Source organism: Paracoccus sp. J39 (genome assembly GCF_000518925.1).
Lineage (GTDB): Bacteria > Pseudomonadota > Alphaproteobacteria > Rhodobacterales > Rhodobacteraceae > Paracoccus.
The window spans coordinates 1-113,739 of the sequence record NZ_JAEN01000004.1; the positions used below are offsets into that span (position 1 = coordinate 1).

Genomic DNA, 113,739 nt, shown 5'->3' on the forward strand with positions numbered 1-113,739 from the left:
CAGGGCGGCGCGCTCTCCCTGGCGTCCAGCGTTCTTTTCGGGCTGCTGCTTTTGGCCTGCGTTGCGCTGTGGATCATGGTGCGGCGCGGGCTGGTCTGAGCCTGCGCCGCGGCGGGCTCACATGCCGCTGTAAAGCGGGAAGCGCGCGCAAAGCGCCTCGACCTCGGCCTTGACGCGGGCCTCGACCTCGGCATTGCCCGCCTCGCCATGCGCGGCCAGCCCGTCCACCACCTCGACGATCCAGCGGGCGATCTGGCGGAACTCCTCCTCCTTGAAGCCCCGCGTGGTGCCGGCCGGGGCGCCCAGACGGATGCCCGAGGTCACGAAGGGCTTCTCGGGATCGAAGGGCACGCCGTTCTTGTTGCAGGTGATATGGGCGCGGCCCAGGGCCGCCTCGGTCGCCTTGCCGGTCACGCCCTTGGGGCGCAGGTCCGCCAGGCACAGGTGGTTGTCGGTGCCGCCCGAGACGATGTCGATGCCGCCGCGCATCAGCTCGTCCGCCATGGCGCGGGCATTGGCGACGACCTGCGCGGCATAGTCCCTGAACTCGGGGCGCAGCGCCTCGCCGAAGGCCACCGCCTTGGCGGCGATCACATGCATCAGCGGGCCGCCCTGCAGGCCGGGGAACACGGCCGAGTTGATCTTCTTGGCGATCTCGGCATCGTTGGTCAGCACCATGCCGCCGCGCGGGCCGCGCAGCGATTTATGCGTGGTCGTGGTCACCACATGGGCATGCGGCAGCGGCGAGGGATGCTGGCCGCCCGCCACCAGCCCGGCGATATGGGCCATGTCGACCATCAGCCAGGCGCCCACCTCGTCGGCGATCTTGCGGAATTCGGCCCAGTCCCAGATCCGCGAATAGGCGGTGCCGCCGGCCAGGATCAGCCTGGGCTTCGTCTCATGGGCCTTTTTGCGGATCTCCTCCATGTCCAGCAGCTGGTCCTGCTGGCGCACGCCGTAGCTGACGACGTTGAACCACTTGCCCGACATGTTGACCGGCGAGCCATGCGTCAGGTGGCCGCCCGAATTCAGGTCGAGCCCCATGAAGGTGTCGCCCGGCTGCAGCAGCGCCAGGAACACCGCCTGGTTCATCTGGCTGCCGCTGTTCGGCTGGACATTGGCGAAGCCGCAATCGAAGAGCTGCTTGGCGCGTTCGATGGCCAGCTCCTCGACCACGTCGACATATTGGCAGCCGCCGTAATAGCGCTTGCCGGGATAGCCTTCGGCATATTTGTTGGTCAGGACCGAGCCCTGCGCCTCAAGCACCGCCTTCGAAACGATGTTCTCGGACGCGATCAGCTCGATCTCGTCGCGCTGGCGGCCAAGCTCCTGGCGGATCGCCCCGAAAATGGCAGGGTCGCGGCTATCCAGCGTCTCGGTGAAGAATCCGGTGTCGGTCATCTGGTCCTCATGCAAAAAGCGGCTTGCCGGGGTTCTAGCGCCTTTCCGCGCGTCCCGCTAGGACGGATGCGACGCGCGGGCGGTAGATTATCCCATGTGCCAAAGGGCCTTGCGCCCGGCCCGCCGCGCGCCATGATGGCCGCATGAAGCTGCATTTCATCGCCTCGAGCACCGAAACCGCCGTGACCGCCGCCGAGGCGCTGTCCGAGCGTTACGGCCATGTGCCGATTCGCGAGGCCGAGGTGATCGTGGCGCTGGGGGGCGACGGGCTGATGCTGTCGGTCATGCACCAGAATCGCGGCCTGCCGGTCTATGGCATGAACCGCGGCACCGTGGGCTTCCTGATGAACGCCTATTCCGAGGAGGACTTGCCCGCCCGCATCCTGGCCGCCGAGGAAACCGTGGTCAATCCGCTGGCCATGACCGCCGGCACCACCGACGGGCACGAGCATTGCGCGCTGGCCATCAACGAGGTCAGCATGCTGCGCGCCGGCCCGCAGGCGGCGCGGCTGCGCATCAGCGTGAACGGCCGGGTGCGCATGGAGGAGCTGATCTGCGACGGCGCGCTGCTGTCCACCCCCGCCGGCTCGACCGCCTACAATTATTCGGCGAACGGGCCGATCCTGCCGCTCGGTTCGGATGTGCTGGCGCTGACCGCCATCGCTCCGTTCCGGCCGCGGCGCTGGCGCGGCGCCATCCTGCCCAAGTCGGCGACGGTGCGCATCGACGTGCTGGATCCCGACAAGCGCCCGGTGATGGCCGATGCCGATTCGCGCGGCGTCGACTCGGTGCTCTGGGTCGAGATCCGTTCGGAAAACACCATCCGGCACCGGCTGCTTTTCGATCCCGGCCACGGGCTCGAGGAGCGGCTGATCCGTGAACAGTTCGTCTGACCCCGCTTCCATCCGGGCCGCGATTCCATTTGAGACTGCGCGCGGCGCACGCTAAAGCGCGGGGCATGATGAACCGTCCCGATCTTCCGCCCGAAATCGCCCGCCGCCGGACCTTTGCGATCATCTCGCACCCGGACGCGGGCAAGACCACGCTGACCGAGAAGTTCCTGCTGTTCGGCGGCGCGATCCAGATGGCCGGCCAAGTCCGTGCCAAGGGCGAGGCGCGGCGCACCCGCTCGGACTTCATGAAGATGGAGCAGGACCGCGGCATCTCGGTCTCCGCCTCCGCCATGAGCTTCGATTTCGGGCCATACCGCTTCAACCTGGTGGACACGCCCGGCCACAGCGATTTCTCCGAGGACACCTATCGCACGCTGACCGCGGTGGATGCCGCGATCATGGTCATCGACGGCGCCAAGGGGGTCGAGAGCCAGACCCGCAAGCTGTTCGAGGTCTGCCGGCTGCGCGACCTGCCGATCCTGACCTTCTGCAACAAGATGGACCGCGAAAGCCGCGACACCTTCGAGATCATCGACGAGATCCAGGAGAACCTGGCCATCGACGTGTCGCCGGTCAGCTGGCCGATCGGCATGGGCCGCGACTTCATCGGCGCCTATGACCTGCTCAACGACCGGCTGGAGATCATGGACCGCGCCGATCGCAACAAGGTGGCCGAGTCGATCCAGATTTCCGGCCTGGACGATCCGAAGCTGGCCGATCACGTTCCCGCCGAGCTGCTGGAGAAGCTGCGCGAGGAGCTGGAGATGGCGCGCGAACTGCTGCCCGCCTTCGACCGCAAGTCCTTCCTGGAAGGGCACATGACGCCGATCTGGTTCGGCTCGGCCATCAACAGCTTCGGCGTCAAGGAGCTGATGACCGGCATCGGCGAATTCGGCCCCCAGCCGCAGCCGCAGAACGCCGCCGAGCGCCAGATCGCCCCCGAGGAAAAGCCGGTGACCGGCTTCGTCTTCAAGGTGCAGGCCAACATGGATCCCAAGCATCGCGACCGGGTGGCCTTCGTGCGCCTCGCCTCGGGGCATTTCGAGCGCGGGATGAAGCTTCTGCACGTGCGATCCAAGAAACCGATGGCGGTATCGAACCCGGTGCTGTTCCTGGCCGCCGACCGCGAACTGGCGGAAGAGGCCTGGGCGGGCGACATCATCGGCATCCCGAACCACGGCCAGCTGCGCATCGGCGACGCCCTGACCGAGGGCGAGGCGCTGCGCTTCACCGGCATCCCCAGTTTTGCGCCGGAACTGTTGCAGACCGTGCGCGCCGGCGATCCGATGAAGGCCAAGCACCTGGAAAAGGCGCTGATGCAATTCGCCGAGGAGGGCGCGGCCAAGGTGTTCAAGCCGATGATCGGCTCGGGCTTCATCGTCGGCGTGGTGGGGGCGCTGCAATTCGAGGTGCTGGCCAGCCGCATCGAGCTGGAATACGGCCTGCCGGTGCGCTTCGAATCCTCGCAATTCACCAGCGCGCGCTGGGTCTCGGGGGCCAAGGACAAGGTCGATGCCTTCGCCAATGCCAACAAGGGCCACATGGCGCAGGACCATGACGGCGATCTGGTCTATCTCACGCGCCTGCAATGGGACATCGACCGGGTGAGCCGCGACCACCCCGACCTGAAGCTGACCGCGACCAAGGAAATGATGGTGTGAAAGCTTCCTGGCCCGGCACGGCTGGCGCGAGGATCTGCGAACCGATAGCCCGACCCGGTCGCGGCCGGTCCCGGCACGCGGCATAGCGCGATCCCGGCCTGTCCGGGAAAGGCCGTGGCTCTGCCCCGCATCGGGAATGCGGGGTGACGTCGCGCCCGGACATTGGGTCCAGTTGCCGGGACAGTCACTGGCCCGGGGCGGCGGCGATCCCGATCCCCGCGGCGGTCCGGGCAGATGCCTGCTGCGGCCTGTGACGGGATGCCTGGCCCTTCGTCGCGTGGCCCCTCCGGGCCGGGGCATTTTCGCCGCGAAGCCGCCGATTTCCGGGCGATTCCCGGTTGACTCCGTCCGTTCTGCCGCTAAAAGGCGGGCTTCAAGAGAATTCCACGGGGTCCGCGCCACGCGTTTTGCCCCGCAGCAGGAGCGAAACTGATGGCGAAGCCGACGACGATCAAGATCCGTCTGAACTCGACGGCCGGGACCGGGCATTTCTATGTCACCAAGAAAAACGCCCGCACGATGACCGAAAAGATGACGGTCAACAAATACGACCCGGTGGTGCGCAAGCATGTCGAATACAAGGAAGGCAAGATCAAGTAAGATCTGCCCCTGACGGAAGAGCTTTGGAACCGCGTCCCGCAAGGGGCGCGGTTTCCGCATATGCCCTGGACTTGCTTCCGCTGCGGCCATTTGCGCGGGGGGCTGTGGCCTCCGGCGGGGATATTTGAACAAGAAAGAACTCTCCGCTTTGGGGCGGGAGGTTGTGGCAGGGGCCGGGCGTTGGGATGGCGTTTGCGATGCGCCCAGCTGCGGGCGAGCCTGGCGCTTGGACTCCGGTTCATGCCGGCAGTTGCGGGCGGCCCGGCATCCTTGCGTTGCTGCTCTTGCAGCGGGGAAGGGCCGCGGGGGCCGTGCAGCAGCGGTCCCCGTCTCCACGGATTGGCCGCTAATGGAAATCCCGCGATTTCGGCAGGATGCGCATCTGGCGCGGATGGCTGGGGCGGGGTTGGGGCAGCGCGGCCGGCGCCTCTCCGGCCAGGCGCAGCAATGCGTCGGAACGGTCGCCCAGCCAATGCGCGACGATATGGGTCACGCCATCGGCGCGCTGGAGCTGGCCATGCACCTCCAGCAAGCGGGCAGTCATCACCACCTTGCGGAACTGCGCGAAGGTCTTTTCCCAGATCACCAGATTGGCCACGCCGGTCTCGTCCTCCAGCGTGACGAAACAGGTGCCGTTGGCGCTGCCGGGGCGCTGGCGCACCAGCACGATGCCGGCCATGCGCAGGCGGCCGCGGTTCGGCAGGGCGGCGAGGTCCCCCGCCGAGACGTAGCCCTGTTCCGTCAGGCTGCGGCGCAGGAAGGCCATGGGATGGGCCTTCAGCGACAGCCGCAGGGTCTGGTAATCGGTGGTGACATGCTCGCAAAGCGGCATGGCGGGCAGGGCGACGGCGGGCTCGGCCCCTTCGTCCCGGCGCCCGAACAGCGGCAGGTCCGGCGCGTCGCGCAGGGCGCGCGCCTGCCACAGCCCCGCCCGCCGGTCGAGCCCCATCGAGCGCAGCGCATCGGCGGCCGCGATCAGCCGGATCGCCCGGGCATCGAGCGCGGCGCGGGCCTTGAGATCGGCCAGATCGGTATAGGGCGTATCCCGCGCCGCCTTGATGCGTTCGGCCAGCGCCTTGGACAGCCCGTCGATCTGGCGCAGGCCGAGGCGCAGCGCGAAGGCGCCGTCGCAGGGTTCAAGCGTGTTGTCCCATTCGCTGATGTTCACATCGGCCGGCAGCACGGTGACGTCGTGGTCGCGCGCGTCGCGCACGATCTGGGCGGGCGCGTAGAAGCCCATCGGCTGGCTGTTCAGCAGCGCCGCGGCGAAGGCGGCCGGGTGATGGCATTTCAGCCAGGCCGAGACATAGGCCAGATGCGCGAAGGCCGCCGCATGGCTTTCGGGGAAACCGTAATCGCCGAACCCCTTGATCTGGTTGAAGCACCGCTCGGCGAAGTCGCGGTCGTAGCCGCGTTCGACCATGCGGCCGACCATCCGGTCCTGCAACTGCCCGATCGTCCCGCGTGAGCGGAAGGTGGCCATGGCCTTGCGCAGATCGTCCACCTCGCCCGGGGTGAATTGCGCGGCGACCATGGCGATCTTCATCGCCTGTTCCTGAAAGATCGGCACGCCCAGGGTGCGTTTCAGGATATTCCTCAACTCGTCCGGGTCTCCATTTTTCGGGCCGGGATAATCGGGTTTTTCTAACCCCGCCCGGCGACGCAGATAGGGGTGGACCATGTTGCCTTGGATCGGGCCGGGGCGGACGATGGCCACCTGGATCACCAGGTCGTAGAACTCCTGGGGCTGCAGGCGCGGCAGCATGGCCATCTGCGCCCGGCTTTCGACCTGGAAGGTGCCGATGCTGTCGCCTTTTTTCAGCATCTCATAGGTTTCCGGGTCGTCCCGGTCGAAATCCGACAGCGTCAGCGCCTTGCCGTAATGGACCCGGACCAGCTCGAAGCATTTGCGGATGCAGGTCAGCATCCCCAGCGCCAGCACATCGACCTTGAGGATGCGCAATTCGTCGATGTCGTCCTTGTCCCATTCGATGAAGCTGCGTTCCGGCATGGCGGCATTGCCGATGGGCACGGTTTCCGACAGCGGCCCCTCGGTCAGCACGAAGCCGCCGACATGCTGCGACAGGTGGCGCGGCATGCCGATCATCTCCTCGGCCAGCCTGACCGTGCGCCGCAGCAGCGGGTCGCCCAGGTCGAGCCCGGCCTGATCGGTCGAGGCGGCCGACATGTCCTTGCCCCAGCTGCCCCAGACCGTGTCGGCCAGCGCCGAGGTCACGTCCTCGGACAGGCCCATGACCTTGCCGACCTCGCGGATGGCGCTGCGCGGGCGGTAGTGGATCACCGTGGCGCAGAGCCCGGCGCGGTCGCGGCCATATGCGTCATAGATGTGCTGGATGACCTCCTCGCGCCGCTCATGCTCGAAATCCACGTCGATATCGGGCGGCTCCTTGCGGTTTTCGCTGATGAATCGCTCGAACAGCAGTTCATGCTTGGCGGGATCGACCGGAGTGATGCCGAGGACGTAGCAGACCGCCGAATTCGCCGCCGAGCCGCGGCCCTGGTTCAGGATGCCCTGGTCTTCGGCATAGCGGACGATGTCGTGGATGGTCAGGAAATATTGCGCGATCTCCTTCCGGCGGATCAGCGCCAGTTCCTTGACCAGGGTGGCGCGGACCTTCTCGGGCACGCCCGAGGGATAGCGCCAGTCCGCGCCCTGCCAGGTCAGGTTTTCCAGATGCTGCTGCGGGGTCAGCCCGGGCGGCACGCTTTCGCGCGGATATTCGTATTGCAGCTCGTCCAGCGAGAAGCGGCAGCTGTCGGCGATCTCGCGCGTGGCGCGGATGGCATGGGGCCAGTCGGCGAACAGGCGCGCCATCTCGGCCGGCGGCTTCAGGTGACGCTCGGCATTCTGCGCCAGCAGCAGCCCGGCCCGGGCGACGGTGGTGCCCGCGCGGATGCAGGTCATCACGTCCTGAAGCGGCCGGCGATCGGGGGCATGGTAATGCACGTCGTTCACCGCGACGATGGCCAGCCCTGCCGCCCGCGCCGCCCGGTCGAGGCGATTGATCCGCGCCCGGTCGTCGCCGCGATAAAGCCAGCTTGCCGCGACATGCGACAGCTGCGGCAGGCGGCGGGCCAGACGGGGCAGGGGTGCAAGGTCGTCGCCCGGCAGCCAGACCAGCCGCATGCCTTCGGCATGGGCGGCCAGATCGTCCAGGCTCAGGTCGCAGCGCCCCTTCTTCTGCCAGTTCCCGTCCAGATCGTGCCGCCGGCCCTTGGTGATGAGCGAGGCGAGCCGGCCATAGGCGGCGCGGTCGGTCGGATAGGCCAGGAAGGCGGTGCCGTCCGCCAGCACGATCCGCGCCCCGATCACCGGGCGCAGCTGCAGTTTCCTGGCCGCGGCATGCAGCCGCACCACCCCGGCCAGGCTGTTCAGGTCGGCGATCCCCAGTGCGTCATACCCCATCAGATGCGCCGCCAGCGCCAGTTCGCGCGGATGCGAGGCGCCGTGCAGGAAGCTGAAGGCGCTGGTCACCGCCAGCTCGACGTAATCCGCGGGCGGGTTCGGGTGCTCGACCGGGGGCAGCGGGATCTCGGGGCGGGCATGATGGTCGGGCATCAGGCGAAGATCCCGTGCAGGAACCAGCGCGGCGCGCCGCCGCGGCCGTCATGGACCAGCCCCTCGCGATAGATCCACAGGCGCAGGCCGCTGTCGTCCTCGATGCGGAAATAGTCGCGCAGCCGGGTGCCGGGGCGGTCGTGCCACCATTCCGGGGCGATGCGTTCGGGCCCGGCATGGCGGGCGACGCGCAGGGTCTGGCGGCGCCAGACGAATTGCGCCGGCGGGCCTTCGGGAATGGCGTAGAGCACGCGGATCTCCTCGGGCGGGTTGAGCAGGCGGATCGGCCGGTCGGGGCGCGCGACCGGGGCGGGGGTGGTGGCCAGCGGCGGGCCGGGTGTCTCGGCGCGTTCGGGGATATGGCTTTCCCGCGGCAGCGGCCGGCTGATTGCCGCCGCGCCGAAGCGCGCTGCCAGCCGGTCCACCAGCCGCGCCAGTGCCAGCCCTGCGGGCGCGGCGCCGTCCAGGCCGGGCTGGGCCTGGGCCAAGGGCTCGACCGCCTCGGCCGCGAGGCGGATCAGGTCGAAGCCATAGCCGGGGTCCAGCCGCCCGAGCCGGCCGTCGAACAGGCGCAGCAGGTGGCCGGGGTCGCGCGTGGGCGCGGCCATGGCGACGCGGATGTCGCGCCGCTCGCCATCGACGCGAAACACCGACAGGCACAGCCGCCGGCAGCCGCGATCCGCCGCCGCCATCTGCGCGCAAAGATCGGCCAGCAATCCGGGCAGCCAGTCCGAGGGGTCCATCACCGGGTCGGCCAGCCGGACCTCGGCGGCGTATTCGGGTGCGGGCTCGGGCGCATCCAGCGGCTCGGCCGCGCGCCCCAGCGCCTGGTCGAGGCGGATCAGCGGATTGTCCTGCGGTTCGGCCCGGGCAAAGCGGCGCATCAGCGACAGGCGCGGCAGCCCTGCGAGGTCGCCGATGGTCTTGAGCCCCAGCCGGCGCAAGAGCAGCAGGGTTTCCCCCGACAGCCGCAGCCCGGCCACCGGCAGCGGCGCCAGCGCGGGCAGCGGATCGGCGCAGATCGCGCGCTCGGGTCCGAAACGGGCCAGCGCCCAGGCCGCGCCGCGCGTCGGCGCCAGCGCCAGCCGCGCGGTCAGCCCGGCCCGGGCGAATCCGGCCTGGATCTCGGCCAGCAGCGCCGCCTCGCCGCCGAACAGATGCGCGGTGCCGGTGGTGTCGAGGATGATGCCGTCTTCGCCGTCGGGCGTGCTGAAGGGACCCCAGCGCCGCGCCCAGAAGGCCAGCCGCGCCAGCCGGGCGGCGTCGCGGTCGGGCTCGGCCGGTTCGATGCGCAGGGCGGGACAGATGGCGCGGCTGTCCACGGCGCGGGCGCCGATGCGGGCCCCGGCCCGTTCGGCGGCACGGTTCGCGGCATGGATGACGGGCCCGTGCGGACCGGGCGCGGCCAGCGCCAGCGGGATCTCCTCAGGCCAGCCGTCGCCCCGGTGCGCGGCGCGGCTCAGCCAGCTCTCGATCGCCAGGCGGGGCAGAGAAATCGAGACGATCCGCCGCCCGGTCATGGCGCGCCACCCAGGTCGAGGGCGGCCGGCCGCGCGCCCGGAACAGCTCGGCCAGCCAGCGCGGATCGCCCGGCGCCTGCGGATCGTCGGGATGGGGAAGCGAGAGCAGCGGCGTCAGCCGCCAGCGCATCCGCGCCGCGCTGGGTTCGGGCGGCGCGGCATGGCGGATCAGCCAGCAGGGCAGGCCCGCCGCCTCGGCCCGCAGCGCCAGGCGGCGGCTGGCGGTGAAGCTCAGCGCCGCAGCGGTGCCATGGATCTCGCCCACCACGGCGGCCAGGGCGCGGCCTTGCAGCCCGTCCTCCAGCGCCGCCAGCACATCGGCGGGACGCGTCAGGTCCAGCCGCAGCAGATCCCGCCCCATGCCGGGCAGGAAGGGGGCGCCGAACTCGGCCCGGCTCAGCCGGTCCTGCGCCCAGAGCACCAGCCCCGGCGGCAGGGCGGCCAGCACGAATCCGGCCGCGGCACCCGTCAGGGGCCGGGTGTCGAAAGCTTCGGACAGGGTCGGCGCGGTCGGTTGCGGCGCCGCGGGGACTGGCGCCCGTCCGAAAGGCGCCACCCCGAAAGGGAAAGGGCGAGCGGACATGGTTCAGTCGTTTTGTTCCTTGTTTGTTCTTATTCCGCCGCCAGGGATTCGTCAATCGCGGCGGCTTCGCGGCACGAATGGCCCGGGACGATTGCGCCGCAGGAGCGCGCCGAAGAGGAGGCGGACGGGCCGGGATGAACCGCATGGGGCGCCGTCCTGGGCCGCGGAGTTCCGGATGGCGGCGAAGCGACGAGCGCAGAACCTTCACAGGCTTCATCATGGCCGCAGCGATGATGTGGGTGGCTGCCGATCAGACCTGCTGGCGACGGTCCGAAAGCCCATGCGCTGCGCCGCTTCCTACGAGGCGGGCGATGCGGGGGCCGATCCTGATCGAGGGGGAGCAGCGGGGCAGAAGGGAAGTGGCAGCCCGTAGGGGAGTCGAACCCCTCTTTTCAGGTTGAAAACCTGACGTCCTAACCGATAGACGAACGGGCCACTTTCTGCATCCGCAAGGCGCGGTGCCCTGCGGCGTGGGGCGGTATTTAGGTTCTCTGCTGCAGGGCTGCAAGCGGAAAAATCATCCCGGCACAAAGTTTTTTCCGGCAGTGCCCGCCGCTTCAGCCGACCGGCGCGGCATCGTCCAGACGCAGCCGCACGCGCTCTCGTCCGCCCCATTGCGTAAGCTCCAGCTTGCCCGCCAGATGGAAGCGCCGCCCCTTGGCGCCCAGCAGCGCCGGGCCCAGCGGGCCGTTCATCGCGCTCCAGGCCACCGCCTCCAGCACCGGGCTGCCGGGGCTGCGGAAGCGCAGGCGCAGATGGCTGTCGCCCATCGTCCCGGCGCTGTCGATCAGCTGCTCGGCAAAGGCGAATCGCGGCGCCGGCGCGGCCTGGCCGAAGGGGCCGGCGCGTTCCAGCATCTGCATCAGCTCGACCGTGGCGCCGGCGGGGTCCAAGAGGCCGGATATGCGCAGCTCGCCCATGCCCGGGCGCTCGGCCATCTCGCGCGAGAGCAATTGCGACAGCCGCGCCATGGCCTCGGGGATCTTCGCCTCTGCGACGGAGAGGCCGGCCGCCATGGCGTGCCCGCCGCCCTTCAGCAGCAGCCCCTCGGCGGCCAGGCGCTGGATGGCGCGGCCCAGATCGACGCCGGGCACCGAGCGGGCCGAGCCCTTGCCGATGCCGCCCTCGACCCCGATCACCACCGAGGGCAGGCCGGTCGCCTCCTTCATCCGCGCGGCGACGATGCCCACGACGCCGGGATGCCAGCCCTCGCCGGCCGCCCAGGCCACGCAGCCGGCATCGCCCGCAGCTTGGGCGCGCGCCTCGACCTGGGCCAGCGCCTCGTCGCGCACGGCGGCCTCGATGGCGCGGCGGTCGCGGTTCAGCGCGTCCAGTTCGGCCGCCAGCCGCTCGGCCTGCCGGCCGTCGGTGCAGGACAGGCACAGCGCCCCCAGATCCGCCTTGCCCACGCGGCCGCCGGCATTGATGCGCGGCCCCAAAAGGAAGCCCAGGTGAAAGGCATTCGGCGCCGAATCGAGCCGCGCCACGTCCGACAGCGCCACCAGCCCGGGGCGCTCGCGCCGCGCCATGATCAGCAGCCCCTGGCGCACGAAGGCGCGGTTCACCCCCACCAGCGGCGCCACATCCGCGATCGTCGCCAGCGCCACCAGGTCGAGCAGCGGGATCAGGTCGGGCTGCGCATGGCCGCCCTGGCGCAGCAGGCTGTTGCAGCGCACCAACGTCAGGAAGACCACGCCGGCGGCGCAGAGATGGCCGAGGCTGCCATCCTCGTCGGCGCGATTCGGGTTCACCACCGCCAGCACCGGGGGCAGGGTCTCGGCCCCTTGGTGGTGGTCCAGCACGATCACGTCGCAGGTCGCGGCCGCCAGCGCCTCATGGCTGAGCGTGCCGCAATCGACGCAGACGATCAGGTCGTGATCCTGCGACAGCGCCGCGATGGCCGGGGCGTTCGGGCCGTAACCTTCGTCGATGCGGTCGGGGATATAAAGCGTCGCGTCGCGGCCCTGCCGGCGCAGCCAGTCCAGCAGCAGCGCGGCCGAGGCGCCGCCATCCACGTCGTAATCGGCAAAGATGGCGATGCGCTGGCCGGCCAGCACCGCGGCGACCAGCCGCTCGGCGGCCTTGTCCATGTCGCGCAGGCGCGAGGGATCGGGCAGCAGGTCGCGCAGCTTGGGATCGAGATAAAGCGGCGTTTCATGCGCGGGCACGCCGCGGGCGGCCAGCACCCGGCTGACGGGCAGCGGCAGGCGGCTGTCCTGGGCCAGCGCCTCGGCGGCGCGTTCCAGGGCGGCGTCGGGACCGCGCCACAGGCGGCCGGTCAGCGAGGCGGTGACGGAAAGAAAGGCGGTCATGCGGGCTTCATCCCCCATGACCGCCCGCTGTTCAAGCCTGTCGGCCCGCTTACTTGACCGGGTTGCGATAGATCATGCGCCGCACCGAGCCGGTCTTGGAACGCATCAGGATGGTCTCGGTCTGCAGATAATGCGGCTCGCGCTTGACGCCGGCCACGATCGAGCCGTTGGTCACCCCGGTCGCGGCAAAGATCACGTCGGCGGTGACCAGCTCGTCGCGCGAATAGACCCGGTCCAGGTCGGTGATGCCGGCCTTGGCGGCGCGGCCCTTCTCGTCGTCGTTGCGGAACAGCAGCTTGCCCCACATCTGCCCGCCCATGCATTTCAGCGCCGAGGCGGCCAGAACCCCCTCGGGCGCGCCGCCCGAGCCCATATACATGTCGATGCCGGTCAGCTCGGCCTCGGCGCAATGGATGACCCCGGCCACATCGCCGTCGGTGATCAGGCGGATGGCAGCGCCGGTCGAGCGGACCTCGGCGATCAGATCCTCATGGCGCGGGCGCTCGAGGATGCAGACGGTGATGTCGCTGTCCTTGACGCCGCCGGCCTTGGCCAGCGCCCGCACCCGTTCCGAGGGCGTCATGTCCAGGCTGACCACGTCCTTGGGATAGCCCGGCCCGATGGCGAGCTTTTCCATGTAGACGTCGGGCGCGTGCAGCAGCGTGCCGCGCGGCGCCATGGCGATCACGGTCAGCGCGTTCGGCATGTCCTTGGCGGTCAGCGTGGTGCCTTCCAGCGGGTCCAGCGCGATATCCACCTCGGGTCCTGCGCCGGTGCCCACCTCCTCGCCGATATAGAGCATCGGCGCCTCGTCCCGCTCGCCCTCGCCGATGACGACGACGCCCTTGATGTCCAGCAGGTTCAGCTGCTCGCGCATCGCGTTCACGGCGGCCTGGTCGGCCGCCTTCTCGTCGCCGCGGCCGATCAGCCGCGCCGAGGCATGGGCGGCGGCCTCGCTGACGCGGGCCAGGCCGAGCGACAGCATGCGATCGTTGAAATCCTTGGGCGAGGTCATGCGGAAATTCCTTGTGCTTTCTGCCTTTCCGGGCTTCTACGCCCGGCGCCGGAAACGGGCAAGCCTGCGTGCGCTAACGAGTCAGTTTTCCGCCAGTTCCAGCGCCAGCGCATGGATGCGCGGCACGATGTCGCCCAAGGCGGCATGCACCAGCCGATGCCGCGCGACATGGCCCAGCCCCGCAAAGCGGGCGCTGGCCATGCGGATCCGGAAATGCGTCTCGCCGCCCGCGCGCCAGCCGCCATGGCCGCGATGGCTTTCGCTTTCGTCGATGATCTCCAGCCGCGAGGGCTGCAGTTCGGCCAGTCTTTCACGCATCTCGTCGGCAATCATGCGCTTGCCCCCTTTCATGTCCCGCGAAATAGCCTAAACTGCCTGTCCCGTTCAGGACAAGGCAGGCAGATGAGCAACAGCGACCCGTTCGGATTCGACATTTCCGCTGCCGCGGACAAGAAGCGCCGCGCCAAGGGCCGGCGCGGCATGTCCGGCGCCTTCGAAACCTCGACGCGGCGGTGCGACAAGGAGGGCTGCAACCAGCCCGGCCAGTATCGCGCGCCGAAATCGCCGCGGGCGCTGGACGAATACTACTGGTTCTGCAAGGAGCACGTGCGCGAATACAACCTGAACTGGAACTATTTCCAGGGCCAGTCCGAGGCCGAGTTCCAGGAATTCCTGGACAATGCCACGGTCTGGGAACGGCCGACCAAGCCCTTTGGCCGGGCGGCGCAGGAACAGAAATGGGCGCGCCACGGCATCGACGACCCGCTGGAGATCCTGGGCACGAACGGCACCAATCCCGAGCTGCGCAACCGCACCGCCCGGAAGCTGCCGCCGACCGAACGCCGGGCGCTGGAGATCCTCGAGGCCAAGGAGACCTGGACGCGGGCCGAGATCCGCAAGCAGTACAAGTCGCTGGTCAAGGACCTGCATCCCGACATGAACGGCGGCGACCGCTCGGACGAAGAGCGCCTGCAGGAGGTGGTTTGGGCCTGGGACCAGATCAAGGACAGCCGCAGCTTCAAGGACTGAAGAACGGGGGCTTTGCGCCCCCGCGCCCGTCGTGCAAGCCCGACGGGCTTCCCCCGCAGGATATTTTTCCAAGAAAGAAGGGCCGTCCCCGGTCCCCTTGTGGTTCTTTCTTGTCCAAATATCTTGGGGGAGCGCGGAACGCGCGGGGGCAAAGCCCCCTCACTCCCTCAAAGCTCGCGCTTGATCGCTTCGGCGAGGTCGGTCCTTTCCCAGGAGAAACCGCCATCCGCTTCCGGGGCGCGGCCGAAATGGCCATAGGCGGCGGTGCGGCGATAGATCGGCCGGCACAGGTCCAGATGCTCGCGGATGCCGCGCGGCGTCAGGTCCATGGCGCGGGAGATCGCGCGCTCGATCTCGGTCTCGGGGATTTCGCTGGTGCCGAAGGTGTCGGCATAGATGGACAGGGGCTTCGCCACGCCGATGGCGTAGGAAAGCTGGATCACGCAGCGCTTCGCCAGCCCGGCCGCGACGACGTTCTTGGCAAGGTAGCGTGCCGCATAGGCGGCCGAGCGGTCGACCTTGGTCGGGTCCTTGCCGGAAAACGCGCCGCCGCCATGCGGGGCCGCGCCGCCATAGGTGTCGACGATGATCTTGCGCCCGGTCAGCCCGGCGTCGCCGTCGGGTCCGCCGATCACGAAGGTGCCGGTGGGGTTCACCCACCATTCGGTGTTCCCGGTCAGCCATTCCGCGGGCAGCACCTCGCGGATATAGGGCTCGACGATGGCGCGGATGTCGTCCGAACTCTGCGTCTCGTCCTTGTGCTGGTGCGACAGCACCAGGCTGGTGATCTCGACCGGCCTGCCGTTCTCGTAGCGCAGGCTCAGCTGGGATTTCGCATCGGGCCCGAGCATCGGCTCGGCGCCGGATTTCCGGACCTCGGCCAGGCGGCGCAGGATGGCATGGGCATATTGGATCGGCGCCGGCATCAGCTCCGGCGTCTCGTCCACGGCATAGCCGAACATGATGCCCTGGTCGCCGGCGCCGTCGCGGTCGACGCCCTGGCTGATATGGGCGGATTGCTCGTGCAGGTAGTTGTGGACGTGGCAGGTGTTCCAGTGGAACTTTTCCTGCTCGTAGCCGATGTCCCGGATGGTGTTGCGGGCGATCTCGGCGATGCGGCCCATGTATTCGCCGAGCTTCTTCTTGTCGCTCAGCCCGATCTCGCCGCCGATGACGACCGTGCCGGTGGTCGCGAAGGCCTCGCAGGCGACGCGGGCGGCCGGGTCCTCGGCCAGAAGCGCGTCCAGCACCGCGTCCGAGATCTGGTCGCACAATTTGTCGGGGTGACCCTCGGAGACGGATTCCGAGGTGAACACATAGTCCTGTCTGGCCATGAAGATGCTCCGTTGAATGACGCCGCCACGCCAGGAAGCCGTTGTGACGGTCAGGCCGAAGCGTTAGTGGAGGCGCCGGTTGCCGTCAACCTCGGAGATTGCGGCGCCGTGCCGCAAGCAGCAGCCCGATCGCGGCAAGGCCGAGCGCCGGCCAGTCGCGCCAGCGCGACCAGGGGGTGGGCGGCAGGGCGCCGGGCAGGGCGGCGTCGATGCGGCCGGCCAGGTTCAGGCCCAGCGTGGCGCGCAGCTGCCCGCGCGCGTCGATCACCGCCGAGACGCCGGTATTCGCGGCCCGCAGCAGCGGCAGGCCCGATTCGATGGCGCGCAGCCGCGCCTGCGCCAGGTGCTGCCAGGGACCGGAAAGCTGGCCGAACCAGGCGTCGTTGGTGACCTGCAGCAGCCAGGCCGGGCGGTCGGCGCCGGTGACCAGATGCTGCGGGAACACCGCCTCGTAGCAGATCAGCGGCTGCAGGGGCGGCAGGCCGGGTAGGGTGATGACCTGAGGCCCCGGCCCGGCGGAATAGCCGAAACCGTGCTGGGCGGCAAAGGCGCGGATGCCGAAGCGGGCCATGACATCGCCCCAGGGCGTGTATTCGCCGAAGGGGACGAGGTGGAACTTGTCATAGACCGGCCCGATGCCCCGGTCCGAGAACGTGGTCAGGCTGTTGAAATAACGCTCGCCCTCGACGCGCTGGATGCCGAGGATGACCGGCGCGCCGACGAAGCCGGCGATGTCCTGCGGGGCGGTGCCGGATTGCTCGAGCAGGAAGTTCACCGCGGTTTCCGGCCAGATCACCGCATCGGGGGCGGGCCGGCCGGAATCGCGGATGGCGGAAAGGTCGAGCAGCCTGCGGAAGAACACCTCGGACCAGTAGGGATCCCATTTCAGCGCCTGGACGGCATTGGGCTGGATCAGGCGCAGATGCAGGGCGCTGTCGGCGGGCAGCGGCCGGGCCAGGCGCGCCATGCCGCCGCTCCAGGCCGCGGCGATGGCCAGGGCGGCCAGCAGTGCCCCGGGCAGCGCGGCGCGCAGGTGGTCGGGTCCACCCCGCCAGAAGGCCAGCGGCAGCGCCGCTGCCAGCATGGTCAGCCCCGAGAGGCCGATCGAGCCAAGCGTCGCGGCGAGTTGGCCGGCCGGTGTGTCGATCCAGACATGGCCGGTCAGCGCCCAGGGCAGGCCGGTGAAGATCCAGCCGCGCAGCCAGTCGGAAAACACCATCAACGCGGCAAAGACCAGCCCTTGCCGGGGAAAACCCGGGGCGAGGCGCGCGGCGAGCCAGGCGGGAACCGTCCAGAACAGCGCGCCCCCTGCCGCCATGAAGAACAGCGCGAAGGGGGCCATCCAGCCATAGATCTCGGGCTCGACGAAGAACGGTTCGACGATCCAGCACATGGCCAGGGCGAAATGGCCCAGCCCCGCCGCGAAACCATGCCAGGCGGCGGCGCGCGCATGTCCGGCGCGGCCGATCTGCCAGCAAAGCGCGGCGAGCGCCAGAACCGTCAGGAACCACAGGTTCCAGGGCGCCTGTCCCAGGGCCGCCAGGGTCCCCAGCGCGAGATCGAGCGCGAGGGCGGCCCAGGATGGGCGCCGCCGCTGCGATGACGCCCGCGATAGTTTTCGCGTTGGTCCTGGAAAGACCGGCGAGACCATGCGGCCGGCTCAGGCCTCGGCGGTGCCGTCGTCCGGGCTGCCGGCAGCCTCGGGCTGGGTCGCATCGCCGGACTCGGCCGGCGCGGCTTCGGCTTGGTCGGCGGCCTTGGGCTTGCGCGGCGCGCGGGGCTTGGCCGGTTTCTTCGCCGGCTTGCGGGCCGGTTTCGCGGCCGGCTCGGTGTCGGCCGGTGCTTCGGCTGCTGCGGGTTCCACGGGCTCGGCGGGCACGGCTTCGGCCGTCTCTGCCTTGGGGGCACGCGGCTTGCGCTTGCGGGCGGGCTTGGCCGCGGCGGCGGGCTCGGGCGTTTCGGCCGGTGCCTCGGCTGCGGTGCTTGCCTCCGGTTCGGCCGGCGCCTGCGGCTCGGCCGGGGCCGGGGCTTCGGTCACGGCTTCGGGGGCCGGCTTGGCCTTGCGGCTGCGCGAGCGCTTGGGCTTTTCCACCGCGGCGGGCGTTTCCGCCGCCGGGCTTTCGGCGACAGGGGTTTCCGGAACCGGGCTTGCCGTGGCGGGCGTTTCCGAAACCGGGCTTTCCCCCACGGGCGCTGCCGCGGCCGGGGCTTCGGCAGCCGGTTCGGGTGCGGGCCGCAGATCGGCCGGTTCAGCGTTCCCCTCGGCGGGCTCGGTGAAGCCGGGGCGGAAGGTGCGGGTCAGGAATTCCGGCACATGGTCGCCCATGCCCATCACCGGATGGCGCTCGCCGCGGCGCTCCTCGCGCCGGTCGTGACGGTCATGGCCGCGCTCGCCATGGCGTTCGCGCCGATCCTCGCGGCGTTCTTCGCGCGCCGGGCGTTCCTGCCGGCGCTCGGCGGCTTCCACCGGCTTTGCCTCGGCGCGGGGTTCCGGGGCATGGCCGCGCTGCTCGCTGTCGTCGCGGCGGCCGCGGCGATCCCGGTCGCGGCCGCGTTCGCGGCGGCCGCCCTCGCGCGCCGGGCGGGGCGCGTCCTGGGCGGCCGAGGAAAGCGCGAATCCCTCGGGCAGCGCCGCGCGCGGCAGGCTTTGCTTGACCAGTGCTTCGATGGCGCCGAGATATTTCTCGTCCGCGGGCGTGGCGATCGAGATCGCGGTGCCCTGGCGTCCGGCGCGGCCGGTGCGGCCGATGCGGTGGACGTAATCCTCGGCATGGCTGGGCAGGTCGAAGTTGATGACATGGCTGACCGCCGGGATGTCGAGCCCGCGCGCCGCCACGTCCGAGGCGATGAGGAAGCGCAGCGTGCCTTCGCGGAAGCCGTCCAGCGTCGCCATGCGGTGGCGCTGGTCCAGGTCGCCATGGATCGGCGCGGCGTCGAAGCCATGCGCCTTGAGCGACTTGGCGACGATGTCCACCTCGGTCTTGCGGTTGCAGAAGATGATGGCGTTCTTCAGCCCCTCGCCCTCGGCCCGAATCAGGGCGCGCAGCAATTCGCGCTTCTGCTTGGCGGTCTGGTCGCGGCGGGTCGGGGTGATCTCGACCAGCTTCTGGGTGATGGTCTCGCTGGCGGTGGCCTGGCGGGCGACCTCGATGCGCTCGGGCGCATGCAGGAAGGTGTCGGTGATGCGCTCGATCTCGGGCGCCATGGTGGCGCTGAAGAACAGCGTCTGCCGGGTGAAGGGGGTCAGCTGGAAGATGCGCTCGATATCGGGGATGAAGCCCATGTCGAGCATCCGGTCGGCCTCGTCCACCACCATGATCTGCACGCCGGTCAGCAGGAGCTTGCCGCGCTCGAAATGGTCCAGAAGCCGGCCGGGCGTCGCGATCAGCACGTCCACGCCGCGGTCGATCAGCTTGTCCTGTTCGCCGAAGCTGACGCCGCCGATCAGCAGCGCCTTGGTCAGGCGGGTGTGCTTGGCGTAGATGTCGAAGTTCTCGGCCACCTGGGCGGCCAGTTCGCGGGTCGGGCAAAGGACCAGCGAACGCGGCATCCGGGCGCGGGCGCGGCCGCGGCCCAAGAGCGTGATCATCGGCAGGGTGAAGCTGGCGGTCTTGCCGGTGCCGGTCTGGGCGATGCCCAGCACGTCGCGCCCTTCCAGCGCCGGGGGAATCGCCCCGGCCTGGATCGGGGTCGGGGTTTCATACCCCGCCTCGGCGATGGCTTTCAGAACCTTGGGGTCCAGCTTCAGATCGGAAAACTTGGTCATTCAGGGCTTTCGTATCAATGCGCGGACCAACCCGCGCCGTGCTTGCGTCCATCGCCGCCCGTCCCGGAAACCGGGGCTTCGCGGCGGGTCGGGACGCAATTTCCGCACGCCCCTCGCCTTGTCTGCCGGATGCAGACAGCGCGGGCCTAGCCGAAAACCCGGTCTGCGTCAATCTGATGCAGAGTTTTCGTGCCGCGGGGGCGGCTTGCCGGCGGTCGCGGCGCGGTTGACGGCCCCCTTGGGCAGGCGCTATCCCGGCGCGATCTTACGGATGGAAGCCATGAACCTCTTTTCGGATATCCGCGCGCTGGTCCTCGATGCGCTGGCGCAGATGGAGCAGGCCGGCGAGCTGCCCCCCGGCCTCGACACCGCGAACGTGACGGTCGAGCCGCCGCGAGACGCCGCGCATGGCGACATGGCCACCAACGCCGCCATGGTGCTGGCCAAGCCTGCCGGGAAAAAGCCGCGCGACATCGCCGAGGTGCTGGCCGCCCGCCTTGCCGCCGATCCGCGCATCGTCTCGGCCGAGGTGGCGGGGCCGGGCTTCCTGAACCTGCGCCTGGCCCCCGGCGAATGGCAGGGCGTGCTGCGCGCCGCGCTGACCGAGGGCGCGGATTACGGCCGCTCGGAGATGGGCAAGGGCCAGCGGATCAACGTCGAATTCGTCAGCGCCAATCCGACCGGGCCGATGCATGTCGGCCACACCCGCGGCGCGGTCTTCGGCGATGCGCTGGCGGCGCTGCTGGATTTCTCGGGCCACGAGGTCACGCGCGAATACTATATCAACGACGGCGGCGCGCAGGTCGATGTGCTGGCCCGGTCCGCCTATGAACGCTATCGCGAGGCCAACGGGCTGGAGCCCGAGATCCGCGAGGGGCTTTATCCCGGCGACTACCTGATCCCGGTGGGCGAGGCGCTGAAGGCGAAATACGGCACCAGCCTGCTGGACAAGCCCGAGGAGGAATGGCTTGCCGAGGTGCGCGCCTTCGCCACCGAGGCGATGATGGACATGATCCGCGCGGATCTGGCGCTGCTCAACGTCCACATGGACGTGTTTTCCAGCGAGAAGGCGCTTTACGGCACCGGCCGGATCGAGGCGGCGATCGAGCGGCTGCGGCAGCAGGACCTGATCTATGAAGGCGTGCTGGAGCCGCCCAAGGGCAAGACCCCCGAGGATTGGGAGCCGCGCGAGCAGACGCTGTTCCGGTCCACCGCGCATGGCGACGACGTGGACCGGCCGGTGAAGAAATCGGACGGGTCCTGGACCTATTTCGCGCCGGACATCGCCTATCACTGGGACAAGATCGAGCGTGGCTTCGACGCGCTGATCGACGTGTTCGGCGCCGACCATGGCGGCTATGTCAAGCGCATGACCGCGGCGGTGAAGGCGCTGTCGAACGGCCGCGTGCCGCTGGACGTCAAGCTGATCCAGCTGGTCAAGCTGTTCAAGAACGGCGAGCCCTTCAAGATGTCCAAGCGCGCCGGCACCTTCGTCACCCTGCGCGACGTGGTCGAGCAGGCGGGGGCCGACGTCACCCGCTTCCACATGCTGACGCGCAAGAACGACGCGGCGCTGGATTTCGATTTCGACAAGGTTCTGGAGCAGTCCAAGGACAATCCGGTCTGGTATGTGCAATACGCAAGCGCCCGGGTGAACTCGGTGCTGAACAAGGCCGCCGGGATGGGCGTCGATATCTCGGATGCGGCGCTGGCCGGGGCGGATCTGGCCCGGCTTTCGCATCCCGCCCAGCTGGAGCTGGCCCGGAAAGTTGCAGAATGGCCACGCACCGTCGAAATCGCCGCCCGCGCGCATGAGCCGCACCGGATCGCGTTTTTCCTGTATGACATCGCCTCCGAGCTGCATTCGCTGTGGAACCGCGGCAATGACGAAGCCGCCCTGCGCTTCCTGCAAGAGGGCGATGCTGCGGCCACGGCGGCGAAAATCGCGCTGGCGCGGTCCGTCGGCGTTGTCATTTCGGCCGGTCTTGGTATCTTGGGGGTGACTCCGGCCAAAGAAATGCGCTGAAAAACGGCGCCCTGCCGGGGGACGAGCAGATAAACGAGCAGCGTCGGGACAACCGGCAGGCAGGCAGGAATGACGGTAGTGGATTTCCGCTCTTCGGGCGGGTTTGACGGGTCGCAGCCGGGCAGGCTGTCGCATGACTATCCCCATGGCCAGGGCCATCAGGGCTATCAGGACGATTGGCAAGAGGACGGCTGGGACGATCACGCCTATGACGCCCATGCCGGGCCCCTGGCCGAATCGCCCTCGCTTCTGGGGCGGCTGTCGCGGCTGACGCATTACCTGGGCGCGCTGATCTCGGTCGGGCTGATCGTGATCCTGGCGGTCTGGGGCTTCAAGCTGGTGGTGCGCGACGTCTCGGGCGTGCCGGTGATTCGCGCCATCGAGGGCGAGGCCCGCACCGCGCCCGACAATCCGGGCGGCGAGCTGACCGAGCGGACCGGCCTTGCGGTGAACTCGGTCGCCGCCGGCGCCGAGCCCGCCCGGGTGGACCGCGTGGCCATCGCGCCGCCGGCGACGCCCCTGGACGGGCAGGACGTGCCCATGGGCGAGCTGGGCGCCACCGCGCAGGAGCCCTCGCACCCGGTCGAGCTGCCGTTGATCGAGGAAACCGCGCGCGTCATCGCCCGACCCGACGGCGAGACTCTCGTCGAACCCGACGCGGTCGAGAATGCGGTGATCTCGGATGCCCCGGCGGTCGATGCGCCGGTGAACGAGATGGTGACCGATCTGGCCGGCAACGAGACCCGCGACATCGCCATCACCACGGCGCTGGCCGAGGCGGGCGCCGCCCCGGCCCCCGGCGCCATCGCGAAATCGCCGCGCCCCGCGCCGCGTCCGCGCCGCGTGGCCGCCAGCAATGCCGCCGCCCCGGCGCCGGCGCCGACCCCGGCTGCCGCCGAAAGCCGCCCGGCCGCGGCGCCCGATGCCCCGGCGCCCGCCGCCCCCCAGGCCCCGGCCCAGGTCGCCTCGGGCGCGCCGCTGGTGCAGATCGGCGCCTTTGACAGCGATGCGCTGGCCAAGGGCGAATGGAACCGCGTCTCGGGCAAGTTCGGCGCGCTTTTCGCCGGCAAGGGCATGGTGGTGCAGGAGCACAAGGCCAATGGCCGCACCTTCTGGCGGCTGCGCGCCTCGGGCTTCGCCTCGCGCGACGAGGCGCGGCGCTTCTGCGCGGCGCTGATCGCCGAGGGCGTGGACTGCATTCCCGCCGCGGCGAAATGAGCCGCTGAGATGACCGGCGCCACCATCCTCGGCGGCATCGCCGGCCCGGACCTGAGCCGGGCCGAGCGCGATTTTTTCCGCGCCGCCGATCCCTGGGGCTTCATCCTGTTCGCGCGCAATGTCGACACGCCGGACCGCCTGCGCCGGCTGACCGACGCGCTGCGCGAGACGGTGGGCCGCGACGCCCCGGTGCTGATCGATCAGGAGGGGGGGCGCGTGCAGCGCATGCGCGCGCCGCACTGGACCGACTGGCCGGCGCCGCTGGATCAGGCTGGGCGCGGCGAGCGGGCGATCTGGCTGCACCATCACCTGCTGGCGCAGGAATTGCGCGCCGTGGGCATCGACGCGGATTGCGCCCCCGTGCTCGACATCGCCCGCGACGACACCCATCCCTTCCTGCGGAACCGCTGCCTCGGCCCGGATGCCGATACGGTGATCCGCCTGGGCCGCGCCGCCGCCCAGGCGATGCTGGCCGCCGGGGTGCTGCCGGTGGTCAAGCACATGCCGGGCCATGGCCGGGCGCGGGTGGACAGCCACAAGGACCTGCCGGTGGTCGAGGCTGGGCTGGACGAGCTGCGCGCCACGGATTTCGCCCCGTTCCGGGCGCTGGCCGACCTGCCGATGGCGATGACCGCGCATATCCGCTTTACCGCCATCGACGATGCGCCCGCCACCGCCTCGGCCGCGGTGATCGACCTGATCCGGCGCGAGATCGGCTTTGACGGGCTGCTGATGTCGGACGATATCGGCATGCAGGCGCTGTCGGGCAGCCCGGCCGAACGCGCCGCCGCCACCATCGCCGCCGGCTGCGACCTGGTGCTGTCCTGCAACGAAACGCCGGCGCAGATGGAGGAGATCGTCGCCGCGGCCGGGAGCATGTCCCCCCGCGCCGCCCTGCGGGCCGAGGCGGCGCTGGCCCTGCGCCGCGCGCCCCTGGCCGGGGACACCGCCGCGCTGCGGGCCGAACTGGCGGCGCTTGGCGGGCTGGCGGCCTGATCGCTTGACTAAGCCCGGGCATTGGCGGATTCTGCGCAGACCCATCTGCCCGGAAGCGTCATGACCAAGGTGCCCTATCTGACCCCCGTGCCCGACCCGCTTCCCGATACCGGGCCGGCGCCGCATCTGCCGGGGCTGGCGCCGCAGCCGGCGGCCGAGCGCCGCGCCGCGGAGGTGCTGGTCGTCGACGTCTCGGGCTTCGAGGGGCCGCTGGACCTGCTCTTGACGCTGTCGCGCACGCAGAAGGTCGACCTGATGCAGATCTCGGTGCTGGAGCTTGCCGACCAGTATCTGGCCTTCGTCGAGGAGGCGCGGGCGCTGCGCATCGAGCTGGCGGCGGATTACCTGGTCATGGCGGCCTGGCTCGCCTATCTGAAATCACGCCTGCTGCTGCCGCCGGATCCCGAGGCCGAAGGGCCCTCGGCCGAAGAGCTGGCGGCGCATCTGGCCTTCCAGCTGGAACGGCTGAACGCCATGCGCGAGGCGGCGGCGCGGCTGATGGCCCGCAACCGGCTGGGGCAGGACCGCTTTGCGCGCGGCGCGCCGGAAACCGTGGCCCGCCAGCGCCAGGTCGCCTGGCAGGCCGGGCTGATCGACCTGATGCGCGCCTATGCCCGGCTGCGCACCCGCGACGAGTTCCGGCCCTATGCCTTCGACCGCCGCGACGTCTTTACCATGGAACAGGCGCTGGACCGGGTGCGCGGGCTGATCGGCTTCGCCGGCGACTGGACCGCGCTTTCCACCTTCCTGCCCGACGGCTGGGAGACCGATCCGCAGCGTCGCCGCTCGGCCACCGCTGCGACCTTCGCCGCCACGCTGGAACTGGCGCGGCAGGGCGCGGTCGAGATCGCCCAGGCCGGCACCTTCGCCCCGATCACCATCCGCAGGCGCCCGCAATGAGCCAGGACAAGACCGCCGCCGACCCGCAGCGTTTCCCGCCGCCGCCGCTGGCCGAGCAGGAGCGCATGATCGAGGCCGTCCTGTTCGCCTCGGCCGCGCCGATGAGCCAGCGCGAGATCGCCGCGCGCCTGCCGGCTGGCTGCGACGTGGCCGAGGCGCTGCAGGCCCTGCGCGCCCGCTACGAAGGGCGGGGGGTGCAGCTGGCGCGGGTCGGCGATGCCTGGGCGTTTCGCACCGCCGCCGATCTGGGCTTCCTGATGCAGGAAAGCGTGGTGGAAAGCCGCCGCCTGTCGCGCGCCGCGACCGAGACGCTGGCGATCATCGCCTATCACCAGCCCGTCACCCGCGCCGAGATCGAGGAGATCCGCGGCGTCGCCGTCAGCCGCGGCACGCTGGACCAGCTGATCGAGCTGGACTGGGTCCGTGTGGGCCGTCGCCGCCAGACCCCCGGCCGGCCGGTGACCTTCGTGGTGACCGAGACCTTCCTGGACCATTTCGGCCTGGAAAGCGCCCGCGACCTGCCGGGCCTGGCGGAGCTGCGGGCGGCGGGCCTGCTGGAATCGCGTCCGACCGGCGAGGAGATGGCGCCGGGCCTGTTCCGCGACGAGGACGGCGAGGAGAGCGCAGCCATGGCCGAGGATCTGTTCGAAGACGAATGAAGATCGGGACGTAACGCAATGAACATGAACCAGTTCATCAATATGCTGACCCGCATGGTCGCCCGGCGGCTGCTGAACTGGGGCATCCGGCGGGCGACTGCGCCAAAGCCCGGCGCGCCGCGGAACCCGCAGCAGAAAAGCCGCGACAAGGCTGCGCGCGAGGCGGCGAAGCGTGCCCGCCAGGCGGCGCGCATCACCCGGCGGATGCGGTAAAGGGGGCTCTGCCCCCGTCGCGCTGGCGCGCGACTCCCCCGGGATATTTGGGCAAGAAAGAAGGCCGGTCCGGGGGCGCGGCGCTAGGCGAATTGCTTGGCGAGCTTCAGACCCTGGCCCTGGTAGTTCGAGGCGATGCCGCTGCCATAGAGCCGGTCGGGGCGGGCGGCCATGCGCTCATAGACCAGCCGGCCGACGACCTGGCCATGTTCCAGCGCGAAGGGCGCCTCGTGGCAGCGCACCTCGAGCACGCCGCGCGCGCCTTGTCCCGCCGCGCCATGGCCGAAGCCGGGGTCGAAGAAGCCGGCGTAATGCACCCGGAATTCGCCCACCATGGCCAGGTAGGGCGCCATCTCGGCGGCGTAATCGGGCGGGATCGCCACCGATTCGCGGCTGACCAGGATATAGAAGGCGCCGGGGTCGAGGATCAGTTGCCCGTCCGTGGTGCGCAGCGCGTCCCAGAAGTCGCGGGCCTGATAGGCGCCGATGCGGTCGAGGTCGATGACGCCGCTATGCGGCCGGGCGCGGTAGCCGACCAGATCCCCCGCCGCGGGGCGCAGATCGACCGAGAAGCCCAGGCCGTCGTCGATCAGCGCCTCGCCGGTGACCAGGGGCTCGGCGGCATGCAGGTCGCGCAGCTCGGCATCCGTCAGCACCGCCTGGCCTTGCCGCAGCCGCAGCTGGTTCAGCCGCATGCCGGGCCGCACCAGAACCGAGAAGCTGCGCGGGCAGATCTCGGCATAGATCGGGCCGTCATAGCCCTCGGGCAGGCGGTCGAATTCGGTGCCCTCGTCGGTGACCAGCCGCGTCAGCAGGTCGAGCCGCCCGGTCGAGCTTTTGGCGTTGGCGACCGCGTCGAGGCTGGCGGGCAGCGACAGCCGCTCCATCAGCGGGACCAGATAGACGCAGCCCTTTTCCAGCACCGCGCCCTCGGTGAGGTCCATGCGGTGCATCTCGAAATCCTTGAGCCGGTCGCTGACCTTGCGGCCGCGCCCGGCCAGGAACGAGGCGCGCAACCGCCAGGCGGTCGCCCCCAGCCGCAGGTCGAGGCTGGCGGGCTGGACCTGTTCGGGCAGGATCGGCTGGTCCGCCGAGATCGCGCCGCTGGCGATCAGCTGGCGCAGGGACGAATCGGGAAGCACACCGTTCACGCGAAACCCTTTCGGCAAAAGGAAACGCCCACCCCCGGACGGGGATGGGCGTTTTCGGAATGGTCGGGCCGGCGAGATTCGAACTCGCGGCCTTCCGCCCCCCAGACGGACGCGCTAACCAGGCTGCGCCACGGCCCGACGAGGGGCATATAGAGCGAAGCGGGCCGCCAGCACAAGGGGCGAAGCACGGAAATTTCGGCAGGAATTTCGATTGCGGTGGTCGGGCCGCCGCTTGCGGCTGCTGGGCGGCCGGTCATGCGGGTCAGCGGGGGGCCGACAGCGCGTCGCGCAGGGTTTTCGCCCCTTCGGGCAGAGACTTGCCTTGCAGCTCATGCAGGCGCAGCGCCAGCGCGGTGGCGGCGAGCCGGCCCAGCCAGTCGTCGGGCGCGGGACCGGCCGCCGGGACGAGGGCGGCGAAAAGCGGCAGCGATTCCGGTGCGGATGGCGGGGGGGAAGGCTGTCTGGCGGGCCGCTGCGGCGCAGGGGGCGAAGCCGGGGCAGGGGGTTCGGCCGCGCGGGGCGGGGCCAGGCGCACGGCCGGGGCCGGGCGCTGGGACGGGGCGGCATCGCCCAGGGTCTCGCCCAGGCGGGCGGCGCCGATCTCGCGCAGGGCGGTGCCCCGGTCGGCGGCGATCAGCCGCTTTGCGCCGCGGATGCTGAGCCCTTCCTCGCGCAGGACCTGGCACAGACCCGCCGCCAGCCGGACATCGTCAGGCCGGTAATAGCGGCGCCCGTCGGCGCGTTTCACCGGCGCGAGCTGCGTGAATTGCGATTCCCAATAGCGCAGCACATGCGGCGCGACGCCCACGAGGCGCGAGACCTCTCCGATGGATCTGAAGGCGTCGGGGGACTTGCTCATCAGCCCTTGCGCCTGTTCCCTGCCGCCACGCGATCCTTCATCAGATGCGACGGCCGGAAGGACAGCACCCGGCGGGGCGTGATCGGTACCTCTTCCCCGGTCTTGGGATTGCGGCCGATGCGCTCGTTCTTGTCGCGGACCGAAAACGTGCCGAAAGACGATATCTTGACCTGCTCGCCGCGCACCAGCGCGTCCGAGATATGGCCAAGCACGCTTTCGACAAGCTGGGCCGATTCGTGGCGGGACAGACCCACCTCACGGAACACGGCCTCGGCCAGGTCCATGCGGGTCAGGGTAGAGTCGCTCATCTCGGAAACCTCTCGAATGCTGCGAAGGATGATTTCTTTACGGCGCCGAGTCAACAACCCCGACCCGATTCCGTTCCCTCAACGGCCGATTTTGTCCCGCATTATTCGCGCCTTACCGGCAAGACCCCGCGCAAGCAGCCCCGCAGCCCGCTTGGAAATGCGGCAATGCGCGCCTATCTTGAGGACGAAGGACAGGCGGGACCGGAAGGATATGGCTGGCGGCTGGGCGCGCGACGACGCGGTGAACGAACAGATCGAGGTCTCGACGCAGGAGGCCATCGAGCGCATGCGGCTGCGCAATGCGCAGGCCGGCGCGCGGGAAAGCGCAGACTTCTGCGAGGAATGCGACGAGCCGATTCCCGAGGCCCGGCGGCAGGCGATTCCGGGCGTGCGGCTTTGCGTCGACTGCCAGTCCGGCCGCGACAGGGCCTGGCGGCCGGCCGGAGGGATCAATCGGCGCGGGTCGAAGGATTCGCAGCTGAAATAACGGCTTACCAGCGCAGGACGACGGAACCCCAGGCGAGGCCGCCGCCGATCGCCTCGGCCACCAGCACGTCGCCGGGCTGGAAGCGGCCTTCGGCATTGGCCACGGAAAGCGCCAGCGGGATCGAGGCCGCCGAGGTGTTGCCATGGTCGGCGACCGTCAGCACCACCTTTTCCATCGGCAGATGCATGCGCTTGGCCGTGGCCTCGATGATGCGCAGATTGGCCTGGTGCGGCACCAGCCAGCCCACCTGCTCGGCGGTCAGCCCGGCCTTGTCCAGCGCGCGATGCGCGGTGTCGGCCAGCTTCTCGACCGCGTGGCGGAACACCAGGTTGCCCTGCATGCGCAGATGCCCGGCCGTGCCGGTCGAGGCGACGCCGCCATCGACATAGAGCAGGTCGCGATACTGCCCGTCGCTGTTCAGGTCGGTGGCGAGAATGCCGCGGTCCTGCGAGGTGCCGGCGCCCTCGGCCGCTTCCAGCAGCACGGCGCCGGCGCCGTCGCCGAAAAGCACGCAGGTGCCGCGGTCGCTCCAGTCCATGATGCGGCTGAAGGTCTCGGCGCCGATGACCAGCACGCGCTCGGCCAAGCCCGAACGGATCATCGCATCGGCATTGGCCAGCGCATAGACGAAGCCGGCGCAGACCGCCTGCAGGTCATAGGCGAAGCCGCCGCGCATGCCCAGGCCCGCCTGCACCATGGTCGCGACCGAGGGGAAGGTCAGGTCGGGGGTCGAGGTCGCCACGATCACCGCATCGACCTGCCCGGCCTCGATGCCCGCATCGGCCAGCGCCGCCTGCGCCGCCCGGATGGCCAGGTCACTGGTGCCCTGGTCCTCGGCGGCGAAATGGCGCCGCTCGATGCCGGTGCGGGCGCGGATCCATTCGTCGCTGGTGTCCAGCTTGTCCTCGAACCAGCTGTTCTCGACCACGCGTTCGGGCAGGTAATGGCCGGTTCCCCGGACGATCGCACGCCGCATCAGGACGCCTCGCTTTCCTTGCTGCCGTTGATTTGGCTGGCCGCCGCGACGGATTGCGCCACGCGCGCCGCCAGCCGGTCCTGGAAGCCGGATTGCGCCAGCCGGAAGGCCAGCTTGATCGCCGCCGAGACACCGGTCGCATCGGCCGAGCCGTGCGATTTCACCACCGTCCCGTTCAGTCCCAGGAAGACGCCGCCATTGACGCGGCGCGGGTCGATGCGCTTTTGCAGCCGCTTGAGCGAGCCCATGGCCAGAAGCGCCGCGAATTTCGACATCACCGACTTGCCGAAGGCTTCCTTCAGCAGTTCGCCCACCAGCTTCGCCGTGCCCTCGCCGGTCTTCAGCGCGACATTGCCGGTGAAGCCGTCGGTTACGATCACATCGACGCGGGCCGAGGGCAGGTCGCCGCCCTCGACGAAGCCGACATAGTCGAAATTCGCCGCCTGCGCCGTGGTGGGGATGAGTTCATGGGCCTGCTTGAGCTCGGGCCGGCCCTTGTGTTCCTCGGTGCCGACGTTCAGCAGGCCGACGCGCGGCCGCTCCAGCCCGAAGCCGTTGCGGGCATAGGAGGCGCCCATCAGCGCATAGGTCAGCAGGTCCTGCGCATCGGCGCGGATATCGGCGCCCACATCCAGCATGACGTTGAAGCCCTGCGGATTGCGCGACGGCCAGAGGCAGGCGATGGCGGGGCGGTTCACGCCGGGCAGCTTGCGCAGCCGCAGCATCGAGAGCGCCATCAGCGCGCCGGTATTGCCGCAGGACACGGCGGCGGTCGCCTCGCCCTGGCGCACCGATTCGAGGGCTGACCACATCGAGGTGCCCTCGCCCTTGCGCAGCACCTGGCTGGGCTTGTCGTCCATGGTCACGACGCCGGCCGCGTCGCGGATGTCGCAACGCTGCAGCAGATCGCCGCGGCGGCCGATCAGCCGCTGCAGCTCGGCCTGCGGGCCGTGGACGATGAAACGGATATCGGGATTCTTCCCGGCGCTTTCGGCCATGCCGGCGACCACCGTCGCCGGACCCCGGTCGCCGCCCATCGCGTCGACCGAGATCACCACGCCGCCCCCGTCGCCAGGGGCGCGAGGCAGAGTGCTGGAATCTGCCGAAGCCATATCCGCGGTCGGTCCGCTCAGGCCGCGTCTTCGTCCAGATCGACCTCATTGGCCTGCGCCACGACCTCGCGGTCGGCATAATGGCCGCAGGAGGGGCAGACGTGATGCGGGCGCTTCAGCTCGCCGCAGTTCGAGCATTCGTTCGGGTTGCCGGCGACGAGCGCATCATGCGAACGGCGCATGTTGCGGCGGGAGCGGGTAACTCGGTTCTGAGGGACGGCCATGTCTCAACCTCAAGTGGTTCGGGGGGCAACCCGGCTGGGCGGCCCCGGATTCGGTGTTCGTGTCTGGGGCGGGCATAGGCCACTGGAGCGTTGGCCGCAAGACGCGAAAACGGGTCGCAGAGCGGGGGCCGCGGTCCGGGATTCCCCCGCCGGTCGAATGAAGGCGGCAAAATAGCGGGATTTCTGCATTTCGCAAGGGGAATCTGCAAGAGAAGCGGCGCATGCGCGCCGCTGCCTCCGGCGGGGATATTTGGGCAAGAAAGAAGCCGGGCGCCGGGGGGCGCGGCGGGTTCAGCGGCCGAGCTTGGCATGGACCTCGTCGAGGTCGATCTCGTTCTTCGGCAGCTTGTTGTCGGGGTCGTCGAAGTCGTATTTGAAGAGCTGGAAATCCTTCTTGTAGATTTCCCAGACCAGATGCCGCGACAGGTCGTCGAAATAATCGCTGACCTTGTGGGCGCGCTTGGGGCCGTGGCCTTCGGATTCGTTGAACTTGGGCACGTCGTTGACGTCGAGCCTGACCGGGGTCGGCGCGGCATCCAGCACCTTCTGCATGCCCTCGTTGAACTTCTCGGTGAAGAAGATCTGGTCGTAGCGGCCGCCGTTCACGATGAAGGTCGAGATATGGCCGGACATGGCCGACCAGTGGATGTCCGGCTCCATCGGCCGGCGCCAGCGGATGGTGTCGCGCGCAAACAGCAGGAAGCGGCGGAAGCTGGCGACCTGGTCGAATTCGAAGCCGTTCTCCGGGCTGCCCACGTCGACGCCGTAGCGCTGCATCAGCTGCGGCACGAGATTGCCGCGGTAACGCTTGCCGTTCCTCTGGATGCCGGCGATCTTGTCGAAGAACGAGGACAGGATGCGCGCATAGGGATTCCTGACGCAGGTGAAGGTCAGCGCCTTGTGTGCCTTGACGTTGCTTTCGATGAGCTGCTGGCTTTCGGGCTGGTTCCATTTGTGCAGCCCGCTGGTGGAATCGTGGATGTCGCCGTCGAAATAGCGGCCATGGTCGGAATAGAACATGATCTGCCCGATCGAGGAACAGGCGCATTTCGGGACGACGCGATAGACCATGCTTTCGCTTTCCGTCATCCAGGTTCCTGGAAAACCCATAACTCTCATTCCCTTCAAAAAACTGCGCCGGCCGGGGCGGGCTCGGCCGGGTTGCCCCTGCGGCCAAAATCGGTAAGGACACAAAGCAAATCAGCGGCAGAGATTCAACCTGCTGTGGAGCATGCGCCGGCGCGAACCGGAGGGGATGGCTGTATCGATGGCACGGATTGCCTTCATTCTGCTCTGCCACAAGGATCCCAAGGGCGTGGTGGCGCAGGCACGCCGGCTGACGGCCTCGGGCGATTACGTGTCGATCCATTTCGACGGCCGCGCCAAGCCCCGGGATTTCGAGCTGATCCGCGCGGCCCTGGCCGACAACCCCTCGGTCGCCTTCGCGCAGCGGCGCTGGAAATGCGGCTGGGGCGAATGGTCGCTGGTCGGCGCCACGCTGGAGGCGGTGCGCGCCGCCGTCGTCGCCTTTCCGCAGGCCACGCATTTCTACATGCTGTCGGGCGACTGCATGCCGATCAAGTCGGCGGAATATGCCCATGCCTTCCTGGACGCCGAGGATTGCGACTATATCGAGAATTTCGACTTCTTCGAATCGGACTGGATCAAGACCGGCTTCAAGGAAGAGCGGCTGATCTACCGGCACTGGTTCAACGAGCGGACGCGGAAATGGCTGTTCTATGCCAGCTATGACCTGCAGAAGCGCCTGGGCCTGACCCGGCCGGTGCCCGCCGACATCCAGGTGATGATCGGGTCGCAATGGTGGTGCCTGCGCCGCCAGACGGTCGAGAAGGTGCTGGATTTCTGCGCCACCCGCCCGGACGTGCTGCGGTTTTTCTCGACCACCTGGATCCCCGACGAGACCTTCTTCCAGACCATCGTGCCGCATGTCGTGCCGCGGAAGGAAATCCGGGCGCGCACGCTGACCTATCTGATCTTCACCGATTACGGGATGCCGGTCACCTTCTATAACGACCATTACGACCTTCTGGTCGGGCAGGACTATCTGTTTGCGCGCAAGATCAGCCCCGAGGCGATCCGGCTGCGCGAGCGGCTGGGCGCGCTTTGGGCGGCGCGCGGGGTGCATTTCCCGATCTCGAACGAGGCGACCGGGCTCTTTCGCTTCCTGACCGCGCGGGGCCGGGTCGGGCGGCGCTTCGGCCAGCGGTTCTGGGAGGCCGAGGGCAGCCTGGGCCGGGCCAATACGCTGCTGCTGGTGGTGGCCAAGAAATGGCATGTCGCCAAGCGCCTGACCGCCGCGATCCGGACGCAGACCCCGATCCCGGCGGTGGATTTCGTCTTCAACGAGCATCGGGCGCATCTGCCCGATCTGGGCGGGGTCGAGACCACCATCGAGAAGCGCGACCGGCATCGGCGGGCGCTGATCCGGCTGCTGTTCGAGCATTTCGAATCGAACCGGCTGGTGCTGTGCCTGGACCCTTCGGCGCTGCATCTGATCCAGGACCTGACCTCGGACAAGGCCGACACCCGGCTGCTGCTGATCGATTCGCGCTTCGACGACGATTATCTGCGCGGCCATATCGCCCGGGTGGGCCTGGCCGGGGCCGAGACCGCGCCCGAGGTGATCGAGCGGCTGCTGCCGACGGTGCGCGCCGATCTGGAGCACGAGGCCGAGCGGCTGCGCGACATGGATTTCGCCGGTTTCCACGCCATCGCCCCCTGGCGCCCGCCCGAGGAGAACGCCGCGCAGCTGGCGCGTTTCCTGGACGTGCCGGCAACGGCCGCGCTGGCGCTGGCCCGGACCGAATACCTGTTCGACGATTGAGGAGAGAACCGCCATGCCCGCCTATGACGACAGCAACATCTTCGCCCGCATCCTGCGCGGCGAGATCCCCAATGATACCGTGCTGGAGACCGAGCATACGCTGGTCTTTCGCGACATCCGGCCGCAGGCGCCGGTGCATGTGCTGGCGATCCCCAAGGGCGCCTATGTCAGCTATGACGATTTCGCCGCGAACGCCTCGGAAGCCGAGATCGTGGATTTCCACCGCGCCGTGGCGAAAGTGACCCGCGACCTGGGCGTGGCGCTGGACGGCGGCCGGGGCTTCCGCGCCATCACCAATGCCGGGCCGGACGGCGTGCAGGAGGTGCCGCATTTCCACATGCACATCCTGGGCGGCCGCCCGATGGGCCGCATGGTTCAGCCGGGCTGAGGCGCGGGGCGCGAGGTCAGCTGGACGAAGACGTCCTCGAGGTCCGGCGCCTCGACCGCGACGTCGCGGATCGCCAGCCCGGCTTCGCGCAGCGCGTCGATCAGCCGGTCCGCCGGGATGCGCGAGGGCGCGTAGCTGAGGGCGAGCCGGCCGTCGCCGCGCCGCTCGGCCCGCACGCCTTCGGGCAGGGCGGGCAGGGCGCGGCCTTCGCCGGTATCGACCACCAGCGTCTTGGAATCGGCCCGGCCGAGCAGGGTGGCGGTATCCTCGCACAGGATCAGCGCGCCGTGGTCGATGATGGCGATGCGGTCGCACATCTCTTCGGCCTCTTCCAGGTAATGCGTGGTCAGGATGATGGTCATGCCCTGGTCGTTCAGCCGCCGCACGTTGCGCCACAGCATCTCGCGCAGCTGGATGTCGACGCCTGCCGTCGGTTCGTCCAGCACCAGGATCTGCGGCCGGTGCACCAGCGCCTTGGCCAGCAAGAGCCGCCGCTTCATGCCGCCCGAGAGGTGGCGCGAATAGCTTTCCGCCTGATCCGTCAGCCCGACCAGCTCCAGCAGCTCGTCGGTCCAGCGCTCGCGCTTCGGCACGCCGTAGAGGCCGGCCTGCACCTCGAGGCTGGCGCGCGGGGTCAGGAACGGGTCGATGTTCAGCTCCTGCGGCATGACGCCGATGGCGGCGCGGGACTGGCGCGGGTTCACGTCCTGGTCGAAGCCCCAGATCGTCACCCGGCCCGCGGTCTTGCGCACCAGCCCGGCCAGGATGTTGATCGTGGTGGACTTGCCGGCGCCGTTCGGGCCCAGCAGGCCGAAGATCGAGCCGGCGGGAATCGCCAGGTCCAGCCCCTTCAGCGCATGTTTCGCCGGCGCCTTGCCGGCGGCGGCATAGGTCTTGGTCAGACCTCTGATTTCGATGGCGTTCGGACTGCTTGCGGGGGCTGGCATCGGCTCTTCGCGTTCATTATGATCGCTGCCGGTTTAACCGCGTTTGTCGTCAAAGCTCAAGGAACCGCCATGACCATCCCGGCCCCCGAGATCCAGACCGTCACCTCGTGGAAGGTCGCCTGCGACGGCGACGAGGCGCGGGGACTGGGCCATCCGCGCGTCTGGCTGGCCATTCCGCAGGATACCGGCTGGGTCGAATGCGGCTATTGCGACAAGCGCTTCGTCATCGACCGCGAACACGCGCACGACGATCACTGATCGCGCGCCATGGCGGCCTGGTTGGGGTGGTGCGGTTGCCGCGCCTCCGGCGGGGGTATTTGTGAAACAGTGAAGGCGGGGGCGGTCTTGGCCCGGTCGGCGCTTCGTGGCAGTAAGGGGCCTTGGACGCTGGCAGAAGGATGAGGCGCAGATGACGGACGGATTCGGCAAGGGCCATCACCTGCATCTGATCGACGGCTCGGCCTTCATCTTTCGCGCCTATCATGCGTTGCCGCCCTTGACCCGGCGCTCGGACGGGCTGCCCATCGGCGCGGTGGCCGGGTTTTGCAACATGGTCTGGAAGTATCTGCAGGACGGCAAGGGTTCGGACCAGCCGACCCATGCGGCGGTGATCTTCGACCATTCGGCGCGGACGTTCCGCAACGATATCTATCCGCTCTACAAGGCCAACCGGCCCGAGCCGCCCGAGGATCTGCGGCCGCAATTCCCCCTGACCCGCGAGGCGACGCGCGCCTTCAACATCGCCTGCATCGAGACCGAGGGCTTCGAGGCCGACGACATCATCGCAAGCCTCGCCTGCCAGGCGCGGGATGCCGGCGGGCGGGTGACGATCATTAGCAGCGACAAGGACCTGATGCAGCTGGTCGGCGGCGGGGTCGAGATGATGGACCCGATCAAGGGCAAGCCCATCGGCCCGGACGAGGTGCGCGAGAAATTCGGCGTCGGGCCCGAGCGGGTGGTGGACGTGCAGGCCCTGGCCGGCGATTCCATCGACAACGTGCCGGGCGCGCCGGGGATCGGCATCAAGACCGCCGCGCAGCTGATCCAGGAATATGGCGATCTGGAAAGCCTGCTGGCGCGGGCGGAGGAGATCCGGCAGCCCAAGCGCCGCCAGACCCTGATCGACCATGCCGAGCAGATCCGCATCTCGAAGCGGCTGGTCGAGCTGGATTGCCGCATGGCGCTGGATTTCAGCCTGGAGAGCCTGGAGATCCGCGAGCCCGATCCCGAGGCGCTGCTGGAATTCCTGACCCGGATGGAGCTGCGCACCCTGACCAAGCGCGTGGCCGAACGGTTCGGGACCGAGGCGCCGACCCTGGCCGAGGTGGCGGCGCCCGCGGCCGCCGCGGCCGATGCCGAGCCGGCCGTGCCCGCCGCCGCGCTGCCGGCCATCGACCGCGGCCTTTACGTCACCATCCGCGACGAGGCAGTGCTGGCCGCGTGGCTGGCCGAGATCGCCGAGACCGGCGTGGTCGCCATCGACACCGAGACCACCGGGCTGGACGAGATGCAGGCCGAGTTGGTGGGTGTCTCGCTGTGCACCGGGCCGGGGCGGGCGGCCTATCTGCCGCTGGGCCATGTCGACGGCGCCGCCGACCTCTTCGGCTCGGGTGCGCGGGCCGAGGGGCAGATGGATCTGGAGCGCGCGCTGGCGATGCTCAAGCCGGTGCTGGAGGATCCCTCGGTGCTGAAGATCGGCCAGAACATCAAGTATGACTGGAAGGTGCTGGCCCGCCACGGCATCCGCATGGCGCCCTTGGACGACACCATGCTGCTGTCCTATGCGCTGAATGCCGGGGCGCATAACCACGGCATGGACGAGCTGGCGGACCTGTATCTGGGCCATCGCTGCCTGCCGATCAAGGACCTGATCGGCTCGGGCAAGGCGCAGATCAACTTCTCGCAGGTTGCGATCGACAAGGCCAGCGAATATGCCGCCGAGGATGCCGAGGTGACCTGGCGGCTCTGGCATTACCTGCGCCCGAGGCTGGCGCCGAACCATGTGACCACCGCCTATGAGCGGCTGGAGCGGCCGATGATCGGCGTGCTGGCCGATATGGAGATGGCCGGCATCCGCATCGATTCCGAGCATCTCAAGCGCATGTCCAACGCCTTTGCGCAGAAGATGGCTGGGCTGGAGGCCGAGATCCACGAACTGGCCGGCGGTCCCTTCAACGTCGGCAGCCCCAAGCAGCTGGGCGAGATCCTGTTCCAGCGCATGGGCCTGGCCGGCGGCAAGCAGGGCAAGACCGGCGCCTTTTCCACCGGCGCCGAGGTGCTGGAGGACCTGGCCGCCGAGGGCCACGAACTGCCCGCCCGGGTGCTGGACTGGCGGGCGATCTCGAAGCTGAAATCGACCTATACCGATGCGCTGCCCCTGCATGTGAACCCCGAGACCGGGCGCGTGCACACCTGCTATTCCATCGCGGGCGCACAGACCGGGCGGCTGGCCTCGACCGATCCGAACCTGCAGAACATCCCGGTCAGGACCGACGAAGGCCGGCGCATCCGCGAGGCCTTCGTCGCCGCGCCGGGGATGCGGCTGGTGAGCCTCGATTACAGCCAGATCGAGCTGCGGATCCTGGCGCATGTGGCGCAGATCCCGGCGTTGAAGCAGGCCTTCCGCGACGGCATCGACATCCATGCCATGACGGCGAGCCAGATGTTCGGCGTGCCGGTCGAGGGCATGGACCCGATGATCCGCCGCCGCGCCAAGGCGATCAATTTCGGGGTGATCTACGGCATCTCGGGCTTTGGCCTGGCGCGCAACCTGCGCATTCCGCGCGCCGAGGCGCAGAGCTTCATCGACACCTATTTCGAGCGTTTCCCCGAGATCCGCGCCTATATGGACCGCACCGTCGCCGGCGCGAAGCAGGACGGTTTCGTGCGCACGCTGTTCGGGCGGCGCATCATGACGCCGGGCATCAACCAGTCGGGACCGGCGGCCGGGGGCGCGCGGCGCGCCGCAATCAACGCTCCGATTCAGGGCGCGGCGGCCGACATCATCCGCCGGGCAATGATCCGCATGCCGGAGGCGATCGCGCATCTGCCGGCCAGGATGCTGCTGCAGGTGCATGACGAGCTGGTCTTCGAGGTCGAGGAGGGCGCGGTGCCCGAGCTGATCGAGGTGGCGCGCGGCGTCATGCAGGGCGCGGCCGATCCCGCGATCCGGCTGGACGTGCCGCTGATCGTCGATGCCGGGCAGGGGCTGAACTGGGCCGAGGCGCATTGAGGGCTGGCGGTCGCGCGAGTTGCGCGGCCGCATGGGTATTTGGGGAACGAAGAAGCCGGCGAGGGAACGGGATGGGCCATTCGCATTCGCATTCGCATGACGGCGGGCACGGCCATGCGCATCTGCCGGGCGGGGCGGGTGACGGCACCATCCTGGTCGCGGTGGTGGTCAACCTGGCGCTGACCGGGGCGCAGATCATCGGCGGCTATGTCGCGGATTCCACGGCGCTGATCGCGGACGGGGTGCATAATCTCTCGGATGCGCTGGCCTTGGTGCTGGCTTTCGGCGCCCGGCGGCTGGCGCGGCGGCCCGCTAGCCCCGACATGAGCTATGGCTGGGGCCGGGCCGAGATCGTCGCGGCCTTCGTCAACTACATCGCGCTGATCGCGGTCTCGGTCTGGCTGGGGATCGAGGCGCTGGGCCGGCTGATCGAGCCGCCGCAGGTCGCGGGCGGGCTGGTCATGGCGCTGGCGGGCTTTGCGCTGCTGGTGGACATGGCGACCGCGGCGCTGGTCTGGCGCGCCTCGAAGGAAAGCGTGAACATCCGCGCCGCCTTCCTGCACAACCTCGCCGATGCCGCGGTTTCGGTCGCGGTGATCCTGGGCGGGGCGCTGATCTGGGCCTTCGGATGGAATCTCGCCGATCCGGTGCTGACGCTGCTGATCTCGGCGGTGATCCTGTGGCATATCGGCCGGGAGATCGGGCCGGTGATGCGCATGCTGATGCTGGCGGCCCCCGCCGGGGTGGATCACGCGGCGCTGGCCGGCGCCATGGCCGGCGTCGAGGGCGTGGCCGGCGCGCATCACCTGCACCTGTGGCAGATCGACGAGCGGCGCACGGCGCTGTCGGCGCATCTGGTCATGCGCGAGGGCGCCGATCCGGTCCTGGCGGTGCGCCGGGTCAAGGCCCTGCTGCGGCGGGATTTCGGCATCGACCATGCCACCATCGAGACCGAGCGCGCAGGCGAGGCCTGCGGCGACGACCATGCAGGCCATCGCCACTAGCGTCAGATCGCGGCGGAATGGCCCGAGGCCGCCATGTCGTAGCCGTCGAACATCCGCGCGATCATCCGGGTCAGCGGCCGGCCCTTGGGCGTGATGCGCAGGCCGGCGGCATCGGCTTCGACCATTTCGCCGAAATGCGCGGCGACCGGGGCGAGGACCCGGTCGAGGCTCTCGGCATCGAAGCCGTGGTCGCGGATGAATTCCTCGGCCCGGATCTCGAAATCGCACATCAGCGCCTCGATCATCCGCGAGCGCCAGCGGTCCTCGGCGGTGAAGGCATGGCCGCGCGTGGTCGAGAAGCGGCCGTCGCGGATCTTGCCCAGATGCGCGCCGGTGGCCGGGGCGTTCTGCGCATAGCCCTGCGGGAAGCGCGAGATCGACGAGGCGCCCAGCCCCACCAGCACCTCGGCCCGGTCGTCGGTATAGCCCTGGAAGTTGCGGCGCAGCAGCCCGGCCTTTTGCGCGCGGGCAAGCCCGTCGCCGGGGCGGGCGAAATGGTCGATGCCGATCTCGTCATAGCCGTCGGCCAGGAACAGCTCGCGCGCGGTCTCGAACAGCCGCAGCCGGCCATGCGGGTCCGGCAGGGTTTCCGAGGGGATCATCACCTGCCGCTTGGCCATCCAGGGCACATGCGCATAGCCGTAAAGCGCCACGCGGTCGGGCGACAGCGCCAGCAGCTTCTGCACCGATTCGGCGATGCGGCGCGGGTCCTGATGCGGCAGGCCGTAGAGGATGTCGGCGTTCAGGCTGGCGATGCCGCGGTCGCGGATCATGTCCACGGCGCGTTTCGTCACCTCGAAGCTCTGCTCGCGGCCGATCACCTTCTGGATCTCGGGGTCGAAATCCTGCACGCCGATCGAGGCGCGGGTCAGCCCGGCCTCGGCCAGGGCGTCCATGCGCGGCTCGTCGATCTCGTTCGGGTCGATCTCGACCGAGAATTCCGCGCCCTCGGCCAGCGGGAAGCTGTCCAGTACGGCACCGGCGACCCGCCGCATCATCTCGGCCGGCATCAGCGTCGGCGTGCCGCCGCCCCAATGCAGCCGCGACAATCTGACGCCGGGCGCCAGCGCCGATTTCAGCATGTCAAGCTCGGCCAGCAGGGCCTGGGCATAGGCGCGCACCGGCTCGTCCGATTGCGTGCCCTGGGTGCGGCAGGCGCAGAACCAGCACAGCCGCCGGCAGAAGGGCACGTGCATATACAGGGAGATCGAGGCGCCGGCCGGGATCGCGGCGATCCAGTCGCGAAAGACCGGCTCGCCCACGGCGGTGGTGAAATGCGGGGCGGTGGGATAGCTGGTATAGCGCGGCACGCGCGCGTCAAACAGTCCCAGCCGCTCAAGTTGCGATTGCTGTTCCATGCTGCTATATATGCCCGGAACCCGCGCCAGGACCTTGACCCAAATCAAATGCCACAAGACGCCGCCATCTGTGCGACGCAGCAGCCCTGCGAAATTTGTCCGATTCGCTATCGGGCGGTCTGTGCGCATTGCGAAGGCGATGAGCTGACCGAACTGGAAAGCATGAAATTCTATCGCCGCTACGAGGCGGGACAGGTCGTGGTCTGGGCCGGCGACCGGATGGATTTCGTGGGCTCGGTCGTCGCCGGCATGGCCGGGCTGACCCAGCAGCTCGAAGACGGGCGCACGCAGATGGTCGGCCTGCTGCTGCCCAGCGACTTTCTGGGCCGCCCCGGGCGCGAGATCGCGGCCTATACGGTCACCGCGACCAGCGATCTGGTGCTGTGCTGTTTCCGGCGCAAACCCTTCGAGAAGCTGCTGATCGACAATCCCCGCATCGCCAGCCGCCTGCTGGAGATGACGCTGGACGAGCTTGACGCCGCCCGCGACTGGCTGCTGCTGCTGGGCCGGAAATCGGCGCGCGAGAAGATCGCCTCGCTGCTGGTGATCCTGGCCCGGCGCGAGGCCGCGCTGATCAAGCGCCGTCCCGCGGGGCGCATCACCGTGGAACTGCCGCTGACCCGCGAGGCGATGGCCGATTACCTGGGCCTGACGCTGGAGACCGTCAGCCGCCAGGTGAGCGCGCTGAAGCGCGAAGGGGTGATCGAGCTTGATGGCAAGCGACGGGTGATCGTGCCCGCCTTCGGACGGCTGGTCACGGAAAGCGGCGACGATTCGGATGGCGGGCCGCTGAGCTAGGCGGCGGCGCCGAATGCGGAACCCCCGGGCGCGATCCCCGGGGGCCTTCTTGTTGCGGCGGCGGTCAGCGCGCCATCAGCACCGGCACCTGCGCCTTTTCCAGCATGCTGCGGGTCGCGCCGCCCAGGATCGCCTCGCGGAAGCGGGAATGGCCATAGGCGCCCATCACCAGCATGTCGGCGCCGATCTCGGTGGCGCGGCGGTTCAGTATGTCGCTGATCAGCGGCAGGGTGCGGGCCAGAACCGAGATCTCGGCCTTGACCCCGTGGCGGGTCAGCATCTGGCACAGGGCGCCGCCCGGGTCAGAGCGTTCGGGACCGCTGGGCGAGGGGTCGATCACGGTGATCTCGACGCTTTCGGCGGCGATCAGCAGCGGCAGGGCGCGGCGCACCGCCGCCAGGGCCTCGTTCGATTGGTTCCAGGCGATCATGATCTTTTTGCCGAAAGGCTCTTTCAGCGCGTCCGGCACGATCAGCACCGGGGCCGAACCCTCGAACAGCGCCGCCTCGGTCACGGCCTCGGCATCGGCGGGCGCGTTCTCGCCATAGGGCCGGTTCAGCACCACCAGATCGGAATAGCGCGCCCTCATGCCGACCAGCGTCGAAAGCCCGCCGACCTGCGCCACGGCGGAATCGACCGACCAGCGGACATCCTCGGCGGAAAGCCGGGCGCGGATGCCCTCCTCGAGCTCGCTGGCCGCGGCCATGGCCTTGTCGATTGATTCCTGGAACACATAGGCCGAGGCGCCCGCGTAGTAATAGCCGCTTTGGGTATGGTCGACGCCCATGCAGAACACGTCCAGATGCGCATCCTCGCGCCGGGTCATGGCGATGGCCGAGTCAAGCTGCTTCTGCTGGCCGGGATCGGTCAGAACGGTCAGGATCGTCTTGTAGCCCATGGGCCTCTCCTTTCGGGGTGTGGCACGAGTTTGCTCGGCATCCGGCAGAATCGCAATCGCCCGCCGGCGCCGGCCGCGACATCCTGTCCGGATATTTGGGAATTTTACACCTGTTCCGTGCAAGCTGATTGACGCAGATCAAAGTCTCACGAAACCGTGCGGCTATAGAGGGACCTGTCGAAGCCGTGTCCCGCATCGCATTCCGCTGCGATTCGGCCGCCTTTCGGCGCAGGATGAAGGACAGAAATTCATGTTGGACACCATCAAGCTGATCGCGCTTGGCACGATCGCGGTTCTGGCCGCAATCGGCGCCAATTATGCGCGGCCCGATGATCCCGCCTATCTGGTGAACGCCCTGATCGTCATGCTGGCGGCGGGGTTCATGTTCATGCGGGTGCTGCGCCAGATGGGGAACGGGCAGCCCGCGCTCGACCCGCATCCCGAGACCGAATACATGGACGGCGTGGTCCGGGCCGGGGTCGTCGCCACCGCCTTCTGGGGCGTGGTGGGTTTCCTGGTCGGCGTGGTCATCGCCTTCCAGCTGGCCTTTCCGGCGCTGAACCTCAGCGACCTGACCATGGGCTACACCAATTTCGGCAAGCTCCGGCCGCTGCATACCTCGGCGGTGATCTTCGCCTTCGGCGGCAACGCGCTGATCGCGACCTCGTTCTATGTGGTGCAGCGCACCTCGGCGGCGCGGCTCTGGGGCGGCAATGCGGCCTGGTTCGTGTTCTGGGGCTACCAGCTCTTCATCGTGCTCGCGGCGACCGGCTACATTCTGGGCGCCACCCAGTCCAAGGAATACGCGGAACCCGAATGGTATGTGGACTGGTGGCTGACCGTGGTCTGGGTCGTCTACCTGGCCGTGTTCCTGGGCACCATCCTGAAGCGGAAAGAGCCGCATATCTATGTGGCGAACTGGTTCTACCTGTCCTTCATCGTCACCATCGCCATGCTGCATGTCGTCAACAACCTGGCGATCCCGGTCAGCCCCTTCGGCTCGAAATCGGTGCAGCTCTTCTCGGGCGTGCAGGACGCCATGACGCAATGGTGGTATGGCCACAACGCCGTGGGCTTCTTCCTGACCGCCGGTTTCCTGGGCATGATGTATTACTTCATTCCCAAGCAGGCCGAGCGTCCGGTCTACAGCTACAAGCTGTCCATCATCCATTTCTGGGCGCTGATCTTCCTCTATATCTGGGCCGGCCCGCACCACCTGCACTATACCGCGCTGCCCGACTGGGCCTCGACGCTGGGCATGGTGTTCTCGATCATCCTATGGATGCCCAGCTGGGGCGGCATGATCAACGGGCTGATGACTCTGTCGGGCGCCTGGGACAAGCTGCGCACCGATCCGATCATCCGCATGATGGTGGTGGCCGTCGGCTTCTACGGCATGGCGACCTTCGAGGGGCCGATGATGTCGATCAAGGCGGTGAACTCGCTGAGCCATTACACCGACTGGACCATCGGCCACGTGCATTCCGGCGCGCTGGGCTGGAACGGCATGATCACCTTCGGCGCGCTCTACTACCTGGTGCCGCGTCTTTGGGGGCGTGAGCGGCTTTATTCGACGGGGCTGGTCAGCTGGCACTTCTGGCTCGCCACCATCGGCCTGGTGCTCTACGCGGCCTCGATGTGGGTCTCGGGCATCATGGAGGGGCTGATGTGGCGCGAGGTCGATGCTCAGGGTTTCCTGGTCAACGCCTTCGCCGACACGGTAGCCGCGAAATTCCCGATGAACGTGGTGCGGGCGCTGGGCGGCGTGCTCTATCTCGGCGGTGCGCTGATCATGTGCTACAACCTCTGGGCCACCGTTGCCCGGCAACCCAAGGCCCAACCGCTCACCGTTGCGGTCCCGGCAGAGTGAGGGCGGATCATGGCCATTCTTGAAAAGCACAAGGTCCTGGAAAAGAACGCCACGCTGCTGCTGGTCTTTTCCTTCCTCGTCGTGACCATCGGCGGCATCGTCGAGATCGCGCCCCTGTTCTACCTGCAGAACACCATCGAGAAGGTCGAGGGCATGCGGCCCTATACGCCCTTGGAGCTGAAGGGCCGCGACATCTATGTGCGCGAGGGCTGCTATGTCTGCCACAGCCAGATGATCCGGCCGATGCGCGACGAGGTGGAACGCTATGGCCATTACAGCCTGGCGGCCGAGTCGATGTACGACCATCCGTTCCAATGGGGATCGAAGCGCACGGGGCCGGACCTGGCCCGGGTCGGCGGCCGCTATTCGGACGAATGGCATCTCGACCATCTGGTGAATCCGCAGGCGGTGGTGCCGGAATCGATCATGCCGAAATACGGCTTCCTGCTGGACCGGCAGATCAACCCCTCGAACATGGGCCAGCGGTTGCGGACCGATGCCCGGGTCGGCGTGCCCTATAGCGACGAGATGATCGCCGCCGCCGCCAGCGACTTCCGCGCCCAGGCCGACCCGGATGCGGACGCCTCGGGGCTTGAGGAACGCTATCCGGGCGCGCAGCAGCGCAATTTCGACCGCCGCCCCGGCGTGTCCGAAATGGACGCCCTGATCGCCTATCTGCAGGTGCTGGGCACGATGGTCGATTTCTCGACCTTCGAGCCGGACCCGAACCGCTGAGGCCAGCCATGGACAGCTATTCCTTCCTGCGCGAACTGGCCGACAGCTGGGTGCTGCTGCTGCTGGTGCTGTTCTTCCTGGGGACGATCGTCTTCGCCTTCAGGCCAGGCTCGCGCCCGCTGCACCGAGACGCGGCGGAAAGCATCTTCCGCAACGAGACGAATCCCGCCCCGGCGGGCGAGAAGGAGGTCGAGTGATGGCCGATACCGACGACGAGCACACCAGCCCGCAGAACCCCGACAACCGGATCGAGCTGGAACGCCAGGCCGCGGACGAGGCCCACAAGGCCAGGATCCTGGCCGATCCGCCCGAGGGGCCGGGCGGCCAGCCGCTGCATCCGCCGGTCACGCCCCGGCCCGGCAGCACCCGCGTGGTGCGCGACCGCAAGGGCGGGCGGCGGGTGGTCGAGGTGCCCTCGACCGGCCACAGCTGGGACGGGATCGAGGAATACGACAACCCGCTGCCGCGCTGGTGGCTCTGGACCTTCTACGCCACCATCGTCTGGGGGCTGGCCTATATCATCGCCTATCCGGCCATTCCGCTGGTGAACGGCGCGACGCAGGGCATCCTGGGCCAGAGCTACCGTTCCGACGTCGCGGCCGAGATCCAGCGCTTCAACGAGGCCAACGCCCCGATCCAGGCCCGGCTGGTCGAGACGCCGCTGGACGAGATCGCCGCCGATCCGGAGCTGGCGAACTATACCGCCAATGCCGGCGCCGCGATCTTCCGCACCTGGTGCGCGCAATGTCACGGCTCGGGCGCGGGCGGGGCCGCGGGCTATCCCTCGCTGCTGGACAACGACTGGCTCTGGGGCGGCTCGCTGGACGAGATCCATACCACGGTCCTGCACGGCATCCGCGATCCCAAGGACGAGGATACCCGCTATTCGGAGATGCCGCGCTTCGGCGCCGACCAGCTTCTGGACAATATCCAGATCCGCCAGGTCGTGAACCATGTGCTGGAACTGGGCGGCCTGCCGCATGACGCGCGGCTCGCGGCCGAGGGGGCGGCGGTCTATGCCGACAACTGCTCGGCCTGCCATGCCGAGGACGGCACCGGCGACCGCAGCCAGGGTGCGCCCGACCTGACCGATGCGGTCTGGCTCTACGGCTCGGACCCGGAGACAATCACCCGGATCGTGCATTCCGGCCCCTTCGGCGTGATGCCGGCCTGGTCGGACCGCCTGTCCGAGGCGGATATCCGCGCCGTCGCCTCCTACGTCCACAGCCTTGGCGGTGGCGAATAACAGATCCCGAGATCCGCGGCCGGGCAACCGGCCCCGGAGGCACCGGCCCCCCGTCCTGTTCGCGCGTTTCCAAGGGGGGCCGGTGTTCATATGAAACGCCAGGCCCTGCGTCCCCTGCAAGCGGCGCGCCCGCTTTTTTCCGGTGGGATGCGACAATGCGGCCCATGCCCCGGCTTTTTCGCCCCGGCTATAAGCCAGCCTGCCCGTGCTTGACGCAGATCAATGCGCCGTCGCGGCGAGGCTCTATACCCGAGCCACGCGAACAGGAGCCAATCATGTCGAATTCCGACATCGACCCGCCACATCTCTATGCCGCCCGCGAGCCGATCTTTCCGCGGCGCGTCCAGGGTTGGTTTCGCAACCTGAAATGGGTCATCATGGCGGTGACCCTGGCGATCTATTACGTCACGCCCTGGTTTCGCTGGGACCGCGGCCCCGGCATGCCCGATCAGGCGGTTCTGGTCGATCTGGCCAATCGCCGCTTCTATTTCTTCTGGATCGAGATCTGGCCGCACGAATTCTATTTCGTCGCCGGCCTGCTGGTCATGGCGGGGCTGGGGCTGTTCCTGTTCACCTCGGCCCTGGGGCGGGTCTGGTGCGGCTATGCCTGCCCGCAGACGGTCTGGACCGACCTGTTCATCCTGACCGAGCGCTGGGTCGAGGGCGACCGCAACGCCCGGTTGCGGCTGTGGAACGCACCCTGGGATGCCAGGAAGCTGCGGCTGCGGCTGGCGAAATGGGCGATCTGGCTGGTGATCGCGCTGGCGACCGGCGGCGCCTGGATCTTCTATTTCACCGATGCGCCGACGCTGCTGGGCAACCTGCTCACCGGCCAGGCCCATCCGGTCGCCTATACCACCATGGCCATCCTGACCGCGACCACCTTCGTCTTCGGCGGCTTCGCGCGCGAGCAGATCTGCATCTATGCCTGTCCCTGGCCGCGCATCCAGGCCGCGATGATGGACGAGGACACGCTGACCGTTGCCTATCGCGACTGGCGGGGCGAGCCGCGCGGCAAGCTGCACAAGGGCGAGGCGACGAAATCCGACGGCGGCGCCAAGGGCGACTGCATCGACTGCATGGCCTGCGTCAACGTCTGCCCGATGGGCATCGACATCCGCGACGGCCAGCAGATGGAATGCATCACCTGCGCGCTTTGCATCGATGCCTGCGACGACGTGATGGACAAGATCGGCAAGCCGCGCGGGCTGATCGACTACATGGCGCTGAAGGACGAGACGGCCGAGCGCGCCGGCGCCGCGCCCAAGCCGCTGATCAAGCACATCCTGCGGCCGCGCACGGTGCTGTATTTCACCCTCTGGGCCGGGATCGGCGTGGCGCTGCTGGTGGCGCTGTTCCTGCGCTCGCCCTTCGACCTGAACGTGACGCCGGTCCGCAACCCGCTTTACGTCACCATGGCCGACGGCGCGATCCGCAACACCTATGCGCTGCGGCTGCGCAACAAGCAGGGGGATGCGCGCGACTTCACCGTCTCGGTCACCGGCCCCGACGGCGCGGTGCCGCAGGGCGTCGGTCTGGTGCTGGAGGGCCTGCCGGGCGCCGGGGTCAGCGTCCCCGCCGACAGCACACATACCCAGCGCCTCTATGTGACCGCCGAAAAGGGCTCGGCGCTGGCCGAGAGTGGACAGAGCGAGTTGACGCTTTGGGTCGAGGATGCCACCGATGGGGTGCGATCCCGGATCGGCACCGTCTTCCATGGAAGGAGCGAATGATGCCCCGCGAACTGACCGGCCGCCATGTGCTGATGATCACCCTTGCCGCCTTCGGCACCATCATCGCGGTGAACCTGTTCATGGCGTTCAAGGCGGTCGGCACCTTCCCGGGACTCGAGGTCAAGAACAGCTATGTCGCCTCGCAGAATTTCGACCGGGAACGCAATGCGCAGGCGGCGCTGAACTGGACGGTGACGCCGGATTACGACGGGCGCGAACTGGTGCTGGCGATCCGCGACGGACAGGGCAACCCGGCCCCGGTCAGCACGCTCGAGGTGACGGTCGGCCGCCCGACCCATCTGCGCGACGACCAGCGCCCGCAATTCACCTATCAGGGCGGGCTGTTCCACGCGCCGCTGGAACTGGCGTCGGGGCTGTGGAACATCCACCTGACCGCCACCGCGCCGGACGGCACGGTCTTCCGCCAGCGCATCGACCATTACCACGGCAGCCGGGTGAACTGAGATGTCGGACGCCGCGCTGCACGACCACGACGCCCGGCTCTCGGCCTGCCCGGCCTGCGATGCCGCACCGCTCGCGCAGCGCATCGCCGGAGCCCGGGGCGGGCAGGACGAGGTCATCCTGTCACTGCCCACCATTCATTGCGCGACCTGCATCACCGATGTCGAGCGGGTGCTGAACCGCCATCCCGGCGTCAGGGATGCGCGGGTCAACCTGACGCTGCGCCGCGTGACCGTGGATGCGCCCGGCCTGACCGCCGAGGAGCTGATCCCCGTGGTCGAGAGCATCGGCTACGAGGCGCATGAGCTCGACCCCGCGGCGCTGTCGGCCAGCGCCGCCGACCGCCAGGGCCGCGACATCCTGATGCGCATCGGCGTGTCGGGCTTTGCGATGATGAACATCATGATCCTGTCGGTTGCCGTCTGGTCGGGGGCCGAGGACGCGACGCGCGACATGTTCCACTGGATTTCCGGTGCCATCGCCCTGCCGACCGTGGCCTTTGCTGGCCAGCCCTTCTTTTCCAGCGCCTGGCGGGCGCTGCGGCATGGCCGGCTGGGGATGGACGTGCCGATCTCGCTGGCGCTGATCCTGGCCAGCGCCATCTCGGTCTACGAGACGCTGCATTCCGGCCATCACGCCTATTTCGACGCGGCGGTGATGCTGTGCTTCTTCCTGCTGATCGGGCGCTATCTCGACTATCGCACCCGCGCCGTCGCCCGTTCCGCCGCCGAGGAGCTGACCGCGCTGGAGGTGCCGCGCGCCTTCCGCATCACCCCGGCCGGCGACGAGCCGGTGCCGGTGGCCGAGCTGCGCCCCGGCGATCTGATCCGCATCCGCCCCGGCGCCCGCATCCCCGCCGATGGCGAGATCGCCGAAGGCAGCAGCGAGATCGACCGCTCGCTCCTGACCGGCGAGAGCATTCCGGTTCCCGCCGGCCCCGGCTTCGCGCTTTCGGCGGGCGAGGCGAACCTGACCGGACCGCTGGTCATGCGGGTGACGGCGGCCGGGCGCGACAGTTCGCTGGCGCGGCTGACGGCGCTGGTGGCGGCGGCGGAATCGGCGCGCGGGCATTACACCGGGCTGGCCGACCGCGCCTCGCGGCTTTATTCGCCGCTGGTGCATCTTCTGGCCTTCTGCAGCTTCCTTGGCTGGTATCTGACCACGCATGACCTGCGGCTGGCGGTGAACGTGGCGGCGGCGGTGCTGATCATCACCTGTCCCTGCGCGCTGGGTCTGGCGGTGCCGGCGGTGATCACCGCGGCCTCGGGCCGACTGTTCCGGCGCGGCATGCTGATCAAGGACGGCACCGCGCTGGAGCGTCTGGCCGAGGTCGATGCCGTGGTCTTCGACAAGACCGGCACCCTGACGCTGGGCGTGCCGCAGTTGGTCTTGCTGGACCCGATCCCGGCGGAGGCCCGGCCCGTGGCGCTGGCCCTGGCGCAGGGTTCGGGGCATCCCTTGTCGCAGGCTCTGGCGCAGGCGCTGGTCGATGCCGGCACCGAGCCCGCCGCGCTGGCCGACCTGCGCGAGGTGCCGGGCTATGGCATTTCCGGCCTGTGGCAGGGGCGCGAGGTGCGGCTGGGCCGTGCCGACTGGCTGGGGGCCGAGCATGGCGACGCGACGCTTTCGGCAAGCTGGCTGTCGCTCGGGCAGGGGGCGCCGATCCGGCTGGAGTTCTCGGACCGGCTGCGGCCAGGGGCCGAGACCTGCGTGGCGCGGCTGCTGGGCTCAGGCCGCCGGGTGATGCTGCTGTCGGGCGATGCCGCGCCGGTGGTCGAGGATCTGGCGCGGCGGCTCGGCATCGCGGAATGGCGGGCCGGCGTCACCCCGGTCGAAAAGGCCGAGACCCTGCGCCGGCTGCGGCAGGAGGGGCTGCATCCGCTGATGGTCGGCGACGGGCTCAACGACACCGCCGCGCTGACCGAGGCGCATGTCTCGATCTCGCCCGCCTCGGCACTGGATGCGGCGCGGACGGCCTCGGATATGGTGCTGATGGGCAGCGACCTGGCCCCGGTTGCCGAGGCGCTGGAACTGGCGCGAAGCGCCCGTGCCCGCATCAAGGAGAATTTCGCCATCTCGCTGATCTACAACATCGTCGCGGTGCCCATCGCCATCGCGGGCTTCGCCACGCCCCTGATGGCGGCGCTGGCCATGTCGCTGAGCTCGATCAGCGTGACGCTGAACGCGCTGCGGCTGCGGTAAAGGGGGGAAGATGGAAATCCTCGGCCTTCTCATTCCGGTCTCGCTGGGGCTTGGCGGGCTTGGCCTCCTGGCCTTCATCTGGTCGCTGCGCGGCCGGCAATACGACGATCCCAAGGGCGATGCCGAACGGATCCTCAGCCCGGAATGGGACGATCATCCGAAACCGTGATGCCGGGCTGCGGCCTGGGTCCGCGGTCACGGCCTTGTTGGCTTGCATTGTCACCGCCGAAAGGCCAATCAGGCGCGAGCCAACAGACAGGTGAGCGATGGCCAGTCCCGCCCCGTTTTCGCGTTACGAATTCCTGATCGCCTGGCGCTATCTGCGCGCCCGCCGCGCCGAGGGCGGGGTCAGCGTGATGACCTGGATCAGCCTGATCGGCATCACCCTGGGCGTCATGGCGCTGATCACCACCCTGGCCGTGCGCGCCGGCTTTCGCGCCGATTTCGTCGATACCATCCTGGGCGCCAACGCCCATAGCACGGTCTATTACGCGCCCACGCAGATCTATAACGAACTGACCGAAGAGACCTATGTCACCCCCGGCCGGATCGAGGATTACGAGGCGCTGGCCGCGAAGATCGCGCAGATCCCCGGCGTGACCCGCGCGGTTCCGGCGGTTCGCGCGCAGGTCATGGCGCGGCAGGGCGATGCCATGGGGGTGGGCGACGTCTACGGCATCACGCTGGAGGCGCTGAAATCCATGCCGGGCATCGCCGACCCGGAACGCGCTGCCGGCGATCCCGAGGATTTCGACAAGGGCATCGCCATCGGCGTCGGCATGGCGCGCGATCTGGGCATCGGGGTTGGCGACCGGCTGCAACTGGTCGCGCCCGAGGGTGCCAGGACCGCCTTCGGCACCACCCCGCGCATCGAGGCCTATGAGGTGGTCTATATCTTCTCGGCCGGGCGCTACGACGTGGACAAGGCGCGCATCTACATGCCCATGGCCGAGGCGCAGACCTTCTTCAACCGCGAGGGCGTCGCCGACGAGATCGGGGTCTTCGTCGCCGATCCCGAGCGGGTCGACGACTGGACCCTGCCGCTTTTGCAGGCGGCGGGCGAGCGCGGGCAGGTCTGGACCTGGCGCGACGCCTCGGGCTCGTTCCTGGCGGCGCTCGACATGGAGGATGACGTGATGTTCGTCATCCTGTCGATCCTGGTGCTGATCGCCTCGATGAACATCACCTCGGGGCTGATCATGCTGGTCAAGAACAAGGGCCGCGACATCGGCATCCTGCGCACCATGGGCCTGACCGAGGGCGCGGTGCTGCGGGTCTTCTTCCTTTGCGGCGCCTTTACCGGGGTGATCGGCACCCTCGCCGGCGTGGTGCTGGGCGTGGCGCTGTCGCTGAACGTCGACCATATCATGGCGGCGCTGAACGCCCTGACCGGCGGCAATGCCTGGCAGCCCGAGGTGCGCGGCATCTACCAGCTCACCGCCGATCTGCGGGCCTGGGACATCTTCCGCGCGGCGGCCCTGTCGCTGGCCCTGTCCTTCATCGTCACCATCTTTCCCGCGCGCCGCGCCGCGCGCATGAATCCGGTCGAGGCGCTGCGCTATGAATGACGTCCTGGTTCTGGAAGGGATTTCCAAGACTTACGGCATCGGGGGTCCCGCGCCGGTGCCGGTTCTGGACCGGCTGTCGCTGCGCGTCGGCCGGGGCGAGGTGGTGGCGCTGGTCGCCCCCTCGGGCGCCGGCAAGTCCACGCTGCTGCATATTGCCGGCCTGCTGGACATGCCCGATGCGGGGCGGGTGGCGATCAATGGCCGCGACATGGCCGGGCAAAGCGACCGGGCGCGGACCGAGGCGCGGCGCGAACAGCTGGGTTTCGTCTATCAGTTCCACCACCTGCTGCCGGAATTCTCGGCCGCGGAGAATATCGTCCTGCCGCAACTGGCCAACGGCATCGCCCGGGGCGCGGCGCGGGCGCGGGCGCTGGACCTGCTGGGCCGGGTCGGGCTGTCGCATCGCGGGGATCACCGGCCGGCGCAGCTGTCCGGGGGCGAGCAGCAGCGGGTGGCCTTCTGCCGGGCGTTGGCGAACCAGCCCTCGCTGCTTCTGGCGGACGAGCCGACGGGGAACCTGGACCCCGCGACCTCGGACAAGGTCTTCGACGTGCTGATGGCGCTGGTGCGCGAAACCGGTCTTGCGGCGCTGATCGCCACGCATAACATGGAACTGGCCGGGCGCATGGACCGGGTGATCCGGCTGGGCAGCTGAGCCATGCGGGACGCCGGATGTGCTTGGCAAAGGGGGCGCCGATGCGGGTGATGGCGGCGATCTGCGCCTGTTCGCTGGCGGCTCCGGCCTCGGCGGACCCGTTCGAGCAATTCGGCACGGCGATGAAATACGGCCTGCCGCTGGCGGCTGCAGTCTGCGCGGCGGATCAGGGCCGGCTTGAGGATTTCGCCGTCCGCGGTGTGCTGCAGGCGGCGCTGGTCTGGGGGATGAAGGAATTCTTCGACGGTGCGCCGGTCTCGCGCCGGCCCTCGGGCGGGGGCAAGGGTTTCCCCTCGGGCCATACGGCGGCGGCCTTCTTCGGCGCCGCGGACCTGGCCGGGAAATGCTTCGACGACCGGCCCGGGGCCGGGGCGCTGGCCTATGGCGCGGCGGGGATGACCGGCTGGAGCCGCGTCCATGCGGGCGAGCATACGCCCGCGCAGGTCTGGACCGGGGCGCTGATCGGGATCAGATTCGGCGCGGCGAGCTTCGGGATCGGAACCGACGGAGCGAGCTTCTCGGTCGGGATGCGGTTTTGAGGCCTTAGCCGTCATTCGGCCGTTACCATCCGACAGCTATGTCGTCCCTTGATCCAGGGAGGCGCGATGTCTGACCTCGAACATCTTATGCAAGCGGCGCTGAACCTCGCAGAGCTCGGGGCGCAGATTTCTGCCAAAGCATGGGGCGGTGACCTTGCCGTGACCTACAAAGCCGATGGCTCGTCACTGACGCAGGCCGACCTGTCCATCGAGGCTCTATGGCGAGAGCGGATCAAACGGCAATTCCCTTCGCACGGCATTCTGGGCGAGGAATACGGTTCCGACACAGGAAGCAGCGCCTTCACCTGGGTGCTCGATCCGATCGACGGAACACGCCAGTTCGGGACGGGGCTGTTGAACTTCGCATCGCTGATAAGCCTGTGCCGGGACGGTCTGCCGGTTCTGGGTATCATCGACTTGCCGATGCCGGACGCGCGTTACGTGGCGGCGGAGGGGAAAGGCACCACATTCGCCGGCCGGACTGTCCGCAGCAGCATGCGCCGCAACATGGCGGAGGCCGTGGTCAGCCTTGCCAACCCTGACAGCTTCCGGGGCGAGAGCGCCGCAGGATACCAGAATTTCCGCTCGGCGGGGCGGGTGAGGGTCTTTGACGGCGGCGCTCCCGCATATGGTGCGCTTGCCAGAGGACTCATCGACATTTGCCTCAACGGCGATGATCTGGACGCCTACGACATTTGCGCCCTGTGCCCCGTGGTGCAGGAAGCCGGAGGCAAGATTACCGACTGGAAGGGACGGTCACTGTCATTCGCTTCGAGTGGAGCCATCGTCGCCAGTGCCTCCCCCGAACTCCATGCAAAGGTTTTGGATCGGCTCTTGCCGAATGGCTGACCGTCCGCTTCGTCCCGCATAGCCCGACAAGGCGATCCCGACCTTCCTGCTCGAACGATCCCCTACGCCGCGCGGGGGCCTGCCAGGATCACCATCGCCCCCAGCACGCAGAGCGCGCCGCCAAGCAGATCCCAGCGCGTCGGCACCTGGCCCTCGGTCAGCCAGAGCCAGCCAAGCGAGGCGACGACGTAGATGCCGCCATAGGCCGCATAGGCGCGGCCGGCGAAATCGGTATCGACCCGCGTCAGCAGAAAGGCGAAGGCGGCCAGCGACAGCATTCCCGGCACCAGCCAGAGCGGCGATTTCCCCAGCCGCAGCCAGGCCCAGAAGGCGAAGCAGCCGGCGATCTCGGCCAGCGCCGCCAGGACATAGACCGCAATCGGGGCGGCCAGGATCACACGTCCAGTTCCTCGGTATCGGCGAACTGGGCATTCTCCTGGATGAACTGGAAGCGCAGCTCGGGCTTCTTGCCCATCAGCCGCTCGACCAGATCGCCGGTCTCGCCGCCTTCCTCCTCGTCGATCGAGACGCGGATCAGCTTCCGCGTCCTGGGGTTCATCGTCGTGTCCTTCAGGTCCTTGGCATCCATCTCGCCCAGGCCCTTGAAACGCTGCACGTCGATCTTGCCCTTGCCGCCCAGGCCCTTGGCAAGCATCGCCTCCTTCTCGGCATCGTCGGCGACATAGACGCGATGGGCGCCTTGCGTCAGCCGGTAGAGCGGCGGGCAGGCCAGATACAGATGCCCCTTGTCGATCAGCGGCCGCATCTGGGTGAAGAAGAAGGTCATCAGCAGGCTGGCGATATGGGCGCCGTCGACATCCGCATCGGTCATGATGATGATCTTGTCATAGCGCAGATCGTCGATGTTGAATTTCGAGCCCATGCCGACGCCAAGCGCCTGGCAGAGATCCGAGATTTCCTGATTGGACCCGAGCTTGGAGGAGGCCGCGCCCAGCACGTTCAGGATCTTGCCGCGCAGGGGCAGCAGCGCCTGGGTGGTGCGCTCGCGCGCCATCTTGGCGCTGCCGCCCGCCGAATCGCCCTCGACGATGAAAAGCTCGGTGCCCTCGCGATTGGTGGCCGAGCAATCGACCAGCTTGCCGGGCAGGCGCAGCTTTTTGGTCGCCGACTTGCGGGCGGTTTCCTTTTCCTGCCGGCGGCGCAGCCGTTCCTCGGCCCGCAGCACCAGGAAATCCAGGATGGCGCCGGCCGATTTCGTATCCGCCGCCAGCCAGTTGTCGAAATGGTCGCGCACCGCGCCCTCGACCAGCCGCGCCGCCTCGGTGGTGGCCAGCCGGTCCTTGGTCTGGCCGACGAACTCCGGCTCGCGGATGAAGCAGGAGACCAGCGCGCAGCCGCCCGCCAGCAGGTCGTCGCGGGTGATCTGCGCCGCCTTCTTGTTGCTGACCCGCTCGCCATAGGCGCGGATGCCGCGCAGGATCGCCGACCAGAAGCCGGCCTCATGCGTGCCGCCCTCGGGCGTGGGCACGGTGTTGCAATAGGACTGGATGAAGCCGTCGCGCGACGGCGTCCAGTTGATCGCCCAGTCCACCTTGCCGGGCGTGTTGAACTTTTCCTTGAAATCGACGCTGCCGGCAAAGGGCCGGTCGGCATAGGTCGAGGCATTGCCCAGAACCTCGGTCAGGTAGTCTGCCAGGCCGCCGGGAAAGTGGAAGCTGGCCTCCAGCGGCGTCTCGCCGTCGTCGATCTCGGATTTCCAGCGGATCTCGACGCCCGAGAACAGATAGGCCTTGGACTTGACCATGCGCAGCAGCCGCGCCGGCTTGAAGCGGTGATGGCCGAAGATCTGCTCGTCGGCATGGAAGGTGACGGTGGTGCCGCGCCGGTTCGGGGCGGCGCCGACCTTCTCGACCGGGCCAAGCGGCAGCCCGCGCGAGAAACGCTGCTCGTAAAGCTCGCGGTTGCGGGCGACCTGCACCACCATGCTGTCCGACAGCGCATTGACCACCGAGGCGCCGACGCCGTGCAAGCCGCCCGAGGTCTGATAGGCGTCGCCCGAGAACTTGCCGCCGGCATGCAGCGTGCACAGGATCACCTCCAGCGCCGATTTGCCGGGGAATTTCGGATGCGGGTCGATGGGGATGCCGCGGCCGTTGTCGCGGATGATGACCGAGTAATCGGCCAGCAGCTCGACCTCGATGCGGGTGGCGTGGCCGGCCACCGCCTCGTCCATCGAGTTGTCGAGGATTTCGGCCACCAGGTGATGCAGCGCGCGTTCGTCGGTGCCGCCGATATACATGCCCGGACGCTTGCGGACCGGCTCCAGCCCTTCGAGCACCTCGATCGAGGAGGCCGAATAGCTTTCGGAAGCCTTATCCGCGGCGGGGAAGAGATCGTCGGCCATGACACCTGCTCGTCTTGTTCTTCTGGGGCGCGGTTATCTCATGCCCGACGGGGCGGGGGCAAGGGAAAGTGGATCGGCGGCGGTGCACCGCAAGGGGTGGCGTGAGAATATGAACAATTTGTGCAAAATTCCTGACGATCTTGATGCGGATCAAGGCCGAGACCCGAATCCTGTGGCAAGCTTTCAATGTCTGGAAATGGCACAGGGAGCGAGGGATATGGACCGTGACCCGATCTTGAGCGGAACCCTGGTCACATCGGCGGGTAGCGAGTCTTCTGTGGCTGAGGCGGGGAAGGCAGAGCAATCCGCCGCCCCGCCTTTTGTCTTGCCGGACGGGCCCGGCAGCGGCGGGCCGAAAAGCTTTCCCAGCCTTGACCCGGACGCGATCCGGCTGGCTTTCGAGACCGGACGCTATCCCTATCCGCGCCGCATGGGGCGCGTCGCCTATGAGCGGGAAAAGGCCCGGCTGCAGGCGGAACTGCTGAAGGTGCAGATCTGGGCGCAGGAGACGGGGCAGAAATTCGTCATCCTCTTCGAGGGGCGTGACGCCGCCGGCAAGGGCGGCACGATCAAGCGCTTCATGGAGCATCTGAACCCGCGTTTCGCCCGGGTGGTGGCGCTGAACAAGCCCTCGGAGGTCGAGCGCGGGCAATGGTTCTTCCAGCGCTACATCCAGCACCTGCCGACAGCCGGCGAAATGGTGTTCTACGACCGCAGCTGGTACAACCGCGCCGGGGTCGAGCGGGTGATGGGCTTCTGCTCGCCGGTCGATTACCTGGAATTCATGCGTCAGGCGCCGGAGTTCGAGCGCATGCTGGTCCGCTCGGGCATCCGGCTTTACAAATACTGGTTCTCGGTCACCCGCGACGAGCAGCGCGCCCGTTTCAAGGCGCGCGAGACCGACCCGCTGAAGCGCTGGAAGCTGTCGCCCATCGACCTGGCCTCGCTGGACAAATGGGACGACTACACCGAGGCGAAGGAGGCGATGTTCTTCTATACCGACACCGCCGACGCGCCCTGGACCATCGTCAAGTCGAACGACAAGAAACGCGCGCGGCTGAACTGCATGCGGCATTTCCTGTCGACGCTGGATTATCCCGACAAGGATCCGGCCATCGCGGCGGCGCCCGATCCGCTGATCGTCGGCCATGCCAGCCATGTGATCCACTCGGCCGAGCATATCCTCGGCACGTCCCTGCATCCCGACCGCCGGCGATCCGCGCCGCCCTTGGGCTAGGGAACGGCGGGCCCGGGACCGGAAGCCGGGTCACTCGGGCTCGGCCAGCCGCTCCTGCCACATCTTGCGAAAGGCCGGGCGGGCCTGGCAATCGGTCAGCCATGCGGAGACGGCGGGGAATTGCTCCATCAGCGCGCCATGACCCTGGGCATAGCGCAGGATCTCGGCCAGGTTGAGGTCGGCCACGGTGAAGCGGCCGCCGACCATATGGCCGTGGCGGGCAAGGTGGTCCTCGAGCACGCTCAGCGGCCGGACCAGCCGTTCGGCCGCATTGGCGACCGTCGCCTGGGCCGTGCCGGATTGCGCCTGACCCTTGCCGTGGTTGAACAGGATGGCCAGCGCATCCGGCTCGACGGTGGTGCAGGCGTAGAAGCTCCATTGCAGCATCAGCGCGTCCTCGACGGCATCGGCCGGGCCGAAGGGCTGGCCGTATTTCCGCGCCAGATGCAGCGTGCAGGCCAGCGATTCCGACAGCACCAGGTCGCCGTCCTGGATTACCGGGACGGCGCCGGCGGGCGAAAGCTTCAGGAAGCTCTCGGAACGGGTGTTCAGGGGCGCGTCCGGCGCATCGGGTTCGGCCAGGCGATAGGCCTGGATCACCGGGACCTGCTTGAAGGGAATGCCGAGCTCGTGGCACAGCCAGATGATGCGCGAGGCGCGCGAGCGGGTGACGCCATAGACGGTCAGCATGGGCTCTCTCCTGGTTCCGGCGCGAGCTTAGGCGCGTTCAGAGCACCTGGGCAAGATAGCGCATCATATTGCCGCCCATGACCTTGGCGATCTGCTGGTCGCTCAGCCCCGCATCCAGCAGCGCCTGGGTCAGCGCGGCCAGATGCGCGGCGTCGAAGGGCGCATCGACCGAGCCGTCGTAATCCGAGCCCAGCGAGACGTGATCCTCGCCCACCAGCGCGATGGCGGCCTGGATGGCGCCGGCAATGTCGGCCGGGGTCTTGCCGCAGACCACGTCGGCCCAATAGCCGATGCCGATCAGCCCGCCCTTTTCGGCGATGGCCTTCAGCAGCGCGTCCTCCAGGTTGCGCGGGCTGGGGCAATGGCCATGGACGCCGGTATGCGACAGGATGGGCTGCGTGCCCGGAATGGCCAGCACGTCGCGCACCACTTCCGGGCTGGCATGGGCCAGGTCGATGATCATGCGCTTGGCCATCATCTCTTCGACCACCTGCCGGCCGAAGGGCGTCAGCCCCGAGCCGCTGCCGCCTTCGCCATGCAGGCTGCCCCCGAGCTCGTTGTCGAAGAAATGCGTCAGTCCCAGCAGGCGGAAGCCGGCGCCGTAAAGCACCTGCAAATTGGCGATATTGCCCTCGAGCGGGTGGCCGCCCTCGGTCCCCAGCAGGGCGCCCAGGGTCTTGGCGCCGTTCTGCCGCGCCTCGAGCAGGGTCTGCAGATCCTCGGCCGAGCGGATCAGCATCAGCTGTTCCGGCGCTCGTTCGGCGGCCCGGCGCAAGGCGGCGGCCTGGACCAGCGCACGCTCCTTCAGGCTGAACCAGCTGGGCAGCGGGCGCAGTTGGCCGATGAAGAGCGGCGTGATGTTGTCCGGCGCTTCGGCGGAGTTCCTGCTGTAATTCTGGCCGCGCGGGCTTTTGGTCACGGTGGTGAAGACCTGCAGCGCGACATTGCCCTGGACCAGCCGCGGGATGTCGGTATGACCGCGGTCGGCGCGCTTGAGCAGGTCGCGATCCCACAGCAGCGCGTCGGAATGCCAGTCGCCGATCACCAGCCGCTGGTGCAGCGCCTCCGCCTGGGTCGAGACGGGCCAGCCCCCGGCCGGCATAGTCACCGGATTCAGGCGGCGCTCGACGAAACCCGGTCCCCAGATCGCCACCGCGATGGCGGCCAGCACCGCCAGTCCCAGAAGGCCCAGGATGATGCGACGGATCATGCGGATCATGCCGTTCCCTTTTCCCTGTTTGCCGGCAGGATAGGCCGGTCGCGCGTTTCAGGCGACGGAAAACTGTCGCAAACGCAATTCCTCGATGCTCTCGGAGGAAGAGGGGCTCCGCCCCATCCCTTCGGGATTCCCCGGGATATTTGGACAAGAAAGAAGCAAAACCCGGCTTCCCGGCTTCTTCCTTGCATAAATATCCTCGGGGGGTCCGGGGGGCGAAGCGCCCCCGGCCGCGACGGATCAGCCCTCCATGGCCTCGAGCTCGTCGATGAAGCCTTCGATCATGGACAGGCCCTTGTCCCAGAAGGCCGGATCGGAAGCATCGAGGCCGAAGGGTGCCAGCAGCTCCTTGTGATGGCGCGAGCCGCCCGCCGCCAGCAGGTCGAAATATTTCGCCTGGAAGTCGTGCAGCCCGTCCTCGTAGGCGGCATAGAGCGCGTTCACCAGCCCGTCGCCGAAGGCATAGGCATAGACGTAGAAGGGCGAATGCACGAAATGCGGCACATAGGTCCAGAAGGTCTCGTAGCCCGGCATGAACTCGAAGGCGTCGCCCAGCGATTCCGCCTGCACCGACATCCAGAGCGCATTGATGTCGTCCGGCGTCAGCTCGCCCCTGGCGCGGGCGGCGTGCAGCTTGCATTCGAAGTCGTAGAAGGCGATCTGGCGCACCACCGTGTTGATCATGTCCTCGACCTTGCCGGCAAGCAGCGCCTTGCGCAGCGCCTTGTCGGCGGTCCTCGCCAGCAGGGCGCGGAAGGTCAGCATCTCGCCGAAGACCGAGGCAGTCTCGGCCAGGGTCAGCGGCGTCGCGGCCAGCAATTCGCCCTGCGCCGCTGCCAGCCGCTGGTGCACGCCATGGCCCAGTTCATGCGCCAGCGTCATCACGTCGCGCGGCTTGCCCAGGTAGTTCAGCAGCACATAGGGATGCACCGTCGTCACGGTCGGATGGGCGAAGGCGCCCGGCGCCTTTCCGGGCTTCACCGCCGCGTCGATCCAGCCCTTGTCGAAGAAGGGCTGCGCCAGTTCCGCCAGTTTCGGCGAGAAGCCGGCATAGGCGTCCAGCACGGTCGCCTGCGCCTCGGTCCAGGGGATCAGGCGGGGGCTTTCACTGGGCAGCGGCGCGTTGCGATCCCAGATCTGCAGCTTGTCGAGGCCGAGCCAGCGGGCCTTGAGCCGGTAGTAGCGATGCGACAGGCGCGGATAGGCGGCGGTGACGGCGTCGCGCAGCGCCTCGACCACTTCGGGCTCGACATGGTTCGACAGGTGGCGCGCGGTCTGCGGCGTCGGCATCTTGCGCCACTTGTCCTCGATGGCCTTTTCCTTGGCCAGCGTGTTGTGGATGCGGGAGAAGAGCTTGACGTTCCGGCCGAAGACCTCGGCCAGGGCGCGGGCGCCGGCCTCGCGCCGGCCGCGGTCGTGGTCGGTCAGCAGGTTCAGCGTGGCCTCCAGCCCCAGTTCCTCGCCCGCCACGTCGAAGGTCAGGCCCGCCGTGGTCTCGTCGAAGAGCCGGTTCCAGGCAGCGGCGCCGACCACGGAATTGTCGTGCAGGAATCGTTCCAGCTCGTTCGAGAGCTGGTAGGGGCGCATGGCGCGCATGCGGTCGAAGACCGGCTTGTAGCGCGCCGGGCCGTTCGGGGCGGCGAAGACCTCGTCATAGCGCGCGTCCGGGATGCGGTTGAATTCCAGGCTGAAGAACACGAGCTTGGTGGTGGCGACCGTGATGCGGTCCTGCAGGTCGCCCATCTGCTTTGCGCGCGCCGCGTCGGTGGTGTTCTGGTAGTAGCGCAGCCCGGCATAGGACATGATCCGCCCGGCCAGGATGTCGATCTGCTGGTAGCGTTCGATGCAGTCCAGCATCTTGCCGGGGTCCAGCGAGGCCAGCTTGCCTTCGTAATCGCGGGCGAAGCTGCAGCAGGCCTGCTCCACCGCTTCGAGATCGCGGGTCAGCGCGGGCGAATCGGGGGTGGGGTAAAGATCGCTCAGGTCCCATTCCGGCAGCGCGCCCAGATCGGGGGTTTCGGCTGCGACGGGCAGGGCGTTCTCGTCGCGCGGCAGGATGCGGTCCAGGGGGCGGCGGGCGGAAATCGTCATGGTCGGTCCTTTCATATGGTCAAGATGTGACCTCTGAACGGCCGGGCTGCAACCCGTTCGATAGGCGGAATTGCCCGCGCCGCCCCGCTTCAGGCCGCGGCGGAAGCGGCGAAATGGGCGATCGCGGCCTCGATGAAGCGGCTGCGGACGGGGTCGCGCTCCATCATCGGCTCGTGCCGGCAATCGGACAGTTCCAGCAGCCTGGCGCCGGGCCAGGCTGCGGCGCGGCTGCGGATGGCCCGGGGCGAGACGATCCTTTCGCAGTCGCCGAGCGCGATCAGCGCCGGCAGGGCCGGGGCGGGCAGGGCGGCGAGGCGGCGGCATTCCAGCAAGGCGGCGCGCAGCCAGTCGTTGCTGGCGCCCCCGACCGAGATGTCGGGCCAGGTCGCGGCCTCGGCCACCAGCCGGCCCCAGCGCCGGGCGTCATGGGTCAGCAGGTTGTCGTGGAACGGGTCCAGCAGCACGAAGCTTTCCTCGCCCCCCGAACCGGGGGCGGGATGCCCGCCCCGGCCAAGGCGGCACAGGGTGGCGGCAAGGGCCATTGCCGCCGCCTCGGGCACGCGGCGCAGGTTGATGCCCCACATCGGGGCCGAGAAGACCGCGCTTTGCACCGGCAGTCCGGCTTCGAGCGCGGCAAGGCCGATGGTGCCGCCCATGGAATGCGCCAGCAGATGCCAGGGCCGGGGCAGGTCCAATTCCTGCGCCGCGACCACCAGCTCGACCACGTCGCGCTGGTAATCGGCGAAGCTGCCGATATGGCCGGGCCGGACATTGGCCTGCAGCCGGTCGGACATGCCCTGCCCGCGCCAGTCCAGCGCCAGCACGTCCAGCCCGACGGCGTTCAGGTCCGCCGCGACCTCGCCGTATTTTTCCAGGTATTCGGTGCGGCCTGGGAACAGCAGCACCGTCCCCGAGGCGCCCCCCGCCGCCCAATGCGCCGCGCGCAGCCGCACCCCGTCCTCGGCCCGCAGCCAGAAGGCGCGGGCCGTGGGGATGGGGTCGCCGGGCAGCGTGTTGAAGGGTGCGGGCTTCATCGCTTACGAGAGCAGCGCCCCGAGCTTCATCGCCGTGCCCATCGAGCCGTCCACCCGCAGCTTGCCGGTCATGAAGGCGGTGGTGGGGTTCACGTCGCCCGAAAGCAGGCCCTCGAAGGTTTCGCGGCTGGCGGTCAGGGTCACCTCGGCCTCGTCATCGCCGGCGCGGGCGCCCTCGGCGTCGATATAGACCGAGCCCTCGCCCTCGATGACGAATTTGGCGGTGCCGTCGAAGCCCTTGGCCTTTTCGTCCAGCGCGGCCACGGCGGCCTCGACCACTTTGCTCATTCTCGATCTCCTGTTCTCGTGTCTGGAATTAGACGATGGGGAAAGTTACATGGTGAATATGCTTTTGCCAGTCCCCCATTTCCATCGTGCCGTTGCGGCAGCGCTTCTGCTGGGGCTGACCGGCTTCGCCGGCGCGCAGCCGGGGCAGGCCGCGCCCCTGGCGCAGGTCCCCCAAGCGATACCTGTTCAGGACGAGGGGCCGCAAGAAAATTCTCCTGAAAATGAGGGCGATCCGGCACCGGAAAGCCCGCTGTCCGAACCCGCCGCCCCTTCGGAGCCCACGGCCGAGGCGCGGCTGCGCGAGCGCGAGGATCTGGACCTGCTGTTTGCCGAGCTGGCCCAGCCGGGCGGCGAGACCTGGGCCCGGGCCGAGACCGACATCCTGCGCATCTGGTCGCGCTCGGGATCGGCGGCGATGGACCTGCTTTACAAGCGCGGCGAGGCGGCGCTGGATGCGGGCGACACCGCCACCGCCATCGGCCACCTGACGGCGCTGACCGATCACGCGCCGGATTTCGCGGCCGGCTGGTATCTGCGCTCGATCGCCTTTTACCTGGATGGCGATTTCGGCCCGGCCCTGGCCGATCTGGGCGAGGTGCTGCGGCTGGAGCCGCGCCATTTCGGCGCGCTGACCCAGCTTGGCACGATTCTGGAAGAGCTGGGCGACGACCGCGACGCGCTGGAGGCCTTTCGCCGGAGCCTGGAGATCCATCCCCATCAACAGGATGCGCAGGACGCCGTGCTGCGCCTTGAACAGAAACTGCAGGGCATGGACGCCTGATGAACGACAGATCGCGGGTCACGGCCGTCCTCGGCCCGACCAATACCGGCAAGACGCATTACGCCATCGACCGGATGCTGGCGCATCGCACGGGGGTCATCGGCCTGCCGCTGCGCCTGCTGGCGCGCGAGGTCTATGACCGCATCGTCAAGGCGCGCGGCCCCTCGGTGGTGGCGCTGGTGACGGGCGAGGAGCGCATCGTCCCCGAACGCGTGCAATACTGGGTCGCCACCACCGAGGCCATGCCCGAGGTCGGCGCCGATTTCGTCGCCATCGACGAGATCCAGCTTTGCGCCGATCCCGAGCGCGGCCACGTCTTCACCGACCGGCTGCTGAACATGCGGGGCCTGCACGAAACGCTGCTGCTGGGCAGCGACACCATGCGCCCGGCCATCGCCGCCCTGGTGCCGCAGGCGCAGTTCATGCGGCGCGAGCGGTTCTCGGCGCTCGGCTGGGCCGGCTCGAAGAAGATCAGCCGGATGCCGCCGCGCTCGGCCATCGTCTGCTTCTCGGTCGAGGAGGTCTATGCCACGGCCGAGTTGATCCGCCGCCAGAAGGGCGGCTGCGCCGTGGTGATGGGGGCGCTGTCGCCCCGGACCCGCAACGCCCAGGTCGCCATGTATCAGCAGGGCGAGGTGGATTACCTGGTCGCCACCGACGCCATCGGCATGGGGCTGAACCTCGACATCCGCCACGTCGCCTTTTCCGCCACCGAGAAATTCGACGGCCGTCGCTATCGCCCGCTGTTCCCGCACGAGCTGGGCCAGATCGCCGGCCGCGCCGGACGGCATACCGAACCGGGCACCTTCGGGGTCACCGGCGATGCCGGCCCGCTGGAGGAGGGGCTGATCGAGGCCATCGAGACCCACCGCTTCCAGCCCATCAGCCGGCTGATGTGGCGCAATGCGGCGCTGGAATTCGGCACGGTCGAGCGCCTGCTGCAAAGCCTCGAGACGCAGCCGCAATCGGAATGGCTGGCGCGCGGGCGCGAGGCGGACGATATTCGCGCGCTCAAGGCGCTGTCCGCCATGCCCGAGATCCGCGACAGGGTGTCGCACCCCCGCGACGTGCGGCTGCTCTGGGACGTCTGCCGCATCCCGGATTTCCGCGCCATCTCTCCGGTCGAGCATGCGACGCTGCTGGCACGGATCTTCGGCTTCCTGCGCGAGGGCGGCGTGCCCGGCGACTGGCTGGAAGGGCAGATCCGGCGCATCGACCGGATTCAGGGCGACATCGACACATTGTCGAAACGATTGGCATATATACGGACATGGACCTATGTTGCCCAGCGTTCCGGCTGGGTTTCGGACGAAAGTCATTGGCGTGCCGAGACGCGCGCGGTAGAAGATCGGTTGTCGGATGCGTTGCACGCGGCTCTGACGCAAAGATTCGTGGACCGGCGCACATCCGTGCTGCTGCGCCGGCTCAAGCAGAAGGAGAGCCTTTTGGCCGAGGTGAATGACAAGGGCGAAGTGACGGTCGAGGGCGAGTTCGCCGGCCGTCTGGAGGGCTTCCGCTTCCACGCCGATCCGAGCGCAACCGGGGACGAGGCGCGCATGCTGAGCCGCGCTGCCTATGAGGCGCTGCGCCCCGAGTTCCATCTGCGCGCCGACCGCTTCTACAACGCGCCGGATACCGAGCTGGACTTCACCGAACAGGGCGGCCTGATGTGGGGCAGCTCGGCGGTGGGCAAGCTGGTCAAGGGCGCCGAGGCGCTGAAGCCCGGCGTCGAGCCCTTCGTCGACGAGGAGGCCGGTCCCGAGATCGCCGAAAAGGTGCGCCGGCGGCTGCAGCATTTCATCGACCGCAAGGTCGCCACCCTGTTCGAGCCGCTGCTGGCGCTGAAGAACGACGAGACGCTGGGTGGCCTGGCGCGCGGCTTCGCCTTCCGCCTGGTCGAGTCGCTGGGCGTCCTGCCCCGCGAGGGCGTTGCCGCCGAGGTCAAGGAGCTGGACCAGGAGGCGCGCGGCCTGTTGCGCAAGCATGGCGTGCGCTTCGGCCAGTTCACCATCTTCCAGCCGGCGCTGCTGAAGCCGGCGCCGACCCGGCTGCGGCTGGTGCTCTGGGGCCTGGACCAGGGCCTGTCGGAGTTCCCCGAAAGCCCGCCTCCCGGTCTGGTGACGATCCCGAACCTGCCGGATGTGCCCAAGGGCTATTACACGCTCTCGGGCTATCACCCGGCGGGCGAGCGGGCGATCCGCATCGACATGCTGGAGCGGCTGGCCGACATGCTGCGCACCCAGGACAGCCGCGGCGGCTTCGAGGCGACGGCGGACATGCTGTCGATCACCGGCATGACGCTGGAGCAGTTCTCGGGCCTGATGCAGGGGCTGGGCTATCGCGCCGAGCGGGGCGAGCGGCCCAAGGCCCGCGCCGAGGCCGCGCCCGCCGCCGAGCCGGCGCCGGAAGAGGCCGATCACGAGCATCCGCTGACCGAGGAGGAAAGCGTGCTCGCCGCCGAGACCCGCGCCAAATGGGAGGCCGAGCAGGCCGCCCGCAAGGCCGCCGAGGCCGAGGCGGCGGCCGAGGCCGGGGAGCAGGCCGAGGAAGCGCCCGCGCCCGAGATGGAGGTGTTCTACACCTTCACCTGGGCGCCGCGTCCGCGCGGCGGCCAGCGCCGTCCCGAACGGGGCGATCGTCAGGGCCAGGGCCAGGGCCAGCCGCGTCCGCAGGGCGAGCGCGGCCCGCGCCGCGAGCGCGAGGCGGGTCAGGAGAACCGCCGCGAGGGCAAGCCCTTCGAGGGCAAGCCGCGCGGCGAACGGGGCGACCGGCCCGAGCGTGGCCCGAAGGGCAAGCCGCGCCATGACGGTCCCAAGAGCTTCGAGGCCCGCCCGCCGCGTGCCGAGAAACAGGCCGATCCGGACAGCCCCTTCGCCATTCTCGCCGCGCTCAAGAACAAGACGTGAGCGTCGAAGGCGCCGGCGCCATCCGGCTCGACCGCTGGCTGCATCACGCGCGGCTGTTCAAGACCCGCACCCTGGCCGCCGATGCCATCGGCGCCGGGGGAATCCGGGTGAACGGCCAGCCCTGCAGCAAGCCGGCGCAGGCGCTGCGGGGCGGCGATACCGTCACCGTCTCGGCCTATGGCCGGGTGCGGGTGCTGCGCGTGCTGCTGCTGGGCGAGCGGCGCGGCCCCGCCAGCGAGGCGGCCACGCTTTACGAGGAGCTCTAGCCCCGTCGCGGGGGAACCCGGTTCCGCGCCGCGCCCCGGCGGCGGAACGCCGTCCCGGGCCGGCCCGGCGCGGGCCGCATCGCCGTCTTTTCGCCCGCGGCGGCCTTGAATGATGGCGGCGGCGGGCGTAACTAGCCGATCAGGAAACAGGAATATCGCGCCATGACCTATGTCGTCACCGAAAACTGCATCATGTGCAAATACACCGACTGCGTCGAGGTGTGTCCCGTGGACTGTTTCTATGAAGGCGAGAACACGCTGGTCATCCATCCCGATGAATGCATCGATTGCGGCGTCTGCGAACCGGAATGCCCGGCCGATGCGATTCGCCCCGATACCGAACCCGACATGGAGAAATGGGTCGAGTTCAACCGCAAATATGCCGAGTCCTGGCCGGTGATCACCCGCAAGAAGGACCCGATGCCCGGCTATCAGGAGATGGACGGCCAGCCCGGCAAGCTTGAGAAATACTTCTCGGAAGCCCCGGGCGAGGGCGATTGAGACCGGCGGTCCCGTTGGTTTGCGGCCGTTCGTTCGAAAAGCTAACGACTGTGCTGATCGTGCATCATAAGCCGCTTTTGTCTGGTGCTGCGCTGGCGAGAAAAGGCCGGAGCCGGTAAGCCGGAACTGTGACGGGGCGCAGGTGATTCGCCTAGGGTCACGCACCGGTTCTGCCGGGGAACGGGTTGCCGAGTGGCTGTTTTTCAACGATTATTTCTCTTCAGGCAGGACCGGTGCCGCTTTGCAGCGAACCTTTGAACCGGCGCGATTTTTATGCTATGGTGCAGCCATCTCGCGCCGGTCGGGCTGCTTCCTGTGGCCCGTCCGGCGTTGCTGCCTGTCCTGATCGCCTGCCCGGTCAGAAGTGCAAGAACAACAATATTGACCCGTAAGGGGGTATTCGCCCCGCCTTGGGGGTTTTTGTGCCGTGTAGCGGCGCCGCTGCGAAGGAAGCCCAATGTCGAAAGCCAAGAAGACCGAATTCCGCCCCGATGATTTCGTGGTGTATCCGACCCATGGCGTGGGTCGCATCGTTTCGATCGAAGAGCAGGAGGTCGCCGGGCTGCGGCTCGAAATGTTCGTGATTTCCTTTGAAAAGGACAAGATGACCCTGCGCGTGCCGACCGCCCGCGCCGCCGAGATCGGCATGCGCGGCCTTTCGACCCCCGACCTGGTCGAACGCGCCCTGGACACGCTGAAGGGCAAGGCCCGGGTCAAGCGCGCCATGTGGTCGCGCCGCGCCCAGGAATATGAGCAAAAGATCAATTCGGGCGACCTGATGTCGATCGCCGAGGTGGTGCGCGACCTGCATCGCAACGACGACCAGCGCGAGCAGTCCTATTCCGAGCGCCAGCTCTACGAGGCGGCGCTGGACCGCCTGACCCGCGAGGTCGCCGCGGTCAGCGGCATGGACGAGGCCGGCGCCCAGAAAAGGGTCGAGACCGTGCTGACCGCCCGCGCGGCCTGACCGCCTTGCCCAAGCCGGCACGGGGCGCCTTCGGGCGCCCTTTTTCTTGGCCCGGAGACTTGCAGGCCGCGATATGCCTGCCTTGCCTGATAAGCCCGACCAAGCCGCCGCGCCGGGCTGGCCAGCCTCGGTCCGAGGGGGCGCGGGCCGGATCGGAGGCCGTTCGGCGCGTCCGGTTCGGGCGGCCTGGGGCCGCAGCAGCGCGCAGCGAGGATGCGCGCCTTTGCCGGTGCTGCCGACATGAACAACGCGGCCGCATCGGGGCGGGCAGGATGCGCTGGGGCGCACCCCGCAAAGCATCCTGCGGCCCTTGGGGCCGGGATGCCTGCGCCGCCGGGTTCAGGCCAAGGCCGCGAGGATGCGCGCCCAGCTGCGCGCGCCCTTGGCAAAGCTCTGCAGGTCGTATTTCTCGTTCGGCGAATGGATGCGGTCGTCGTCGCGGGCAAAGCCGATCAGCATGGAATCCATGCCCAGGATCTCCTTGAAATCGCCGGCGATGGGGATCGAGCCGCCGGCGCCGATATAGGCCGCCTCGCGGCCCCATTCCTGCGTCAGCGCCGCCTTGGCCGCCGCGAAGGCCGGGTCCGAGATGTCCATGCGGCTGGCCGGGCTGGCGCCATGGCCGTGGAAGGCCACCGTGCAATCGGCGGGCAAGGCGGCGCGGACATGGGCGCGAAAACTCTCGCGAATGCGTTCGGGGTCCTGCGCGCCGGTCAGGCGGAAGCTGACCTTGGCGCGGGCCTCGGCGGGCAGGACGGTCTTGAAGCCCTCGCCGGTATAGCCGCCGCTGATGCCGTTGATCTCGAAAGTGGGGCGGTTCCAGATCATCTCAAGCCCGGTGCGGCCCGCTTCGCCGACCGGATGCTTCAGCCCGACCCGCGACAGGAACTCGCCCGCATCGAAGCCGAGCGCCGCCCAATCGGCGCGCAGCTCGTCCGAAAGCTCCTCGACGCCGTCGTAGAAGCCGGGCAGGGTGACGCGGCCGCTGGCATCCTTGACCGTCGCCAGCGCATTGACCAGCACCTGGATCGGGTTCGCCGCCAGCCCGCCGAAACTGCCCGAATGCAGGTCGCGGTCGGCCGCCCGCACCACGATCTCGTCGCCATAGAGGCCGCGCAGCTGGGTGGTGATGGCGGGGCGGCCGTCGGCGTAAAGCCCGGTGTCGCAGATCATGGCGATGCCGGCGCGCAGCTCTTCGGCGTTTTCGCGCAGGAAGGGGCGCAGGCTGGGCGAACCGGATTCCTCCTCGCCCTCGAACAGCAGCACCAGGTCCGAGGGCAGGCTGCCATGCACCGCCTTCCAGGCCCGGAACGCCTCGACGAAGGTCATCAGCTGGCCCTTGTCGTCCGAGGCGCCGCGGCCGCGGATCACCTTGCCCTGCGGCGTGTCCTCGATCTGCGGCTCGAAGGGCGGGCGCTCCCACAGCTCCAGCGGATCGACCGGCTGCACGTCATAATGGCCGTAGAACAGCAGCGGCCGCCGGTCGCCCCGGGGCGAATGGGCGACGACCATCGGATGGCCGGGCGTGTCGCGGACCGAGGCGTCGAAACCCAGCGCGGCCAGCTCGGCGCAAAGCCATTCCGCCGCCCGCCGCACCTCGCCCGCATAGGCCGGATCGGTCGAGATCGAGGGGATGCGGAGGAACTCGGCCAGCCGGTCAAGCGCCCGGGGCAATTCCTCATCCAGCGTTGAAAGCACTTCGTCGATTCTGGAATTGTCCTTCATTCTCTGCCTTTCCTGATTGGTTTTCTCGGAGAAAATTGTCTGCGATCTTGGTCCCAGTGCGACATTTTTGCGCTATATTTTCCTTGAATTGACACGTATCAAGTCACGACCCGCGGGATCGGAGCATGATCCCCCAAGCAAGCAAGTTCAAGCAAGGCAAGGGATCTGTCATGGACTACTCAGCCGCCCTCGACCAGGCCATCGGCAAGTTGCACGAGGAGGGCCGCTACCGGACCTTCATCGACATCGAACGCCGCAAGGGGGCCTATCCGCAGGCGGTCTGGACGCGGCCGGACGGCACCGAGACCGAGATCACCGTCTGGTGCGGCAACGATTACCTGGGCATGGGCCAGCATCCGGTGGTGCTGGCGGCGATGCACGAGGCGCTGGATGCCACCGGGGCGGGTTCCGGCGGCACGCGCAACATCTCGGGCACGACGGTCTATCACAAGCGGCTCGAGGCGGAACTGGCCGACCTGCACCAGAAAGAGGCCTCGCTGGTCTTTTCCAGCGCCTATATCGCCAATGACGCGACGCTCTCGACCCTGCGCAAGCTGTTTCCCGGGCTGATCATCTATTCCGACGCGCTGAACCACGCCTCGATGATCGAGGGCATCAAGCGTTTCGACGGCGCCAAGCGCATCTTCCGCCACAATGACGTGGCGCATCTGCGCGAGCTGCTGGAGGCAGACGATCCCGAGGCGCCGAAACTGATCGCCTTCGAGTCGATCTATTCCATGGATGGCGATTTCGGTCCCATCGCCGCGATCTGCGACCTCGCGGACGAGTTCAACGCCCTCACCTATCTGGACGAGGTCCATGCCGTCGGCATGTATGGCCCGCGCGGCGGCGGCGTGGCCGAGCGCGACGGGCTGAGCCACCGCATCGACATCTTCAACGGCACGCTGGGCAAGGCCTTCGGCGTGTTCGGCGGCTATATCGCCGCCTCGGCCAAGATGGTGGACGCGATCCGCTCCTATGCGCCGGGCTTCATCTTCACCACCTCGCTGCCGCCGGCGGTGGCGGCGGGCGCGGCGGCCTCGATCGCCTTCCTGAAGACGGCCGAGGGGCAGCTGCTGCGCGACCGCCAGCAGCTGAACGCCCGCATCCTCAAGATGCGCCTGCGCGGCCTCGGCATGCCGATCATGGACCATGGCAGCCATATCGTGCCGGTGCATGTCGGCCACCCGGTGCATTGCAAGGCGCTGTCCGACATGCTGCTGGCCGATTTCGGCATCTACGTGCAGCCGATCAACTTCCCCACCGTGCCGCGCGGCACCGAGCGGCTGCGCTTCACGCCCTCGCCGGTGCATGACCCCAAGCAGATCGACCATCTGGTGCGGGCTATGGACAATCTGTGGTCGCAGTGCAAACTGAACCGTTCAACTTCGGCCGCCTGACGCGGTTTCGGGGTGAAGACCTCTCGCGCCCGTGATAACCTTGCTTTAATCAAGTTGTGAGAGTCTTCCGATTCGGGGAGGACGAGCAGCAGAGAATGGGGCAGGCGCGATGATCGGGCTAAGGGGGAATCCCCCGTCGTATGGCCATGAGGAACCGGCGGCATTGCCGCCCGGTTTCGACGATCCTGATATTCGTCTCGGCGACCTGATGCGGGGCGAACGGGCCACGCTGGGCAAGTCGCTGCTGGATGTCCAGCGCGAGTTGCGCATTCGCGCCTCCTATGTCGCCGCCATTGAGAATTGCGACATCTCGGCCTTCGACACGCCCAGTTTCATCGCCGGCTATGTGCGCTCCTATGCGCGCTATCTGGGCATGGATGCCGACTGGACCTTCCGCCGCTTCTGCCAGGAATCGGGCTTTCAGCCCACGCATGGCATGGCGCCTGCCGCCGCCGGGCCCAAGCCGCAGCGCCGGCCCGCCGACCCGGCCGAGGCGCTGGCCAACCCGCATCCGATCTTCCTGCCCAGGCAGGAAAGCCTCTGGAGCTCCATCGAGCCGCGCGCCATCGGCTCGCTTCTGGTCATGGTCGCGCTGGCCTGCGGTCTGGGCTATGGCGGCTGGGCCGTGCTGCAAGAGGTGCAGAAGGTCAACCTGACCCCCGGCGACCAGGCCCCCGGCGTGATCGCAGCACTCGACCCGGTGCAGGAGGCGGCCGAACCCGAGACGGTCGAATCGGCCCAGGTCAACCTGCCGCGTCCCGAGGGGCTGGACCGCACCTATCGCCCGCAGGCGCTGGAGGTGCCGGTGCTGATCGCCCGCGACGGTCCCATCGCCGCCATCGATCCCGGGCTGAACGCGCCGGCCATGCAGCCCGAAAGCACCGAGCCCGCGAACCGGACCGCCTTGGCCCAGGACCGGGTCTACGGGCCGCAGATGCCGGCCGAGCAGGCCGCGGTGCGCACCGTGGCCCCCGACGCGCCGGAAGTCGAGATCCTCGCCGCCCGGCCGGCCTGGGTGCGGGTGACCTCGGCCGATGGCACGGTGCTGCTGGAAAAGACCATGGATGCGGGCGAGCGTTTCGCCCTGCCCAAGCTCGAGGCGCCGCCGGTGCTGCGTGCGGGCAATTCCGGCGCGATCTATTTCGCGGTGAACGGCCGCACCTACGGCCCGGCCGCGCCGGGCGCCAAGGTGGTCAAGAATGTCGAGCTTTCGCCCAATGCGCTGACGGCGAAATTCGCCTTTGCCGACCTCGCCAAGGACCCGCAGCTGGCCGAGATGGTCGCGCTGGCCTCTGCCGGCCAGCCGGAACAGTCCCCCGTGCAGGAGTGATCTGCGCCCGCGCGCCGGTCACGGATGCGATAGCAGGCGCCCCGCCGGGACCGCACGGCTTGCCCGCAGGCCCGCATCGGCCTATTTCTCACGGGTGAATCCGCCTCTGGCGCAGGAAAAGGCTCCAGCCATGTCGCATAATCCGATCCGCCCCTGGCGCAATATCGACCGACGCAAGTCGCGCCAGATCATGGTCGGCGCGGTGCCGGTGGGGGGCGATGCGCCGATCAGCGTGCAGACCATGACCAATACGGATACCAGCGACGTCAAGGCGACGCTGGACCAGATCCTGCGTGCCGCCGACGTGGGCGCCGATATCGTGCGCGTCTCGACCCCCGATCAGGCCTCGACCCGGGCGCTGCGCGAGATCTGCCGCGAAAGCCCGGTGCCGATCGTGGCCGACATCCATTTCCACTACAAGCGCGCCATCGAGGCCGCCGAGGCCGGCGCCGCCTGCCTGCGCATCAACCCCGGCAATATCGGCGATGCCGCCCGGGTGCGCGAGGTCATCAAGGCCGCCCGCGACCATGGCTGCTCGATCCGCATCGGCGTGAATGCCGGCAGCCTGGAACGGCACCTGCTGGAGAAATACGGCGAGCCCTGCCCGGATGCGATGGTGGAATCCGGCCTCGACCACATCAGGATCCTGCAGGACAACGACTTCCACGAATTCAAGATCAGCGTGAAGGCCAGCGACGTCTTCCTCGCCGCCGCCGCCTATCAGCAACTGGCCGAGGCGACCGACGCGCCGATCCACCTGGGCATCACCGAGGCGGGCGGGCTGATGTCCGGCACGGTGAAATCCGCCATCGGCCTCGGCAACCTCTTGTGGATGGGCATCGGCGACACGATCCGCGTCAGCCTGTCCGCCGATCCGGTCGAGGAGGTCAAGGTCGGCTTCGAAATCCTGAAATCGCTGGGCCTGCGCACCCGCGGCGTGCAGATCATCTCTTGCCCCAGCTGCGCGCGGCAGGGCTTCGACGTGATCCGGACGGTCGAGATCCTGGAAAAGCGCCTCGAACACATCAAGACCCCGATGAGCCTGTCGATCATCGGCTGCGTGGTGAACGGCCCGGGCGAGGCGCTGATGACCGATATCGGCTTCACCGGCGGCGGTGCGGGCTCCGGCATGGTCTATCTGGCCGGCAGGCAGGACCACAAGATGACCAACGACCAGATGGTCGATCACATCGTCGAGCTGGTCGAGAAACGCGCCGCCGAACTCGAGGCCGCGCAAGCCGCCGCCGCCGAATAGGCGAAAGGGCGGTCGAGGCGCCGCCCTCTGCCATTCACCGTTTTCCAAATACTCCTGCCGCCCGCGCAGCCCGCGTCGGCTGCCGCCCGCGCAGCCCGCGTCGGCGGCGCCGGTTCAGCCCTCGGCCTCGGCCGCACGCGCCCGGGCGATGGCGCCTTCCAGCCCCTCGGCCGGCACGCCGCGCAGCATCTCGCCGCCGATGATGAAGGTCGGCGTGCCCATGATCCGCATCTGCTCGGCCAGCTGGTGGTTCTTGCGCAACACGGCCGAGACCTCCTCGGTGTTCATCCGGTTCAGCACCGCCTTGCCGTCCACGCCCAGATCGCCGGCCAGCGCGGTCAGGCTTTCCAGATTGACCGGTCCGCGCGATTCCATCAGCGCGTCATGCGCCTTCTTGTAGGCCTCGGGCCCGGCTTCCTGCTGCACCGCGATGGCGAAACGCGCGGCCATGTCGCTTTCCTGGGTCAGGATCGGGAATTCCTTCAGGATCCAGCGGATGTTGCCATCGGCCGAGATCAGCTTTTCCAGCTCCGGATTCACCCGCTTGCACACCCCGCAGCGGTAGTCGATGAACTCGACCACGGTCACGTCGCCCTCGGGGTTGCCGCCGATCCAGCTGTGGCCGTCGTCGAAGATCGCCTCCCTGTTGTTCTCGACCAGCAGCTGGTCGTTCTTCGCCTCGTCGGCGGCGCGGCGCTCTTCCAGCACGTTGATCGACTCGATCAGCACGTCGGGATTGGCCATCAGGTAATCGCGCACCGCTTCGCCGAAGGCGGCCTTTTCGGCCTCGGTCATGTTCGCCGGATCAAAGGCGAAAGAGGGCAGGGCGGTCGCCGTCAGCAGCGCGGCGGTCAAAAGGGCTTTCATCCGAGGATCCTTTCCAGTTGCCGGCAACTTGGCCTGTCCGGGACGGTGTTGCAAGCGATCCGCCCCGGTCTCACGCGGGCTTGACCGGGCCGCCCGCAGGTCCGATACCCGGCCAAAACCATGAGGCAGGCAGACATGAGACAATCCCGCCGCGGGCAGGTCGATCCCTTCATCGTCATGGATGTCATGGAGGCCGCCCGCAAGGCCGAGGCCGGGGGCCGCCGCATCATCCATATGGAGGTCGGCCAGCCCTCGACCCCGGCCCCCGAGGGCGCGCGCCGGGCGCTGGCCGCCGCGCTGGACCGGCCGCTGGGCTATACGGTCGCGCTTGGCCTGCCCGAGCTGCGCGCCGGCATCGCCGGGCTTTACCGGCGCTGGTATGGGCTCGACCTCGACCCGAGCCGCGTGGTGGTGACGCCGGGCTCCTCGGGCGCCTTCATCCTGGCCTTCTCGGCGCTGTTCGACGCGGGCGAGCGGGTGGCCTTGGGCGAGCCGGGCTATCCCAGCTATCGCCAGATCCTGCGCGCCATGTCGCTGGAACCCGTCGGCATCCCGACCCGGGCCGAGGACCGCTACCAGCCGCGGCCGCAGGACCTGCCGGCGGATGCGCAGGGGCTGATCCTCGCCTCGCCCGGCAACCCCTCGGGCACCGTGCTGCGGCGCGAGGAACTGGCGGGGCTGACCGCGCGGGCGGCGGAACTGGGCATGAGCGTGATCTCGGACGAGATCTATCACGGGCTCGACTATGGCGCCGGCTTCCATTCGGCGCTGGAGGTGACGGATGAGGTTTTCGTCATCAACAGCTTCTCGAAATATTTCAGCATGACCGGCTGGCGCGTCGGCTGGATGGTGGTGCCGGACAGCATGATCCGCACCGTCGAGCGCATCGCGCAGAACATGTTCATCTGCCCGCCCCATGCCAGCCAGGTCGCGGCGCTGGCCGCGCTGGATTGCGTGGAGGAGGCCGAGGCGAACCTGGCCGTCTACGCGCAAAATCGCCGGCTGATGCTGGAGCGCCTGCCGCAGATCGGCTTCTCGCGCATCGCTCCGCCGGAAGGCGCCTTCTACATCTATGCCGATGTGTCCGACCTGACCGGGGACAGCCTGAGCTTCGCCGCGGAAATCCTTGAAAAGGCGGGTGTCGCCGTCACGCCGGGCCTGGACTTCGACCCGCATCGCGGCGCCCGCACCCTGCGCTTCAGCTATGCTGCGGGGACGGCCGAGATCGCCGAGGGGCTGGAGCGGCTGGCAGCCTTCATGGCGGCGCGATGAGATGGCTCTGGGCCCTGCTGCTGGTCTGGCTGGCGCTGCCGGCGCTGGCCGATGACGGCACGCGCTCGGCCCTGGCGACGGTCGATCTGGCGGGCTCCTCGCTGGTGGCCGAGGGCCGCGACCGCGGCAAGCCGCGGCCGATGGAACTGCGGCTGACCATCAGCCAGCCGGTGCCCTACCGGGTCTATTTCCTCGACGGCCCGCCGCGCCTGGTGGTCGATTTCCGCGAGATCGACTTTTCCGGCACCAGCGCCGAGGACCTGCCCGGCCGCGAGCTGGTGCCGGCGCTGCGCTGGGGCCGGTTCCGGCCCGGCTGGTCGCGGCTGGTGATGGAACTGCCCGGCCCCTATGCGCTGCGCACCGCCGTGCAAAGCCCGGCCGAGGGCGGCGCCCGGGGCGCGCTGGTCAAGCTGCGCATCGAGCCGGTGAAGCCCCAGGCCTTCGTCACCCGCGGCAATGCGCTTTCGGCGCTCTGGGACCTGCCCAGCCCGGCCGAGGTGACGCCGCTGCCGCCGCGCCGCACCGCCAAGCGGCCGTTGCGCGTCGCCCTCGACCCCGGCCATGGCGGCCACGATCCCGGCGCCCAGGTCGGCGCCATCTACGAGGCGGCGCTGATGCTGGGCTTTGCCCGCGAACTGGCCGAGATCCTGACCCGCGCCGGTTTCGAGGTCGTCCCCACCCGCGAGGATGACAGCTTCGTCCCGCTGGAGCGGCGCATGACCATCGCCCGCGCGGCGCAGGCCGACCTGTTCATCTCGTTGCATGCCGATGCGCTGCCGGCGGGCGAGGCGGCGGGGCTGTCGATCTATGTCTGGAACCCGCAGGCCGACGACCGCGCCACGCGCGAGCTGGCGATGCGCCATGACCGCGCCGACCTGCTGGCCGGGCTGGACCTGGCGGGTACCGACGACCAGCTGGCCGACGTGCTGATGGACCTGGCGCGGACCGAGACGCATCCGCGCTCGGAAGCCTTCGCCAAGTTCGCGGTTTCCGAGCTCAATCGCGCGGGCGTCGGCATGCATCGCACCCCGGTGCGCGGCGCGGCCTTCTCGGTGCTGAAATCGCCCGACATCCCCTCGGTGCTGATCGAGCTGGGCTTCCTGACCGATGCGGGCGACCGGGCGAACCTGTTCGACCCGGACTGGCGCGCGCGCACCGCGCAGGCCTTGGCCCAGGCGATCGGCCTCTGGGCGCAGGATGACGCCGCCCGCGCCGCGCTGTCGCGAAAGTAGCGCAAGGTTGCTTTGACGGGACCGGCCCCGCTGTCTATAGAGACGCAGGTTATCCCCAGAGGCTTGCCCATTGCTGCGCTTCCTTCTGTCCTTCATCGGTGCGATCTTTTCCTGGTTCGTGACCGCCGTCTTCTTCATCGCCCTGACCGTCGGGGCGGTGTTCTGGATGTATTCGCGCGACCTGCCGAGCCATGAGCAGCTGGCGCAATATGCGCCCAAGACCATCAGCCGGGTCTATTCCGGCGAGGGGCGGCTGATCGACGAATTCGCCGAGGAGCGCCGCATCTTCGTGCCGATCGACGACATCCCGCCGCTGGTCAAGGAGGCTTTCATCAGCGCCGAGGACAAGAATTTCTACCATCACCACGGTTTCGATCCGCGCGGCATGATGGGCGCGCTGGTGCAGGCGGTCCGCACCCGGGGCGAGAACGTGCGCGGCGCCTCGACCATCACCCAGCAGGTGATGAAGAACTTCCTGCTCTCCAGCGACCGCAGCGTCGAGCGCAAGATCAAGGAGCTGATCCTGGCCACCCGGCTGGAATCGACCCTGTCCAAGGACCAGATCCTCGAGCTTTACCTGAACGAGATCTTTCTGGGGCAGAACAGTTTCGGCGTCGCCGCCGCCGCGCAGACCTATTTCAACAAGCCCCTGACCGAGCTTGCCCCGCATGAGGCTGCGACGCTGGCCGCGATGCCGCAGGCGCCGGGCCGCTATCACCCTGTCCGCGCCAAGGAGCGGGTGACCGAGCGGCGCAACTACGTCCTGCGCGAGATGTGGCAGAACGGCTATATCGACCAGGCGACCTACGAGGCGGAATCGCAATTGCCGCTGCGCTCGGTGCAGAACGGCGATTTCCCCGCCTTCCAGCAGCAGCTGCCGGCGCGCGACTATTTCACCGACGAGATCCGCCGCCAGCTTTCGGCGCAGTTCGGCGAGGAGGAATTCTTCGGCGGCGGCCTGGCGATCCGCGCCACCGTCGACCCCAGGCTGCAGAAGGTCGCCGCGCGCGCCCTGCAGCAGGCGCTGGAGAAATACGACCGCGGCCGCGGCGTCTGGCGCGGCACCCGCGTCTCGATCCCGGCCGAGCGGCTCGGCAGCGAGCAGGGCTGGCGCGCCGCGCTGGCCGAGACCCGCGTGCCGCGCGACATCGAGGGCTGGTTCCCGGCCGTGGTGCTGTCCCTGGAAGGCAGCGACGCCACCATCGGCATCGAGGATCAGGAGGGCACCGCGACCATTCCCGCCAAGGACGTGCAATGGGCCAGGAAGCGCCGCGCCGATGGCACGCTGGCGCCCAAGGCCAAGGTGGCCTCGGACCTGCTGGAGGTCGGCGAGGTGGTGCTGGTGCGCCGCATGACCAGCGACAGCGACGGCAGCTTCATCCGCTGGACCCTGCGCCAGGTGCCCGAGGTACAGGGCGGCTTCATGGCCATGGACGTGAATACCGGCCGGGTCATCGCCATGCAGGGCGGGTTTTCCTATCAAAGCTCGGTCTTCAACCGCGCGACCCAGGCGCAGCGCCAGCCCGGCTCCAGCTTCAAGCCCTTCGTCTATGCGGCGGCGCTGGATTCCGGCTTCAACCCGGCCACCATCGTGGTGGACGAGCCGATCACCGTGAACACGCCGCAGGGGCTGTGGACCCCCAAGAACGCCAGCGGCAAGTTCTACGGCCCCACGCCGATGCGCACCGGGATCGAGCAGTCGCGCAACCTGATGACCATCCGCATCGCCCGCGATATCGGCATGGATACCGTCGCGTCCTATGCCGAGAAATTCGGGGTCTACGACAATCTCGGCCATTTCCTCGCCAATTCCCTGGGTGCGCAGGAGACGACGCTGTTCAAGATGGTCGCCGCCTATGCCATGTTCGCCAATGGCGGCGAGCGGGTGGAACCCACGCTGGTCGACCGCGTGCAGGACCGCCGCGGCCGCACCATCTATCGCCACGACCGCCGCGACTGCGTGACCTGCGGCCAGCCGACCCTGCCCGCCGGCGCCGCGCCCGAGATCCGTTCCAACCGCGAGCGGGTGATGGATGCGATCACCGCCTATCAGCTGACCTCGATGCTCGAGGGCGTGGTCAAGCGCGGCTCGGGGCGCGGGGTGAACCTGCCGGTGCCGGTGGCCGGCAAGACCGGCACCACCAACGACGCCAAGGATGTCTGGTTCATCGGTTTCACCTCGAACCTCGTCGCCGGCTGCTATCTGGGCTATGACCAGCCGCGCACGCTGGGGTCCAACGCCTATGGCGGCACGCTTTGCGTGCCGGTCTTCAACGAGTTCATGCAGGAGGCGGTGAAGGAATTCGGCGGCACCGAGTTCAAGGTTCCGCCGGGCGGGCATTTCGTCAACATCGACCGCTTCACCGGCGCGATCCTCGGCCCCGACGCCAAGGGCGACAATGTCATCGCCGAATATTTCCGCGACGGCCAGTCGCTGACCGGCATCGCGCTGGTCGACGGCGGCTTCGGCCGGGCCGATCCGGGCACGCTGCCGCTGTTCACCCAGGGCCGCGACGGCGGGCAGGCGGTGACCACCTCGACCGGCAAGAAGAGAGTGATCCCGAAGAAGGCCGATTTCGGCACCCTGTCCTCGGGCGGGCTGTATTGAGGGCCGGCGCTTGCCGCCGCCCGCCGCCCGCGTTATCTGTCTTGCCCTGATCCGAAATCCGAACCCAGAGAGTGCCCATGCGCGCCGAAACCCAAGCCACCATCGAGGCGATCCGCAAATCGCTGAAACTGCTCGGCCAGCGCATGGACTGGGAGACCGCGCCGCACCGGCTGGAAGAGCTGAACGCCATGATCGAGGCGGGCGACATCTGGTCCGACCCGGCCCGCGCCCAGAAGCTGATGCGCGACCGGCAGATGCTGTCGGATGCGGTCGAGACCTATCGCCGGATCGAGACCGAGCTGAAGGACAATGCCGAACTGATCGAGCTGGGCGAGGCCGAGGACGATGCCGAGATCGTCGCCGAGGCCGAGACCTCGCTGAAATCGCTGGCCGAACTGGCCGCGCAGAAGGAGCTGGAGGCGCTGCTGAACGGCGAGGCCGACGGCAACGACACCTTCCTGGAGATCAATGCCGGCGCCGGCGGCACGGAAAGCGCCGACTGGGCCAGCATGCTGGCGCGCATGTATGTCCGCTGGGCCGAGAAGAAGGGCTATGATGTCGAGCTGCTTTCCGAGACGCCGGGCGAGGAGGCGGGCATCCGTTCCGCCGCCTACAAGATCTCCGGCCCCAACGCCTATGGCTGGCTGAAGTCGGAATCGGGCGTGCATCGGCTGGTGCGCATCTCGCCCTATGATTCGGCGGCGCGGCGGCACACCTCGTTTTCCTCGGTCTGGGTCTATCCGGTGGTGGACGACAATATCGAGATCACCATCCCCGACAACGAGATCCGGATCGACACCTACCGCTCCTCGGGCGCCGGCGGGCAGCATGTCAACACCACCGATTCGGCGGTGCGCATCACCCACCTGCCGACCGGGATCGTGGTGACGAGCTCCGAGAAGTCGCAGCACCAGAACCGCGCGAACGCCATGGCGGCGCTGAAGGCGCGGCTGTATCAGCTGGAGCTGGACAAGCGCAATGCCGCGATCAACGCCCAGCACGAGGCCAAGGGCGAGGCGGGCTGGGGCAACCAGATCCGCTCATATGTGCTGCATCCCTATCAGATGGTGAAAGACCTGCGGACCGGGCACGAGACCTCGGACACGCAAGGGGTGCTGGACGGCGACCTGGATGCCTTCATGGCCGCGACGCTGGCGCTGGATGTCGCGGGCAAGTCGCGGGCCGAGGCGCAGGCCGAGGACTGATCCGCCGCGCCTGTTGCGCGGCCGCACGAGTATTTGGGAAACGGTGAAGCCCAGGCTTGCGCATCGCGGGGCGGGCCGCGACTGTGGCGCCCATGCACCTTTTCGCCGGCGCGGGAACGCTGCGGTTGGATGCTGCGTCGCGGCATTGTATGCTGCGAGTGCGAAATGCGGGGTGGGCATGGACGTGAAGCGGATCAACCTGGCGCTTCAGGGCGGCGGCGCGCATGGCGCGTTCGCCTGGGGTGTGCTGGACCGGCTGCTGGACGAGCCCGCGATCGAGATCCGCGGCATCAGCGGCACCTCGGCCGGGGCGCTGAACGGCGCGGCTCTGGCGGCCGGCCTGTCCTGCGGGCCGGGCCGGCGCGGGCGCGAGGCGGCGCGGCAGAACCTGGCCTATATCTGGTCGCAGGTCGGGCAGGTCAGCGACAATTCCGTGGTGCGCTGGCTGCATTCCATGTTTCCTGCGCCGCGCGCCTGGCAGCGGCTGACCGAGCTTTTCTCGCCCGTGGCCTGGCTTGGTTCGCTGACGCGGGTGTTCAGCCCCTATGATTCGGGGCCGTTCTACACCAACCCGCTGGCCGCCATCCTGCGCGAGATGCCGCATCCCCGGCTGGGCCGCGAGGAAGGGCCGGCCTTTTTCGTCACCGCGACCAATGTGCGCACCGGGCTGGTGCGGGTCTTCGGCGGCGCCGAGGTGACGGTGGACACCATCCTGGCCTCGGCCTGCCTGCCCGAGCTGTTCCGCGCCGTCGAGATCGACGATCCGCTGACCGGCCGGCGCGAGGCCTATTGGGACGGCGGCTATTCCGGCAATCCGGCGCTGTTCCCGCTGTATCGCGGCGACCTGCCGCGCGACATCGTCATCGTGAACATCAACCCGATGCTGCGCGACGCGATCCCCAAGACCCCGGCCGCGATCCAGGACCGGGTGAACGAGATCAGCTTCAACGCCGCACTTCTGGCCGAGCTGCGGGCGATCAATTTCGTCAAGCGGCTGCATGCCGAGGACCGGCTGACCGGCCGGCCGATGAAGAACGTGCTGCTGCATGCGATCATGGACGAGGAGTTGATGAACTCGCTGAGCGCCAGCACTAAGCTGATCCCGAATCCCGGCCTGTTGCAGCGCATGCACGATGCCGGGGTCGAGGCGGCCGACCGGTTCCTGGAACGCGATGCCGGCAATATCGGCGAGCGCGATTCCTACGACCTGGCGCAGCTGTTCGGCCGCCGCTAGCGGGTGATGGCCGCGGCGATGCGCGCGGCCAGCCGGGCGTTGTTCAGCACCAGCGCGATATTGGCGTCGAGCGAGCGGCCCCGGGTCAGGTCGAAGATGCGCTGCAGCAGGAAGGGCGTGACCGCCTTGGCGGCGATGCGCTGCGCCTCGGCCTCGGACAGCGCCTGCTCGACGATGGGGATCATCTCGGCGCGCGGGATCTCGGCCTCTGGCGGGATCGGGTTCACCACCAGCTGGCCGCCCCCGAGGCCCAGTTCGCGGCGCAGCCGGGCGCTGGCGGCGATCTGGACCGGGTCGTCCATGCGCAAGGGCGCCGGCAGGCCCGATTCGCGCGACCAGAAGGCCGGCAGCTGGTCCTGGCCGAAGGCGATCACCGGCACGCCCAGCGTTTCCAGCACCTCGAGCGTCTTGGGCAGATCCAGGATCGCCTTGGCCCCGGCCGCGACCACGGTGACCGGGCTTTGCGCCAGTTCCTGCAGGTCGGCCGAGATGTCGAAGCTGGTTTCGGCGCCGCGATGCACGCCGCCGATGCCGCCGGTGGCGAAGACCTCGATCCCGGCCAGATGGGCGCAGATCATCGTCGCCGCCACCGTCGTGGCCCCGGTCCGCCCCAGCGCCAGGCAGGCGGCGAGATCGGCGCGCGACAGCTTCATCACCTGCGCGGCCGGGGTCGAGGCCAGCGCCTCGAGCGTCTCGGCATCGAGACCGACGCGAATGCGCCCGGCCATCACCGCGATGGTGGCGGGCACGGCGCCTGCCTCGCGCACCGCGGCCTCGACCTGTTGCGCGACCTGCAGGTTCTGCGGATAGGGCATCCCATGGGTGATGATGGTCGATTCCAGCGCCACGACTGGCCGGCCCTCGGCCAGGGCCTGCGAGATTTCGGGGGAAAGCGCGATCAGGGGGGTCATGGCTGGTCCTTTCCACAGACATGGTCGGATGCGGCGTTCATGGCGCGGGTCAGGGCCTCGGCGCGGGTGGCGCCGCGGCTTTCGGCCGCGAGATGCGCGGCGAGGAAGCTGTCGCCCGCGCCGGTGACGCGGATGGCCGCCACCGGGCGCGGCGCCGCGGTCAGCGTGGGCACGCCTTGCGCCGCATCGGCGGCGGTGCCGGCGCCGTCGGTCACCAGCACCCGGCGGGCGCCGAGCGCCAGCACGGCCTCGGCGGCGCGGGCGGCGTCGGGCAGGCTGCGGCCGGCCAGGGCCTCGGCCTCGGCGCGGTTCAGGTGGAAGATGGCGCGGGGATGGTCGATCAGCACCCGCAGCCGGGCCGCCTTGTCGGGGCTGGCGGGCACGATGCGCAGGTCGGCTTCGGCAAGGCAGGGATCGCGGGCGATTTCGGTCAGCACCGGCACGGAGGGGTTGCCGTCCACCACCAGCGTGCCTCGCCAGGGCCGGGCGGCATCGCCCAGCCGGCCGTCGCGCAGCGGCGCGAGGAGGGCCGTGCCGGCGGTTTCCAGCGCCCGGGCATCGGCGATGGCCGCGACCAGCCCCTCCGGGCTTTCGATGGCCAGATAGCTGTCGGTGACAAGGCCAGTGTCGCACCAGAGCCAGCGGGTGTCGACGCCGCGCCGGCCGGCCTCGGCCACCAGCGCCTCGCCCGCCGGGTCGCGGCCGACGGCGGAAAGCATGGCGGGTGCCAGCCCCTGCCGGGCCAGGGCCAGCGCCACGTTCAGCGCCACGCCGCCCGGCTGGCGGGTAATGCGTCCCGGCAGGTCGGCGCCGGGCAGAACCCGCACCGCGCTGTGCCCGATCACGTCCCAAAGCATGGCGCCAAGGCAGAGAATGCGGGGAGGGGCGGTCATCGGGGCGGGCCTTCGGGCGGGTTGCGCCGGCGCAAGCTAGCTTCTGGCGATGCCGGGGAAAAGGGGGGTGAGAGGCTGGACAGCGACCCAGACGGGACTCGTTACGGCTGCTTCCTTCCGGACCTGACCGGTTTGGCGAGACGCCTGCCCGCGCCAACCTCTCGCCGCCTAGATAGGCGCGCGCGCGGCAGGATGCAAGCGGCTTGCCCGCTAGAGATGCAGGCGCAGGCGCAGGAAACCGTCCGGGCCCATGCCCGCCGGCTCGACCCGCGCGGAAAGCCCGTCCAGATGCAGCGCGGCGGCCGGCCCGGTCTCGAACAGGACCGAGGTGCCGGGCAGGGGGCGGAAGCTCCAGCCGGCGCGGGAATCGGGTGCCAGCACGCGGCGCCGCGCGACATAGCGGCGCAGCACCTCGCGGGTGCGCGAGGTGCCATCCAGCAGCACCGGCCGTCCCGCCGCCACCGGGGCGAACAGCCCGCAATCGGACAGCCGGTAGCTGTTCGTCACCAGGATGAAGGGCTGGTCCGGCGCCACCGGGCGGCTGCGATGCGAAAGCGCGCCGATGCGGCGCGAATCGGCATGGGCCAGGCGGCCGTCCGGGGCGTAGCGCGGCGGGCGGCTGAGGTCGATCTGCCAGTCCAGCCCGTCGATGATATCGAAATTGTAGCTGGGGAATTCCGGGTCGATCAGCGGCTGGTCGGGCTTGCCCGGCTCGATGCGCAGGAACAGGCTGGCCGAGCGTTCCAGCCATTCATGCAGTTCAGCCCCGGTCAGGCGGATGGCGCAGATCCGGTTCGGAAACAGGTAGAGATCGGCGATGTTGCGCAGCGTCAGCCGCCCGGCCGGCACATCGGTATAATGCTGCGGCCCGCCGCGCCCGCCGGCGCGGAACGGGGCGGCGGCCGAAAGGATCGGCAGGTCCTGCCAGCGCGTGCCGCGCAGCGCGCGCCGCACATGCCAGCGCTGCGCCATGGTCACCAGCCGCAGGCCCGGATCCTCGCCGATCAGGGCGAAATAGCTGCTCAGCGGCCGCTCGGTCCTGCCGATGCGGCGGCGGAAATGCCGCAGGGTCCGGCGATGCGCCGCCAGCGCCGGGCCGGTGACGGCGGGGTGGTCCTCCTCGGCGCCGACCGGCTCGGCGCGGCAGGTGAAATCGGCGATGCGCCAGCCCTGGCCCGCGGGTTCCAGCCGCAGGTCGATCAGACCCAGATGCGAGCCCCAGAAACCCGGCATCACCGCCGGCTTGCCGGCCAGCGTGCCGCGCCGGGCGTCGATCCCCGGCCCCTGCGGATGGTCCGGCGAGGGAAAGACCCGATGCGTATGCCCGGCGATCACCAGGTCGATGCCGGGCAGGGCGGCCAGCGCGGTGGCGGCGTTCTCCATCATCGGCGCGGGGGCGAGCGCGCCGATGCCGCTATGCGACAGCGCCACCACCAGATGCGCGCCCTGGCGGCGCAGCGCCGCGATGCCGGCCCGCGCCGCCAGCAGGATGTCCTGCACCTCGATCTCGGCCTTCAGCCCCGGCTCCCATTCCACGGTTTGCGGCGGCAGAAAGCCCAGCACGCCGATGCGCAGCCGCTGGGGGCGGTCCCGGCGGTCGCGGAACTGCCGCTCCAGCAGGATATGGTTCTGCACCGGCAGCGGGCGGCGCGGGCGCAGGTTGCTGGCGACGATGGGGAATTCCGCCTCGTCCAGCGTGCGGCGCAGAAAGCCGAGGCCAAAGCTGAAATCATGGTTGCCGACCGTGGCGGCGTCATAGCGCAGCGCATTCATCGCCGCGATGGCGGGATGCGGCTGGCGCGGTCCCAGGGCGCCCGCCTCGGCCAGGTAATCGCCCATCGGGCTGCCCTGCAACCCGTCGCCATTGTCGAACAGCAGGCAGTTGGGCGCCGATTGCCGCGCCTTGGCGATCAACGCCGCCGCCCGCGACAGGCCCAGCCGCCCCGAGGGTCGGTCCGCGAAATAGTCGTAGCCCAGCACATGCATGTGCAGGTCCGTGGTCGCCAGGATGCGAAGGTCGAGGGCATCGCCGGGCTGCGGATCGGGCGGAGGGATTTCGGACGTCATGCCGTCTGCATGCGGTCATTATCGACATAATGCAACCATGGATTGCATTTCTGCCCTGGTTCCGCTTAGCGGATGTGGCAGCCTTGCATGCTGCGGTGCAACATGGGATTAACCGGGGCCAAGGTTCAGCGCCCCCCTCTTGTTCGATCGGATAAGCGATGAAGTTCTCGACCCGACAGGATACCGACCTTGCCGCGGAAGGGCTGTTCCGCGCGGTCAGCAATTTCCACGCCATCGAGCGGCTTTTGCTGCGGCGCGGCGCCACGGTGCGCCGGCTGGACGGCCTGGCCGAGCCGGGCGTCGGCATGCGCTGGCTGATCGGCTTCGACTGGCGCGGCCGGCATCGCGAGCTGACCGCCGAGGTCACCCGGCTGGACGCGCCCGAGGTGGTGGCCATCGACGCGCGGTCCGACCAGTTCGAGGTCACGCTGCGCATGACCGTGGTGGCGCTGACCAAGGCGAAATCGCGGCTGATCTTCGAGACGGACATCCATCCGCGCGGCATGAAGGCGCGGCTGCTGCTGCAGACGGCCAAGCTGGGCAAGGCGCAGCTGGACCGCAAGTTCGCCAAGCGCGTGGGCGAATTCGTCACCCACCTGGCCGCGGGCGAGCACGCCTGAATCCGGCTGCCCGCCGCCGTTGCGGGCCGGCGCTATTGCGGCGCGGCTGCCTGCAGCTGCGCCGCGCGCAGCGGATCGGCCGGATAGACGCCCAGGATGTTCAGGCTGGAGGTGAAATAGTCCAGCTCCTCCAGCGCGCGGGCGACATGCGGGTCCTCGGGGTGGCCTTCGATATCGGCGTAGAACTGCGTCGCGGTGAAGACGCCGTCCACCATGTAGCTTTCCAGCTTGGTCATGTTGACGCCGTTGGTGGCGAAGCCGCCGAGCGCCTTGTAAAGCGCCGCCGGGATGTTGCGCACCCGGAAGACGAAGCTGGTCATCATGGTGGTGCCGCCCTGGGCATTGGTGCGGCGGCTGAAATCGGGCTGCCGCGCCATGACCAGGAAGCGGGTGGTGTTGTTCTGGCGGTCCTCGATCCCCGAGGCGAGCTCTTCGAGGCCGTAGATCTCGCCGGCCAGGGGCGCGGCCAGCGCCGCCAGCGCCTTTTCGCCGCGCCGCGCCACTTCCAGCGCCGAGCCGGCGGTGTCGGCCCCGACGATGCCGCGGATGGCGTGGCGGCGCAGGAAGCCGCGGCACTGGCCCAGAAGCACCGGGTGGCTCATCGCGTCGGTGACCTCGGACAGGCGGGTGCCGGGCACCGCCAGCAGGCTGATGCGGACCCGCACGAAGCCCTCGTCGATGATGTGCAGGCCGGTTTCGGGCAGCAGGTGATGGATGTCGGCGACCCGGCCATAGGTCGAGTTCTCGACCGGCAGCATGGCCAGCTCGGCCCGGCCGCCGCGCACCGCCTCGATCGTGTCCTCGAAGGTGCGGCAGGGCAGGGCCTCCATCTGCGGACGATAGAGGCGGCAGGCCTGATGGCTGTAGGCGCCGGGTTCGCCCTGGAATGCGATCACGTTCTGGGTCGGGACATCATCGGTCATGGCTCACACCTCGGCTTGGGGCGGCGCGCGCCCCGTATCGGGGCGGTTCTACCCCGGTTTTGTGTTCTGCGAGCGACAACTATACCTTGAACCGACGGAACAAAAGCGGATAGATACGGCCAAATCCACGGACAGACCCAAGGGATCCGCAGACATGTTCGACACCATGACCGTCACCAAGGCAGCCGGGGCTCTGATCGGCTCGCTTCTGTTCCTTCTGCTGATGGGCTGGGCGGCCTCGGGCATCTATCACGTCGGTCCCGCCGGTCATGGTGACGAGGAACATGCGCAGGCCTATTCCATCCCGGTCGAGGATGCGGGCGCCGATGCCGGCGAGGCCGAGGAGGAGGGCATCGATTTCGCCGCCGTCATGGCCTCGGCCGATGCCGCCGCCGGCGAGAAGGTCTTCGGCAAGTGCAAGGCCTGCCACAAGATGGACGGCACCGACGGCACCGGCCCGCATCTGAACGGCGTCGTCGGCCGCCCGGTCGCCGGGGTCGACGGCTTCAACTATTCGGACGGCATGAAGGCGCATGGCGGCGACTGGACGCATGACGCGCTGCAGGAATTCCTGACCAACCCGAAAGCCGTGGTCAAGGGCACCAAGATGGCCTTTGCCGGCCTGCCCAAGGTCGAGGACCGCGCCAACCTGATCGCTTATCTGGAAGCCCATCCCTAAGGCCCCTGCGTGCCGCAAAACCATGGCGGGCGTCCCCTTGGGGCGCCCTTTTTCTTGCCGGCACGGCGGCTTGCACGGGGCTGGCCGGGCGGATCACGCATTTGCATGTTGAACCGGGGCGGATGGCTGCTAGCCTTGCGCCCGAGGCGGCCGATGCCCGAGCCGGACAGAACAAGGATCAGCAAGACCCGATGACGATGCCCTTCCTGCGACATGCCCCGATGGTTGCGCTTATGGCTCTGATGCCCGGCTGGTCCCTGGCGCAGGAGCAGCCGCAACCCGGAACCATCCGCTCGCATGGAATCGCGATCTTCGGCACGCCGGAACTGCCTGCGGACTTCCCGCATCTGCGCTATGTGAACCCCGAGGCGCCGAAGGGCGGCGAGATCTCGGAATGGGCCAGCGGCGGCTTCGACAGCTACAATCCCTATACCCATCGCGGCCGCGCGGCGGCGCTGTCCAACGCCATGCTGGAGCCGCTGATGGAAAGCGTGGCCGACGAGATCGGCACCGCCTATTGCCTGCTTTGCGAGACCATCGAATACCCCGAAAGCCGCGACTGGGTGATCTTCCACCTGCGCCCCGAGGCGAAATTCTCGGACGGAACGCCGGTGACCGCGCATGACGTGCTGTTTTCCTTCGAGCTCTTGCGCGACAAGGGCCTGTCCTCCTATCGCACGATCATCTCGAAGATCGTCGCCAAGGCCGAGGTGATCGACGATCACAGCATCAAGTTCATCTTCCGGCCGGATTATCCGCGCCGCGACGTGATCCAGTCGGTGGGCGGCCAGATCGTCTTCTCGCGCGAGGATTTCCGCAAGAACAAGCGCGACATCGAACAGTCGAGCAATATCCCCTTCGTCGGCTCGGGGCCCTATATGTTCGACCGCGCCGACATGGGCCGCTCGATCACCCTGCGCCGCAATCCCGATTACTGGGGCAAGGACCTGCCGATCAATGTCGGGCGGCACAATTTCGACCGCATCCGCGTCGAGTATTTCGGCGATTACGACAGCGCCTTCGAGGCCTTCAAGGCCGGGGTCTACACGTTCCGCAACGAGGCGAGCTCGATCCACTGGGCGACGCGCTACGATTTCCCCGCCGTGCAGTCCGGCGCGGTGAAGAAGGAGGCACTGCCCGACGGCACCATCGCCTCGGGCCAGGGCTGGGTCTTCAACCTGCGCCGGCCGAAGTTCCAGGACATCCGCGTGCGCGAGGCCATCGGGCTCATGTTCAATTTCGAATGGTCGAACGAGACGCTGTTCTATGGGCTCTACGAGCGGGTGAACTCGCCCTGGGAAAACAGCCCGCTCATGGCCGAGGGCAAGCCGAGCGAAGCCGAGCTGGCGCTGCTGCAGCCGCTGGCCAAGGATCTGCCGCCCGGCGTGCTGACCGATGACGCCGTGCTGCAGCCGGTTTCGGGCAAGACGCAGCTTGACCGCAGGAACATGCGCGATGCCGCCCGGCTGCTGGACGAGGCGGGCTGGAAGCCGGGCGCGGACGGGCTGCGCCGCAACGCCAAGGGCGAGCTGCTGCGGGTCGAGTTCCTGAACGACAGCGCCACCTTCGACCGGGTGATCAACCCCTTCGTGCAGAACCTGCGCGCCGTGGGCATCGACGCGGTGAACCTGCGGGTGGACGATGCACAACTGACGGCGCGCACCCGCAGCCACGATTTCGACATCGTGACGGATCAGCTGGCCCAGAGCTATTTCCTGTCCGGAGACACCGAGCAGACCTTCGGTTCGGAAAATGTCGGCGACGTGTTCAACCCGATGGGCCTGGCCAATCCGGCCATCGACCGGCTGATCCAGCTGGGCATCGAGGCGACCACGCAGGAAGAGATGACCACCGTTGCCCATGCGCTGGACCGCAGCCTGCGTGCCCTGCGCTTCTGGGTGCCGCAATGGTTCAAGGCCGAGCATACCGTCGCCTATTACGACATCTTCGGCCATCCCGAGACCTTGCCGCCCTATGCGCTGGGCGAGCTTGATTTCTGGTGGCATGACGCGGATAAGGCGGCAAAGCTGAAACAATCCGGCGCGCTGCGCTAGGGCCTTCGGGACCGGCGCGGATCAAGGCGGAGCAAGGGGACGGATGGCAGCCTATATCCTGCGGCGCTTGCTGCTGATCATACCCACGCTGATCGGCATCATGCTGGTCAATTTCACGCTGACGCAATTCGTCCCCGGCGGCCCGATCGAACAGATCATCGCCCGCGTCCAGGGCGAGGGCGACGCGCTGCGCAACATCACCGGCGGCGCCGGCGAGGCGCCGCAGAACACCGAATATGCCGGTGCCCGCGGCATCCCGCCCGAGCTGCTGGACCAGCTGGAAGTGCAGATGGGCTTTGCCAAGATCGTCTGCGCGCCCGATCATCAGGGCGAGCCTGACCTGAGGTCGCCCGATTGCGACAAGGAAAAGATCGGCGCGGCCGAGCGTTTCCTGATCATGCTGGGCAATTACGTCCGCTTCGATTTCGGCATCAGTTTCTTCCGCTCGATCTCGGTGATCGACCTGGTGCTGGAAAAGATGCCGGTCTCGATCACGCTGGGGCTGTGGTCGACGCTGATCGCCTATCTGATCTCGATCCCGCTGGGCATCCGCAAGGCGGTCCGGAACGGCACGCCCTTCGACACCTGGACTTCGGGTGCGATCATCGTCGGCTATGCCATCCCGGCCTTCCTGTTCGCGGTGCTGCTGATGGTGCTGTTCGCGGGCGGCAGCTACTGGCAGATCTTTCCGCTGCGCGGGCTGACCTCGGACAACTGGGCCGATCTGAGCCTCTGGGGCAAGGTCAAGGACTACCTGTGGCACATCGCCCTGCCGGTGACGGCCACCACCATCTCCAGCTTCGCCACGCTGACGCTCTTGACCAAGAACAGCTTCCTGGACGAGATCAACAAGCAATATGTGATGACCGCCCGCGCCAAGGGCCTGACCGAGGGCCGGGTGCTTTACGGCCATGTCTTCCGCAACGCCATGCTGATCGTGATCGCCGGGTTTCCGTCGATGTTCCTCGGCGTGTTCTTCGGCTCCTCGATCCTGATCGAGACCATCTTCTCGCTCGACGGCCTCGGGCGGCTGGGCTTCGAGGCGGCGGTGCAGCGCGACTACCCGGTGATCTTCGGCACGCTTTACGTCTTCGGCCTGCTGGGCCTGCTGGTCGGGATCCTTTCGGACCTGATGTATGTGCTGGTCGACCCGCGCATCGATTTCGAGCGGAGGGCCGGCTGATGGCGATGACCGAGCTGAACCGCCGCCGGCTGCGCAATTTCCGCCGCAACAAGCGCGCCTTCTGGTCGCTGGTCGTCTTCACCATCCTGTTCGTCGCCTCGCTGTTCGCGGAACTGATCGCCAACGACAAGCCGATCCTGGTCAGCTATCGGGGCGAGCTGCATTTCCCGGTCTATCGCTTCTATCCCGAGACCGCCTTCGGCGGCGATTTCGGCACCGAGGCGATCTATACCGATCCGGGCGTGCAATGCCTGATCCGCACCGGCGGAAGGCCCGAATGCTGGGACGACCCCGAGGCGACCGAGCAGGAGGCGCGCGAAACCGGCACGGTCGCGGGCGAGCCGGTCGAGAAGGGCTGGATGCTCTGGCCGCCGATCCCCTATCACTATCGCACCATCAACAATGTCGGCACCGCCCCCAGCGCGCCGGACAGCGCCCATTGGCTGGGCACCGACGACACCTCGCGCGATGTGCTGGCGCGGGTGATCTACGGCTTCCGCCTGTCGATCCTGTTCACGCTGATCGTGACCGTGGTCGCCTCGCTTCTGGGCATCGCGGCGGGCGCGGTGCAGGGCTATTTTGGCGGGCGCACCGATCTGGTCTTTCAGAGATTGCTTGAGATATGGAGCTCAACCCCTTCGCTTTACGTGATTATCATCCTGTTCGCGATCCTGGGGCGAAGTTTCTGGCTGCTGGTCTTCGTCTCGATCCTGTTCGGCTGGCCGGCATTGGTCGGCGTGGTGCGGGCCGAGTTTCTGCGGGCGCGCAACTTCGAATATGTCCGGGCGGCGCGGGCGCTGGGGGTGAATGACCGCACGATCATGTTCCGCCATATCCTGCCCAATGCCATGGTGGCGACGCTGACCATGCTGCCCTTCGTGGTCACCGGCACCATCTCGTCGCTGGCGGCGCTGGATTATCTGGGCTACGGCCTGCCCAGCTCGGCCCCCTCGCTGGGCGAGCTGGCCCTGCAGGCCAAGCAGAACCTGCAGGCGCCCTGGCTGGGCTTCACCGCCTTCTTCAGCTTCGCCATCATGCTGTCGCTGCTGGTGTTCATCTTCGAGGGCGTGCGCGACGCCTTCGACCCAAGAAAGACCTTCCGATGACGCCGGTTCTGAAAGTCAGCGACCTGCGGGTGGGGTTCCGGCAGGACGGGCAGCTGGTGCCCGCCGTCAAGGGCGTCAGCTTCACCGTGGGCAAGGGCGAGACGGTGGCGCTGGTCGGCGAATCCGGCTCGGGCAAGTCGGTCACCGCGCTGTCGACCGTGCGGCTGCTGGGCGAGGCGGCCGAGGTCGCGGGCTCGGTCCGCTATGCTGGGCGCGAATTGCTGGGCGCTTCCGAGCCCGAGCTGCGCCGGGTGCGCGGCAATGACATCAGCTTCATCTTCCAGGAGCCGATGACCTCGCTGAACCCGCTGCACACGCTGGAGCGGCAGTTGGCCGAAAGCCTGGCGCTGCATCAGGGGCTGCGCGGTGCGGCGGCGCGGGCGCGGATCATCGAGCTGCTGACCCGCGTCGGAATCCGCGACCCGGAAACGCGGCTGGCCGATTACCCGCACCAGCTGTCCGGCGGCCAACGCCAGCGGGTGATGATCGCCATGGCGCTGGCGAACGGGCCGGAACTGCTGATCGCCGACGAGCCGACGACGGCGCTGGACGTGACCATCCAGGCGCAGATCATGGAGCTGCTGGCCGAACTCAAGGCCGCCGAGGGGCTGTCGATGCTGTTCATCAGCCACGACCTGGGCTTGGTGCGCCGCATCGCCGACCGGGTCTGCGTGATGAAGGGCGGCGAGATCGTCGAGCAGGGCCCGGTCGAGCAGATATTCTCCGATCCGCAGCACGACTATACCCGCATGCTGCTGGCGGCCGAGCCCAAGGGCCGGGCCGAGCCGATCACCGGCGATGCGCCGCAGATCGTGGCGACCCGGGACCTCAAGGTCTGGTTCCCGATCCAGCGCGGCTTCCTGCGCCGCACCGTCGGCCACGTCAAGGCGGTGAACGGCGCCACGCTGTCGGTCCGGGCAGGCGAGACGCTGGGCATCGTCGGCGAATCCGGCTCGGGCAAGACCACGCTGGCGCTGGCGATCATGCGGCTGATCGAAAGCGACGGGCCGATCCTCTACATGGGCCGCGACATTTCCAAGGTGCCGGGCCGGGCGCTGCGCGGCCTGCGCCGCGACATGCAGATCGTGTTCCAGGACCCCTATGGCAGCCTGTCGCCGCGCATGACGGTCGAGCAGATCATCGCCGAGGGCCTGGGCGTGCACGGCGTCGAACCCGGCCGCAACCGCCGCGAGATGGTGGATGAGATCATGCGCGAGGTCGGGCTGGACCCCGCCACCATGCACCGCTATCCGCATGAATTCAGCGGCGGCCAGCGCCAGCGCATCGCCATCGCCCGCGCCATGATCCTGAATCCCAAGCTGGTGGTCCTGGACGAGCCGACCTCGGCGCTGGACATGACCGTGCAGGTGCAGATCGTCGAGCTGCTGCGCCGCTTGCAGAAAAAGCACGGGCTGGCCTTCCTGTTCATCAGCCACGACCTGCGCGCGGTGCGCGCCATGTCGCACCAGATCATGGTCATGCGCGCCGGCGAGGTGGTCGAGCAGGGCGCGACCCAGGCGGTCTTCGACCATCCGCAAAGCGACTATACCCGCCGCCTGATCGAGGCGGCCTTCCTGACGGCCATCGCATGAAAATCCTGTTCGTCCACCAGAATTTCCCGGCGCAGTTCCTGCATCTGGCGCCGGCCCTGGCGGCGCGCGGCCATCACGTGCTGGGCCTGACGGACGAGACGAACCCGCGCCCCTCGCCGGTCCGGGTGGTGCGCTACAAGGCGCCGGGCGAGCTGAAGCTGCCGCCGATGCTGGGCCGCACCTATAGCGACCATGCCGAGCGCGGCTGGCTGGCCGCGCGCGGCTGCCGGGCATTGCGCGACCGGCACGGCTATACGCCCGACGTGATCTTCGGCCATAGCGGCTGGGGCGAGACGCTGTTCCTGCGCGAGATCTGGCCCGAGGCGAAGCTGCTGGTCTATGCCGAACTCATGTATCGCACCCGTGGCCACGACGTCGGTTTCGACCCCGAGATCAGCCCGGACAGCGACGAGGGGCGGGTCAGCACCGTCGCCCGCTCGGCGCATCTGATCCAGGGGCTGGTGCAGGCCGATGCCGGGCTGGCGCCGACCGAATACCAGGCGCATTCCTTTCCGCCCGAGCTGCGCGGCAAGCTGACGGTGATCCATGACGGCATCGACACGCTGAAGGTCTGCCCCAATCCGCTGGCTGAATTCCTGCTGCCCGACGGGCGCAAGCTGCAGGCCGGGGACGAGGTGCTGACCTATGTCTCGCGTTCGCTGGAGCCCTATCGCGGCTTTCACCGCTTCATGCGCGCGCTGCCCGAAGTGCTGCGGGCGCGGCCGGATGCGCAGGTGGTGCTGGTCGGCGGCGACGGCGTCAGCTATGGCGGCCTGCCCCGGGACGCGGCCAGCTGGAAGGAAAAGCTGCTGGCGGAACTGGACGGCCGGCTGGACCCGGCGCGCGTGCATTTCATGGGCCGCGTGCCCTATCCGCAATATCTGGCGCTGCTGCAGGTGGCCCGGGTGCATTGCTACCTGACCTATCCCTTCGTGCTCAGCTGGTCGCTGACCGAGGCGATGGCGGCGGGGTGCTATGTCGTCGGCTCGGATACCGAGCCGGTGCGCGAACTGGTCCGCGACGGCGAAAACGGCCGGCTGGTGCCGTTCTTCGACCAGCCGGCGCTGGAGGCGGCGCTGATCCGCGGGCTGGCCGGCGATCCCGATGCCGCGCGGCTGCAGGCGGCGGCGCGGCAGACGATCCTGGACGGCTATGACCTGCATCGGCACAGCCTGCCGCGGCTGATCGACTGGGTCGAGAGCTTCGCGCCCTGAAGCGTTTCCGGGGACAATCGGCGTCCACCTGTTGGAAATGCCTTAAAGCTCGATCTCGCTTTCCGGGTCGCGCTCGGGCAGCGGCTGCGGCACGCCGGGATCGTCCGGGCGCGGGTTCAGGCGCGGATCGTCCCCGGGCGGCGGGCGCAGCATGTCGCGCAGCGTATCGCCCACCGGCGGCGGTGGCGGCGCGTCGGCGCGGCGGCGGATAAGGATATCGCCGTTTTCCAGCCGCTCGGGCGCTTGGTAATGGCGCACGTCGTCCATCAGCTTGCCGATATCCTGCAGCACCGGCGCGACCGAGCCCAGCGTGTCGCCCAGGTCCCGGCCAAGCCGGTCCAGATGCGGTTCGGCCCGATCCAGCAGATTGCGCATGAAGTTTTCCAGACCGCGTTCCAGCGTGTCGGATTCCGGGGCGGGCGTCGCCTCGGGCGTCATCTCGGGCGGCGGCTCGTCGGCCAGCGGCGGCTCGTAATCCTGCGCCATGGCGGCGGGGGACATGAGCACGCAGAGCATCAGGGCGAGAACGGGATTGCGCATAGGCCGGTCCTTCGGCTGTTCGCAGGGGAAACGGGCGCCGGTCCGGGCGGGTTCCCTCAGGCCGGGCGCATCCGGTGCATGTTGCGGAAATTCTCCCAGGCCTCGTTCAGGGCGCGGGTGCGGGCCTCGGCCAGGCGGATCGCCTCGGGCGGCAGGCCGCGGGCCAGGGCGCGGTCGGGGTGGCTTTCACGCACCAGTTCGCGCCAGCGCCGCCGCGCCTCGGGCAGCGGCGTGTCGGGCGTCACGCCCAGCACCTCGCAGGAAGGGCAGCCCTGCCGGCGGTCGTGGCGGGCGCGGATCGCCGCCACCTGCGCGGGCGGCAGGCCGAAGATGCGCGCCACCTCGTCGATGAAGATGATCTCGGCTTCGTGCAGGTCGCTGTCGGCGACGGCGATGATGAACAGCCCCTCGACCACATCGGCCAGCACCGGGTCGCCTGGCGGGAACATGGCCGCGATGCGCCGCGCCCAGGCGTCGAAACCGGCGACATCCTGCCGCGCCAGGTCGAAGACCCGGGCGGCGTTCTTTTCCTCGGAGCGGGGGATGATGAAGACGCGGCGAAAGGCCGCCACCTCGGAACGCGCCACGGCGCCGTCGGCCTTGGCAAGCTTGGCCCCCAGCGCGATCACCGCGATGGTGAAGGCCACCGATTTCTCTGGCGGGGTGGCGGCACGGCGCGCGCCGACGATCGCCGCCAGCCGGTCGGCGATGCGCTGCCAGAAGCTGCGCGGCTTGGGCAGTTCGGGGCAGGTCTTCTGCGGGTCCTTGATCGCGGCATCCATGGCAGCAGCCTAGGCGGGGCGGGATGCCAAGTCCACTGACATTCCCGCCAGTTACGAGGCGTTACCTGCGGCTTTCCAGCGCCGCCTTCACGACCAGCACCACCAGCGCAATGACGGTCAGGGTCGAGGCGGCGGCAAAGGCGCCGGTGGTGTTGAGGTCGTTGAACATCAGCTCGATCTGCAGCGGCAGGGTGTTGGTCTGGCCGCGGATCGAGCCCGAAACCACCGAGACTCCGCCGAATTCGCCCACCGCCCGAGCCGTGCACAGCACCGCGCCGTAAAGCAGCGCCCAGCGGATATTGGGCAGGGTGACGCGGGAAAACACCTGCCAGCCGCGCGCGCCCAGGGTGACTGCCGCCTGCTCCTGTTCCGAGCCTTGCGCCTGCATCAGCGGCAGCACCTCGCGCACCACGAAGGGGGCGGTGACGAACATGGTGACCAGCACGATGCCGGGCAGGGCGAACATCACCTTCAGGTCATGCGCGGCCAGCCAGGGACCCAGCAGGCCCTGCCGGCCGTAAAGCAGCAGGTAGCAGATGCCGGCGATGATCGGCGAGATCGAGAAGGGGATCTCGATCAGCACCATCAGCAGCTTGCGCCCCGGAAAGCGGAAGCGGGCGATGGCCCAGGCGGCGGCGATGCCGAAGGCGATGTTGACCGGCACCACGATCACCGCGACCACCGTGGTCAGCCAGATCGCATGCAGGACCAGCGGATCGGCAATGTTCTTCAGATAGACCGCCCAGCCCTCGGCGAAGGCGCGCCAGAAGATGAAGGCCAGGGGCGCCACGACAAAGATCGCCGTCAGCACGAAGGCCAGCCCGATCAGCAGGCGCGGCACCGTGCGGCTTTGGCCGGGGGCATGGGTAAGGGCGAGGGTGCTCATCACCGGGCCTCCAGATGGCGGGCGGCCCGGAACTGGATCAGGTTCGACAGCGCCAGCAGGATCAGCGCAATGAGCAGCAGCACCAGCGCAATGGCGGCTGCGCCCTGATAGTCGTATTCCTCCAGCCGGATGAAGGCCAGCAGCGCCGCGATCTCGGTCTTGAAGGGCAGGTTGCCGGCGATGAACACCACCGCGCCGAACTCGCCCAGGGATCGGGCGAAGGCCACGGTCGAGCCCGCCAGCCAGGCCGGCAGGATCGCCGGCAGCACGACGCGGCGGAAGATGGCGAAGGGCCGGGCGCCCAGCGTCATCGCCGCCTGTTCCAGCGCCGGGTCCAGATCCTCCAGCACCGGCTGGATGGCGCGCACCACGAAGGGGATCGAGGTGAAGGTCATCGCCAGGATCACGCCGCCCAGCGTATAGACCAGCTCGATCCCCGCCCCGGTCAGCGGCGCGCCGAACCAGCCGTTCGCGGAGTAAAGCGCGGTCAGCGAGATGCCGGCGACGGCGGTCGGCAGGGCGAAGGGAATGTCCATCAGCGCGTCGAGGATGCGCTTGCCCGGAAAGTCGTAGCGCGTCAGCACCCAGGCCATCAGCAGGCCGTAGAAGGCGTTGAAGACGGTGGCCGCGGCGGCGGCGGTCAGCGTCACCCGCAAGGCCGCCAGCGTGCGCGGCGCGGTGACGATGGCCCAGAACCGTGCCGGGCCGATCTCGGCCCCTTTCAGCACCAGCGCCACCACCGGGATCAGGATCACCAGCGCGACGTAAAGCAGCGTCGTGCCGAGGCTCAGCGAGAACCCCGGCAAAACGCGTTTCGCGCGGATGGGCGCGGCGGCGGCGGTCATTGGTTGACGAAGACCTTGTCGAGGATGCCACCCTCGGCCAGATGCTCGGCCGTGACCTTGTCCCAGCCGCCGAAGACCTCGTCCACGGTCAAGAGCTTCACCTCGGGGAACTCGGCGGCGTATTTCGCCGTCACCGCCTCGTCGGTGGTGCGGAAATGGTTCTCGGCCAGCGTCTCCTGCGCCTCGGGCGAATAGAGCCAGTTGAGATATTCCGTCGAGATTTCGGTGGTGCCGTTCTTCTCGGCGTTCTCGGTCACCACGGCGACCGGGAAGGCGGCGAAGAGGCTGGTCGCCGGTGTCACCGCCTCGAAGCCCTGCGCCTCGTATTGCTTGGCAATGGCCTTGGTCTCGGCCTCGAAGGTGATGAGCACGTCGCCGATATTGCGCTCGGCGAAGGTCTGGGTGGCGGCGCGGCCGCCGGTGTCGAAGACCGGCACGTTGGCAAAGATCTTGCCCACGAATTCCTGCGCCTTCTCGGGCGTGCCGCCCTCTTGCGTCAGGGCATAGGCATAGGCGGCCAGATAGGTATAGCGCCCGTTGCCGCTGGTCTTGGGGTTCGGGAACACCGCCTGCACGTCGTCGCGCGCCAGGTCCGCCCAGTCCTTGATGCCCTTGGGATTGCCCTCGCGCACCAGGAAGGCCGGCAGCGAGTAATAGGGCGAGGCGCCGTTGGGCAGGGCCTCGCGCCAGTTCTCGGCCACCAGCCCGCCCTCGGCCAGCACGTCCACGTCGGTTTCCTGATTGAAGGTCACCACATCGGCCGGCAGCCCCTCGAGGATGGCGCGCGCCTGTTTCGACGAGCCGGCATGGCTTTGGTCGATGGTCACGTCGCGGCCGGTCTTGTCCTTCCAATAGGCCTGGAATTCGGGGTTCAGCGCCTCGAACAGCTCGCGGGCGATGTCATAGCTGACATTCAGGATCTTGTCCTGGGCCAGCGCCGGGGTGGACCCCAGCAGAAGCGCCAGCGCGGCGACGTGAAGCTTGCGGATCATCATAGGCTTTTCTCCTTGCGGGGGAATTCGGCGGCGGCGGCCTGCGGCGGCAGGGCGCGGGGGCCGGGAAAGATCGTGCCCGCCTCGGGGCGCAGGTTGACGCGGGCGCCGGGGACGAGGCCCTGCGCCTCGGGCGCGCGGCGGGGCAGGTCGATGCCGAAATGACCGGTGCCGTCGGTCAGGTCCAGCCGCAGCAGGGCGCCGTTGCTGGTGCGGTGCGCGACCTGCCAGCGCCCGGCAGGATCGGTCAGCGGCGTCACGTCGGCGGGGCGCAGGAACAGCGTGGCCGGACCGTCGGGCAGGGCGCGGCGCGGCAGGCGGCTGCTGTCCAGCCCCTGCGCCTCGGCGCGGCCGGCCTGCAGCACCACCGGCAATTCGATGGTCGCGCCCATGAAGCGGGCGACGAAAGGGCTGGCGGGGTGGTCGTGGATCTGGTCGGCATTGCCGATCTGCTCGATCCGGCCCTCGCCCATCACCACGACGCGGTCGGCCAGCTCGAAGGCTTCCTCCTGGTCATGGGTGACGAAGATCGTGGTCGAGCCGGTCTCGTCATGCACTTCGCGCAGCCAGGCGCGCAGGTCGCGGCGCACGGCGGCGTCCAGCGCACCGAAAGGCTCGTCGAGCAGCAGCACCGTGGGCTCGATGGCCAGCGCCCGACCAAGCGCGACGCGCTGGCGCTGCCCGCCCGAAAGCTGCGCCGGGTAACGGTCGCCCAGATGCGCGATCTGCAGGAATTCCAGCAGCTGGTCCACCTTGGCCGCGATGACCGCCTTGCCCGGTCGCTGGGCGCGCGGGCGCACGGTCAGGCCGAAGGCGATATTGTCGCGCACGCTCATATGCGGGAACAGCGCGTAATGCTGGAAGACGAAGCCGATGCGCCGGTCCTGCGCCGCCAGGTGCAGCCAGTCCGCGCCATGCACCACCAGCCCGCCAGAATTCGGCCATTCCAGCCCGGCGATGATCTTCAGCAGCGTGGTCTTTCCCGAACCCGAGGGTCCGAGCAGCGCCACCAGCTCGCCCGATTCGATGGTCAGGTCGATGCCGCGCAGCACCGCGGTGCCGTCGAAGCTTTTGGTCATGTGCTCGATGACGATGGACATGGCGCCTCCGTTTTCGGGCCAGAGGTAACGGGCCGGCCGGGGCCCGGCAAGGCGGCCGGGCCTCTGGCGCATGGGCGGGCGGCGAATGTTTTCCCAAGCCCGGCCGGGCGGAGGACCGCTGTTCCCGGCCCGCCGGGCCCCGGGCGGAAACCGTCCGGGCCGGGGCAGGCGCGCAAACGCATTCTTCCTTATTTTTCATGCCGCCCTGCGGCGCGGGGCTTCGCAATCCCGCGGGCCGCTGCTAGGGTCCGGCGCGCAGGCGGAAAGGATGGCGGACGATGGATGGCGGGGATCTGGTGATCAGGCGGGAAAGCCCCTTGGGCGGGGATCTGGCGCTGCTTTTTCAGCGCCATACCGCCGACATGCATGCCGACACGCCGCCGGACTCGATCCACATGCTGCCGCGCGCCGCGCTCGACACGCCCGAGATCGCCTTCTTCGTGCTGCGCGAGGGCGGGGTGCCCCTGGGCATGGGCGCGGTCAAGCGCATCGCCCCCGATCATGGCGAGATCAAGTCCATGCATGTGCTGGCCGAGGCCCGCGGCCGCGGCCATTCCCGCCGCATGCTTCAGGCGCTGATCGACCATGCCCGGTCCGAGGGGATGGCGCGGCTGAGCCTTGAGACCGGGGTGCAGCCGACCTTCATCGCCGCGCGCGGGCTTTACCTGCGGGCGGGTTTCGTCGAATGCCCGCCCTTCGGCGATTACCGGCACGACCCGAACAGCGTCTACATGACGATTGACCTGGGCGGTTCGGATTGAACGGTTGATTCAGCCGCCATCCTGCGCCATGACTGCCGCCGTGCGGGCCCGTAGCTCAACTGGATAGAGCAGGGACCTTCTAAGTCCAAGGTTGAGGGTTCGAGCCCTTCCGGGCCCGCCAATGGCATCATGACGCTTTGGGCCGACATGCAGCGGCCGGCTTTCCTATAAAGCGGGCTTGTATCAGGCCGCTCTGCTCCGCTGCCTTCCGGGCGTCACGCCGGGGCGGATGCCGCGGCCTTCCCTTCCACAGCCAGCCGGCATCATAAGGGGGTGTCGCCGTCTCGCCGCGGTGGCGTTTGGCGGGCAGCAGCGGGCGCGGCAGCATCAGGCCCGGCTGCCGGATAGGCGACCGAAGCCCGGCAGCCGGCCTTCGCCGGCGCAGGATCGCCGTCGGGGGCCGGCCGGGGCCAGAAAAAGGCCGGCCAATGGCCGGCCCCAGGTGCCTTGCGGCTGGCCCGGCGCTTACTGCACCAGGGCCTTGTGATGCTGGGCGTGGCGCACCGCCAGCTTGCGGCCCATCCGTCCCGAGGCCAGCAGGCGCGCGCCCTGCGGCAGGTCGTCCTCGGCCCGGTCGCGCAGCTCCGGGAACAGCGCGAAGATCTCGGCCTGGGCCTCGCGGCCGACGGATTTCAGCGCCTCGGGGCCAGTGTAAAGCGACTCGGTCTCGGCGCCTTCGGACAGCACGATCTCGTGCCGGTCGAAAAGGAAGTGGAAATATTCCACCGCCTCGATCTCCTGGGCAATGTCGATGCCGTCGATCTGCAGAAGCTGCTTGGCGGCGACCAGAACCTCGGCGGCGCCGAACATCTTCTGCGCGATCTTCGAGCGCACCAGGATGCGATGCTGGGGCGAGACGATCAGGTCGCGCCCGGGCAGACCCTGTCCGAGCGCGCCGGCCGAGATGCGGATCGGGCGCAGGTTCGGGCTGGTCTCCAGCATGCGGCTGCCCACCACGCGCGAGCCGACCCAGCGCACCGGCTGCAGCCCGTGGTCGCGGGTCATCACCAGCATGCCGGGCCGCAGTTCCTCGACCGGAAGCGGGCCGTGCTCGGTCTCGATCAGCGTGCCGCGGGCAAAGCAGGGGAAGCAATGCCGGTCGACGAAGATGCCGTCATAGCACAGGTCGTAATTGCTCGACTTGCTGGGGAAGTTGACCGACACGATGGGCCGGGTGGTCAGCGCCTCGACCTCGGCCGCCGACGCGCCCTTGGGCGGCGGCATCAGGAAGGTGTGGCCGGCCGAATCCTGCATGATGCGGACCGGCAGGTGCAGCGTCTCGTAGCTGCCGTCCGGGTTGCGGAAGGTCACTGCGGTGTTCTTGACGATGAAGGTCGAATCGACCTTGTAGCTCGAGACGTTGCCGTCGCCATCCGCGTCATGGCGGATCGGCTCCGACAGAAAGCCGAAGGGGCCGTCATTGGTGCGGATGACGCCGTCGCGGTTGACGTCGACGGCGCTGACCTCGACCAGGTTGCGCGCCAGCGGGTCGGTCTGCGAGCCGAAGCTCTTGCCGCCAAGGGTGCTGCTAGCCTTTTCGGCGCCGGGGGAAAATTCATTGGGATCCATATCGGGCAGCTTGCCGAGATAGATCATGTTTTCGCAGTCGGGGCCGGTCGGGCCGCAATGATGACCGTGGCCGCCATGCTTAAAAGACATATCAACACTCGCTATTCAGATACGCGCCCGTTCCCGGGGCCGCGTAATCGGTTGCCTCGCGCGTCTGGCTGCCGGGCAAGCGAGATCCTTCGCCGAAATCGACGTTCCAGCCGAAATTGGCCGGACAAGCCTGTCAGGAGGCGCGACGCGCAGTATCGGGTCAACAGGACGCCGACATCAATTTGTCTAGAATATGGCGATTTTATCGCAAGGGGAAAAACTGAACCGTTCGGTTAAAAATCTAGTAAATTCATAATGGTTAACGAGCCTGCGCGGGCGATATCGATGAATTCTCAGGAAAATTGTTCGCGGCCTCTTTCCGGCATTATGTCGAAAAGATTGCGCACGGCCTGCGGCTGTGGCGCAAATGCGGCGGGGCTGGGGGCCGAAAAACGAAAGGGCCGGGCGAATGCCCGGCCCTCGCGATAGATCCTGTCGGTTGCGATTATTCGCGATTGCCGAGGAACTGCAGCAGGAACATGAACAGGTTCAGGAAGTCCAGATAGAGCTGCAGCGCGCCCATGATCGCGGCCTTGCCGAGGAAGTCGCGGTCCGAATTCGCCAGCTGCAGATAGGTGTTCTTGATGTTCTGCGTGTCATAGGCGGTCAGGCCAGCAAAGATCAGCACGCCGATCGCCGAGATGGCGAACTGCATGGCGCTGGACTGCAGGAACAGGTTCACGATCATGGCGACGATCAGGCCGATCAGGCCCATCATCAGGAAGGTGCCCATCCCCGACAGGTCGCGCTTGGTCGTGTAGCCATAAAGCGACAGCCCGGCGAAGGCGATCGCGGTGATCAGGAAGGTCTGCACGATCGAGAACGAGGTATAGGCGGCGAAGATCCAGCTGATCGAGATGCCCATCACCGCGGCGAAGGCATAGAACAGCGTCGTCGCGCCCTGCACCGACAGGCGGCTCAGCGCGGCGCCGAAGGCAAAGACCATGACCAGCGGCGCGAACATCACCAGCCATTTCACCGGCGACAGATACAGCGTCTTGCCGAATTCGGTCAGGTAATGGCCGTTGCCGAGCGCCCATTGCGTGGGCGTGTCGGACAGGGTCAGCCCGGCCATGCCCCAGGCGGTGCCGGCGGTGACCAGCATGCCCACGGCCATCAGGCCATAGACCTTGTTCATATAGGCGCGCAGGCCCTCATCCACGGCAGCCGAGCGCGTCGCGGTCCCGGCCGTGCGGATCGAATTGTAGTCTTGCATAAGTTCTCCCCGGTCGAAAATCGCGGTGCGGCCCGGATGGCCCACCATCCACGCAGATATTGGCGAAGGATGCAGATTTTTCAATGCGCGGGGAGAGGTTTCGGGGGCATTTGACGAAAATTTCAGATGCTAACGATCACCTTGCCCGTCGAACGCCGGCTTTCCAGCAGTTCATACCCCTCGGCCAGCCGTTCCAGCGGCAGGGTCGCGCCGACATGCGGCCGCAGGCGGCCGGCATTGTAGAGGGCGAAGAGCGCGGCGATGTCCTGGCGCAGCAGCGCGGGGTCGAGCTTGCGATAGCCGCCCCAATAGAAGCCGTGGACGGCGATGTTCTTGACCAGGGCATGGTTCAGCGGCAGGGCCGGGGGCTTGCCGCCGGCAAAGCCGATGACCAGGAAACGCCCGCCGGGGTGCAGGGCGCCGAATGCGGCCTCGCCCGGCGCGTCGCCCACCGGGTCGTAGACCACGTCGACGCCGCCCAGATCGCGCAGCGCGGCGCGCAGGTCGGGGCAGGTGTCGCTGTCGATGCATTCCGCGGCCCCCGCCGCCCGCGCCACCGCCAGCTTTTCGGCGCCGCGCGCCACGGCGATCACCCGCGCGCCGAGCGCGGCCCCGACCTCGACCGCCGTCAGCCCGACGCCGCCCGCCGCGCCCAGGACCGCCAGCGTCTCGCCGGGGCGCAGTCCGGCGCGCAGCGTCAGCGCGAAATGGCTGGTGCCGTAGGCGATCAGGAAGCCGGCCGCCTCCTCATAGCGCATCGCATCGGGAATCGGGTGGCAGCATTCGGCGGGAAACAGGTTGGCCTCGGCCATGGTGCCCTGGCTCTGGACCACGACGCGCGTGCCGGGCGCCAACGCCACGCCGGGGCCGGCGGCCAGCACCTCGCCCGCGCCCTCCAGCCCGGGAATGAAGGGCAGGGGCGGGGTTTCCTGATAGCGCCCCCGGGTCATCAGCAGATCGGCGAAATTCAGCGCAGCCGCCCGCAGCCTGACCAGCACCTCGCCGGGGGCGGGCTGGGCCAGCGCCAGTTCACCCGCTACGGGAGAGCCGGACATTTCCTTGATTTGCATCATTTTCCAGGTCGTCTGCATGATTCCTCCTGCCCTGTCGCCGCGCCGGCTGCGCCGCTTTCTTCCATGTTTCCCGCGGGTTCGGCCAGCCTTTTTCAGGGCCTGTAATCGCTTGTCTTTTTGGACAAGTGGGCATTATCAAGCTCGAAAATTGCGTCAATCTGGTGTAGCGCCCGTTTAGATTGAGTGAGGTGTTACCATGAAACATAACGTGGATGTCCATGTCGGAAAGCGGATCCGTCATCGCCGATGGATGATCGGCATGACGCAGCAGCAGCTTGCCGAGAAGGTCGGGATCAAGTTCCAGCAGATCCAGAAATACGAGACCGGGATGAACCGCGTCTCGGCTTCGCGGCTTTGGGACATCGCGCAGGCGGTGGATGTGCCCGTCAGCTTCTTCTTCGAGGGGCTCGAGGACGGCCATGTGCAGAACACGGTCGAGGGCGACATCCTTGCCGACAAGGAGGCGCTGCAGCTGGTCCGCGCCTATTACGCCATGCCCGAGGCCCAGCGGCGCCAGATCTTCGAGCTGGCCCGCGTGCTTTCGGACGCGGCCTGAGCCGGACCGCCGCCGTTCCCAGGCTTTCGCTTGCGGGACGCAGCGGCTAAACCTGCGCCCGAGGCAGAACTGCGGGGGCAGGCGATGACAAGCGCGAACAAGACCATTCCTGTCGAGGAGGCTGAGCGGATCGTGGCCGTGGCGCATCGCCTGGCCGATGCCGCGCGTGTCGAGACGCTGAGCCTGTTCCGCAGCCCGGCGCTGCGGCCCGACAACAAATCCGCCACCGGCTTCGACCCGGTGACTGAAGCCGACCGGGCCAGCGAGCGCGCCATGCGCGCCATCCTGGCCGCCGAGCGCCCCGAGGATGGCATCCTGGGCGAGGAATACGGTGTCCAGAACGGACAAAGCGGCCTGAGCTGGGTCCTTGATCCCATCGACGGCACCCGCGCCTTCATGGCGGGGGCGCCGAGCTGGGGCGTGCTGATCGGGGTCAGCGACGCCCGGGGGCCGATCTACGGCATCGTCGATCAGCCGCATCTGGACGAGCGTTTCGAGGGCGGGCTGGGCCATGCCCGGCTGATCTCGCGCGCGGGGACGGTGCCGCTTCGGGCGCGGCAGGGCGTCGCCCTGGCCCAGGCCACGCTGATGACCACCTATCCCGAGGTCGGCAGCCCCGCCGAGCACGCCGCCTTTTCGCGGGTCGCGGCCCGGGCGCGGCTGGTCCGCCACGGGCTGGACTGCTACGCCTATGCGCTGCTTGCTGCCGGCCATGTCGATCTGGTGATCGAGGCGGGGCTGCAGCCCTATGACGTGGTCGCGCCGATAGCCGTGGTGCAGGCGGCGGGCGGCGTGGTGACCGACTGGCAGGGCGGTCCCGCGCATGGCGGCGGCACCATCCTCGCCGCGGGTTCACAGGAATTGCACGCTGAGGCGCTAACGCTTCTGAAGGGCGATTGAGGCCCGTCCGCAAGGCCCCTATGGTGCCGCTAACCGTCCAGCCCCGAACTCCGAGAGGAGCCTGCCGATGACCGAGCCGCGCGACGCCGAGACCGAGACCTCGGAAGCCGATTTCCAGCTGAGCCGGCGGGATATCGACGCGATCAACAGGGCCATAGACGAGGCCGACGGCCCGGCGCTGGACGGGCTGCTCGAACCGATGCACGCCGCCGATATCGCCGACCTGATCGAGCAGCTGACTCCGGCCCGGCGGCGCGAGTTCCTGCAGCTCTATTCCGGCGAGATCGACGGCGAGATCCTGTCCGAGATCGACGAATCCATCCGCGAGGAGGTGATCGAGCAGCTGCCGCACGAGGTGGTGGCCGAAGCCGTGCGCGAGATGGACAGCGACGACGTCGTCGACCTGATCGAGGATATGGAGGCGCCCGAGCAGCAGGCGATCCTGGCGGCGCTGGACGAATCCGACCGGGCCGCCGTCGAACGCTCGCTGACCTGGCCGGAATATTCGGCCGGCCGCCTCATGCAGTCCGAGGTGGTCACGGCGCCCGAGCACTGGACCGTGGGCGAGACCATCGACTTCCTGCGCGCCGAGGAATGGCTGCCCGACCAGTTCTATCACGTCGTGCTGGTCGATCCGCGCCGCCACCCGACCGGCTATGTCACGCTGGGCAAGCTGCTGGCCTCGCGCCGCCATGTGCCGCTGCGCGACATCGCCGAGGACAGCTTCCGCACCATCTCGGCCCGCCAGGACGAGGGCGACGTGGCCTATGCCTTCAACAAGTATCACCTGATCTCGGCCCCGGTCGTGGACGACGACGACCGGCTGGTTGGGGTCATCACCATCGACGACGCCATGTCCGTGCTGGACGAGGAGCATGAGGAGGACTTTCTGCGCATGGCCCGCGTCTCGGACGAGAGCCATGTTTCGGACGGTCCCTTGCAGACCGCGCGCCAGCGGCTGCCCTGGCTGGTGATCAACCTTTGCACCGCCTCGCTTTCCGCGCTGGTGATCTCGCGCTTCGAATCCACGCTGGCGCAGCTTGTGATTTTGGCGGCGCTGATGCCCATCGTCGCCTCGACCGGCGGCATCGCCGGCACGCAGTCGCTGGCCGTGGCGGTGCGGGCGCTGGCCACGCGCGAGCTGACCAGGGCCAATGCCCGCCGCGTGATCTTGCGCGAGCTGGTGGCGGGGCTGCTGAACGGGTTGGGACTGGCCGTGCTGCTGACCCTGGCCGGAACATTCATCCTGGGCAATCTGCAGATCGGTCTGGTGCTGGGCATGGCGATGATCGCCAACCAGATCGTTGCGGCCATGGGCGGGGTGCTGGTGCCGCTGGGCCTGAGCAAGCTGGGACTGGATCCTGCACTGGCATCCGGAACATTCGTCACCACCATGACCGACATGATGGGATTCTTTGCATTTCTGGGGCTGGCGACGTGGATCCTGATATGAAGGCCGCCTTGCGGCAGCAGGCGCTGGTGGCGCGGGTGCAGGGCGGCGACGATGCCGCGCTGACCCGGAACCTGACCGCGGCGCTGGCGCCGCATCGCGGCAAGGTGCTCGCCGGCTACTGGCCGATGCGCGGCGAGGCCGATCCGCACCCGGCCATGGCGGTCCATGACGGCCCGGTCTGCCTGCCGGTGGTGATCGGGCCGGCGCAGCCGCTGGAATTCCGTGCCTGGGACGGGCGGCTTGAACCCGGGCGATTCGGCACCAGCCACCCGCCGGCCGATTCGCCGGTGCTGCGCCCCGAGGTTCTGATCGTGCCGCTGGCCGGCTTCGACCGGGCGGGCCATCGGCTGGGCTATGGCGGCGGCTTCTACGACCGGACGCTGGCGGAGCTGCGCGCCGGGGCGCCGGTCGTGGCCATCGGGCTGGCCTATGCCGTGCAGGAGATTCGCGCCATCCCCGCCGAGCCGACCGACCAGCCGCTGGACCTGATCGTCACCGATGGGGGTGTCATCCTGCCGCAGCCGGAAAAATCGCAATGCGCGAGTTTGGGAACAAATTTGCAACCCTGACGCCTGGCGGCTGGGGATAAGCCTGTGGAAACCGCGTGAGCGGCGGCGGGGAACCTTGCCAGATCGCTTGGCTTTTCGGCTTTTGTCGGGATTTGCCAGTTGTTAACAATGCACTTGCAGCGAATCCCCGCCCTTGGCCGAGGGTCTGTTTCGATGCTGCTGTCCAGCAAAATTTTATGTTGAAAAGCGTCATCTCTCGGGTCAATTTGTGGCCCAGGCCGATGGCGCCACCAGATCTTGTGTCCTTCCCGACATCCGATCCGGTTCGGCGCCAAGGGGCAGAGATCAGGAAATAAGCTTTCGGGGTGCCGGGCGATCCGGCCGCCGGACCCGTGCCTTGCGGCGCGGGCGGCGGCGGACCGGCTGCGCGGTCCGGGGCGCGGATGACGGGGGACAGTCAGGGCATGCGGATCGAACGGCGCTTTACCACGGCCGAAAGCGGGGCTTACGGCGCGCTTTCCTTTACCACCACCACCAGCGAGATCCGCAACCCCGACGGCAAGATCGTCTTCCGCAACGAGGCGGTGGAGGTGCCGCAGGGCTGGAGCCAGGTGGCCTCGGACGTCATCGCCCAGAAATATTTCCGCAAGGCCGGCGTGCCGGCGCGGCTCAAGCGCGTCAAGGAGAAGGGCGTGCCGGAATTCCTGTGGCGCTCGGTTCCCGACGAGGAGGCGCTGGCCGGGCTTCCCGAGGAGGCGCGCTATGGCGGCGAGACCAGCGCCCGGCAGGTCTTCGACCGGCTGGCCGGCGCCTGGGCCTATTGGGGCTGGAAGGGCGGGTATTTTTCGAACGAAGAAGACGCCCGTGCCTATTACGACGAGATGCGCTTCATGCTGGCGGCGCAGATGGGGGCGCCGAACAGCCCGCAATGGTTCAATACCGGACTGCACTGGGCCTATGGCATCGACGGGCCGTCGCAGGGCCATTTCTATGTCGATTACAAGACCGGCAAGCTGGTCAAGTCGGACAGCGCCTATGAGCATCCGCAGCCGCATGCCTGCTTCATCCAGTCGGTCAGCGACGACCTGGTGAACGAGGGCGGCATCATGGACCTCTGGGTCCGCGAGGCGCGGCTTTTCAAATACGGCTCGGGCACGGGCACCAATTTTTCGTCCCTTCGAGGGGAGGGCGAGAAACTGTCGGGCGGCGGGAAATCTTCGGGGCTCATGGGCTTCCTGAAGATCGGAGACCGCGCAGCCGGCGCGATCAAATCGGGCGGAACGACCCGGCGCGCGGCAAAGATGGTGATCTGCGACATGGATCACCCCGACATCGAGCAGTTCATCAACTGGAAGGTCATCGAAGAGCAGAAGGTCGCCTCGCTGGTGGCCGGCTCCAAGATGCACGAACGGAAGCTGAACGAGATCTTCGCCGCGATCCGCGGCTGGGACGGCAGCATCGAGGATGCTACCGACCCTGCCCGGAACGCGGCGCTGAAATCGGCGATCCGTTCCGCCAAGCGCAGCATGATCCCGGAGACCTATGTCAACCGGGTTCTGCAATACGCCCGCCAGGGCTTTGATTCGATTGAGTTTCCGACCTATGATACCGATTGGGACTCGGAAGCCTATGTCTCGGTCTCGGGGCAGAATTCCAACAACTCGGTGCGGGTGACGGATGCCTTCTTGCGCGCGGTACGCGACGACCTGCCCTGGGAACTGGTGCGCCGCACCGACGGCACGGTGGCGAAGACCGTGTCGGCGCGTGCGCTCTGGGATCAGATCGGCCATGCCGCATGGGCCTGCGCCGATCCGGGCATCCAGTTCCACGATACGATCAACGCCTGGCATACCTGCCCGGAACACGGGCCGATCCGGGCCTCGAACCCGTGCAGCGAATACATGTTCCTGGACGACACGGCCTGCAACCTGGCCTCGATGAACCTGCTGACCTTCTGGGACGGCAAGGAATTCGACGCCGACGGCTATGTCCATGCCAGCCGGCTGTGGACCGTCACGCTGGAGATCTCGGTGCTGATGGCGCAGTTCCCCAGCAAGGAGATCGCGCAGCGCAGCTACGATTTCCGCACGCTGGGCCTGGGCTATGCCAATATCGGCGGCCTCCTGATGAACATGGGCCTGGGCTATGACAGCGAGCAGGGCCGGGCGCTCTGCGGGGCGCTGACCGCGATCATGACCGGCGTGGCCTATGCCACCTCGGCCGAGATGGCGGCCGAGCTGGGGCCGTTCCCCGGCTACAAGAAGAATGCCCGCCACATGCTGCGGGTGATCCGCAACCACCGCGCCGCGGCGCATGGCACCGGCGCCTATGAGGGCGTGAACGTCCGCCCGGTCGAGCTGGATGCCGCGAACTGCCCCGACCCGCGGCTGGTGGCGCTGGCGCAGGGCGCCTGGGACGAGGCGCTGACCCTGGGCGAGGAGCACGGTTTCCGCAACGCCCAGGCGACGGTGATCGCGCCCACGGGGACCATCGGGCTGGTGATGGATTGCGACACCACCGGCATCGAGCCCGATTTCGCGCTGGTGAAGTTCAAGAAGCTGGCCGGCGGCGGCTATTTCAAGATCATCAACCGCTCGGTCCCGGCGGCGCTGGAGACGCTGGGCTATGGCTCGGCGCAGATCGAGGAGATCATCGCCTATGCCGTGGGCCATGCCAGCCTTGGCAATTGCCCGGGCATCAACCATGCCAGCCTGATCGGCCACGGTTTCGGTCCGCGCGAGCTGGAAAAGATCGATGCGGCGCTGGCCTCGGCCTTCGACATCCGCTTCGTCTTCAACCAGTGGACCTTGGGCGAGGCCTTCTGTCGCGAGACCTTGGGCATCCCGGCCGAGAAGCTGAACGACCCCGGCTTCGACCTGCTGCGGCATCTGGGCTTCACCCGGGCGCAGATCGACGCCGCCAACGACCATGTCTGCGGCACCATGACGCTGGAGGGCGCGCCGCATCTGGACCCTGCGCATTACCCGGTCTTCGACTGCGCCAATGCCTGCGGCAAGAAGGGCACCCGCTATCTGTCGGTGGACAGCCATATCCGCATGATGGCGGCGGCGCAGAGCTTCATTTCGGGCGCGATCTCCAAGACCATCAACATGCCGAACAGCGCCAGCATCGCCGATGCGCTGGCCGCCTATGAGCTGAGCTGGTCCCTGGGCATCAAGGCCAATGCGCTTTACCGCGACGGCTCCAAGCTGTCGCAGCCGCTGGCCTCGGCGCTGGTCGAGGATGACGAGGAGGCCGAGGAGATCCTGGCCAACGGCAGCCTGCAGGAAAAGGTCGCGGTCGTCGCCGAGAAGGTGGTCGAGAAGATCATCGTCAAGGAGGCGGTGCGCAGCCATCGCGAGAAGCTGCCACAGCGCCGCAAGGGCTATACCCAGAAGGCGATCATCGGCGGGCACAAGGTCTATCTGCGCACCGGCGAATATGACGACGGCAAGCTGGGCGAGATCTTCATCGACATGCACAAGGAAGGCGCGGGCTTCCGGGCGATGATGAACAATTTCGCCATCGCCGTCTCGGTGGGCCTGCAATACGGCGTGCCGCTGGAGGAGTTCGTCGACGCCTTCACCTTCACCCGCTTCGAGCCGGCGGGCATGGTTCAGGGCAATGACAGCATCAAGAATGCGACCTCGATCCTCGATTACGTATTCCGCGAGCTGGCGGTTTCCTATCTGGACCGCACCGATCTGGCGCATGTGAAGCCGCAGGGCGCGCGCTTCGACGATCTGGGCGGCGGCGAGAGCGAAAGCCAGCCCAATCTCGCCCCGGTCAGCGAAGGCGCCTCGCGTTCGCTGGAGATGCTGCGGCAGATCAGCTCGACCGGCTATTTGCGCAAGCGCCTGCCGCAGGATCTGGTGGCGCTGCAATCCGGGGTCTCGGTCGCGGCGGTTTCGACGGCGGAGGGTGCGGCTGCGGTGGGCGTCGTCACCCTGGATGCGCGTGCCAAGGCCCGGATGCAGGGTTATGAGGGCGATCCCTGCGGCGAATGCGGCAATTACACGCTGGTCCGCAACGGCACCTGCATGAAGTGCAACACCTGCGGCGCGACCAGCGGCTGCAGCTGAAGCGGGCCCCTAGGTCCGGGCGCATGGTGCGGCCGGGCCTTCCCGAAACGAAAGGGCAAGCCATGGAACTGCTCGTCGGCGTGCGGCGCATCACCCCCGCCGCCATTCACCCGATCCCCGGCGGGGTCGAGGCCGAGCTGCGCGGCGATGCGGTCCTGTCGCTGCTGGATGCCGCCTTTCACGGCGCGGGCCGGATCGAGATTCTGGGCGGCGAGCTGGACCGCCGGCCGATGGACGTGGCGGGGATCGAGATGCGCGGCGCCTCGACCCTCGTCACGCTGCTTTGCGCCGGCGAGGCCGCGCGGCTGAACTGAAGATCATCGCTGCGATGAAACCTGTTCCGCGTCCCTCGGGCCGCGGAACTTTTTTCATGTGCCGGCCCCTGCGCCCGGCATTGCCCGCAAGTCACGATCAGTTCATCCTTTGCGAGCGTGGTTCATTTGCAACGGGGTCGAAAATCCCCTTGAACATGAGCATATTGCCGGGGTGCCGGCATCTCCGCCCCGGCCTGGAAGGAGACA

99 protein-coding genes, 3 tRNA genes, 1 other RNA gene and 1 riboswitch are annotated in these 113,739 nt (G+C 68.3%); of the genes, 58 read left to right on the forward strand and 45 right to left on the reverse strand.

What is annotated here, in order from left to right; genetic code table 11:
* Nucleotides 1-117 precede the first annotated feature (117 nt).
* Nucleotides 118-1,401, reverse strand: a complete 1,284-nt coding sequence (glyA, locus tag L632_RS0104925; protein WP_028711475.1) for a serine hydroxymethyltransferase — start codon at nt 1,399-1,401, stop codon at nt 118-120.
* A 143-nt stretch (nt 1,402-1,544) separates the two neighbouring features.
* Between glyA and L632_RS0104930 the strand changes: the two genes are divergently transcribed.
* The 3 genes from L632_RS0104930 (at nt 1,545) to rpmG (ending at nt 4,555) form a co-directional block, all read left to right on the forward strand.
* Nucleotides 1,545-2,294, forward strand: coding sequence for an NAD kinase (locus tag L632_RS0104930; protein ID WP_028711474.1), 750 nt, complete (start codon nt 1,545-1,547; stop codon nt 2,292-2,294).
* A 65-nt stretch (nt 2,295-2,359) separates the two neighbouring features.
* Nucleotides 2,360-3,955: a peptide chain release factor 3 gene (locus L632_RS0104935; RefSeq protein WP_028716432.1), complete on the forward strand. Its 1,596-nt coding sequence runs from the start codon at nt 2,360-2,362 to the stop codon at nt 3,953-3,955.
* 432 nt (nt 3,956-4,387) lie between these two features.
* Complete coding sequence (gene rpmG, locus L632_RS0104940; RefSeq protein ID WP_011750518.1) at nt 4,388-4,555, forward strand: 50S ribosomal protein L33; 168 nt, start codon at nt 4,388-4,390, stop codon at nt 4,553-4,555.
* A gap of 346 nt (nt 4,556-4,901) precedes the next feature.
* Here the strand turns inward: rpmG and L632_RS0104945 are convergent, their stop codons facing one another.
* From L632_RS0104945 to L632_RS0104975, 7 genes are all read right to left on the reverse strand, one after another.
* On the reverse strand, nt 4,902-8,135 hold the full coding sequence (locus tag L632_RS0104945) for an error-prone DNA polymerase (protein ID WP_028716433.1): 3,234 nt from the start codon (nt 8,133-8,135) through the stop codon (nt 4,902-4,904).
* Complete coding sequence (locus L632_RS0104950; RefSeq protein ID WP_028711471.1) at nt 8,135-9,655, reverse strand: DNA polymerase Y family protein; 1,521 nt, start codon at nt 9,653-9,655, stop codon at nt 8,135-8,137. Before L632_RS0104950 ends, L632_RS0104945 begins: the two co-directional genes overlap by 1 nt.
* The gene (locus L632_RS0104955) at nt 9,561-10,238 is read right to left on the reverse strand and encodes a hypothetical protein (protein ID WP_028711470.1); all 678 of its coding nucleotides are present in this window, start codon (nt 10,236-10,238) and stop codon (nt 9,561-9,563) included. The genes L632_RS0104950 and L632_RS0104955 overlap by 95 nt, the downstream gene beginning before the upstream one ends.
* A 360-nt stretch (nt 10,239-10,598) precedes the next feature.
* A tRNA-Glu gene (locus L632_RS0104960) sits at nt 10,599-10,673 on the reverse strand.
* Nucleotides 10,674-10,795: 122 nt separating this feature from the next.
* Nucleotides 10,796-12,550 carry a single-stranded-DNA-specific exonuclease RecJ gene (recJ, locus tag L632_RS0104965; RefSeq protein WP_028711469.1) on the reverse strand — a complete coding sequence of 585 codons (1,755 nt, stop codon included), beginning with the start codon at nt 12,548-12,550 and terminating at the stop codon, nt 10,796-10,798.
* A gap of 49 nt (nt 12,551-12,599) precedes the next feature.
* A complete protein-coding gene (gene glpX / locus L632_RS0104970; protein WP_028716434.1) occupies nt 12,600-13,565 on the reverse strand; it encodes a class II fructose-bisphosphatase in 966 nt (321 codons plus the stop codon).
* A gap of 81 nt (nt 13,566-13,646) precedes the next feature.
* Nucleotides 13,647-13,898 carry a BolA family transcriptional regulator gene (locus L632_RS0104975; RefSeq protein WP_028716435.1) on the reverse strand — a complete coding sequence of 84 codons (252 nt, stop codon included), beginning with the start codon at nt 13,896-13,898 and terminating at the stop codon, nt 13,647-13,649.
* A gap of 69 nt (nt 13,899-13,967) precedes the next feature.
* Between L632_RS0104975 and L632_RS0104980 the strand changes: the two genes are divergently transcribed.
* Complete coding sequence (locus L632_RS0104980) at nt 13,968-14,594, forward strand: J domain-containing protein (protein ID WP_028716436.1); 627 nt, start codon at nt 13,968-13,970, stop codon at nt 14,592-14,594.
* Between the two features lie 167 nt (nt 14,595-14,761).
* On the opposite strand, the gene metK is transcribed toward L632_RS0104980, so the two are convergent.
* From metK to L632_RS0104995, 3 genes are all read right to left on the reverse strand, one after another.
* Nucleotides 14,762-15,928: a methionine adenosyltransferase gene (gene metK / locus L632_RS0104985; protein ID WP_028711465.1), complete on the reverse strand. Its 1,167-nt coding sequence runs from the start codon at nt 15,926-15,928 to the stop codon at nt 14,762-14,764.
* Between the two features lie 5 nt (nt 15,929-15,933).
* Nucleotides 15,934-15,981, reverse strand: a riboswitch (SAM-SAH riboswitch).
* A gap of 32 nt (nt 15,982-16,013) precedes the next feature.
* A complete protein-coding gene (gene lnt, locus L632_RS22105; protein WP_051476381.1) occupies nt 16,014-17,579 on the reverse strand; it encodes an apolipoprotein N-acyltransferase in 1,566 nt (521 codons plus the stop codon).
* 9 nt (nt 17,580-17,588) lie between these two features.
* Nucleotides 17,589-19,694 carry a DEAD/DEAH box helicase gene (locus L632_RS0104995; RefSeq protein ID WP_028711464.1) on the reverse strand — a complete coding sequence of 702 codons (2,106 nt, stop codon included), beginning with the start codon at nt 19,692-19,694 and terminating at the stop codon, nt 17,589-17,591.
* A gap of 280 nt (nt 19,695-19,974) precedes the next feature.
* Between L632_RS0104995 and argS the strand changes: the two genes are divergently transcribed.
* From argS to L632_RS0105025, 6 genes are all read left to right on the forward strand, one after another.
* The gene (gene argS / locus L632_RS0105000) at nt 19,975-21,720 is read left to right on the forward strand and encodes an arginine--tRNA ligase (protein ID WP_028711463.1); all 1,746 of its coding nucleotides are present in this window, start codon (nt 19,975-19,977) and stop codon (nt 21,718-21,720) included.
* A gap of 69 nt (nt 21,721-21,789) precedes the next feature.
* Complete coding sequence (locus L632_RS0105005; protein ID WP_028716437.1) at nt 21,790-22,938, forward strand: SPOR domain-containing protein; 1,149 nt, start codon at nt 21,790-21,792, stop codon at nt 22,936-22,938.
* 9 nt (nt 22,939-22,947) lie between these two features.
* Nucleotides 22,948-23,934: a beta-N-acetylhexosaminidase gene (gene nagZ, locus L632_RS0105010; RefSeq protein WP_028711461.1), complete on the forward strand. Its 987-nt coding sequence runs from the start codon at nt 22,948-22,950 to the stop codon at nt 23,932-23,934.
* Between the two features lie 60 nt (nt 23,935-23,994).
* Entirely contained in the window at nt 23,995-24,834 is an 840-nt protein-coding gene (locus L632_RS0105015) for a ScpA family protein (protein ID WP_084648062.1), read from the forward strand.
* The gene (scpB, locus tag L632_RS0105020) at nt 24,831-25,493 is read left to right on the forward strand and encodes an SMC-Scp complex subunit ScpB (protein ID WP_028711459.1); all 663 of its coding nucleotides are present in this window, start codon (nt 24,831-24,833) and stop codon (nt 25,491-25,493) included. The genes L632_RS0105015 and scpB overlap by 4 nt, the downstream gene beginning before the upstream one ends.
* 24 nt (nt 25,494-25,517) lie before the next feature.
* On the forward strand, nt 25,518-25,706 hold the full coding sequence (locus L632_RS0105025; RefSeq protein ID WP_230376184.1) for a hypothetical protein: 189 nt from the start codon (nt 25,518-25,520) through the stop codon (nt 25,704-25,706).
* Nucleotides 25,707-25,789: 83 nt separating this feature from the next.
* Here L632_RS0105025 and L632_RS0105030 read toward each other — a convergent pair whose 3' ends face one another.
* The 4 genes from L632_RS0105030 to ihfA all read right to left on the reverse strand — a co-directional run bounded on the left by L632_RS0105030 (nt 25,790) and on the right by ihfA (nt 28,024).
* Nucleotides 25,790-26,857, reverse strand: a complete 1,068-nt coding sequence (locus L632_RS0105030; protein ID WP_028711457.1) for a 2'-deoxycytidine 5'-triphosphate deaminase — start codon at nt 26,855-26,857, stop codon at nt 25,790-25,792.
* Between the two features lie 60 nt (nt 26,858-26,917).
* Nucleotides 26,918-26,995 (reverse strand) — tRNA-Pro (locus L632_RS0105035).
* A 124-nt stretch (nt 26,996-27,119) separates the two neighbouring features.
* Complete coding sequence (locus L632_RS0105040) at nt 27,120-27,716, reverse strand: MerR family transcriptional regulator (RefSeq protein WP_028716439.1); 597 nt, start codon at nt 27,714-27,716, stop codon at nt 27,120-27,122.
* On the reverse strand, nt 27,716-28,024 hold the full coding sequence (gene ihfA / locus L632_RS0105045; protein WP_011748157.1) for an integration host factor subunit alpha: 309 nt from the start codon (nt 28,022-28,024) through the stop codon (nt 27,716-27,718). The genes L632_RS0105040 and ihfA overlap by 1 nt, the downstream gene beginning before the upstream one ends.
* Before the next feature lie 211 nt (nt 28,025-28,235).
* Between ihfA and L632_RS0105050 the strand changes: the two genes are divergently transcribed.
* Complete coding sequence (locus L632_RS0105050) at nt 28,236-28,511, forward strand: DksA/TraR family C4-type zinc finger protein (RefSeq protein ID WP_028711454.1); 276 nt, start codon at nt 28,236-28,238, stop codon at nt 28,509-28,511.
* A gap of 4 nt (nt 28,512-28,515) precedes the next feature.
* Here the strand turns inward: L632_RS0105050 and L632_RS0105055 are convergent, their stop codons facing one another.
* From L632_RS0105055 to L632_RS0105070, 4 genes are all read right to left on the reverse strand, one after another.
* Nucleotides 28,516-29,487, reverse strand: coding sequence for a beta-ketoacyl-ACP synthase III (locus L632_RS0105055; protein WP_036697414.1), 972 nt, complete (start codon nt 29,485-29,487; stop codon nt 28,516-28,518).
* Nucleotides 29,487-30,599: a phosphate acyltransferase PlsX gene (gene plsX, locus L632_RS0105060; protein WP_028711452.1), complete on the reverse strand. Its 1,113-nt coding sequence runs from the start codon at nt 30,597-30,599 to the stop codon at nt 29,487-29,489. The genes L632_RS0105055 and plsX overlap by 1 nt, the downstream gene beginning before the upstream one ends.
* Nucleotides 30,600-30,616: 17 nt before the next feature.
* Nucleotides 30,617-30,823 (reverse strand): 50S ribosomal protein L32, encoded by a 207-nt coding sequence (gene rpmF / locus L632_RS0105065; RefSeq protein WP_011748153.1) that lies wholly within the window; start codon nt 30,821-30,823, stop codon nt 30,617-30,619.
* A gap of 291 nt (nt 30,824-31,114) precedes the next feature.
* Complete coding sequence (locus L632_RS0105070) at nt 31,115-31,933, reverse strand: sulfotransferase family protein (protein WP_028711451.1); 819 nt, start codon at nt 31,931-31,933, stop codon at nt 31,115-31,117.
* A gap of 157 nt (nt 31,934-32,090) precedes the next feature.
* On the opposite strand from L632_RS0105070, the gene L632_RS0105075 reads away from it, so the two are divergent.
* Nucleotides 32,091-33,668 carry a DUF5928 domain-containing protein gene (locus L632_RS0105075; RefSeq protein WP_028711450.1) on the forward strand — a complete coding sequence of 526 codons (1,578 nt, stop codon included), beginning with the start codon at nt 32,091-32,093 and terminating at the stop codon, nt 33,666-33,668.
* 13 nt (nt 33,669-33,681) lie between these two features.
* Nucleotides 33,682-34,056, forward strand: coding sequence for a histidine triad nucleotide-binding protein (locus L632_RS0105080; protein WP_028716440.1), 375 nt, complete (start codon nt 33,682-33,684; stop codon nt 34,054-34,056).
* Here the strand turns inward: L632_RS0105080 and L632_RS0105085 are convergent.
* Nucleotides 34,044-35,003, reverse strand: a complete 960-nt coding sequence (locus L632_RS0105085; protein ID WP_028716441.1) for an ABC transporter ATP-binding protein — start codon at nt 35,001-35,003, stop codon at nt 34,044-34,046. The genes L632_RS0105080 and L632_RS0105085 overlap by 13 nt on opposite strands.
* Nucleotides 35,004-35,072: 69 nt before the next feature.
* On the opposite strand from L632_RS0105085, the gene L632_RS0105090 reads away from it, so the two are divergent.
* The 3 genes from L632_RS0105090 to L632_RS0105100 all read left to right on the forward strand — a co-directional run bounded on the left by L632_RS0105090 (nt 35,073) and on the right by L632_RS0105100 (nt 39,239).
* Nucleotides 35,073-35,261, forward strand: coding sequence for a zinc-finger domain-containing protein (locus L632_RS0105090; protein WP_028711447.1), 189 nt, complete (start codon nt 35,073-35,075; stop codon nt 35,259-35,261).
* A gap of 151 nt (nt 35,262-35,412) precedes the next feature.
* The gene (polA, locus tag L632_RS0105095) at nt 35,413-38,235 is read left to right on the forward strand and encodes a DNA polymerase I (protein WP_028711446.1); all 2,823 of its coding nucleotides are present in this window, start codon (nt 35,413-35,415) and stop codon (nt 38,233-38,235) included.
* Between the two features lie 71 nt (nt 38,236-38,306).
* Entirely contained in the window at nt 38,307-39,239 is a 933-nt protein-coding gene (locus L632_RS0105100) for a cation diffusion facilitator family transporter (RefSeq protein WP_028711445.1), read from the forward strand.
* A gap of 2 nt (nt 39,240-39,241) precedes the next feature.
* Here the strand turns inward: L632_RS0105100 and hemN are convergent, their stop codons facing one another.
* Nucleotides 39,242-40,597, reverse strand: coding sequence for an oxygen-independent coproporphyrinogen III oxidase (hemN, locus tag L632_RS0105105; RefSeq protein WP_028716442.1), 1,356 nt, complete (start codon nt 40,595-40,597; stop codon nt 39,242-39,244).
* Nucleotides 40,598-40,645: 48 nt separating this feature from the next.
* Between hemN and fnrL the strand changes: the two genes are divergently transcribed.
* A complete protein-coding gene (gene fnrL / locus L632_RS0105110; RefSeq protein ID WP_028711443.1) occupies nt 40,646-41,395 on the forward strand; it encodes a transcriptional regulator FnrL in 750 nt (249 codons plus the stop codon).
* Nucleotides 41,396-41,459: 64 nt separating this feature from the next.
* Here fnrL and L632_RS0105115 read toward each other — a convergent pair whose 3' ends face one another.
* Nucleotides 41,460-42,293, reverse strand: a complete 834-nt coding sequence (locus tag L632_RS0105115; protein ID WP_028711442.1) for a universal stress protein — start codon at nt 42,291-42,293, stop codon at nt 41,460-41,462.
* Between the two features lie 250 nt (nt 42,294-42,543).
* Between L632_RS0105115 and ccoN the strand changes: the two genes are divergently transcribed.
* From ccoN to L632_RS0105175, 12 genes are all read left to right on the forward strand, one after another.
* Nucleotides 42,544-44,163 (forward strand): cytochrome-c oxidase, cbb3-type subunit I, encoded by a 1,620-nt coding sequence (gene ccoN / locus L632_RS0105120; protein ID WP_028711441.1) that lies wholly within the window; start codon nt 42,544-42,546, stop codon nt 44,161-44,163.
* Between the two features lie 9 nt (nt 44,164-44,172).
* Nucleotides 44,173-44,898, forward strand: coding sequence for a cytochrome-c oxidase, cbb3-type subunit II (gene ccoO / locus L632_RS0105125; RefSeq protein WP_028711440.1), 726 nt, complete (start codon nt 44,173-44,175; stop codon nt 44,896-44,898).
* Nucleotides 44,899-44,906: 8 nt separating this feature from the next.
* On the forward strand, nt 44,907-45,095 hold the full coding sequence (locus L632_RS0105130; RefSeq protein WP_028711439.1) for a CcoQ/FixQ family Cbb3-type cytochrome c oxidase assembly chaperone: 189 nt from the start codon (nt 44,907-44,909) through the stop codon (nt 45,093-45,095).
* Complete coding sequence (gene ccoP, locus L632_RS0105135; RefSeq protein ID WP_198019301.1) at nt 45,095-46,144, forward strand: cytochrome-c oxidase, cbb3-type subunit III; 1,050 nt, start codon at nt 45,095-45,097, stop codon at nt 46,142-46,144. The genes L632_RS0105130 and ccoP overlap by 1 nt, the downstream gene beginning before the upstream one ends.
* 275 nt (nt 46,145-46,419) lie before the next feature.
* Entirely contained in the window at nt 46,420-47,877 is a 1,458-nt protein-coding gene (gene ccoG / locus L632_RS0105140) for a cytochrome c oxidase accessory protein CcoG (RefSeq protein ID WP_028711437.1), read from the forward strand.
* Complete coding sequence (locus L632_RS0105145) at nt 47,877-48,341, forward strand: FixH family protein (protein WP_028716443.1); 465 nt, start codon at nt 47,877-47,879, stop codon at nt 48,339-48,341. Before ccoG ends, L632_RS0105145 begins: the two co-directional genes overlap by 1 nt.
* Nucleotide 48,342: 1 nt before the next feature.
* Nucleotides 48,343-50,541 (forward strand): heavy metal translocating P-type ATPase, encoded by a 2,199-nt coding sequence (locus tag L632_RS0105150; protein WP_036697419.1) that lies wholly within the window; start codon nt 48,343-48,345, stop codon nt 50,539-50,541.
* A 10-nt stretch (nt 50,542-50,551) separates the two neighbouring features.
* Nucleotides 50,552-50,710, forward strand: coding sequence for a cbb3-type cytochrome oxidase assembly protein CcoS (gene ccoS / locus L632_RS0105155; protein WP_028711434.1), 159 nt, complete (start codon nt 50,552-50,554; stop codon nt 50,708-50,710).
* 97 nt (nt 50,711-50,807) lie between these two features.
* Nucleotides 50,808-52,109 (forward strand): ABC transporter permease, encoded by a 1,302-nt coding sequence (locus tag L632_RS0105160; protein ID WP_028711433.1) that lies wholly within the window; start codon nt 50,808-50,810, stop codon nt 52,107-52,109.
* Complete coding sequence (locus tag L632_RS0105165) at nt 52,102-52,764, forward strand: ABC transporter ATP-binding protein (protein WP_028711432.1); 663 nt, start codon at nt 52,102-52,104, stop codon at nt 52,762-52,764. The genes L632_RS0105160 and L632_RS0105165 overlap by 8 nt, the downstream gene beginning before the upstream one ends.
* Nucleotides 52,765-52,805: 41 nt before the next feature.
* Entirely contained in the window at nt 52,806-53,303 is a 498-nt protein-coding gene (locus tag L632_RS0105170; RefSeq protein WP_028711431.1) for a phosphatase PAP2 family protein, read from the forward strand.
* A 66-nt stretch (nt 53,304-53,369) separates the two neighbouring features.
* Nucleotides 53,370-54,152 (forward strand): inositol monophosphatase family protein, encoded by a 783-nt coding sequence (locus L632_RS0105175; RefSeq protein ID WP_028711430.1) that lies wholly within the window; start codon nt 53,370-53,372, stop codon nt 54,150-54,152.
* A 62-nt stretch (nt 54,153-54,214) separates the two neighbouring features.
* Here the strand turns inward: L632_RS0105175 and L632_RS0105180 are convergent, their stop codons facing one another.
* Together L632_RS0105180 and parE are read right to left on the reverse strand one after the other, a co-directional pair.
* Complete coding sequence (locus L632_RS0105180) at nt 54,215-54,550, reverse strand: YnfA family protein (protein ID WP_028711429.1); 336 nt, start codon at nt 54,548-54,550, stop codon at nt 54,215-54,217.
* Nucleotides 54,547-56,517 carry a DNA topoisomerase IV subunit B gene (gene parE / locus L632_RS0105185; protein WP_028711428.1) on the reverse strand — a complete coding sequence of 657 codons (1,971 nt, stop codon included), beginning with the start codon at nt 56,515-56,517 and terminating at the stop codon, nt 54,547-54,549. The genes L632_RS0105180 and parE overlap by 4 nt, the downstream gene beginning before the upstream one ends.
* Nucleotides 56,518-56,734: 217 nt before the next feature.
* Here parE and ppk2 point away from each other — a divergent pair, with 217 nt between their 5' ends.
* Entirely contained in the window at nt 56,735-57,754 is a 1,020-nt protein-coding gene (ppk2, locus tag L632_RS0105190) for a polyphosphate kinase 2 (protein WP_028711427.1), read from the forward strand.
* A gap of 30 nt (nt 57,755-57,784) precedes the next feature.
* On the opposite strand, the gene L632_RS0105195 is transcribed toward ppk2, so the two are convergent.
* The 5 genes from L632_RS0105195 to L632_RS0105215 form a co-directional block, all read right to left on the reverse strand.
* A complete protein-coding gene (locus L632_RS0105195; RefSeq protein ID WP_028711426.1) occupies nt 57,785-58,444 on the reverse strand; it encodes a glutathione S-transferase family protein in 660 nt (219 codons plus the stop codon).
* Nucleotides 58,445-58,481: 37 nt separating this feature from the next.
* Nucleotides 58,482-59,663, reverse strand: coding sequence for a dipeptidase (locus tag L632_RS0105200; protein ID WP_028716444.1), 1,182 nt, complete (start codon nt 59,661-59,663; stop codon nt 58,482-58,484).
* A gap of 237 nt (nt 59,664-59,900) precedes the next feature.
* A complete protein-coding gene (locus L632_RS0105205; protein WP_232215649.1) occupies nt 59,901-61,751 on the reverse strand; it encodes a M3 family oligoendopeptidase in 1,851 nt (616 codons plus the stop codon).
* 89 nt (nt 61,752-61,840) lie between these two features.
* Entirely contained in the window at nt 61,841-62,785 is a 945-nt protein-coding gene (locus L632_RS0105210; protein ID WP_028716445.1) for an alpha/beta hydrolase, read from the reverse strand.
* Nucleotides 62,786-62,788: 3 nt separating this feature from the next.
* Nucleotides 62,789-63,073 (reverse strand): SCP2 sterol-binding domain-containing protein, encoded by a 285-nt coding sequence (locus tag L632_RS0105215; protein WP_028711422.1) that lies wholly within the window; start codon nt 63,071-63,073, stop codon nt 62,789-62,791.
* 49 nt (nt 63,074-63,122) lie between these two features.
* Between L632_RS0105215 and L632_RS0105220 the strand changes: the two genes are divergently transcribed.
* The 5 genes from L632_RS0105220 to L632_RS0105240 all read left to right on the forward strand — a co-directional run bounded on the left by L632_RS0105220 (nt 63,123) and on the right by L632_RS0105240 (nt 68,494).
* On the forward strand, nt 63,123-63,854 hold the full coding sequence (locus tag L632_RS0105220) for a tetratricopeptide repeat protein (protein ID WP_028711421.1): 732 nt from the start codon (nt 63,123-63,125) through the stop codon (nt 63,852-63,854).
* Entirely contained in the window at nt 63,854-66,760 is a 2,907-nt protein-coding gene (locus L632_RS0105225) for a helicase-related protein (protein ID WP_028716446.1), read from the forward strand. The genes L632_RS0105220 and L632_RS0105225 overlap by 1 nt, the downstream gene beginning before the upstream one ends.
* On the forward strand, nt 66,757-67,026 hold the full coding sequence (locus L632_RS0105230; RefSeq protein ID WP_028711419.1) for an RNA-binding S4 domain-containing protein: 270 nt from the start codon (nt 66,757-66,759) through the stop codon (nt 67,024-67,026). Before L632_RS0105225 ends, L632_RS0105230 begins: the two co-directional genes overlap by 4 nt.
* Before the next feature lie 162 nt (nt 67,027-67,188).
* The gene (fdxA, locus tag L632_RS0105235; protein ID WP_028711418.1) at nt 67,189-67,527 is read left to right on the forward strand and encodes a ferredoxin FdxA; all 339 of its coding nucleotides are present in this window, start codon (nt 67,189-67,191) and stop codon (nt 67,525-67,527) included.
* 457 nt (nt 67,528-67,984) lie between these two features.
* Nucleotides 67,985-68,494: a CarD family transcriptional regulator gene (locus tag L632_RS0105240; protein WP_028711417.1), complete on the forward strand. Its 510-nt coding sequence runs from the start codon at nt 67,985-67,987 to the stop codon at nt 68,492-68,494.
* A 339-nt stretch (nt 68,495-68,833) separates the two neighbouring features.
* Here L632_RS0105240 and L632_RS0105245 read toward each other — a convergent pair whose 3' ends face one another.
* The gene (locus tag L632_RS0105245) at nt 68,834-70,219 is read right to left on the reverse strand and encodes a M20/M25/M40 family metallo-hydrolase (RefSeq protein WP_028711416.1); all 1,386 of its coding nucleotides are present in this window, start codon (nt 70,217-70,219) and stop codon (nt 68,834-68,836) included.
* A gap of 170 nt (nt 70,220-70,389) precedes the next feature.
* Between L632_RS0105245 and hemA the strand changes: the two genes are divergently transcribed.
* The 3 genes from hemA to ispG all read left to right on the forward strand — a co-directional run bounded on the left by hemA (nt 70,390) and on the right by ispG (nt 74,204).
* Complete coding sequence (gene hemA, locus L632_RS0105250) at nt 70,390-71,619, forward strand: 5-aminolevulinate synthase (RefSeq protein WP_028711415.1); 1,230 nt, start codon at nt 70,390-70,392, stop codon at nt 71,617-71,619.
* 109 nt (nt 71,620-71,728) lie between these two features.
* Nucleotides 71,729-72,949 (forward strand): helix-turn-helix domain-containing protein, encoded by a 1,221-nt coding sequence (locus L632_RS0105255; protein ID WP_028716447.1) that lies wholly within the window; start codon nt 71,729-71,731, stop codon nt 72,947-72,949.
* A 130-nt stretch (nt 72,950-73,079) separates the two neighbouring features.
* On the forward strand, nt 73,080-74,204 hold the full coding sequence (gene ispG / locus L632_RS0105260) for a flavodoxin-dependent (E)-4-hydroxy-3-methylbut-2-enyl-diphosphate synthase (protein ID WP_028711413.1): 1,125 nt from the start codon (nt 73,080-73,082) through the stop codon (nt 74,202-74,204).
* A 114-nt stretch (nt 74,205-74,318) separates the two neighbouring features.
* Here ispG and L632_RS0105265 read toward each other — a convergent pair whose 3' ends face one another.
* Complete coding sequence (locus tag L632_RS0105265) at nt 74,319-75,071, reverse strand: DsbA family protein (protein ID WP_028711412.1); 753 nt, start codon at nt 75,069-75,071, stop codon at nt 74,319-74,321.
* A 135-nt stretch (nt 75,072-75,206) separates the two neighbouring features.
* On the opposite strand from L632_RS0105265, the gene L632_RS0105270 reads away from it, so the two are divergent.
* The 5 genes from L632_RS0105270 to L632_RS0105290 all read left to right on the forward strand — a co-directional run bounded on the left by L632_RS0105270 (nt 75,207) and on the right by L632_RS0105290 (nt 82,622).
* Nucleotides 75,207-76,343 (forward strand): pyridoxal phosphate-dependent aminotransferase, encoded by a 1,137-nt coding sequence (locus tag L632_RS0105270; protein ID WP_028711411.1) that lies wholly within the window; start codon nt 75,207-75,209, stop codon nt 76,341-76,343.
* On the forward strand, nt 76,340-77,575 hold the full coding sequence (locus tag L632_RS0105275; protein ID WP_028711410.1) for an N-acetylmuramoyl-L-alanine amidase: 1,236 nt from the start codon (nt 76,340-76,342) through the stop codon (nt 77,573-77,575). Before L632_RS0105270 ends, L632_RS0105275 begins: the two co-directional genes overlap by 4 nt.
* 70 nt (nt 77,576-77,645) lie before the next feature.
* Nucleotides 77,646-80,183 carry a penicillin-binding protein 1A gene (locus L632_RS0105280; protein ID WP_028716448.1) on the forward strand — a complete coding sequence of 846 codons (2,538 nt, stop codon included), beginning with the start codon at nt 77,646-77,648 and terminating at the stop codon, nt 80,181-80,183.
* Nucleotides 80,184-80,260: 77 nt separating this feature from the next.
* Entirely contained in the window at nt 80,261-81,388 is a 1,128-nt protein-coding gene (gene prfB / locus L632_RS0105285; protein ID WP_028711408.1) for a peptide chain release factor 2, read from the forward strand.
* Nucleotides 81,389-81,566: 178 nt separating this feature from the next.
* Nucleotides 81,567-82,622 carry a patatin-like phospholipase family protein gene (locus tag L632_RS0105290; RefSeq protein ID WP_028711407.1) on the forward strand — a complete coding sequence of 352 codons (1,056 nt, stop codon included), beginning with the start codon at nt 81,567-81,569 and terminating at the stop codon, nt 82,620-82,622.
* On the opposite strand, the gene L632_RS0105295 is transcribed toward L632_RS0105290, so the two are convergent.
* The 4 genes from L632_RS0105295 to L632_RS22110 all read right to left on the reverse strand — a co-directional run bounded on the left by L632_RS0105295 (nt 82,619) and on the right by L632_RS22110 (nt 86,493).
* Complete coding sequence (locus L632_RS0105295) at nt 82,619-83,533, reverse strand: pseudouridine-5'-phosphate glycosidase (RefSeq protein WP_028711406.1); 915 nt, start codon at nt 83,531-83,533, stop codon at nt 82,619-82,621. The genes L632_RS0105290 and L632_RS0105295 overlap by 4 nt on opposite strands.
* The gene (locus L632_RS0105300) at nt 83,530-84,426 is read right to left on the reverse strand and encodes a PfkB family carbohydrate kinase (RefSeq protein WP_028711405.1); all 897 of its coding nucleotides are present in this window, start codon (nt 84,424-84,426) and stop codon (nt 83,530-83,532) included. The genes L632_RS0105295 and L632_RS0105300 overlap by 4 nt, the downstream gene beginning before the upstream one ends.
* Nucleotides 84,427-84,492: 66 nt before the next feature.
* An RNA gene (gene ffs / locus L632_RS23765) (signal recognition particle sRNA small type) lies at nt 84,493-84,589 on the reverse strand.
* A 47-nt stretch (nt 84,590-84,636) separates the two neighbouring features.
* Nucleotides 84,637-86,493, reverse strand: a complete 1,857-nt coding sequence (locus L632_RS22110; RefSeq protein WP_051476383.1) for a bifunctional 2',3'-cyclic-nucleotide 2'-phosphodiesterase/3'-nucleotidase — start codon at nt 86,491-86,493, stop codon at nt 84,637-84,639.
* Nucleotides 86,494-86,651: 158 nt separating this feature from the next.
* On the opposite strand from L632_RS22110, the gene L632_RS0105310 reads away from it, so the two are divergent.
* Nucleotides 86,652-87,113, forward strand: coding sequence for a hypothetical protein (locus L632_RS0105310; RefSeq protein WP_028711404.1), 462 nt, complete (start codon nt 86,652-86,654; stop codon nt 87,111-87,113).
* A gap of 32 nt (nt 87,114-87,145) precedes the next feature.
* On the opposite strand, the gene L632_RS0105315 is transcribed toward L632_RS0105310, so the two are convergent.
* Nucleotides 87,146-88,036, reverse strand: a complete 891-nt coding sequence (locus L632_RS0105315; RefSeq protein ID WP_028711403.1) for a prephenate dehydratase — start codon at nt 88,034-88,036, stop codon at nt 87,146-87,148.
* 154 nt (nt 88,037-88,190) lie between these two features.
* On the opposite strand from L632_RS0105315, the gene L632_RS0105320 reads away from it, so the two are divergent.
* The 6 genes from L632_RS0105320 (at nt 88,191) to L632_RS0105345 (ending at nt 95,864) form a co-directional block, all read left to right on the forward strand.
* A complete protein-coding gene (locus tag L632_RS0105320) occupies nt 88,191-88,715 on the forward strand; it encodes a cytochrome c family protein (RefSeq protein ID WP_028716449.1) in 525 nt (174 codons plus the stop codon).
* Nucleotides 88,716-88,906: 191 nt separating this feature from the next.
* Nucleotides 88,907-90,769 carry an extracellular solute-binding protein gene (locus L632_RS0105325; RefSeq protein ID WP_028711401.1) on the forward strand — a complete coding sequence of 621 codons (1,863 nt, stop codon included), beginning with the start codon at nt 88,907-88,909 and terminating at the stop codon, nt 90,767-90,769.
* A gap of 43 nt (nt 90,770-90,812) precedes the next feature.
* Nucleotides 90,813-91,952, forward strand: coding sequence for a microcin C ABC transporter permease YejB (locus L632_RS0105330; RefSeq protein WP_028711400.1), 1,140 nt, complete (start codon nt 90,813-90,815; stop codon nt 91,950-91,952).
* Nucleotides 91,952-93,058 (forward strand): ABC transporter permease, encoded by a 1,107-nt coding sequence (locus L632_RS0105335; RefSeq protein ID WP_028711399.1) that lies wholly within the window; start codon nt 91,952-91,954, stop codon nt 93,056-93,058. The genes L632_RS0105330 and L632_RS0105335 overlap by 1 nt, the downstream gene beginning before the upstream one ends.
* Nucleotides 93,055-94,650: an ABC transporter ATP-binding protein gene (locus tag L632_RS0105340; protein WP_028711398.1), complete on the forward strand. Its 1,596-nt coding sequence runs from the start codon at nt 93,055-93,057 to the stop codon at nt 94,648-94,650. Before L632_RS0105335 ends, L632_RS0105340 begins: the two co-directional genes overlap by 4 nt.
* Nucleotides 94,647-95,864: a glycosyltransferase gene (locus tag L632_RS0105345; protein ID WP_028716450.1), complete on the forward strand. Its 1,218-nt coding sequence runs from the start codon at nt 94,647-94,649 to the stop codon at nt 95,862-95,864. Before L632_RS0105340 ends, L632_RS0105345 begins: the two co-directional genes overlap by 4 nt.
* Nucleotides 95,865-95,906: 42 nt before the next feature.
* Here the strand turns inward: L632_RS0105345 and L632_RS0105350 are convergent, their stop codons facing one another.
* From L632_RS0105350 to L632_RS0105375, 6 genes are all read right to left on the reverse strand, one after another.
* Nucleotides 95,907-96,404, reverse strand: coding sequence for a hypothetical protein (locus L632_RS0105350; protein WP_036697427.1), 498 nt, complete (start codon nt 96,402-96,404; stop codon nt 95,907-95,909).
* A gap of 56 nt (nt 96,405-96,460) precedes the next feature.
* Complete coding sequence (locus tag L632_RS0105355) at nt 96,461-97,186, reverse strand: molecular chaperone DjiA (RefSeq protein WP_028711395.1); 726 nt, start codon at nt 97,184-97,186, stop codon at nt 96,461-96,463.
* Between the two features lie 61 nt (nt 97,187-97,247).
* Entirely contained in the window at nt 97,248-98,072 is an 825-nt protein-coding gene (cysW, locus tag L632_RS0105360) for a sulfate ABC transporter permease subunit CysW (protein WP_028711394.1), read from the reverse strand.
* Entirely contained in the window at nt 98,072-98,917 is an 846-nt protein-coding gene (cysT, locus tag L632_RS0105365) for a sulfate ABC transporter permease subunit CysT (RefSeq protein WP_028711393.1), read from the reverse strand. Before cysT ends, cysW begins: the two co-directional genes overlap by 1 nt.
* Nucleotides 98,914-99,912, reverse strand: a complete 999-nt coding sequence (locus tag L632_RS0105370) for a sulfate ABC transporter substrate-binding protein (protein WP_028711392.1) — start codon at nt 99,910-99,912, stop codon at nt 98,914-98,916. The genes cysT and L632_RS0105370 overlap by 4 nt, the downstream gene beginning before the upstream one ends.
* Entirely contained in the window at nt 99,909-101,009 is a 1,101-nt protein-coding gene (locus tag L632_RS0105375; RefSeq protein ID WP_028716451.1) for a sulfate/molybdate ABC transporter ATP-binding protein, read from the reverse strand. Before L632_RS0105375 ends, L632_RS0105370 begins: the two co-directional genes overlap by 4 nt.
* 278 nt (nt 101,010-101,287) lie before the next feature.
* Here L632_RS0105375 and L632_RS0105380 point away from each other — a divergent pair, with 278 nt between their 5' ends.
* Both L632_RS0105380 and L632_RS0105385 read left to right on the forward strand, forming a co-directional pair.
* Complete coding sequence (locus tag L632_RS0105380) at nt 101,288-101,770, forward strand: GNAT family N-acetyltransferase (RefSeq protein WP_028711390.1); 483 nt, start codon at nt 101,288-101,290, stop codon at nt 101,768-101,770.
* A 44-nt stretch (nt 101,771-101,814) separates the two neighbouring features.
* A tRNA-Arg gene (locus tag L632_RS0105385) sits at nt 101,815-101,891 on the forward strand.
* Nucleotides 101,892-102,235: 344 nt separating this feature from the next.
* On the opposite strand, the gene L632_RS24605 is transcribed toward L632_RS0105385, so the two are convergent.
* The 3 genes from L632_RS24605 to L632_RS0105400 form a co-directional block, all read right to left on the reverse strand.
* A complete protein-coding gene (locus tag L632_RS24605; RefSeq protein WP_198019300.1) occupies nt 102,236-103,429 on the reverse strand; it encodes a Hint domain-containing protein in 1,194 nt (397 codons plus the stop codon).
* A gap of 445 nt (nt 103,430-103,874) precedes the next feature.
* Complete coding sequence (locus tag L632_RS0105395; RefSeq protein ID WP_028711389.1) at nt 103,875-104,645, reverse strand: Bax inhibitor-1/YccA family protein; 771 nt, start codon at nt 104,643-104,645, stop codon at nt 103,875-103,877.
* A gap of 122 nt (nt 104,646-104,767) precedes the next feature.
* Nucleotides 104,768-105,736, reverse strand: a complete 969-nt coding sequence (locus L632_RS0105400) for an NADPH:quinone oxidoreductase family protein (protein ID WP_036697429.1) — start codon at nt 105,734-105,736, stop codon at nt 104,768-104,770.
* Nucleotides 105,737-105,914: 178 nt separating this feature from the next.
* Between L632_RS0105400 and L632_RS0105405 the strand changes: the two genes are divergently transcribed.
* From L632_RS0105405 to L632_RS0105430, 6 genes are all read left to right on the forward strand, one after another.
* Nucleotides 105,915-106,274: a helix-turn-helix domain-containing protein gene (locus L632_RS0105405; RefSeq protein ID WP_028711387.1), complete on the forward strand. Its 360-nt coding sequence runs from the start codon at nt 105,915-105,917 to the stop codon at nt 106,272-106,274.
* Nucleotides 106,275-106,358: 84 nt separating this feature from the next.
* A complete protein-coding gene (locus L632_RS0105410) occupies nt 106,359-107,174 on the forward strand; it encodes an inositol monophosphatase family protein (protein WP_028711386.1) in 816 nt (271 codons plus the stop codon).
* Nucleotides 107,175-107,241: 67 nt separating this feature from the next.
* A complete protein-coding gene (gene mgtE, locus L632_RS0105415) occupies nt 107,242-108,627 on the forward strand; it encodes a magnesium transporter (RefSeq protein WP_028711385.1) in 1,386 nt (461 codons plus the stop codon).
* Complete coding sequence (locus tag L632_RS22120) at nt 108,624-109,196, forward strand: 5-formyltetrahydrofolate cyclo-ligase (protein WP_028711384.1); 573 nt, start codon at nt 108,624-108,626, stop codon at nt 109,194-109,196. Before mgtE ends, L632_RS22120 begins: the two co-directional genes overlap by 4 nt.
* A 404-nt stretch (nt 109,197-109,600) precedes the next feature.
* Nucleotides 109,601-113,218, forward strand: a complete 3,618-nt coding sequence (locus tag L632_RS0105425) for a vitamin B12-dependent ribonucleotide reductase (RefSeq protein WP_028711383.1) — start codon at nt 109,601-109,603, stop codon at nt 113,216-113,218.
* Between the two features lie 62 nt (nt 113,219-113,280).
* On the forward strand, nt 113,281-113,532 hold the full coding sequence (locus L632_RS0105430; protein ID WP_028711382.1) for a hypothetical protein: 252 nt from the start codon (nt 113,281-113,283) through the stop codon (nt 113,530-113,532).
* Nucleotides 113,533-113,739 lie beyond the last annotated feature (207 nt).

Coding starts and splice junctions, on each gene's coding strand:
- glyA (WP_028711475.1), bottom strand. CDS start 1,401: ATGACCGACACCGGATTCTTCACCGAGACGCTGGATAGCCGCGACCCT.
- L632_RS0104930 (WP_028711474.1), top strand. CDS start 1,545: ATGAAGCTGCATTTCATCGCCTCGAGCACCGAAACCGCCGTGACCGCC.
- L632_RS0104935 (WP_028716432.1), top strand. CDS start 2,360: ATGATGAACCGTCCCGATCTTCCGCCCGAAATCGCCCGCCGCCGGACC.
- rpmG (WP_011750518.1), top strand. CDS start 4,388: ATGGCGAAGCCGACGACGATCAAGATCCGTCTGAACTCGACGGCCGGG.
- L632_RS0104945 (WP_028716433.1), bottom strand. CDS start 8,135: ATGCCCGACCATCATGCCCGCCCCGAGATCCCGCTGCCCCCGGTCGAG.
- L632_RS0104950 (WP_028711471.1), bottom strand. CDS start 9,655: ATGACCGGGCGGCGGATCGTCTCGATTTCTCTGCCCCGCCTGGCGATC.
- L632_RS0104955 (WP_028711470.1), bottom strand. CDS start 10,238: ATGTCCGCTCGCCCTTTCCCTTTCGGGGTGGCGCCTTTCGGACGGGCG.
- recJ (WP_028711469.1), bottom strand. CDS start 12,550: ATGACCGCCTTTCTTTCCGTCACCGCCTCGCTGACCGGCCGCCTGTGG.
- glpX (WP_028716434.1), bottom strand. CDS start 13,565: ATGACCTCGCCCAAGGATTTCAACGATCGCATGCTGTCGCTCGGCCTG.
- L632_RS0104975 (WP_028716435.1), bottom strand. CDS start 13,898: ATGATTGCCGACGAGATGCGTGAAAGACTGGCCGAACTGCAGCCCTCG.
- L632_RS0104980 (WP_028716436.1), top strand. CDS start 13,968: ATGAGCAACAGCGACCCGTTCGGATTCGACATTTCCGCTGCCGCGGAC.
- metK (WP_028711465.1), bottom strand. CDS start 15,928: ATGGCCAGACAGGACTATGTGTTCACCTCGGAATCCGTCTCCGAGGGT.
- lnt (WP_051476381.1), bottom strand. CDS start 17,579: ATGGTCTCGCCGGTCTTTCCAGGACCAACGCGAAAACTATCGCGGGCG.
- L632_RS0104995 (WP_028711464.1), bottom strand. CDS start 19,694: ATGACCAAGTTTTCCGATCTGAAGCTGGACCCCAAGGTTCTGAAAGCC.
- argS (WP_028711463.1), top strand. CDS start 19,975: ATGAACCTCTTTTCGGATATCCGCGCGCTGGTCCTCGATGCGCTGGCG.
- L632_RS0105005 (WP_028716437.1), top strand. CDS start 21,790: ATGACGGTAGTGGATTTCCGCTCTTCGGGCGGGTTTGACGGGTCGCAG.
- nagZ (WP_028711461.1), top strand. CDS start 22,948: ATGACCGGCGCCACCATCCTCGGCGGCATCGCCGGCCCGGACCTGAGC.
- L632_RS0105015 (WP_084648062.1), top strand. CDS start 23,995: ATGACCAAGGTGCCCTATCTGACCCCCGTGCCCGACCCGCTTCCCGAT.
- scpB (WP_028711459.1), top strand. CDS start 24,831: ATGAGCCAGGACAAGACCGCCGCCGACCCGCAGCGTTTCCCGCCGCCG.
- L632_RS0105025 (WP_230376184.1), top strand. CDS start 25,518: ATGAACCAGTTCATCAATATGCTGACCCGCATGGTCGCCCGGCGGCTG.
- L632_RS0105040 (WP_028716439.1), bottom strand. CDS start 27,716: ATGAGCAAGTCCCCCGACGCCTTCAGATCCATCGGAGAGGTCTCGCGC.
- ihfA (WP_011748157.1), bottom strand. CDS start 28,024: ATGAGCGACTCTACCCTGACCCGCATGGACCTGGCCGAGGCCGTGTTC.
- L632_RS0105050 (WP_028711454.1), top strand. CDS start 28,236: ATGGCTGGCGGCTGGGCGCGCGACGACGCGGTGAACGAACAGATCGAG.
- L632_RS0105055 (WP_036697414.1), bottom strand. CDS start 29,487: ATGCGGCGTGCGATCGTCCGGGGAACCGGCCATTACCTGCCCGAACGC.
- plsX (WP_028711452.1), bottom strand. CDS start 30,599: ATGGCTTCGGCAGATTCCAGCACTCTGCCTCGCGCCCCTGGCGACGGG.
- rpmF (WP_011748153.1), bottom strand. CDS start 30,823: ATGGCCGTCCCTCAGAACCGAGTTACCCGCTCCCGCCGCAACATGCGC.
- L632_RS0105070 (WP_028711451.1), bottom strand. CDS start 31,933: ATGGGTTTTCCAGGAACCTGGATGACGGAAAGCGAAAGCATGGTCTAT.
- L632_RS0105075 (WP_028711450.1), top strand. CDS start 32,091: ATGGCACGGATTGCCTTCATTCTGCTCTGCCACAAGGATCCCAAGGGC.
- L632_RS0105080 (WP_028716440.1), top strand. CDS start 33,682: ATGCCCGCCTATGACGACAGCAACATCTTCGCCCGCATCCTGCGCGGC.
- L632_RS0105085 (WP_028716441.1), bottom strand. CDS start 35,003: ATGCCAGCCCCCGCAAGCAGTCCGAACGCCATCGAAATCAGAGGTCTG.
- L632_RS0105090 (WP_028711447.1), top strand. CDS start 35,073: ATGACCATCCCGGCCCCCGAGATCCAGACCGTCACCTCGTGGAAGGTC.
- polA (WP_028711446.1), top strand. CDS start 35,413: ATGACGGACGGATTCGGCAAGGGCCATCACCTGCATCTGATCGACGGC.
- L632_RS0105100 (WP_028711445.1), top strand. CDS start 38,307: ATGGGCCATTCGCATTCGCATTCGCATGACGGCGGGCACGGCCATGCG.
- hemN (WP_028716442.1), bottom strand. CDS start 40,597: ATGGAACAGCAATCGCAACTTGAGCGGCTGGGACTGTTTGACGCGCGC.
- fnrL (WP_028711443.1), top strand. CDS start 40,646: ATGCCACAAGACGCCGCCATCTGTGCGACGCAGCAGCCCTGCGAAATT.
- L632_RS0105115 (WP_028711442.1), bottom strand. CDS start 42,293: ATGGGCTACAAGACGATCCTGACCGTTCTGACCGATCCCGGCCAGCAG.
- ccoN (WP_028711441.1), top strand. CDS start 42,544: ATGTTGGACACCATCAAGCTGATCGCGCTTGGCACGATCGCGGTTCTG.
- ccoO (WP_028711440.1), top strand. CDS start 44,173: ATGGCCATTCTTGAAAAGCACAAGGTCCTGGAAAAGAACGCCACGCTG.
- L632_RS0105130 (WP_028711439.1), top strand. CDS start 44,907: ATGGACAGCTATTCCTTCCTGCGCGAACTGGCCGACAGCTGGGTGCTG.
- ccoP (WP_198019301.1), top strand. CDS start 45,095: ATGGCCGATACCGACGACGAGCACACCAGCCCGCAGAACCCCGACAAC.
- ccoG (WP_028711437.1), top strand. CDS start 46,420: ATGTCGAATTCCGACATCGACCCGCCACATCTCTATGCCGCCCGCGAG.
- L632_RS0105145 (WP_028716443.1), top strand. CDS start 47,877: ATGCCCCGCGAACTGACCGGCCGCCATGTGCTGATGATCACCCTTGCC.
- L632_RS0105150 (WP_036697419.1), top strand. CDS start 48,343: ATGTCGGACGCCGCGCTGCACGACCACGACGCCCGGCTCTCGGCCTGC.
- ccoS (WP_028711434.1), top strand. CDS start 50,552: ATGGAAATCCTCGGCCTTCTCATTCCGGTCTCGCTGGGGCTTGGCGGG.
- L632_RS0105160 (WP_028711433.1), top strand. CDS start 50,808: ATGGCCAGTCCCGCCCCGTTTTCGCGTTACGAATTCCTGATCGCCTGG.
- L632_RS0105165 (WP_028711432.1), top strand. CDS start 52,102: ATGAATGACGTCCTGGTTCTGGAAGGGATTTCCAAGACTTACGGCATC.
- L632_RS0105170 (WP_028711431.1), top strand. CDS start 52,806: ATGCGGGTGATGGCGGCGATCTGCGCCTGTTCGCTGGCGGCTCCGGCC.
- L632_RS0105175 (WP_028711430.1), top strand. CDS start 53,370: ATGTCTGACCTCGAACATCTTATGCAAGCGGCGCTGAACCTCGCAGAG.
- parE (WP_028711428.1), bottom strand. CDS start 56,517: ATGGCCGACGATCTCTTCCCCGCCGCGGATAAGGCTTCCGAAAGCTAT.
- ppk2 (WP_028711427.1), top strand. CDS start 56,735: ATGGACCGTGACCCGATCTTGAGCGGAACCCTGGTCACATCGGCGGGT.
- L632_RS0105195 (WP_028711426.1), bottom strand. CDS start 58,444: ATGCTGACCGTCTATGGCGTCACCCGCTCGCGCGCCTCGCGCATCATC.
- L632_RS0105200 (WP_028716444.1), bottom strand. CDS start 59,663: ATGATCCGCATGATCCGTCGCATCATCCTGGGCCTTCTGGGACTGGCG.
- L632_RS0105205 (WP_232215649.1), bottom strand. CDS start 61,751: ATGACGATTTCCGCCCGCCGCCCCCTGGACCGCATCCTGCCGCGCGAC.
- L632_RS0105210 (WP_028716445.1), bottom strand. CDS start 62,785: ATGAAGCCCGCACCCTTCAACACGCTGCCCGGCGACCCCATCCCCACG.
- L632_RS0105215 (WP_028711422.1), bottom strand. CDS start 63,073: ATGAGCAAAGTGGTCGAGGCCGCCGTGGCCGCGCTGGACGAAAAGGCC.
- L632_RS0105220 (WP_028711421.1), top strand. CDS start 63,123: ATGGTGAATATGCTTTTGCCAGTCCCCCATTTCCATCGTGCCGTTGCG.
- L632_RS0105225 (WP_028716446.1), top strand. CDS start 63,854: ATGAACGACAGATCGCGGGTCACGGCCGTCCTCGGCCCGACCAATACC.
- fdxA (WP_028711418.1), top strand. CDS start 67,189: ATGACCTATGTCGTCACCGAAAACTGCATCATGTGCAAATACACCGAC.
- L632_RS0105240 (WP_028711417.1), top strand. CDS start 67,985: ATGTCGAAAGCCAAGAAGACCGAATTCCGCCCCGATGATTTCGTGGTG.
- L632_RS0105245 (WP_028711416.1), bottom strand. CDS start 70,219: ATGAAGGACAATTCCAGAATCGACGAAGTGCTTTCAACGCTGGATGAG.
- hemA (WP_028711415.1), top strand. CDS start 70,390: ATGGACTACTCAGCCGCCCTCGACCAGGCCATCGGCAAGTTGCACGAG.
- L632_RS0105255 (WP_028716447.1), top strand. CDS start 71,729: ATGATCGGGCTAAGGGGGAATCCCCCGTCGTATGGCCATGAGGAACCG.
- ispG (WP_028711413.1), top strand. CDS start 73,080: ATGTCGCATAATCCGATCCGCCCCTGGCGCAATATCGACCGACGCAAG.
- L632_RS0105265 (WP_028711412.1), bottom strand. CDS start 75,071: ATGAAAGCCCTTTTGACCGCCGCGCTGCTGACGGCGACCGCCCTGCCC.
- L632_RS0105270 (WP_028711411.1), top strand. CDS start 75,207: ATGAGACAATCCCGCCGCGGGCAGGTCGATCCCTTCATCGTCATGGAT.
- L632_RS0105275 (WP_028711410.1), top strand. CDS start 76,340: ATGAGATGGCTCTGGGCCCTGCTGCTGGTCTGGCTGGCGCTGCCGGCG.
- prfB (WP_028711408.1), top strand. CDS start 80,261: ATGCGCGCCGAAACCCAAGCCACCATCGAGGCGATCCGCAAATCGCTG.
- L632_RS0105290 (WP_028711407.1), top strand. CDS start 81,567: ATGGACGTGAAGCGGATCAACCTGGCGCTTCAGGGCGGCGGCGCGCAT.
- L632_RS0105295 (WP_028711406.1), bottom strand. CDS start 83,533: ATGACCCCCCTGATCGCGCTTTCCCCCGAAATCTCGCAGGCCCTGGCC.
- L632_RS0105300 (WP_028711405.1), bottom strand. CDS start 84,426: ATGACCGCCCCTCCCCGCATTCTCTGCCTTGGCGCCATGCTTTGGGAC.
- L632_RS22110 (WP_051476383.1), bottom strand. CDS start 86,493: ATGACGTCCGAAATCCCTCCGCCCGATCCGCAGCCCGGCGATGCCCTC.
- L632_RS0105310 (WP_028711404.1), top strand. CDS start 86,652: ATGAAGTTCTCGACCCGACAGGATACCGACCTTGCCGCGGAAGGGCTG.
- L632_RS0105315 (WP_028711403.1), bottom strand. CDS start 88,036: ATGACCGATGATGTCCCGACCCAGAACGTGATCGCATTCCAGGGCGAA.
- L632_RS0105320 (WP_028716449.1), top strand. CDS start 88,191: ATGTTCGACACCATGACCGTCACCAAGGCAGCCGGGGCTCTGATCGGC.
- L632_RS0105325 (WP_028711401.1), top strand. CDS start 88,907: ATGACGATGCCCTTCCTGCGACATGCCCCGATGGTTGCGCTTATGGCT.
- L632_RS0105330 (WP_028711400.1), top strand. CDS start 90,813: ATGGCAGCCTATATCCTGCGGCGCTTGCTGCTGATCATACCCACGCTG.
- L632_RS0105335 (WP_028711399.1), top strand. CDS start 91,952: ATGGCGATGACCGAGCTGAACCGCCGCCGGCTGCGCAATTTCCGCCGC.
- L632_RS0105340 (WP_028711398.1), top strand. CDS start 93,055: ATGACGCCGGTTCTGAAAGTCAGCGACCTGCGGGTGGGGTTCCGGCAG.
- L632_RS0105345 (WP_028716450.1), top strand. CDS start 94,647: ATGAAAATCCTGTTCGTCCACCAGAATTTCCCGGCGCAGTTCCTGCAT.
- L632_RS0105350 (WP_036697427.1), bottom strand. CDS start 96,404: ATGCGCAATCCCGTTCTCGCCCTGATGCTCTGCGTGCTCATGTCCCCC.
- L632_RS0105355 (WP_028711395.1), bottom strand. CDS start 97,186: ATGGATGCCGCGATCAAGGACCCGCAGAAGACCTGCCCCGAACTGCCC.
- cysW (WP_028711394.1), bottom strand. CDS start 98,072: ATGAGCACCCTCGCCCTTACCCATGCCCCCGGCCAAAGCCGCACGGTG.
- cysT (WP_028711393.1), bottom strand. CDS start 98,917: ATGACCGCCGCCGCCGCGCCCATCCGCGCGAAACGCGTTTTGCCGGGG.
- L632_RS0105370 (WP_028711392.1), bottom strand. CDS start 99,912: ATGATGATCCGCAAGCTTCACGTCGCCGCGCTGGCGCTTCTGCTGGGG.
- L632_RS0105375 (WP_028716451.1), bottom strand. CDS start 101,009: ATGTCCATCGTCATCGAGCACATGACCAAAAGCTTCGACGGCACCGCG.
- L632_RS0105380 (WP_028711390.1), top strand. CDS start 101,288: ATGGATGGCGGGGATCTGGTGATCAGGCGGGAAAGCCCCTTGGGCGGG.
- L632_RS24605 (WP_198019300.1), bottom strand. CDS start 103,429: ATGTCTTTTAAGCATGGCGGCCACGGTCATCATTGCGGCCCGACCGGC.
- L632_RS0105395 (WP_028711389.1), bottom strand. CDS start 104,645: ATGCAAGACTACAATTCGATCCGCACGGCCGGGACCGCGACGCGCTCG.
- L632_RS0105400 (WP_036697429.1), bottom strand. CDS start 105,736: ATGCAGACGACCTGGAAAATGATGCAAATCAAGGAAATGTCCGGCTCT.
- L632_RS0105405 (WP_028711387.1), top strand. CDS start 105,915: ATGAAACATAACGTGGATGTCCATGTCGGAAAGCGGATCCGTCATCGC.
- L632_RS0105410 (WP_028711386.1), top strand. CDS start 106,359: ATGACAAGCGCGAACAAGACCATTCCTGTCGAGGAGGCTGAGCGGATC.
- mgtE (WP_028711385.1), top strand. CDS start 107,242: ATGACCGAGCCGCGCGACGCCGAGACCGAGACCTCGGAAGCCGATTTC.
- L632_RS22120 (WP_028711384.1), top strand. CDS start 108,624: ATGAAGGCCGCCTTGCGGCAGCAGGCGCTGGTGGCGCGGGTGCAGGGC.
- L632_RS0105425 (WP_028711383.1), top strand. CDS start 109,601: ATGCGGATCGAACGGCGCTTTACCACGGCCGAAAGCGGGGCTTACGGC.
- L632_RS0105430 (WP_028711382.1), top strand. CDS start 113,281: ATGGAACTGCTCGTCGGCGTGCGGCGCATCACCCCCGCCGCCATTCAC.